Below are 100,790 nucleotides of genomic sequence, written 5' to 3' on the forward strand. Positions count from 1 at the left end.
CTGCTGCCGCTTCGCTTTCGCGCAAAAACCATCTGCTGCTGCCGCTTCGCTTTCGCGCAAAAACCAACTGCTGCTGCCGCTTCGCTTTCGCGCAAAAACCATCTGTTGGCACGACGCCTCCAGGAAAGTGCCCAGTCGGAACGGAAACCAACCCCTCGTTTTGCTGAAGAGTCGAACTTTTAGATCACAACTTTATTGACGCAATATTCTTTCAACGTCATAAAAGCACTTTCTCTAAAGCAAAGTGAGTTCTATGTTTCACTGTTTTTACAAAAGTTGGGCTTTTTTATAGGAATTTTAGGATATTTAAACTATAATAACAACATTAGAATAATAATATAGTTGGGGGAGTTTAGTATGAGTTTACGGAAAAGAAGTATAATTGGCTTTTCTACTTTAAGTGTTCTTATGGGTGTCATTTTAATTATTGACCTATCAAATGTAACTTCATTAGATTGGTTATCCACTTTATTAACGATAATTGGAATGACTATGACGATTTCGTATATTTTCTATGTGAAATATAAAATTATTAAGCCGATTAATCAATTAGCTGAATCTGCTCAAGCTATAGCTGATGGGAATTTTCATACTGCTCGTATTGAGATAAATTCCAATGATGAGATTTCGAAGTTAGCTCATGCGTTTATAGAGATGAAAGAACAATTACATACGATGACACAAGAAATTGCGAGTAGTTCTACAGATTTATCAGCGAGCATCGAGGAGCTATCAGCAAGTACAAATGAAATTACAAATGCGGTTAACGAAGTTGATTCACAAATGGAGAATACGTCTGAGGGACTTAAGAAAGCAGCTCAGTCTGCAAATGAGAGTGCTATTGCAATGCAGGAAACTGCTGATGGCATTGAACGTATTACTGTGGCAACGCAAGACGTATTTGATCATGCAAAAGAGGCAAATGACATTGCAGGCAAAGGTGCGGAAATTTTACACGTAGCTAAAAATCAAATGGAGTTTATTTCAACTTCCACTGAAAAAACAAGTGAATTAATGCAACAATTATCAAGTAAAATGACAGATATCAAGACTATGACAGACATGATTACGGCTATTACAGATCAAACGAATTTGCTTGCATTAAATGCAGCGATTGAAGCGGCGCGGGCTGGAGAACATGGTAAAGGTTTTGCAGTAGTAGCGGAGGAAGTTCGAAAATTGGCGGAGCAATCTAAGGATTCAGCTATTCAAATTGTCGAGCTAGTAGTAGGCATAGAAAGCGATACAAAACAAGTGGCTACCTCTGTCGAAGAGGACTTGAAAAACGTTCAACAGGGCGTCTATGTCATTGATGAGGCTACAAAGTCATTTGGTACAATCTCTCAGCATGTTAGCAAAATGACGAACCAGCTAGAGGATATTTCCGCAACAGCAGAAGAGCTTTCAAGTAGCTCGAATGAAGTGACAAAATTAGTATCGACAATCGCAAACGGAATGGATAAATTATCTAATTATACTGAGGTTATTCTGCAGTCAGTTGATGAGCAAAGTGTCTCTATGCAAGCGGTCAACATGGTAGTGTCGGAAGACTTATGTGTACAAGCTGAAAATTTACAAAAGCTTACACAAAGATTTAGTGGACAATAATTGAAAGAACTATATTACTTAATAAAAAAGGCTATTTTGCAGGTGTAAATTTTCTGCGAAATAGCCTTTTTTATATCAAGTGCATTGATTAGCCGGTATTATCGATCGCTTAATAGCTTCGGAATTAAACAGTAAATAAGCCGAAAAAATCAGTTGTTATCGTCAAAAATACTATGCTAATCATAAACATCATTTCGGCGATAGTAGCAAGAAAATCTCTTTTATTTTCCGCGTATTTCCATTCCATATATGCTCGTAGCATTTCAGATGTTATTAAAAAGACAATAAAGATAAACCATGTTTCAAAATACCAAGGAATTCCATATGTGTCGTTGTCAATCATAAAATACGAACTAATATAAAATAAACTAATAAAAATTATTCGTACAGACCAATCTAGTTTTTTATGTCTTTCGTTAATGTGATTATAAGAAAACCATTTCTTTCTTTCAACACCTAACAGCTTTCTAATGATAAATCCAAAAGTACTAATTACTAAAAAAAGCACCATTAGAAAAAGCATTAGTGTTCCAAATTGGATATTAATATTATTCAATTTCATTCACCTCTAAACCTGATCTTTTCTTGAAATAGTAGCTTTAGATTATTTATGTATTTTTATTGCTTGAACAATTAATGAAATTCCTATAATACATAGACTTCCTGATAAAACATGAAGGGTTATATTCCATCCTTCACTGACTTTTTGAAAATATTTGATATATATAGACACGCCATATATGCACATTGTGACACCCCAAATACCTCTAAGCTTCTTCATATGATCCCGTTCCCACCCATTTCTAAACTAACTGAAAAATTTTATCTATATAGAAAGTGTAGCACAGTAGATCATTATTTGGTAATTAATTGGAGAGTGTGAGACAAACAGAAGCACCGGTTATATGAATACACTTAAGCCACTAGATTGATATGTGAGGGGCAGTTTAACATTTATGTTTATACGTTAACTACTTGTCGAGCTTTGAGTTAGAATGCATACTTATCCGATTGCGAGTCCTGAGGAGACTTTGAAATTTAATTATGTTTTAGGTATAAATTTATTTTGTTGGTATAATCTTGAAGGAAGGGTGGGGAACATGAATGGAGAAATATTTTAATAGTTTTCTTAAAGAAGAATTGTCAGTAATCGATATTCAGAAAGCTATGGTACAAGGTGATATAACATCAAAAGAATTAACTATGTATTATTTACATAGAATTGCTAACTATGATCAAAGTGGACGAAAAATTAATTCTATGCTTGAAATTAATCCTGAGGCGATATTTATTGCTGAAGCTTTAGATGAGGAAAGAGTGACAAAAGGGGCTAGAGGGCCTCTACATGGAATTCCAGTTGTTTTAAAAGACAATATCGAAACGAAAGATTTTATGCATACTAGTGCAGGAACAATAGCATTAGAATACTATATAGCTAAGCAGGATGCATTTCTAGTAAAAAAGCTTCGTGAAGAGGGGGCAATTATTTTAGGGAAAGCAAATATGACTGAATTAGCAAACGGTATGTCAAGTACGATGTGGGCAGGCTATAGTTCTCGAGGTGGACAAACACTTAATCCTTATGGTGATCCAGAACTTTTTGTGGGAGGATCTAGCACAGGATCAGCAGTAGCAGTTGCATCGAACTTTTCGGTTTTATCAATAGGGACTGAAACAGACGCCTCGATTTTAAGTCCTGCAATTCAAAATTCAGTAGTAGGCATAAAACCGACTGTTGGGCTCATTAGTCGTCAAGGCATTATTCCGTTTACATACTCTCAAGACACAGCAGGGCCAATGGCTAGAACAGTAACAGATGCAGCTATTTTATTGGGAGTATTAACAGGAGTAGATCAAGACGACGTCGCTACATATAAAAGTGAAAAAAGGTTATATAAGGATTACACCCCTTTTTTAGATGCTGCAGGATTAAATGGAGCTAGAATTGGTGTTTATAATAATGCCTCAAAAGCTTATTATGACTCAGGGGAATATGATGAAACACTTTTTCATAATGCAATTCAGATTTTAAAAGGGCAAGGAGCCGTTATTATTGAAGACATCGAGATTCCTTCTTTCCATAGAGACTGGAAATGGGGAGTACCGCAATATGAATTAAAGCATAGTTTAAATAATTTCCTTGTCAATCTACCTTCTCACATGCCTGTGCATTCTATCTCTGAATTAATTCAATTTAATAAACGATCAAAAGGAAAGTCGTTGAAATATGGGCAGGATAAATTGGAATCGAGAGAGAATTTACCGAATACCTTAAGAGATCCTGAATATATAAATGCAAAATTAGAGGATTTGTATTTTTCTCAAGACCAAGGAATCGACTATACATTAAAAAAATATAAATTAGATGCGATTATCTTTCCATCCTATATAGGTTCGACAATTAGTGCAAAAGCTGGTTATCCGTCTATTGCCGTCCCAGCAGGGTATATGGAAAATGGGAGACCGTTTGGTATAACTTTCGCAGGAACTGCATTTAGTGAAGATGTACTTATAAAACTTGCATTTTCATTTGAACAAGCAACTAAACTCCGGAAAGCTCCGAAGTTGTATTAAGATCCTCTGGTAGACAAAGTAAACACCGTATTTCTCGGTCTCACGAATTTATAATGGGAGGTAATGGCCTTCCTAGTTTATCTGGATACGGTGTATGCTATAAATTGGTTAAATCCTATCTTGATTTGAACCCTAATGGGAGAATCAAATACCTGCGCGAAGCAAGAGCATACCCGCGCGAAGGCAGAATACCCGCGGAAGCAGAGCAAATACCCGCGGAAGGGAGTTAAATACCCGCGCGAGGGCAGAATACCCGCGAAAGGGAAGAGAATACCCGCGGAAGGGAGTTAAATACCCGCGCGAGGGCAGAATATCCGCGGAAGAAAAGCAAATACTCGCGGAAGGGAAGAGAATACCCGCGCGAAGCAAGAATACCCGCGGAAGCAAAACAAATCCCCACGAAACATAAAAAAACAGGACAATGATATATAACAAATCATGTCCTGTTTTTAAATTTACTTAATACAATGCATAGCTGCCTCTGCTTCATGCCATGGAACGGAGTAGCCTTTGCCTTTTGCACAAAAAATGCTAGAAGATGTATATTCGGGATCGGCGTTCTTATCGTAGCCAATTTGCGCAATAATGTCTTCTGTATTGTGACATATATCATAACCATCAAATTGTAGAGAAAGTACACCCTTACCATTGGTGTAGGCGGCAAAGGTTGTACTGTAGCTCATAAATGTTACGACAGGGGCTCGGCCAGTTAAAATCGCATCATTTTCTGTTAAGATTGGCGCGTCAAATGTACCAGCAGCTTGCTGAATGTCGGTCATCATGCGACCGATAAAATCACTAGGCGCTTTGAGCTTAAAGCGGTAATAGGGCTCTAGTAATACATTTTCTGCTTGCTCCAGCCCTTGTCGTAATGCACGGAATGTTGCCTCGCGGAAATCGCCACCGTCAGTATGTTTAATGTGTGCGCGCCCCGTTAAGAGAGTGAAGCGAATATCTGTCACAGGAAAACCGGTTAACAGCCCATGATGATCGCGCTCGAATAAATGTTTTTCAATGAGTCGTTGATGCCCAACCGATAAATCATCCGCGTGACATGCATTGACAAATGTATTACCAGTACCGCGTGTATTTGGCTCCATTAATAAATGTACTTCTGCATAATGCTTTAATGGCTCAAAATGACCATAGCCTGTCACGGTTGTTGCAATCGTTTCCATATATAAAATCTGTGGTTCGCTAAATGAGATATCTAGCGAGAAGCGTTTGTTAAGCACGTCGATAAGAACCTCGAGTTGGATGACACCCATAATATGAACATGAATTTCTTGGAATTTTTCATGCCATAGTACACGTAATGATGGTTCTTCTGCTTCGAGTGTGCGGAAAATCTTTAATATTTCCTTTATATGCTGATCACCTTCATATTGTACTTTCGCCTGTAATGTTGGTACTAATTCATAGGGCTGTGGGATACCGGAATTACCAATGATATCTCCGATGTTAGCTTTACTAATCCCTTTAACTGCGAAAATTTCCCCAGCTTCGACCTCTTGAGCGCTTTCATAACGACTACCATTATATTGCCGTATTTCAGTCACTTTTTCTGTTACATCTCCAAATGAAAATTCATCACGCACATGTAACGTTCCTTGCAAGGCCTTTAAAAAAGTTAAACGTTGATGTCCATCATGACGAATTTTAAACACTTCACCTTGGAACGGGGCATCGTTATGAAAATGTGTCTTTGTAAGTAGGGGAAGCTGTGCTAGGAATTCCTTTATCCCAATATCTTTTAAGGCTGAGCCAGTAAAACACAAAAAGGCCATTTCCTGTTTAATCATCGTTTGTAAATGAGAAAGGCAGCTTGCGCTATCCAATGTCTCATTAAGAAAAGCATCTAGAAGCTGCTCATCACGTTCGGCAAGCCATTCCATCATCGAATAAGGAACATAGTCTGAACGGAGCGGTTCATTTACGAGTAGTACATCCTCAGAGCAATCCTTATGAAGCTGTGCCATAACGGCTTTAACATCTGCCCCTTCACGGTCAATTTTGTTGATAAAGAAAAAGGTCGGGACGTGATATTGGCGTAACAGTTGCCACACTGTTTCTGTATGACCTTGTACTCCTTCAACCGCACTAACAATAATAATGGCATAATCCATAACTCGAATGGCGCGCTCCATCTCTGGGGAGAAATCGGCGTGTCCTGGTGTATCGATTAACGTATATGTATCGTTTCCAATCGTCATGCGACCTTGCTCCGCAAAAATTGTAATGCCCCGCTGACGCTCTAATTCATGATTATCTAGAAATGTGTCCTGGTGATCTACTCGCCCGCGGGCTTGAATACTGTTTGTATGAAATAGTAACTGCTCAGAAAATGTTGTTTTTCCTGCGTCAACGTGAGCGAGTACTCCAATTGTTACATGCATAAAAAAATCCTCGTTTCTATTATTTCATCTATCAACATTGTAACAGAATTGGATTGAAAAATATTTCGTATAAAAATAGTTAGTATTTATGTCTGAATAGTGTTAATATATTTATGATAATAATTTTTTGATATTTTTATGAGATTGTGAATCTATTAATCTTGCAATATCATTTACAACAAAATAAAAACGACCTATTGGTGCAAATGATCTTTGTCATTTGCTTAAAAGGGAAATCGGTGCAAATCCGATGCTGTCCCGCAACTGTAATGGAGAGTCTATACGAAATGCCACTGTAGCTATGCTATGTGAAGGTGTATAGATGATGAACCTAAGCCAGGATACCTGCCAATTAGTTTTCTTTTACTTAAACCACGAGGATGGGGATAGTGAACAGGTTGAAGAACCTTTCTTTCACTATGCTAACCTCTTGGAAACAAGGGGTTTTTTTATGCCCTTTTCTAGAAAACTAACTTGGTAGCACAGAAGTCTAATGATTTCTTTCTATATATTTAACAACAAAGGAGAAGAGGACATGAAGAAATGGAAACACTTATGGCTTGTCTTTGCAATAGCATTGATCGCTGTACTAGGCGCGTGTAACTCAAAGGACAAACCAGAATCTGCTGCAATAGGTGAGAAGGTAGAGCCTTCACAAGCTGAAACGACAGAAGTAACAATTGAAAATAATGGAACAACACAAGTATATAAGGAAGCACCTAAAAAAGCGATTAGCTTAAATCAACACGTAACAGAAATTATGCTGGCTTTAGGTTTAGAAGATTCAATGGTAGGGACGGCATACTTAGATGATAAAATTTATGAGCCCCTGCAAGCTGCCTACGATAAAGTGCCTGTAATAGCTGAAAAGTATCCTTCTAAGGAGCAAGTAATTGATGCAGGTGCAGACTTTTTATACGGTGGTTGGAAAAGCGCCTTTGGAGAGAAAGGTGTTGGTACACAGGAAGAGCTTGAGGCATTAGGTATTCACAGTTATTTACATACATCCTCAAATATGACGAAACCAACTTTAGAAGATATTTTCACAGATATTCGAAATATCGCAAAAATTTTCGGCGTTGAGGATCGTGGAGAAGCATTAATTAAACAAATGACAAAGGATGTAGATGCTGTCCGTGCGAAATTACCGCAAAATGAAAAAGAACTACGAGTTTTAGTGTTTGACAGTGGTGATAAAGATGTCTTTACTGCTGGACAAAACTTCATGAATGAGCTTGTAACTATTGCTGGCGGTAAAAATATTTTTGGTGATGTGGAATCAGGATGGACTACGGTGTCAAAAGAGGATGTAGTAGAACGAAATCCAGAAGTTGTTGTTGTCGTTGATTATGGAGAAACAACGGCGGAAGAAAAAATAAATTTCTTGAAAAATGATCCAGCCTTAAAAGAAACGGAAGCAGTAAAAAATGAACGCTTTGTGATTTTACCGCTTTCTGCCGCGTCAGAAGGAGTTCGTGTTGCAGAAGCTATTCAAATTTTGGCGAAAGGCTTCTATCCGGATAACTTTGAAAACTAGAAAAAATATGGGGCTAGCGTTTTGCTAGCCCTCTTTTCATAAGGAGAATTATTTATGAATGCATTTCGTAAAAATATACCCGACAAAACATTTGCAAAACTAAACAATAATGGAGATTTTACCCGTCTTGCCGTAAGCCCAGGTATTATTAATAAGCATTATTCTCCGGCACAATTTCAAACAATTGCAAAGGTTGTAGGAGAAACTGGTGCAATCAAATACTCCGCATCTTACAGTATAATATTATCAATTCCAACAGTAGATGTAACAGATGCAACTAAAGAGCTACAAGACGCTGGTCTGTATGTGGCAAAGCAAGGGCCAAGTGTGGCTATGAAGGCTTGTGATTTTTGTGATGGTGATAAGATGGAGGCAGCCCCAATTACTGAACAGCTATATCATTCTTTAGAAGGGATAACTGTCCCAACAAGATTACGTTTAAACGTAAATGGTTGTGCCTCTGCCTGTTATATTGCGGTTTATGATGATATTGGGCTTGTCTACCAAAAGGATAGCTTTGATGTCTATTTAGGGGCAGTGCCAATGGGTCCAAATGCACAAGCCGGGACTCTGTTTGCAAAAAGAGTAGAAGTGGAGCATATTGAAGGTTTTTTAAAGCAAATCATTGAGCTCTATAAGGAACGTGCACGTCCGAATGAACCTTTTTATAAATTTTATCGCAGAACAAATTCTGCGGATTATTGGGAAATGTTAAAAAATAAGACCATCATAACGGGAGTGTGATTTCCGTACTGACTGAGTGCTTACCAGGGTGTGTCCGAAGAGCCGCTTCATCAGCATCTCGTTCTACCCGATAAAATGCTTATGTCGTTACTCAAATGCGTACACAACCACTTATCCCAAAATCAATCTTTGAAATAAATGATGTCCGTAGCTCTTGGTAATTATTGCGAAGCAGCTACGGTTTTTTAATTGTACTACATGCTATTGTAAAATCCTCTCTGGGATAAAAAAACAATTTCTCCTTTGAAAGCAGGAATAATACTTAGGGCGTCGAAATATTCTACTAAGTAATGAAATTTCGGCGCAAAGGGGATATAAAATATGACATCGAAACAAGGGATAAAACCAGAAGATCTATACCAATTAAAATCCGTGGCAGATCCACAAGTATCACCTGACGGAACAGAAGTTGTGTATGTAGAGACTCGTATTGATGAGAAGAAAAAGGACTACATGTCTAATTTATTTTACATAAACTTAAATGAAAAAAATCCTCAACAATGGACATTTGGTGAAGATAAAACGAATTCACCTGTATGGTCTCCAGATGGCAGTAAAATCGCATTTGTATCAACGAGACATGGCAAGCCACAAATTTTTGTGCTTTCAAAAGCAGGTGGGGAAGCGAAACAACTTACTAATTGTAAAAACGGTGCGACATCACCTGTATGGTCTCCATGTGGTAAAAATATAGCTTTCTCAATAAAGTTAGGAAAAAATGACAGCATTTATGATAAAGCTGAAAATGATAAGAAAGATGACAAAGAACTAAAACCACTTGAAGTAGAAAAGATGAAATATAAATCAGATGCTGCTGGGTTTGTTGATATGGAGCAATTTTCTCAAATTGCCATCGTCAACCTGGAATCTGGAGAATTAGAGCTAGTTACGGAAGGGAAACATAATTTACAGCTTGGTACATGGTCTCCAAACGGTAAATATCTTTCATACATTGCGGACTTAACGGAGGATCAAGACTTTTCATTCATATGTGATATCTACTTATTAGATTTAGAAACGAAACATGGTCGCAAGCTAACAGAAGGAACAGGGGTGTTTTACCAAACATCATGGTCACAGAATAGCCGCTACGTATCTTATGTTGGAAATGAAAGAGAATTTGAAAATGCCACACAAGCAAAGCTCTGGATATATGATTTGGAAAATAACAATACGACATGTGTAACGAGTGAATTTGACGCTCCTGTTGGTGATTTTGTTGTCGGTGATTTCCTTCAAGGTGTTGCTGCTCCGCGTGTCCAATGGTTGGAGGATAATAAAAGTTTTTACTTCCAAGTGACAGATCACGGAAATACAACTATTTATTTTGGCAATTTATCTGGCGAATTATATCCAGCTATTAATGATGATCAGTATGTCTATGGTTTTTCACTTGATCATAAAAATGATAGAGCGGTAGTCGCCATCAGCACTACTACAAATCCTGGCGATCTATTTTACGTAAATTTAAATACTGGTGAAAAGGAACAGCTTACAAATGTAAATGAAGAATTTTTAAAGTCGAGAGTATTATCTGTTCCTGAAGCAATTGAATATGTAGGGGCAGACGGGTGGAAAGTAAGCGGCTGGATGATGAAGCCTATTGGCTATGAAGAAGGGGAGAAATATCCACTTATTCTTGAAGTTCATGGTGGACCGCACGCTATGTATGCCAACTCCTATTTTAACGAATTCCAAATCCTTGCTGCTCAAGGTTATGCGGTTCTCTATACGAATCCTCGAGGAAGCCATGGATACGGTCAAAAATTTGTTGATGCGGTTCGTGGTGATTATGGTGGTAATGATTATAATGATCTAATGGCCGCTGTTGATTATGCATTGGAGCATTATGATTTCATTGACAAAAACCGTCTCGGCGTTACAGGTGGGAGCTATGGGGGCTTCATGACTAACTGGATTGTTGGTCATACAAATCGCTTTAAAGCCGCTGTTACGCAACGTTGCATTTCTAACTGGATTAGTTTTTACGGTGTAAGTGATATCGGCTACTACTTCAATGTCTGGCAAATCCAAGCGGGACTAGACGATATAGAGAAGTTATGGAATCATTCGCCACTTAAATATGTAGACAATGTGGAGACGCCACTGTTAATTTTACACAGCGAAAAAGACTATCGCTGTCCGATTGAACAGGCAGAGCAATTATTTATCGCCTTAAAACATCGTAAAAAAGAAACAAAATTTGTTCGCTTCCCTGAATCTAATCATGAACTTTCTAGAAGCGGAAAACCAACGTTAAGAATCAATAGACTAGAATATATTAGGGATTGGTTTGTGGAATATCTATAAGAGCAATATTGGTGGCCAAAGAAGTGAAAATATTTCTTTGGCCATCTAGTATTTTTACATGCCTAGTTAACAAAGGCTGTTTTCGTAAAGATTGTTGCTCTTCAACTTACGGTGCAGTTTAGTTTAAGTAGAAAATAGTTATTGTTCGACTAAATTGCATTTGGTAAAAATTAAGGGGGATACCATATGATTAAATACCCGTTTTTAGAAAAAGATGCAACCATAGGAGTCACGGCACCTTCATTTGGGGTACAAGTTGAGTTACAGGATATGTTTAAACAATTATGTGAGCGTCTGCAATCGAAAGGATTTAAAATCATTTGTGGTGATACGGTTTGGTCTCAAGAAAAAGCCAAATCCGCACCTGCCGAAAAACGTGCAGATGAGTTTAATGAAATGATGCGTGATGATAATATAAATATCATTATTCCTCCATGGGGTGGAGAACTGTTAATTGAAATACTTGAAAAAATTGATTTTGAAAATATAAAAAATAAATGGGTATTAGGTTTTTCAGATATAAGTGCATTATTACTAGCAATCACATTAAAAACAGGTATAGCTACTGCTCATGGTACAAATCTTGTGAATTTAAGAGGGGAATTTTCAGATGACACCACTGCAATGTGGCAGTCTGTATTATCGACAAAAATTGGAGAATCAGTCCTTCAACATTCATCAGCTAAATATCAAAAAGAATGGCAACACAATTCTCCGTCTCCATGTGTTTTTAATTTAACAGAACAAACCTATTGGAAAACTGTGTCAAATCAAAAAGTTAAGATACAAGGTCGTTTACTTGGTGGATGCATAGACGTAATAAGACATTTGGTTGGTACAGCTTTTGGTGATGTACAAAACTTTAGAAAACAATATATCACTGGAGAGCCTGTATTATGGTATTTAGAAAATTGCGAGTTGAACACAACAGATCTAAGAAGGTCATTAGTACAAATGAAATTAGCTGGTTGGCTTGAACATTGTTCAGGTATTATGTTTGGTCGAAGTGAAGCAAATACGCCTGTAAATAACTACACGGTTGAAGATGTTTATAAAGAACTTTCTGATGAGCTTGGGATACCTATTATTTATGACGTGGATTGCGGTCATGTTCCACCACAAATCACTTTCATAAACGGGGCTTATGCTGAAGTAGAAGTAGAAGAAGGTAAAGGTATTATTTTGCAATACTTTAATCAATAGACAGATAAATTTTCCTTGTTGAACTAACGAGGAGCATTCCTGTAATAAAGAATTGGCTCATTCTCCTTTAGTTCGTGAAGAAATCCCCTTAAAGTAAGGGGGTGCTTTAGGTTTATAATTAATAATTTCTAAACAACCGGTGAAAGAGTTGCTGAACAAACATGATACGGCAGCTCTTTTTCTTATTGTAGTAAGTCTTATTGTCCGCGCGATTGTTGAATAAAACTTAGATTTTTTAAAGGATTTTATTGTTATATTTTTCAGTATAGTGAAGTATCTTACATCAAAAATTAAACAACTATATTTTTAACCCCGTCCTAAATTTAGAACGGGGTTATGCTTGTTTGAGCTGTTAAAATTTAATTACTATATTATCATTTTACAAAACAAACGAGGGCTTTAGTTACATATTTTATATACAAAACATCAAACAAAAAACAGAGTGGATTCTACACATTTTGTAGAGTAACTCTGTAACAGCAATAATCTTTTAGAAACAGCCTTAACAAAAGAAGAATTAAGGTAAAGGAACTAAATGGTCGGAAACATCTTTTTGAGAAACTTCGCTATTCATTAATTATTCCGTAATACACTAAATTCTCATATTTTCCGTCTTTGATGATATGATCCTTTAAAATTCCTTCTTGTTTCATGCCAATCTTCTCCATTACTTTTCCTGAAGCGGGGTTCGATGAAAAATATCGAGCAAACACTTTATGCATTTTCTTTTCTTCAAAAGCAAATTGTACAATCGACTGCCCAGCCTCCGTGGCATAGCCTTTTCCCCAATACTCCTCGCCAATCCAATAGGCTATTTCACCTTGATTAAAATCTTTATTATTCGATAATGCAATGGCTCCATATAATTCGCCAGTTTCCTTATCTGTAACTGCAAACTCATACGAAATATCCTCCATAAAATGATCGTAATGATGTTCCATCCACGATAATGCATCGTTTAAGCTATATGGAAAAGGGAGGTACATGGTACTTTTATAAATATTATAATTATTGCAAAGCTTTGTAACCGTTTCTGCATCAGATGTTTGAAATAATCTAAGAACGAGTCTTTCTGAAGTAATTATTAACTTTTCACGAACATATCCCATTCAACCATCTCCTTTTATCAATATACTGTTTAATGACACTAACCATAGCGTGTGGTTGATTTCCGTTCCTCTATTCACTAATCCCCAGGGAGTCTCCCAGTCTCCACTCCAATGAACTTGTACATTTGAGAATATCATCCCAAATTTTAGGAATGGGATATTTTGATTGTATAACAAATAGAAAATTCAAACAATTACACAGAAGGGATTATCAAAATATTTTCCCGAACAAAAAGACAGAACCGTTAGGGAACGATTCTGTCTAGGTTCATTTAGTTGAGTTTTTTAATAAATACAACCTTTAAGTAATTGAATTCTGGATATTCACGTGGGGCACGGAAATCCTTAGGTAAGCCATATTCTTCAACAATTTTATAGGCTGTTTTGGTTTCTTTAAATGCTTGATCAATAAAGCTTTTGAACTTTTTCATTCCAAAGCTTGCATTGTTCGTTGAAGCAACGATGACACCGTCTTTCTCCGTAATGGCGATTGTGTCTACGAGTAATTTAGGATAGTCTTTCGCAGTTGAGAATGTTCTTTCTTTCGTACGTGCAAAGCTAGGTGGATCTAAAACGACAAGGTCAAATTTTAAATTATGGCGCTGTGCATATTTAAAATAGTTAAAGACATCCATGACTTTAATATCCTGTGATTCGTAGTCGATGCTATTGACGCTAAATTGCTCAATTGTTTTCGCTAAACTACGCTTTGCAACATCTACACTTGTTGTTTTTATTGCTCCTCCAAGTGCCGCTGCAACAGAAAATGCTCCCGTATAGGAGAACGTATTTAGCATATTTTTACCGTCTGCATAACGTTCACGAATGGCAAGCCTCACTTCTCTTTGATCAAGGAAAATACCTGTCATGGCTCCATCGTTTAAATTAACAGCGTATTTCATACTATTTTCCGTTACAATAATCGGAAATTCGCCAGGTGTTCCCATGACGAAATCGTCCTGTTCAATATACTGTCCCTTAGTATCGAAACGTTTTTTCTCATAAATGGCTTTGTAATCAACTGTCTCTGCAAGTGCTTCATATACCATTTCTTTAAATGAATAAATGCCTGCGCTATACCAGCTCACCATATAATAAGAATCGAAAAAGTCGACTGTTAAACCGCCAATGCCATCACCTTCACCATTAAATGTTCGAAAGGCTGTTGTGTGTGGATCGTTGAAAAATGCTTCACGATTTTGTATGGCCTTTTTAAATTTTTTCATAAAAAAGGCTTTGTCTATTTTTTCGTTAGCATCGGTTGATAGCACCCAACCAATACCTTTGTTTTGTAAGCCATAGTATCCTGTGCCAATAAAACGGTTATGATTATCCGTAAGTCTTAGAAGTGCACCTTCTTCTTTAGGAAGATGGCGTGCATCAACTGCATCTTTTGAAATGAGCGGATATCCTTTTTTTAATTGATCAGAAAATGGATTGTTAATTTGTAAAGCAATAGTTTGTGTCATGTTGTCATCCTTTAAAAAAACATTTTGCTCTATTATCGCACTATTTTATGCTGATAGACAAACTTATTTCACGAAATTAGCAATTTTTTCAGCTGTTTCAATAGTCGCTTCTTCGAAAAAATTCATTTTACTAAAGTAACTATGGATTAAACCAGTCATGTTTACGTGTTCAACAGTGACTCCGACATCCGAAAGTTTTTGTGCGTATGCAAGACCTTCATCGTAAAGGACATCTGCCTCTGCAGCAATAATTATTGTTTTTGGTAACACACTTAAGTCCTCAATCTGAAGAGGGGAAACAAGTGGATCCATAAAGTTATCTTTTTCAGTGTAGTGACCTGCAAACCACTGCATTCCTTGTTTGTCTAAGCCGTAATGTTTGCCGTAAGAATTGTAAGAAGCTGTTGTAAAATCAACATTGACTACAGGATAAATAAGTGCCTGTGCTTTAATTGCTGGTCCATTTAATGTTGCAGCTAAGTAGGCAACAACCGTTGCTAAATTTCCGCCTGCGCTATCACCAGCGACTGTAAGGTTTGCTGCATCTCCTCCAAAAATTTCGATATTTTCGTAAACCCACTCCAAACTGTCATAGGCATCGTAGAGTGGTGTAGGGAATGGGTATTCTGGTGCTAAGCGATAATCAACCGATACAACGATTGCTTGCGCTTTTTCTGCTAATAGCTGACAGCCTGCATCCGTTGAATCTAAATTTCCAAAAACCCAACCTCCACCATGGTAATAAACAATAACAGGAAGTTTTTCGTCTAAAACAGGTCTATAAATGCGCACATTAATTTGTGCTCCATCTCGAACTGTTATTTTTCTATTCTCAATTGCCGCAAGCTGTGGGCTATGAGGTGACGTCCACTTTGGCACTATACGTATTGCTCTCGCTTCTTGTGGTGTTAAATTATAATATTGTTTAGAAGATTCACTTGCTTTTATATAACGGATCGCTTCATCTTTTAATTTTGTCATCATCATCAATCCTTTAAATTTCTTTTGTTAATCCTATTATAAACTATTCAGATAAAATTACTAGGATTTAATATCGAATAAGAAAATAAATTAATTTCTAAGCAGAAATAATCTGATTGTAAAGTAAAATTATGTTTATAATATAATGAACGATAGTATTTGGAGGGACAATATGATTTCTTTAATTGTGGCACATGATAATAATTATGTGATTGGCTATGAAAATGGCATGCCGTGGCATTTGCCTGGCGATTTAAAATATTTTAAGGAGAAAACGATGGGGAAGCCAATGATTATGGGGCGTAAAACATTCGAATCCATCGGTAGACCGCTTCCAGGTCGACGCAATATTGTCATTACGCGTGATGAAAATTATCATGCGGATGGGATTGAAGTGGTGACAAGCTTAGAGGGTGCCCTCGCCCTTGCTGGAGATGTTCCAGAAATAATGATTATTGGTGGCGAGCAAATTTTCCGTTTATCCATGAATATCGCAGATCGCTTGTACATTACAAAAATCAATCATTCGTTTAATGGGGATACATACTTCCCGAAATATGAGGAGGATTATGTACAAGTATCCTCAGATGAGCAAGAAACAGCACCAGAGGGTTACACATTCCAATATCAGATTTTTGAACGGAAATAATCAGGTCTATGCGGTGTGCGGATGCACATCAATTCTCAAAACGTTAATCAATATCTTATTGTATCAACGTTTACAAAGGTTTTTTGGTTCAAGTTGGTTCAAATCGGCTTGAACCTCATAAAGAACTTAACAGAAAAAAAGCATCGGCATCTTGCTGGTGCTTTTTTTCTGGCATTAATTCCAGATAATATTTCTGTGTGGTTTGAATATTAATGTGACCTAATCGTTTTGAGACATATGCAATATCTATATCTTGAGCAAATAAAAACGATGCATGGGTATCTCTTAGACTGTGAAAAGTCGTTTTTTTAATGTTTAATTCTGTTAATAAATCAGCCAATTGTTCGGATTGTTTAAAGCCACCAAAGCCGAAAATATAACCATTCTCTTTACAGGAATTTTACGAATGAGTTCATATACTTCTTTGTTGATAGAAACATCACGTTTCGCATTTTGCGTCTTTAGTGAAGTGTCATCAGAAGTGGGACTGATAGAATGTCTAACTTCTATTCCGTATTCATAAGCTCTCAGGTCTTATTGCTAGTAGCTCTCCACGTACCATACCAGTTTCTAATGCGAGTAGTACAAGTAGGTTGAATTCATCTTCTGGACGCTGCAAAACGTAATTAAGAAGCTTTTTAAGAGATTAGACGAAGCTGGAAAGTTACTAGGCATCGAAGTGCTTGATCACTTAGTAGTAAATAGTGATACCAGTTTTACTAGCCTAAAAGAGAGAGGCTATATTTAAAAGGGAGAAGCAGCTCCCTTTTTTTCTTCAAGGTATATTTAAATATTCGCATTATTAAATGTAGGTTTTGGTAGTATGATTATTAGAATAAATGTATCATATAGAATATGGAATCATTACATATTAAAGTGTTTTATTCAATGAAATTTTCGAAGCTTGTTCAACTGACGGGGCAGGATAGTGGAAAAAGGAATTAACTTATTATCTATATCAAATAAGTATGATATAGCGAAATAGTTATTGATTAAAAAATGTAGATATTTTCTTAAAATGGTAAAAAATACATTGATATTATCTCAGTGTAACTTCTAGCGGGAAAGGAGTTTATAGGTGAAAAAAGAGAGTGATCGTTTATATTTCATCGATAATTTAAAAATAGCTTTAATTATGCTTGTAGTAGCTCACCATGCTGGACAAGCTTATGGACCAGGTGGTTGGTGGTTTTTTTTGGATGATGAATCTATCAATTGGTTGGGCAAATTTTTCTCTGTAAACGCAGCATTCTTTATGAGTTTGTTTTTCTTTTTATCAGCCTATTTTCTCCCCCAATCAATCTCAAGAAAAGGGCCGAAACGGTTTTTAAAAGAACGGCTTATTAGAATTGGTATTCCATTACTACTGGGATTTCTCGTGATGATTCCTATTCTGATGTATTTATATTACATTAATTTCAGAGATTATGAACCCATCCCATTTTTTTCTTACTATGTTAATATATTTTTTGGACTTGGTAATGAACCCGCGAATTGGACTGGGCCTTCATGGCCTGATATGCAATTTGGCCATTTATGGTTTTTAGAGCATTTACTTGTGTATGCGATTGTGTTTTCGGTCTGGACCTTCTTTACATCGAAGGAATTCACACAAAAGTCTGATAGAAACATTAAGGTTTATCAGATTCTCTCCCTGTGGTTGGTCGTTAGTTTAGTGACTTTTATTACAAGGATATGGTTTCCTATTGATCATTGGACAGCTTTTTTAGGATTTATTCAAACTGAATTTGCACATGTACCACAGTATGTGAGTTTCTTTTGTTTAGGCATTATGGCTTATCATCGCAAATGGTTTTTAACTATGAGTGCGAGAGCAGGATACATCTGGCTTGTAATTGGAATATTAATAGTGACCGTTTTGTATTTTGGAGGAAATACGATAGATCCTTTTCTTTTAAAGGGTGGACAAAACTTCGGTTCGTTGGCTCGGTCATTAATTGAGACGTTACTGTGTATTTCACTTGTAATCGGTCTTCTAATTTTATTTAGAGAGAAAGTTAACGGCGCTAATCGTTGGTCAAAGATGTTAGCAAACAATGTATTTGTTGTTTATTTCATCCATGTCCCAGTAGTTGTCTTCCTTCAATATACATTGAATGACCTACCAATATCAGTCTGGACTAAATTTCTTATAACGGTATTTTTAGGAATCATTCTAAGCTTTTTGCTAAGTCATTTTGTATGGCGAAAGATTCCATACCTCAAAAAAATGATGTAAAAGGAAATATTTTTTAGATAAGTGAAAAAGCCAGCATTAATGCTGGCTTTTGTCTTAATAGGATAATGATGTGTCATAAAAATAATGGCTCTTGTTCATTAAAAGACTTTAAATGTACACATAGCAGTGGAATATAGGCAAAATGTATTCAACTAACATCTATCTTGTTGGTTCAAGTAATGTCAATTTCAATCCTTTTCCATACATTTTTATCCATATAACAATTCCCAAAACGTTGATATAAATGGATTATGATGTATTCATTACACTTAGAATATATCTGTATTTTTCTCAAAACGTTAAAGGCTTGTTGATACACAAACGTTTTGGTTTACAAATTATTTAACAGATTTAAAGCATCGGCATCTTGCTGGTGCTTTTTTTCTGACTTTAAATCCAGATAATAATATTGTGTCTTTTGAATATTAATGTGACCTAATCGTTTTGAGCCATATGCAATATCTATATCTTGAGCAAACAAAAATGATGCGTGAATATCTCATTCTTCTTGAATTGCTTAGGTGCTTTAACTTCTAAAGTCGGTTTTTTACTTGGTTATCTGTTTAATCATTTTCCTCCCTCCTTAAACTAGATTATATATAAAATGACGTAAGGTGAGTTTCAAATTTTATGCAGTGGGATGCTTAAATTAGTTGAAAGTGACCTTACGTCATCTTTTATACTGTTATTAGAGCTTTAACTTTAAAACTTAAAGGAGAATCCTATATATGAAGAAAGACGATTTCATTATTTATGCTTGCGTTATTATTGGAGCAGGAGTGGGTTTAATTTTTGATAATGCTTTTCCAGGGGTGCTAATTGGCTTAGGAATTGGGTACGGATTAAAAACAATGTTTATTAAAAATACAAATGAATAAGAAAGTAGGGTATTAGCTTGTTTCATATTAACGAATTTAAAAAACTGAGCGGTGTATCAGTTAGAACTTTGAGATATTATGACAAAATAGGACTTCTAAAACCTGTATCAAAAACTGAAGGAGGTCATCGATTATACTCAAACAATGAATTGAAGAAACTTCAGCAAATACAATTCTTAAAAACTATAGGATTTCAATTAAGTGAGATCAAAATGATGTTAGAGTCCGAAGAATGGGATTGGTCCAATAGTCTAATGAAACAAATATCTTATGTTATAAGTGAGAAGGACCGTCTTTCAAAGATAGAAATTAGTTTAAGGGAACTAATCAACGGTATAGCAATTGATGGAGAAGAATTTAGGATTAAAAAAATTATGGACTTATATAATAATAAGGATTCTAAAGAAGTATTAAAATATAATCGAAATGAATTAAATTTTAAAAACACGGAAGTACTAGAAAAACTTCCGAAAATGGCTAGTAGCGATCCAGACTCTTTAGAGTGGATTGCTTTAGTAGGACAATTAAAAAAATATATGCACCTTAGTTATAGTAATACACGAATACAAAATATCATTAAGAGAATGGATGTAAAAAAAAGTGAAGATTTTAATGAAGAAGATGCATTTTTAGATAAACTTTGGGAAATTAGAATGTCACCCGAGAAATCAAAAAAATATAACCTTTATCCAATTGATCAAGAAGTCCTTAGCTTTATGGAAAAAGCATATTTACATTATCTCGGTAATAATTCATAGTTATTTAAACACAATTGTTCACGTGGAGGGAAAGATGGGAACAGATATATTAATTTATTTGGGTGGCTTAGCTCTTGTAGATACATTAAGCCCTACGATTATTGGTGTTACTTTATTTCTGGTATTAACAGACAATAAAAATTTAACATCAAGATTATTGGCATATCTATTTACAGTTGTCCTTTTATATTTTTCATTAGGTATCATCATGATGCTAGGCCTAAATTTTATAATAGAATCATTCTCAAATACTTTTCAAAATAAAATATTTAGCTGGGGAATCTTCGTAATAGGGGTGATATTATTTACTACTAGCTTTTTTATCCCCGCAAATAAAAAAAGTAATATTCCAATGCCTAAAACTCAAAGTATTTTCTCAATTATTATCATTGGTATTACGACTTTTATCATAGAGGCAGGCACAGCTTTACCTTATTTTACAGCTATTGGATTATTAACTACAATAGATATACCTTTTTATCAGTGGCTTCCAATTATAGCAGTATACAATATTATAATGGTTCTACCAGCTCTGCTGATATTTTTAGGATATAAAATGTTTGGAAAGTTGATAAAACCTACCTTAGTTAATCTTCGGAATAAAATATCAAACAGTTCAAGTTCTGCCTTATCCTGGATTATGTGTATAGTTGGAGTGATACTAATATTTTACACTATAGATTATCTATAGTAGTAAAGGATACAAAAGGTAATAATAAACATGTTTAATCATTATGTTGTTAGGGTTTTGTTAAATAAAATACAATTTTAAATTTTAATTAAGGGATTGGATTACGTAGAATGGAAGTACGATTTTGAAAGGATCTTAAAGAAGGAATTAAAAGGAAATACCTTACAATAAAAAAAATCGCTCCTTTTATTAAAAGAGCGATTTTTTTATATTTTATAAGTAAAAATAAACACAAACATACATCGCGCCACATCCAGCTAACACAAATAGATGCCAAATTGTATGATTGTAGGGAAGTGAACGCCATGCGTAAAAGATAGCGCCAATCGTATAGAAAAGCCCACCTGCTAATAGTAAAGCAAAACCATGAAAGCCTAAGAAAAGATAGACAGGCTTAATGGCAAAAATAATTAACCAGCCCATACCGATGTAAAAAATTAAAGAAAGCTTCTCAAATCGATTAATAAAAAAACATTTAAAAATAACACCTAGTATGGCAAGTGACCAAATAATACATAATAAAGTAATGCCTAGCGTACCACCAATTGCAATTAAAAGGAAAGGTGTATACGTTCCGGCAATTAAAATATAAATAGAAGAGTGATCAAGAATGGCGAAAAAGTGCTTGTATTTTTCCGGCATACTATGTAACAGCGTCGACATTAAAAATAAAATGATCACAGAGGCACCAAAAATAGTAAACGTTGTAATTTGGAGCGCACTTCCGGTTTGTACAGCTGCTAAAATTAGAACAACTAGCGCTGGAATACTTGCGATAAATCCAATGCCATGTGTAATGGCATTCCACAATTCTTCCTTCCATGTTTTGTAGTCAAAAGAATCTAACATATCGAACACTCCTTTCGTGCTTGCATTTACTATACCCCAATAATTTTCATCCTGGAATTTACATTTGTCATGTTTTCAACATCAAAAGTGTCATATAAATGCTTAAATACTTGGAGGACTTTGTTAGACAAGGATTCGACAAAGCGCTATAGTATCCAAGGTAACGGTTATTAAATGGACTGAAACGAGCGGAACCTAATGACAAATGTCATGTTTACATAATGATTCGTTAGTCTATATAATAAAATTTAATGAAGTAAAAGGATGTGTCGAAGTGGGACGAATTCATATAGTGACGGACTCAACTTGTGATTTAACAAAAGAAGAAATAGCGCAGCACGGTATACATATTGTGCCTTTAACGATTCAAATTGATGGAAAAACATATACAGATGGTGTTGATATAGAGCCACAATCTTTTTTAGAGAATATGAAAAATGCCGAAAATTTACCAAAAAGCTCACAGCCTGCACCGGGGAAATTTAAAGAATTATACGATGAGTTAGGTAAAGACGGAGATCAAATTATTTCAATTCATATGACTGGTGGTATGAGTGGAACAGTTGAATCAGCTCGTCAAGCAGCGCAACTGACGGATGCAGATGTAACTGTTATTGATTCACGTTTTATCGCCTTTGCTCTAGCTTTTCAATTACGAGAGGCAATTAAAATGCGTGATGCTGGTGCTACTGTCGAGGAAATTATTGCACGTCTTGAAAAGGTTCGCGAAAATACGTATTTGTATGTTGTTGTCGACACACTTGAGAATTTAATTAAAGGCGGACGTATTGGGAAAGGTAAAGGCTTCATCGGTTCTTTGCTGAACATTAAAGTAATTGCAAACTTAGAAGGTGGCGCATATAATCCCGTAACCAAAGTACGTAGCCATAAACAAGTTGTGAACTACTTATTTAAACAATTCCAAGCAGATACTGCTGGAAAAACAGTAAAGTCAGTTGGGATTTCTCACGCCGATGGAATGGTAACGATGGGGGGCCCATTAAAAGAATTGATTGAAGGAACAGGTTTTAATGAAGTAGGAGTTGCCTTTACTTCACCAATCATCTCAACACATACTGGCCCAGGTGCAATTGGTTTTATTTATTTTGCAGAATAATATATATGAGCTACTACATAAATAATTGTAGTGGCTTTTTATTGTTTATAAAGTGTCATGCCTATTTATACGAAAAAACATAATAAACACACATTTTTACTCAATACCTAGGTATAGTCACTTTTCATTGCAGCATGAACTATTCTATAATAGAATAAACAGCAAATGATGGAAGGTGGTCAAATGAACATTTGGCGAATGATAGTTTTGTCATGTTTGACCGTCTTTGTACTAAGTGGTTGTGTAATATCAATAGATGAACCGAATCCGCAAGCAGAACCAGAAGGGGAGCACGCAGGGACGGAGCAAGATATGAAACAGGATGAGCAACAAACAGAAAATGAGGAAAAAACCTCAAGGAATGTATTGACGCAAATTTTTGAACATTTTTTTGAGCCATCACCAGAGGATTTACGGAAAATTGATAATGAAAGCGCAAAGCAACTACAGTACCTAGCACTCGGTGATTCTTTGACAGCCGGTGTCGGTGATGAGTATAGTAAAGACGGTTTTGTAGGTAGATTAGCAGATTCATTGGTAGCTCGGTCCTCGATTTCTGACGTTGAAGTTGATAATCGAGGAAAAAGAGGAAGACGAAGTGATCAGCTATTAAAATTAGTGAAAAAAGGGCATTATGATGAAGAGTTGCAAAAAGCACAGCTCATTTCAATTACAATGGGTGGAAATGATGTCATGAAGATTGTCAAACAAGATCTGTTTAATTTGAAACGAGATGCTTTTGATAAGGAATTGAAGGCCTATAAGAAACGTTATAGTAAAATTGTTGATGGCATACGAGAAAAAAATCCAACTGTGCCTTTAATACTTATCGGTTTTTATAATCCATTCTCTATTGTGACAAATGAAGCGAATGAATTTGATACGATTATTACGGAGTGGAATAAAGTCATTGAAGACATAGCGAAGAAAGATGCTAATGCGTGCTATGTATCAGTGGAGGACTTGTTTGATTCCAATAAAGAGCTCGTTTATCATTCGGATTTCTTCCATCCAAATGCAAAAGGCTATGAAAAAATGACAGATCGAATATTGAAAGCAATGGAGAAATGTAACATGGAACAAAAGATTAACAAGGAAATAGGCTTCGAGGAGTGACAAAATGAATAAATGGAAATTTGCATTTTTTGCCTTTGCGGGCACAGTGCTTTTTGCGATCCTCCTCGTCGTTTATTTAGCAACTAGACCAGTAGATGGAGTAAATTTAGCGGAGAGTTCAAAAGGTGAAAGTGAAGTAAAAGGTAACGTACTAGTTGTCCAAACAACAAAGAAGGAATTGGAATCTATATCGAAGAAGTATTTAAAGGATGCGGGAACACCATTACCGTTGGACTTTACGATTGGTGATGATATTCAATTAAGAAGTACGTTAAAGGTGTTCTATACAGAAATCCAAATTTCTATGAACTTCGATCCCATAGTTGATGAGAAAGGGAATATAATTTTAAAACAGACGGGAATGAATGTTGGGCTGTTAAATATTCCACCGGAAACGACTATGAAAATTATGCGAGACACGGTGAATTTCCCTTCGTGGATTACAGTCAATCCGAATAAGGCAGAAATCTATATTGACTTATCGCGCATTAACATTGCTTCAGGATCTCATATTAAAGCAAAAGAATTAGACTTACCAAATGATAAGATTCTACTCGAAATTATTGTTCCTGGTGCATAAGGAGTGAGGTAAATGGCAAAGCAATATGCAACATTTGCAGGTGGGTGTTTTTGGTGTATGGTCAAGCCTTTTGACGAAACGCCTGGCATTGAATCAGTGATTTCCGGCTATACGGGTGGACATATTGTCAATCCAACATATGAACAAGTATGCTCTGAAACGACGGGGCATGTTGAAGCGGTTCAAATTACGTTTAATGATGAGCTATATTCTTACGAGCAATTACTCGCGACATTTTGGACATTAATTGATCCGACAGATGCTGGAGGACAATTTTATGATCGTGGAGAGTCCTACACAACCGCGATTTTTTATCACAATGATGAGCAACGTGATTTGGCTGAACGATCTAAGGCAGATTTACAGGCATCTGGTAAATTCGATAAGCCTATCGCAGTGAATATTTTACCAGCAAGTCCGTTTTACCCAGCTGAAGACTATCATCAATATTATTACAAGAAAAATCCAATGCACTACGAGCGCTATTCTACCGGATCTGGTCGCAAAGCGTTTCAGGAGAAACACTGGGGGCTGAAAAATGACTAAAGAACAACGTTTAAAAGAGTTAACAGAGATGCAATATTATGTGACACAGGAAAATGGAACAGAGCCACCGTTCCGTAATGAATATGATAAGCACTTTGAAGAGGGTATTTATGTAGATATCGTGTCAGCGAAGCCATTATTTAGCTCGCTAGATAAGTTCGATTCAGGTTGTGGCTGGCCAGCATTTGCAAAGCCGATTAAAAAGGAAGAAGTTACAGAGCATTTTGATGCTTCTCATGGGATGCGTCGCGTAGAAGTTCGAAGCTCAGACGCTGATTCTCATTTAGGACATGTCTTTCCTGATGGACCAAGTGAGCTTGGAGGCTTACGCTATTGTATTAACTCCGCAGCCCTCCGCTTTGTACCAAAAGAAGATTTAGAAAAAGAAGGCTATGCAGAATACCTTTCATTATTTAAATAACAAAAACTCCTAGCAGTGAATTAATCGTGCTAGGAGTTTTTTTATCAAAAGCGACGGATAGAATTATCGAAGCGACGGAAAGAGCCATCGAAACGACGGATAGAATCGACAAAGCGACGGAAAGAGTCCACAAAGCGACGGATGAACAGTCGAGCGACGGAAAGAAACGTCGAGGCGACAGAAAGAGCCATCGAAACGACGGATAGAATCGACAAAGCGGCGGAAAGACCAGCCGAAGCGACGGAAAGAACCATCGAAATGACGAATCGCCCCATAGAATCACTGGATAGAACGTCATAATTGTTTAGAAATATTAAATGATTGATCTTGCAATTCTAAATCCGATATCATCAATAAAGAAATCAGGCATACTCTTACGGCGACAAGTAGCTCCACATCCGCGTTCTTCTTCAGCCCAACTTCCTCCTCGAATTATGCGGTAATTTCCAAACAACTCTTCATCGTATAAGTCCCAGCACCACTCCCAAACATTACCTATCATGTCGTACAAGTCCCAATTATTAGGCATTTTTTCTCCAACATTGTGTACATGTTCGTTAGAATTATCTTTATACCAAGCAATTTCATCAATTTCACCATACCGATATCCTTTTGATTTTGCTTTACATGCATATTGCCATTCAGCATCTGTCGGTAATCGAAAACCATTTGAACTAGGATTGCATACAACTGATTTACTTTTCTTATCACAATCATAAAACTTGTCATATCCCAGAGCGTCAGACAAAGAATTACAAAAGTTTACTGCATCTATCCATGAAACATTAACAATTGGTTTTTGATTCGTTATTGTTGTTAAAAAATTCTTCCCCATAATCATCGCATAAAGTTTTTCTGTCACAGTATATTTGGCAAGATAAAATGGCTTTATCTCAACATTCCAAGTAACTTCCATTAAATTTTTTCTTATCCCCGGCATTCCAAATTTATAGTTTGAACTAATCCACTTTTGCTCATTACGAAAATCTCGTAGGCGAATTTCTCCTTCAGGAATATACACCATTAATTTTTTAAAATAATGATTTAAATTCGTTAACATTGTCCTCCCCAAATCTGAATCTTTTGTTTTTAGACACTATGATTTCTATTAATGAATTATTTTAAATGCTCATATTAAAAAACTTTGGGGCTAGATCATGTATCTGCTTCATTATTTATGAACATCTTTTAAACGATTTTATTATTTCTGAGACACTTTAAACTTTAAATTCACTGACAAGATTACGCAGACTATCAGCTTGTTGAGCAAGCTCTGTGGCAGAGGCATTAATTTCCTGCATGGATGCAGATCCTTGTGTCGCTGCAGCAGCGGAAGTGACTGTGTTGGCAGCTGATTGTTCAGCATAGGCATTCACATGTACAAAATCATTGGCTACAGCGTTGCTATAATCAAGTGTTAATGCAATTTTCTCAACCATAGTCACGATAATTGTTGTCGTTTCTTTAGTGTGCATTAAAATATTGTCTAAAGATTGGTTTGTTTCATTCGTTACTTCAACGCCACGAATAACTGACGATACACCCTCGTGGTTTTGAGAGATAATGGATGCTACTTCGTCTTGAATGGACGTTACAATGGATGTTACTTCTTTTGCGGCATTTTGAGATTGAACTGCTAGCTTTCGAACTTCATCAGCGACAACAGCAAAGCCTCGTCCGTGCTCACCCGCGCGTGCTGCCTCAATCGCAGCATTTAAGGCAAGTAAATTAGTTTGCTCTGAAATAGCAGTAATCGTGCCGATAATAGATGTTATGTCGGCAGATTTTCGCCCGAGTGCTTCAACTGTGGTAGTTGTGGAGGCCATCGTTTCTTCAATAGATTGCATCACTAAAGAAGATTGTTGAACGGAGCGACTGCCTACATCAGCTGCTTGCTGCATAGCCAATGATGCACGCTGAACTGCATTTGCTTGCTCATTTAACTGGTGCACAGAATGTTCAAGATCACTCATTTTTTGTTGGGCGCTTGTCATACTAGAAATCGTATTCTCGCTATCACTCGCGATATCAGCTGTAGCGTCTGCAATATTCTGTATTGTACGAGCATTTTCATCGGCTAATGACATTAGTTCTTGGCTACTACTAGAAACGTGGTCTGCCAGCCCACTGACACGTTTAATCAAATTAGATATAGATTCAATAAGTGTATTGGTTGAAGCGGCAATAGTAGAGAATTCATCATGATTACGAACTTTAACACGTCGTGTCAAGTCTCCACCAGCCTGTGCAATATCGAGAATGGAACGGTTAATAGACTGTGTATTGTTTTTTAATGATTTAAATAACATATAACCAAAAATAATAATGGCAATAAAACCGAATAGTGAAATGAAGAAGAAAGTAGTAATAGATAATGTAACTTGCTTGTTAAGCTTATCTAATTTTGCTTTATTAGCATCATCCATAACCGAATTAATGGACTCGATATTTTTATCAATATATAGCTTCATTGTTTCTCCAGTACCGCCCATCACGAGTTTGCGAGCTTGTTCAAGACCAAGTTCGTCACGCATTGTCATGACCTTTTTAGAATATTCAAGGTAATTTTTATAATATTGGTCGATCGCCTGTATATGACTTAACTCTAGTTCTCTTTCTGAAAATTGCTTTACTAATGTTTTTATTTTTTTATCGATGGAATCGATTTTCATATTATAGGAAGTAGAAAAGTTCCCATTCCCAGTAATTAAATATGCTTGTTCTAAATTGGTGAGCCTCGCAATTTCATATGCAAGTTGGTTGACAGTTAATTGTTCCAGGACGTTTTTTTCAGTAAAATCCTTCATTTGCCTTTGCAGATTCTGAATATTGATATACGATAATATCCCCATTGTGCCATTTATAACAATAATGAGAGAAAATATAATAAGTACTTTGCCTCGAATTAAATGGTAAAAACGTTGTCGTTTATCTTTAGTAGGAGGGAGATTGTGCCTAATGTCCTCTAAATCATTTGCTTTCTTTTTTGAAAAGTTATTTTTAAAGAGAGACGGGCGTTTTTGTACGGAGTTCCTGGATTTATGAGAGTTTTTCATCGCCATCACCTTCCTATTTTTGAATGCTGTTTAAAATTTTACCTTATTTTCCTAGGCATTTCTATCGTTTTTTCAAAAAATTTTCATTTTTCAGATTAATAATGCATATTATTTTTCTGTGACGAAAGTCCAAAGTTCTCAAGAAAAAAGTTCGAGTTGTGTTAGTAGGATAAAATACTTAATCGATATTTTTGTGACTAAGACGGCATTTTTTGATAAACTAGCGGAAAGCAGATGAGTAAAGAGAGGATTTCTAGAATGAAAAAGAGCTTTTATTTGTATGTACTGACATTCAGAGGTGGGGATTGGTCAGATCCAAAGGTGCGATTTGCGGAAGAAATGTTTCATGAGCATAATTTTCCGAAACAGAGCACAGAATTTGAAGAGCTTTCTTCATATATTGAATCATTCGCCACTGACAACTTAACAACAGGGGTATTTGATGAGTTGTGGGCATTATACGTAGATCAGGCATGATATAAGTTAAAATAATATAATTTATTTCAAGTTGCTAGACGTCTAGCATTGCGTAAATAGCAGAAACACAGTATTATTTATAGTGATAACTGACAGAAAAGAGGGATTGCAGTATGAGTATTCATATTAATGCAAAAAAAGGCGAAATCGCTGATACAATTTTACTTCCAGGAGATCCATTACGTGCAAAGTACATTGCTGAAACATTTTTAGAAGATGTTACTTGCTATAATGAAGTACGTAATATGTTTGGTTATACAGGTACGTATAAAGGTAAACGTATTTCTGTACAAGGTACTGGTATGGGCGTACCTTCAATTTCGATTTACGCTACAGAATTAATGCAAGAATATGATGTTCAAAAATTAATCCGCGTAGGTACTTGTGGTGCAATTCAAAAAGATGTAAAAGTTCGTGACGTTATTTTAGCGCAAGGAGCAACTTCTGATACACGTATGAACCAAATCATTTGGGGCGGCAATATCGATTTCGCACCGATCTCTGACTTTGATTTACTATTAAAAGCATACAATGCAGGTAAAGATGCAGGTTTAAACCTACAAGTAGGTAATATCTTCACAGCAGATATGTTCTATTCTGATGAGCATCAAAACGAAAAATTAGCTCAATACGGCGTACTTGCTGTAGAAATGGAATCTGCAGCACTTTACACATTAGCAGCAAAACATGGCCGTAAAGCACTTTCTATCTTAACAGTAAGTGACCACATTCTAACTGGTGAAGTAACAACTGCAGAAGAACGCCAAACTACATTTAACGATATGATCGTTGTTGCATTAGAAGCGGCAATTCAAGAATAGTTGATTTATCAACGTTTTATAGGTAATTAAATAATAAAGAATCTAGGCAACCGACCAAAAATCGACCATTTTTAAAAAATGGAGTTGAAGTAGTCGGTTGCTTTTTTATTGTTAAGTGACTATAGGTTTTATCTAAGAAATTGATCCTCGTCATATAAGATAGTACTATCAAAAAGCGAACTGAAATGCGCGAGAAATTAATTGCCCTTACATACACAAAGCACGTTGATTTGTTGTTGACAAGTTTTATTGACTGCCTGTTCGGTAGTCTTTTTTTGTTTTAGTCTTCTGATAATTTCATATAATACCATTGTGGATGGAGGTGAGGTAGATAGAAACAAAAGCACATATTAATTTTATTGATTTAGTAAAAAACACAATCAGTAATAACGGACAATCACTCGCAATACGTCTTGAAGAAAAGCACAAAGGATTTGAATACGGTTGGAAGATGGATGGAAACGAAGTTGTGTTTTGGGTTAGTCCAACTTTGAGACTTAGTGATTACACAGGAAACATATTGAATGAATTTAGTTTCATTATAGGTTTTGATGAAGAAAAGAATAAGTTTATTGTATCGGGTAAAAGTGTTAAGTCTAAAAATTTAATATAAATAATTGAGTCACATCTAACTAGGTGTGACTTTTCACTATGCTTCTTATTTTCGATAATAACATATGATTCCAAAAGCGTTATGGAGCAAATTGTGGCGATTGCTCGTAAATGAAAGACTGATAAAAAAATTGGCGTAAGATTTATTGGACCTTCATTCATATCATTCCAAAAGTTATTCGCTGAAAATGGTCGTTCCCATGGCTGTGTGTAATCTAAAAAAGTAGGTGCGGGTTAGGGAAAAACATTTTTACAAACTTTGTATGCGATGATAATATATATTAGGCGATGATTTCTAGAGTAGAGAATTCCTTCCTGGAATTGCTAATTATTCTCTTTAGAAATTTCGTTAATTAAAGAACGATAGAAGGTATATTGAATATAGTGACTAATCTAATGTATTTATTTTGTTTAATAGTATGGGGGCTTAATTTTATTGCGGTGAAAATTCAAGGAACGCCTGTAAGCTTAGAATTATCCTTGACTTATCGACTAGTTATTACAGCATTTTTATTTATTGTCCTAGTATTGTTTCTAAAGCCAAAAGGGAAACCTACAAGGAAAGATATACCCTTTATCATTGTGTTTGGTGTATGTAACTTTGCATTAAGCTATTTATGCCTATATTACGCAACAATATTAAGCTCGGCAGCAATCGTAACATTAATCTTTTCATTAAAAGTGATATTGACGCCGCTAGCTCTTCGTATTTTCTTAAAAGAGCAACTACATCCTCGTGTTTTATTTGGAGGACTCCTAGGAGTTTTTGGCGTTTGTGTTCTTATTTATCCTTCTTTAAGTAGTTTTTCTAGCTTATCTGTTATAAAAGGCATTATGATTGCTCTTTTAGGTACAGTACTAACAGCAATTGGTGATGTAAGTTCTGCAAGGAACGCCAGAGTAAAAATTGACCCAATCTATGCAAATGCTATTGGCTTTACTGTAGGAAGTATTTTAATGTCAATAATTGTATTGTTACAGGGACAAAAGATCATTATTCCTACATCAATAACATACATAGCTGCTTTATTGTACTTAACATTGATAGCATCTTTCCTAGCATGGCTATTTTATCTAAAGCTTGTTGAAAGAATAGGTGCTGCAAAAAGTGGGTACATGGTAGCTTTATTTCCGGTAATTGGAGGTATTGCCTCTGTTCTAATTGGTGAATCATCTCTTTCAATATATTTGATAATAGGATGTCTATCAAGCTGTATCGGTGCAGCTATAGCTTTAGGATTTAAAATTCCCATTAGAATCAAACAAACATGAATATAATGAAATATGATTACAGTTGGCCACTCACTTCAAAATGGGTGGTTTTTTGTATTTGTTATTTCGTTATCTGTGAGGACAAAGCTCGGTATGTCATGCAGTAGCGAGAGCCGAAAATAAACAATACACAGACTTTTTCTAGGGAAATATGGAGTTTGAAAAGTAAATGGAAATACTTACCTAAATGAAGTATTATTAATCTAAAGACATTTGTAAGATTTAGGGAGATAATATTTTGAAAAAGGTATTTAGTTTGCTATTTATAGTTCTTATATGCTTTTGTTTATTGCATACGTGTAAAAGTGAAGTTAAAGCAACTTTTGTAGGGGTAATTGAAGAGATGATAAATGATCGGGCAGCTTATGTTTATGTAACTAAAGCTGAAAATGATGCGGTTTACGGAATTATTTATGTAAATTTAGCAAAGAATCCCAATGAGAAATTTAAGGTTGGTGATAAAGTAAAAGTCGGTTATGATGGAACGGTAGAACCTACAGCACCTTTGTGGGTTACTACACTTACTGTTGAATTAGTAGAGTAATGTAATAGTACAAGGTACAAGGTGCGTTACTGCTTTGCTGATATCTAAAGTTTTGATGTTTGTAGAATTAATTGACCTATTAGGAGACTGAACAAATCAGAGCCTAATAGGTTTTTTATTTACATCAATATCGAATAAGGAAATGTACATCGGTTCATGAGTATTTCATTTTTCATCTTTTAATAAAGTGTTGAACCAGAGATGTAGATATCTCAAATATCTCAATTGCTTCTTCTGGACAAATTTCATTTTTAAAAAATAACCTCTTACGCACGTCTTTTCACCACTTGTTGGGTAAAAAAGGGATGCAATGAAATTTAATGTTACAGTATGAACAGGAAATAAGTGGTTTATGAAATAAGAAATAATAAAACCAAAATAAGAACAAATCAAACTGCATATATGTGTAGAGGTAGTGAGGGGATTCATCTAATAAATAAATTAAGAAATAAAAATTTTAGGAGGTTAGAATGATGCATAAAAAAACTTGGCTTATATTTAGTTGTTTAGCTATTTTAATATCTGGTTATTCCATTATTCAATATTTTTTTATGGATGCACATCAAGCGGGGTTTGTTAAATTAAAGCTTATGTTAAACTCAACTTTGAGTTCGTTTTGGTACATAATGCTTTATTTGCATATCATATTTGGAATAGTAGCTTTAGTAATCGGTCCCTTTACATTATTTTCTAAGTTTAGAGAAAAAAATATAAATCGTCATCGAATTATGGGGAAAATTTATATGATAGGTATTTTATTGGGAAGTGTTTCAGGTCTTTATTTAGCATTTTACGCTACTGGAGGATTGGTGTCTCAGTTGGGGTTTGGTTTCTTATCTTTATTTTGGCTGATAACAGCAAGCCAAGCTCTCGCTAAAATTAAACATAAGAATATTCAGGCTCATCAAAAGTGGATGATAAGAAATTATTCTTTAACCTTCGCAGCTGTAACATTAAGAATTTGGCTAGTGTTGTTTACTGTCCTATTTGGATTTGAACATTTTAATCTTAGTTACACTATAATTGCTTGGTTATGTTGGGTACCCAATTTAATCGTTGTAGAATGGTTTATACAGCGAAAACTTAATAGAGTGAAGCACCAGGACAATGCGGATTTACAATTTTAAATAACAAACAAACAAAAATGACTACTCTGTGATAAGTAGTCATTTTTGTTTGTTATTTGCTCTCACATCCAAAACTGAATTCAGACAGTCATTTTAATATTAAATAGGTATTTACAATTTTTGTATAATAGAACATTACCTTATCTTTTTTGTATAATCAATTAATATAAGCTTTTCGTTTATTTGATGTTGACCGATTTTCTTATAGCCGATTTTTTCGTAAAAGTGATGATTTCTAATGTTTAAATGTGGTGTATCTAAAACCCATTCAACTGCTGAAGGAAATTCTTCTTCTACCAATTTCATGATCTCGCTACCAAATCCTTTGTTTTGGTATTTTTTTGATAGGAATATCCTGTTTAATCGATATTTGTTATCTTTTAAATTACGCACATCTATACCCCCAATAATCTCATTATTGTGCCATATGGTATAGTGTATAAAGAGTTCAATTTTTCGAAGTAATCGTTCAATCGGTTCATTTACTGGACTTGTATTGTGGTCTTCATACATTCTTAAATCATCTTCAAATGCTTCTTTCTGAATTTCTAAAAGAATAGGAGCTTCAATTTCATTGGTTCTTTTGATCACTATATTCATAAAAATCCCCCCTTTACGAAATCAAATACATAATTACAGAGCCTATTTTTTAAAAATTGTTGTATTTTCTATACGAATTGAGTCAACTTCACCACAGTCTAAGCAAAATGTATAGATCTTGTTTGCTCCTTTAAATGAACCTTTACTTGGTTTAATGGGTATATAGTCTGTAGCTTCCGTAAATTGGGTACTTCCACATCTTGTACATTTTTTATTAATCATTTATTTCGCTCCTAATAATATTGCTTTATAGTAATTACTTCTATCTAAAGTGGAATTATAGCACAAATAAGGTGCTATTTGGGAATTTTTAAGAGGAACTCTGTAAATGGGATTGCTTGTTACTCAAAACGGCAAGAGAGGTAATACTTATACGAGAGTATTCACTGTGAAATTTTGTATGAATGGAGCGTTATTGGATAGTCATTTAAACAACTTATTTTGACTCTAAAATTTAAGGGATTCGTATGTCGTCTAAAGCAAGCTGTAACTTTTTTCTATTAATCCTACAAATCCATTACAATATGCTTTAACTTTTATTGCAGTAAGGGAAATTTTTTCTCCTTTATAGTCAATGAAATTTGTCTGATGCTCCAATTTCAATCCTTTGTGTTTTATAACAAACTTAAAAAATGAAATAAACCTGCTCAATTTATACGTGTTAGATTGAACATAGAAAAAATAGTTGGTAAGGTGATTGTTCTTTTGTTTGTAGGGGTGAAGAGGAGGCGATTTGGCTAGTAGATAGGCATTTGCGTAGACTGTTAATCCTTTAATAGCATAATCTATATCGAAATCGAAAGGAGGAAAAAATATGCAATACGATTACGGGCATGGTTATGGAGGACAACAAGGGGGAAGACATCCATATTACCCAGTTTCTCCAACGCATTATAATCCGACACAGCATTATCCAACCCATCATTACTACCCAATGCATTACTATCCAACACATACATCATATCCAACACATCCATCACATCATCACCACCCGCACCACCATCACCACCACCATCAACAACACTATCCGAATCCACGCTATTACTAAGATAAAAAATGCACGTACTATGAAAAAAGAAACGACAAAATCTTTTTAAGAGTCTGTCGTTCGCTTTCATTTAAATAACCATTTTATACTAGGTACAAATGGAGTGCTTTAGTGGCACTAACCTTATAAAAGTGTAAAAGGTGATTAATAAATTTTCAATATCCATATATGACTTTGTTCATAAAGTTTTAAATAGAGAAAGAGTTATTGGAGGAAAGTTGTCCTGAACTAATAAAATAGAGGTGTAAGGATAACTTATTATTACCATATACTAAAAGAAAGCTAGTGCCGACAATAATGATGGATAAAAACTATCAAATGCAAAGAGAGAACAACTGTTGATACTAGTTAATTGTATTTGATTTTCAGTTGGGAAATTAAGGGAGGACCGGATCACTGAGTAAAGTCATATTCTAAAGAGCAGGGCAATATCTCTTTCCTTGACTCAAATAGATTCAGGAAATTAGAAAAGGTCACTCTGTGAAAGTGACCTTGAATGATGTTGTGTAAGGTTAAAAAACTTTAACTATTTCTTATTTTCTAATAGCTCAAAAGAATTTTTCTTTTAAAGATTAATACATGAAAGTAGCGCCGACAATAATTAAAAGAATGAACAGAACAACAATTAAAACAAATGCTGAACCGTTATTGCCACCTCCATAGCTATAACCTCCGTAGCAACAGCTGTTGTTGAAATTGCCGACATTTCCGAACCATCCCATGTTGTATTCCTCCTTTCTACAACTATAATATGTATTGTTAGAGAAAGCGGAGAGGTATTTATCCAACAAAAAGTCCTAAGAAATAGAAATTTGAAAAATAATTATGACTTAATGTACTTTGAGAAATAAAAAAGGGCCACCGTATGGAAGTGACCCATCAGTAACAATTCAAGGCGGTGTAAGCTAAAAATTAGCTTAATATATTATTATGACGAGATAGCTACTTTTGTTTAGTGGAATGCCTTAGTAAAGATTTAAAAATATAAAGGTAAAAAAATCCAACATGCAAATAATGACTTCAACATTAAGGACCAAGATAGCTTTAGCGTTAGAATGTGCTCCAAAGGGTATTCGTGTCAATAACATCGGACCTGGAGCGATCAATACACCCCTAAATGCAGAAAAATTTGCAAATCCAGCAAAACGTGCAGATGTGGAAAGCATGGTTCCGATGGGGTATATCGGAAAATCAGAGGAAATTGCCGCAGTCGCAGTATGGCTTGCTTCATCGCAGGCTAGTTAAGTAACCGGGATTACTCTATTTGCCTATGGTGGAATGACTTTATATCCTGAATTCCAAGCTGATCGTGGGTAAGTAAAGGTGTGTTAAAAAGGTATCAAGAGATTCTTGATGCCTTTTGTATGTCAAAGGAAATTTATATTTTGTTGAAACTGAGTATTCGATTTTTTGAACTTAAAATTAACTATTTATCATCGTAATGTAAAAGGTTTACTAAAGAAGATAGAGTGTAAGGGGTCTTCGTAACGTTAATGACAAGGACCAATATATTGGTTGATCTAGCTATACAAGAGCTGAATTTGCTTTTCATTAACGATTCCATCAAATACTAGACCCAATTGATAATATATGGTATCATCTAAATTTACCACGAACTTACAATTTTGATATTTACTCTCGGTTTCCATAGTCATTTAAAGATTATATAAAAGAAAAACAGGCAAGTAATTATTTAATCAAGCTTTTCCAGTTTGTATTTTTTTCGATTAAAATCTAATCTTGTGGTAGTATATGTGTATAGTTCCAAAACGCCTTACTTATTTGATTGGTTATGATATAAATTGTAGTCGTTTTAGTAATTTATTTTTGTCTTCCATTCTGATTATAAGATTATTTGCACTATGTAATAAATTTTTAGGTTATTTTTAGTAATCGTGAAAAATCATTCACTATTAATATTTATATAAAATTGTAATAAAGGTACAGGTACATAGATTGTAGTACAAAATTCATGATATTTTTATTGACTATTTTGTTTGCTAAATGAAAGTTGGTTGTTAATATGTCGAATGAAAATAAAGAAAAACATGTTCCAAAAGGTCAAACAGAAACAACAGTACAGCGTCTACTTTCCGTTGCAGAGGAATTGTTTTCAAAAAAAGGATTTGCAGATACATCAATTAGGGAAATTGGAGAAGGCGTGGGTGTAGCAAACTCTACGATTCTATATTATTTTTCTACAAAAGAAAAAATATATATTGAAGTATTGAAACGAATAGAAAGTAGCTTGAAATCAATTATTATTGATTTAAGTGATCCAAAAGAAAGCGAACTGAATCAAATAATGGGAATGCTGGAACGTTTTATTGACTGGTCATGGGAATTTCCCCAATATAACCGAATTATGGTTCGTGAAATAATGGAGAATAGTGATCGCCTCAAAAACAGCAAAGACATGTATTTAATCGAATTTATTAATGAAGCGAAAAGACCTTTAGAAATATTGAAGGAAAAGGGAAAAATAGACTCAATCGACCCAATGTTGTTTTTAATTCAAACTATTGGTGCAATATCTTACATGTCGATTGCTTTGCCAACAGTCGGAATAATTACTGGTAACTTAGATAATAATTTACTTATGGAAAAAAATAAACAAACCATACTAAGTACAGTTTACGAAACTTTGAAATAGAGCTAGTCTATTTAGTACGCTGTGTTTTTCATGAGAGCAGTTGAATTTGGCAAATATCCAGATTCAACTGCTCTTTTTACTGTGAAGAAATAGCTACACTTTTATATGTGAATTATTTTTTGTCTATGTTAACCTGCTGTCATACCCCCATCAATTGTATAGGCACTTCCTGTGATATAGGATGCATTGTCAGAAGCTAAAAATACAACTAATTGTGCAATTTCATCTGGACTTGAGTATCGTTTTAGTGGTACAGATCTAGCGAAAATGTTTTTTTGCTCTTCTCTTGTTTTGCCCGGTGCTATCCATTCTTCAAGTTCGCGCACCATTTCAGTATCAACAGGTGCAGGACAAACTGCATTTACCCTTACGCCATTCCTAGCGTTTTCCAAAGCTGCTGTTTTAGTTAAACCAATAACAGCATGTTTGGAAGCAGTATAAACTGATAAGCCTGGAGTGCCTACTAATCCAGCAACTGAGGCTGTATTAATAATTGAACCTGATTTTTGCCCAATCATCACCTTTAGAATATGTTTCATTCCGTAAAAGATACCTTTTACGTTAACATTTAAAACATGATCTAAGTCATGTGCGTCTTGTTCTGTTAACAAACCTGTTTTTCCACCTATTCCAGCATTATTAAAGAATACATCGATTTTCCCAAACTTCTTCATTCCTTTTTCTACATAATTTTGTACCTGCTCTTCCTTAGAAACATCAGTAGGAAGAATTAAATAATCCTCTTCAGCAATATCCAAACTTGATACCACGTCTTCCAGTCCTTGACTATTTAGATCGACAAGAACTAATTTAGCACCTTTTTCAGCAAAAAGCCTTGTGGTCGCCTTACCTATCCCTCCTGCAGCACCAGTAATTACAACAACCTTTTCCTTAAAATCCATGACTATCCCTCCCTAAAAAAATGAATTGTTTGAATATTTCTCATATTGTATCGAACATAAATTCAAAATTATTATTTGTCAAGATAAATTTTACTGATACAGGAGATGCCTCTCATTTCTTAAATGGCAGGTTGAAAGCGAAATGACATCTGAATCTAGGAGAATCTGGAATGCTTTAGGATTCCGTTAAGACCTAGGAGCCAAATATCCAAGGTATAAGTTATGGATAATTATTCTATTTAGTTATTTGACAATTCTGAAAACCAGTGTTATCTTTTATCTACCGAACGTTCAGTATAGAGAGTGGGGGACAAAAGAACATAAATGATTATGGAATAAAAAAGGGGTAATCAATAAATTTCGAAATTGACCGACAAATTGAAGAAAAAAAGTTTGACTAAATTGTAGTGGCGGAGGTGGTAGCTAGAATGTGTAGTAATGTTTTATATAAAGAGCATGGAAAGATAGCAATTATTACGCTGAATCGACCTGAAAAAATGAACTCGATAAGCGAGGATGTTATAAGGGAATTAAATCAGATTATTGAAAAGATTAATGACGAGGCGAAAATAATTGCTGTGATTATTACGGGAAATGGAAAAGCATTTATGGCAGGAGCGGATTTAGCTCAAGTAGTTAAAAGTTCCCCAGAACAAAATAGAAAATATAATCGTGTGCTTATCGAAACATTCAACAAGATAGAAAACTCACCAATCCCATTTATTGCTGCGATAAATGGTTTCGCTCTAGGTGGTGGGTTAGAGTTAGCACTAGCGTGTACTATTCGGATTGCATCGGAAAATGCAGTAATAGGTTTACCTGAGGTGAAGCTTGGAATCATGCCCGGGGCGGGTGGTGTTCAGCGATTAGTAAGAACCACATCTAGAGGACAAGCAATGAAATTACTTTTAACGGGCCAGAGTATTAATGCGAGTGAAGCATATAAACTACTGATTATTGATGAAGTAGTGCCACTAGAAAAATTGATGGAACATTCGATTAATCTTGCGGAAAAAATTTCTGAAAATGCCCCACTTGCAGTGAAGGCTATTAAAGAGGCAGTGACAATAGGAGCAGATCTACCTTTAAATCATGCCATTCATTATACAGAAGAAAGTCTTGAAAAATTAACTCGTTCTAGTGATTGTAAAGAGGGCATTACAGCGTTTTTAGAGCAAAGAAAGCCTGATTTTGTAGGTAAATAATAAAACTCTGTTACTACTAATATATGAGGAGGATTTATTATGGATTTTGAATTTACGGAAGAACAATTAATGCTGCAAAAAATGGTTAGAAATTTTGCGGAAAATGAAGTCTCTAAGTATGCGTACAAGATTGATAGAGAAGAGAGTTTTCCTTATGAGTCTTGGAAAATAGCTGGGGAACTTGGTCTACTAGGAATTACCGCTCCAGAAGAGTATGGTGGTTCTGGTTTAGGAATCATTGAAACTTGCATTGTTGCGGAAGAATTGGCTGCTGTTTGCACTTCTACTTGTGCAACGATTATCCATCAATCAGGTTTAGTGATAGATAATTTTATGCGAAATGCTACTAAAGATCAAATGGAAAAATATTTACCGCGATTATGTTCTGGAGAATTAATCGGTTGCCTTGCCATGACAGAACCTAATGCGGGATCAGATGTATTAAATATGCAAATGAAGGCGGAAAAAACCAAAGATGGATATATATTAAATGGCACAAAAACCTTTATAACAAATGGACCTGTAGCGGATTTCGCTTTGGTTTATGCAAAGACATCCCCGGATAAGGGGGCAAAAGGGATAAGTGTATTCTTTATTGAGGATGGTACACCAGGATTTAAAAAAGGGAAAAAGTTCGAAAAAATGGGCTGGAGAGGCTCACCAACAGGAGAACTTATCTTTGAAAATTGTTTTATACCAAAGGAAAACCTGGTTGGCGAGGAGGATAAGGGTATAAATATTTTAATGGCAGGGCTAAATAGTGAACGCGTTGTGATGGGGGTACAAGGGGTAGGCATTGCTGCGGGAGCATTGAAGGCGTCATTAAAATATGCTCAAGAGAGAGAACAATTCGGAAAATCAATTTCTGGATTTCAGATGATTCAAGATAAACTTGCGACAATGTATACAAAAATAGAAGCTGGTCGGGCATTAGCCTATAAAGGTGCATCATTAATAGAAAATGGAAAGTCTGATGAAATTGGTAAGCTCGCAGCTGCTGCAAAACTGTTTGGTTCAGACGTAGCGATGGAAGTAACAACTGAAGCAGTGCAAATATTCGGAGGATACGGTTACATGAAGGAATTCCCGGTCGAACGATATATGCGAGATGCAAAGCTAATGCAAATTGGGGGCGGGACATCAGAAATTCAAAAGCATATAATTTCGAAGGCATTACTTTCGGATTAATTAGAAGGAAGGGATTACATGTCATTAAATAATGAAGGGAAAATAGAATTATATCGAAGAATGTATTTGGCAAGAAAGTTTGAAGAATCACTTGATAAATTATTTGCTGAAAATAAATTAGCAGGATGGATTCATTCTTGTAAAGGACATGAGTCTACAGGAGCCGCTATATCTCTTATTTTAAAGAAAAGTGATTACTTAGTTCCTTATCACCGTTCACGCTCATCAATTTTAGGAAGAGGATTAGCTGCGAAGCATTTGTTAGCAGAAATTATGGGTAAGAAAACGGGCTGCTGCAATGGAGTTGGTGGAGAAGCCCATATTATGGATCCGGTAACGAATATTTATGGAACCGGAGGAATTATTGGAAGTAATATTCCAATTGGTGTAGGGCTTGCCTATAGTAGCAAGCTATCAAAAAACAATAATGTTGTGATCTGTGGTTTTGGTGAAGGGGGTAGTAATCGGGGTGCTTTCCATGAAGCTCTCAATATGGCAGCCATTTGGGATCTTCCTATTGTATTTGTTTGTGAAAACAATTACTATGCGGAATTTTCCCCGCAACATGAACAGATGAAAATTGAAAACGTAGCTGATCGTGCAGCTTCCTACGGGATGGAAGGAATCATTATAGATGGCTATGATCCACTAGAGTGCCATCATGTCATCGAAAAAGCAGTGAGTCATGCTAGGAATGGAAAAGGGCCAACTCTCATTGAAGCAAAAACTTATAGATTAAAAGGTCATTATGAAGGGGATCCGATGAATTATAGATCTAAGGAAGAAATGGAAAAGTGGGCAAAACGTGATCCAGTACTAATCTTCAAAAAGCAATTGTTGGATACTTCACTAACTGATCTTCAAACGCTTGAACGTCTAGAAGCAATTGTTAATGATGAAATCGATGAAGCGGTTGAATTTGCCTTGAATTCAGAATATCCGTCTCAAAGTGAGGTATTAGCAAACGTCTATGCTTAAGGGGGTTACTACTATGTCTAATATTAGTTTTCGTTGGGCAATCAATCATGCTTTGGATGAAGAAATGTCAAGAGATGAAAAAGTATTTTTGATTGGTGAAGATATTGGAAAGCCTGGTGGGGTTTTTGGATTAACTAGAAACTTACATGCAAAGCATGGAGATTTAAGAGTCAAGGATACTCCTATCAGTGAAGAGGCAATTATGGGTCTTGCAGTCGGTGCGGCAATCGCTGGTTATCGCCCAGTGGTTGATTTAATGTTTATGGATTTTATAACTATTGCAATGGAGCAACTGACTAATCAGGCGGCAAAGACCTTTTATTTATCAGGGGGAAAAATTAAGGTTCCCCTAGTAGTTCGCGTTTTAGCAGGTGGTGGTTTTCGTGCAGGTGCGCATCATTCCCAAACCTTAGAAAGTTGGTTAACACATGTTCCAGGACTGAAGGTGGTATATCCAGCAACTCCCTATGATGTGAAAGGGTTGCTAATATCTTCTATTCGAGATAATAACCCCGTAGTTTTTCTTGAACATAAATCATTACTAAGCGTAAAGGGGGAAGTTCCTAATGAGGAATACACAATCCCATTAGGTAAAGCTGATATAAAACGTAAAGGAAAAGATGTATCTATTATCACTTTTGGTCGAATGGTGCATTTATCTTTGGAAGCAGCAGAGAAGCTATCAGAGATTGGAATAGATGTTGAGGTGGTTGATCTTCGAACGCTACTCCCTTTAGATAAAGAAACCATATTGAAATCAGTAAAAAAAACGAATCGTGTAGCGATTGTACATGAAGCAGTAAAAGAAAGTGGTTTTGGTGCTGAGATTTCCAGTGTTATCTCAGAAGAAGCTATTTATGATTTGGATGCGCCGATAATAAGAATAGCAAGTGCTTTTTCTCCTATCCCTGTTGGTGAACTGGAGGATTATCTTTATCCTTCAGTAGAAAAAATAGTATCGGAAATAAAAAGTTTATGTGAACAGGGGGGTGAAATATGATTACGGATGTTATTATTCCAAAGCTAGGTGCTGAAATGCAAAGAGCAAATATAGATGAATGGAAAAAAGATGAAGGTAGTTGGGTTGATGTAGATGATGCCATACTCGTAATTCAGACAGAAAAGATCACCAATGAAATAGAAGCACCAGCTTCCGGATATTTGCATATTATCGGACATGAGGGAACGGAATATGAAATTGGAAAAGTCGTAGCCCAAATAGCTAAAAGTAAGGAAGTATATCAAGAGTTGCAAAGTAGGCAATTGGATCACACACAGGGAAAGCCGAATGGTGATCTTTTGAATAAATACGAGTTAAGGCAGAAGGCATCGCCACTTGCTAGAAAAATGGCTAAGGATAATTCTATTAACTTAGCAGTTGTGAGTGGAAGTGGGAGTTCAGGTGCTATTGTAAAACGTGATATTTTGGAGTTTTTGAAGCAACAAAAAGGAAGTGAAAATAAGAAGCCATTCACAGAACAATCGGCTAATCTATTTGCACAGTCTAGTAAAAAAATCAAAGAAACCTATCCGTTAAAAGGAATGAGAAAAGCAATTGCAGAGACAATGATGAAAAGCTTACATTCGACAGCACAAATGACGGATATTAATGAAATTGATGTTCATAGGCTAGTAGAATTTAGAAATAAGATAAATGAAGAATTGCAAGAAGAGTTAGGATTTAAAATCTCTTATAATGATTTGTTTGTAAAAATTGCTGCTACTATTTTGAAAAAAATTCCTGTTCTAAATTCTAGCATTCAGCATGAGGGAATCATTATCTGGGAAAATATAAACATCGGTATAGCGGTTGCGGTAGAAAATGGTTTAATCGTCCCAGTAATAAAAAATGCAGACAAGCTATCTATAGGAGAAATTCACAACCAAAGCAACATATTAATAGAAAAGGCGAGAAAGGGTACCCTTTCTTCAGACGAAGTAGCTGATGGTACTTTTACAATTACTAATTATGGTAGCTATGGTGGATACTTCGGAACACCTATTTTAAACCTCCCTGAAGTAGGTATTTTAGGGATTGGTGCAATTAGTCAAAAGCCAGTTGTACGCGATGGTGAAATAGTTATCAGTGAAGTTTTAGGCTATAGTTTTACGGTGGATCATCGTTTAATAGACGGGAAGATTGCTGGAGATTTTCAAAATGAATTTAAACGGATTATTAATAATCCGAAGATATTATTTATCTAGGAAGCTTTATATTTGGTAATAGTGGAGGCTATGTTATGGAGGAGAAGTGGGATGTAATTGTAATAGGAGGAGGTCCGGGTGGGTATTCTGCGGCAATAAGAGCTAGTCAGCTTGGAATGAAAACGCTTTTAATTGAAAAAGGTGACTTAGGAGGTACTTGTTTAAATGTTGGATGTATCCCTACAAAGTACTTCGTTGAATTTACTAATACGCTAAAAAACATTATGGAATCTAAAAAATTTGGTATTGAATTAAGTATGGGGAGCGTTGATTATCAAGTATTTCAAAATCAAAAACAGAAAATTATTGACCAATTGTCCATGGGCGTAAAAAATCTTTTGAAAAAAAACAAAGTGGAAATTGTTCAAGGGGAAGCTACTTTTGTTTCAGATAAAATAGTACAAATTCAACAGGAAAATGGAGAACTTATAATAGAAGGGAATCATGTCATTGTCGCCGCTGGAACTAGACCGGCTCAATTTAAGATTCCTTTTGATGGAGATAAAATCGTTAGCAGTACAGATATCCTATCCTGGGTTTATATGCCGAAGAGTATAGTCATTGTAGGTGCAGGAGTCATCGGAATGGAATTCGCCAGTATTTTGTCTCAATTAGGTGTGCATGTTTCTGTAATTGAACTTAATTCAATGGTTTTAGCTAATGAGGATCAGGAAATCGTAGGATATTTAAAAAAATCCCTTGAGACAAAGGGGGTTGAGTTTTATCTATCAACCAAGGTTGTCGATGTAGTAGTAAATGAAAATGATGTTGTTCTTACACTGGAAAATGATAGTGGTACAAGTAATTTAGTAGTAGAAAAAGTACTAGTTGCCACTGGAAGAGTCAGCAATGCTGAACTCTTACGAATTGAAAATACAGATGTCGAAACGATAAATGGGTATATAAAGGTGAACGGTAGGATGCAAACAAACATTGAAAATTTGTATGCGGTGGGAGATATAACACCGGGACCGCAACTCGCCCATGTTGCCTATGATGAAGGGATTATAGCTGCAGAAAATATTGCCGGTAATGTGAAAGAGATGAATTACAGTGCTGTTCCACGAACAGTTTTTACATCCCCTGAAATATGTGCAGTGGGCTTAACCGAGGATAGAGCAAAAGAACTGTTTGATAATGTTGAAGCATTTAAATACCCTTTGCAGGCTAATGGAAAAGCGTTAATTAATGGAAATGGACAAACAGAAGGGATAGTTAAAATTATTATTGAAAAAAAATATGGAGAGATTTTAGGTATAGCTATGGTAGGTCCTAAAATAAACGAGATGATATCCACTGGTACCTTAGCTATGACTTTGGAAGCTACAGTTGATGAAATTGCAAACACCATTCATCCGCACCCATCTTTGTCAGAAATGATGAAAGAGGTTTCACTCCTAGCTTTAGGTAAACCGCTTCATTTTGGATAGTGTATTGTAGTTATGTCGAAAATTGTTGCTAAAAAATAAAGTGGAACTTCAATCATAGGGGGTTTTCCTTTTCCCCTACATAGATAGAGGAACACTAGCTAAAACCTTTACATTTTGTAAAATACTTGTGTAACCAACAGTCAGTTACGGGATAAGAAATACTCAATTTGATTATTTTTTTAAAAAGAAAGGAGTGAAATGTGGATGACTAATTTGTTTGATTTGTCTGGCAAGACGATTATTGTTACTGGTGGTAGTAGTGGCATAGGTATTTCAATGGTTCATGCTCTAGCTGATTATGGTGCAAATGTAATTATTGCTAGTCGTAATGTAGAGAGGTGTAATAATGTTTTGAAAGAAATTGAATCTAAAGGAGGGAAGGGGGCAGTAGTTCAACTAGATATATCAGATGAAAAAAGTGTCGAGAATCTAGTAAAAGAAGTTTTGGATCGATTTGGGACAATCGATGTACTCATTAATAATGCGGGTATTAGCCCGTTCATGGCTCCAATTGAAAAGGTTAAGATAGCAGGATTTAAAAAAATACTGGATGTTAATTTAATAGGGGCGCTCCAATGTGTGCAAGCAGTAAGTGAATATATGATCGAAAGAAAGAAAGGAAAGATTATAAATATATCCTCATCTGCTTCAAAGGTATCTGTAGAGGGATTGGGTGCGTATTCGATTACGAAAGCAGCTCTGAATAGCCTCACAAAAACACTTGCCTTTGAATGGGGCAAATACAATATTAATGTAAATGCAATAGCTCCGGGTTTTATGGATACAGGAGTTGCTAATTTAATTACAGATTCAGAAAATATACTTAAACCAGTCCTTGATAGAACACCGATGGGCCGTACAGGAAAAGCTGAAGAATTAAAGGGATCAGTTGTGTTCCTTGCATCAGATGCTTCAAATTACCTTACAGGTCAAACATTATATATAGATGGCGGTGCTGGAAATTGCTGAAACTGTATAGTGAAATAACATGTATTTGGCAATCTAATATGAAAGGAGATACTTAGAATGGAGGGGAAAATGAAAGCTGCCGTGCTTTATGGTAGTGGTGATATCCGCCTAAAGGAAATTGATATTCCTGAAATTGGTAGTAAAGATATTTTATTAAAGATACGAACAGTCGGTATTTGTGGTTCTGATTTACACTCTTATAAAACCGGGCTTTATTCTTTCCCTGAACAAATAATGGGGCACGAATTCTGTGGTGAAGTAGTAAAGATTGGTGTAGATGTAACGGATATTAAGTTGGGAGATAGAGTCACTGGGTTCACGGTTTCTTATTGTGGAAAATGTTACTGGTGTACCCGAAAGTCTTATCGTTTATGCCCAGATCTTTTTAAATCCTATTCCGGTTACGGTGAGCCAGGCGCTATGGCGGAATATATGAAAATTCAAAATGCCGTGTTGAATGAGAATGTATTCTTGATTCCAGACCATGTGACTGATGAAGCAGGAGCTTTAGCAGAACCTATTGGAACTGCGGCTTATTCATTACTACGAACAAAACCAACTGAGCAAGATACAGTTGTCATCATTGGTGCTGGCTTTATTGGGAATATTGTTACTCAATTAATGAAAAATAATCCAGTGGCAAAAGTGATTGTTAGTGAAATTATGGATGAAAGATTAAAACTAGCCAAAAATGTAGGAGCAGACGTTGTAATAAATGCAAACAAAACAGATGATATCCTTTCTAAAATTCAGCAACATACCGGCATAGGAAGACATCATTTTGGGGAGGGTGGAATGGCAGATATCGTAATTGATGCTGCTGGAGGTACAAATACATTAAATCAAGCCTTAACTTTTGCTAGAAGCAAAGGAGTTGTTGGTCTAGTAGCTCTTCCTGAAAAAGATGTAGTAATTGATTCTAGTAAAATAATTTATAAAGATTTGCGAATCATAGGTATATTGGGATCAATGATTCCCAGTGGAATTGATTATTTGAATAAAGGTGCAATTAATGTTGGGTCTCTTATTACTCATACTTTTACTTTAGATCAGGTCGATGAAGCATTTAAAACACTAGTGAGGGATTCAACAGCGTTGAAAGTGATGCTAAAAATATAAAATTCCGAAAATTTTGTAAATAGTTTCTTAGAAAATATTCTAGATTAAATATAGATAGTAAAAAATTATTTTTAAGGAGAGATAACAATGAAATATAAGAAGATTAAATATGAAAAAGAAAATAATGTGGTAACTATTACAATTAATCGTCCAGAGGTGCTTAATTGTATAGACAATGAAACAAACTTGGAGCTTCATCATGCATTCAAAAGCTTCAGAGATGATGATGATGCATTTGTTGCAATTTATACAGGAGCAGGGGATAAGGCGTTTTCAGCTGGGTGGGATTTAAATGATGCTGCTGCAATGAGAGAGCGTCCTCAACTCGATCAATTCCGAAAAGATGTTAGGAATTCAGAAGGGTATTGTGGCTATACGAAGAAATTTGATATTTTCAAACCTATAATTGTCGCAATAAACGGATATGCTGTTGCAGCTGGATTAGAAAATATCATGCTAGGTGATATTCGTATTTCCTCGGAAGATGCTAAATTTGGAGCATTAGAAAGACGCTGGAATATTGTTGCAGGTGATGGTTTATGTGTGCGACTACCATTAATGGTGGGTTATGCAAAGGCGATGGAGTTAATTATTACAGGAAGAGAAATAGATGCTGAGGAAGCGTTAAGAATTGGGTTAGTGAATGAAGTAGTTCCTCAAAATGAAGTCATGTCAAGAGCAAGAGAACTTGCACAATCAATATGTAAGTTACCTCAAGGGGCGCTCCGTGTTGATAAAGAAACGATAGTGCGTGGAGTTGGACGAACTCTAGAAGAGCAGACATTTATTGAAAGTGAGGGCATTATGACAATGTTCCTACGCGAAGATAAGCACTATGAAGGAGCAGGTTCCTTTGTTGAAAAACGACAGCCGAATTTCAGCAACAATGGAATTTGAATTTTTGTCTAGATTAGAATAACGATTAAGATTTTACAAATAAAGTTTATCATTTGGCTATTCAACACTACAATTTTCAGCTCGGAAATGCCGAGAAATTCATCCTGCTAAGCTGTTTCTGATAATGCATTGTTGTTTAAATGCAAATAAATTGAACAATAACCACTTAGGGAAGGTTGATGAAAATGCATATAGCGAAAGACTTTTATAAAAGAATAGGCTATCCTGAGCAGTGGATAACTGATGCAGAGACGTATAGTGACAATGATTCTTATGTTATCTATGACCCTTTATGGGATGATCCTATTGCTGATTTTCCGAATATATCCATATATCACTTATTTAAAAAAAGTGTAGAAAAGTATGGAGACCAAGTAGCAATTATCTATTTGGACAATGAAATTACTTATAATGAATTTGATGTCTTGATTAATAAATTAGCCACACAATTAATTGATTTAGGCATTAAGAAGGGGGATACAATTTGTCCAATGCTTCCACCATCCCTTCAGCATTGGGTAAGTTTCTTTGCTATTGCTAAAATTGGTGCAATCTCAGCACCAATTAACGTAATGTTTAAAGAAAAAGAAATTTCGTATCAAATTAAAGATTGTGGTGCGACTACGGTTATTGTATTAGATAAGTTTTATCCTTATTTTAATAATTTAAGAGAAGAACTAGGGTTAAAAAATATTATTGTTACTAATATAAAAGATTATGCCTCACCGGATTTTAAAGTTTATGATTCATTGAGACCATATTGGGATTTTCCGAAAGCTAAAATGGATAATACATTGGATTTTCAACATTTGATAAATGGTGCAACAGTGACAGATAATGAGGTGCACTTTTATCCAAAAGAGGATGTTGCTAAAATTATTTATACTTCTGGCACTACTGGGAATCCAAAAGGATCTATGACAACCCATTTTAATTTAGTTCATAATACAATTACCCATGCTCACCTTATGAAAATTGATAAGCCAATAAATCTTACTTTTTTACCAATGAATCACACTGGTGGATATTTAGTATTTCAATTACCTACCTTTTATTTGGGTGGAACTGTTATTCTAAGGCCAATCATGAATATGGAGGACATACTTGAAGCAATCCAAACTTATAAAGTAAATGCGATATTCGGACCACCTACTTTTTACATTGGTGTACTACAATATTTAAAATCTAATAAATTTGACCTAAGTAGTTTAACTCTGGTGACTGCCGGCGCTGCTTCAGTCTCGAAGTCTTTAATGGAATCATGGAAAACTCTTATTGGTTCAGACTTAACTGTAGGATGGGGCGGGACCGAAACAAATACCATGGGGACTTGGAGCCAATTAAAAAATAAAAATAATAAATTTTCTGTTGGTGTTCCTTTTATCGGAGAAATAAAAATTATTGATGAAGATGGCCACACACTCCCTAGGGGAAAGGTTGGCGAGCTACTTTATAGAGGATTACAAGTTTCCAAAGGATATTTAAATAACTCTAAAGAGACAATGGCAACGTTTCAAGATGATGGATGGTTTCGAACTGGAGATGCGGGTTATATAGACAGTGAAGGTTTTCTGCATTATGTAGATCGATTAAAGGATCTTATTATTGTTTCAGGATATAATGTTGCACCGATTGAAATAGAGAATGCGATATTACAACATAACGGTGTTAGGGAAGTTGCAGTAGTAGGTGTGCCACATGAATACAGGGTTGAAACAGTTAAAGCCTTTGTTGTTTTATCGGAAGAATCTAAGGGTAAAGTTACTGAACAAGATATTATGGACTTTTGCCGAAAAGAAATCGCTTCCTACAAAGTACCAACAATCGTTGAGTTTTTATCTGAACTTCCAAAAAATACAATGGGTAAAACGTTAAGAAGGATTTTGAAGGATAGAATTAAAGTGAAAGAATGAAGGAAGATATAGAATAATGTTCATAAACAGCGGACCTTACCTAGGGATTAATGGGTATGGTCTTTTTTTGATGAATAACAGGTGGAGAAATCATTTGGATATTTGGAAAATACATAATTAACATCCATTTTTACTCCAAATGCTTGGTGTGTAGGGGGATTCCTCGTAAATTGCGAGATACATATGCAAATGCGGGTACTAAAAAATAGCTAACGACTAGGAATCATTTTAGAACGAGCACCTGGTCTTTTAGTGTTTATTAATTACCTTCCAAAACAGGTGGTATTTCTTCAAATGAATCGTTCGTATAGGAAGTAGGATTTACTCCATTTTGGAGTATTTCTACAATACTTATAACAGCAATTTAACATAGTGTATTGGCTGCTGCTTTTCGAGGTTCGCCGCTAAAGAATAGAGTTTCTTTTAAACCTTCAAACATAAAGCTGAAGGGTAACCATGGATAGATCCAATCAGATTAAAAGGGTAGGCAACCTTTCTGGTGTGATTTGTAAAAGTTGTAAGCCAAAGAACATTAACAGAACGAAAATGGATAAACCTGCAAATTGAATCCATGTAGTGACAGCCAATTTTAATAAAACAAATGTTGCATAAATTTTTTATTTTCTTTATAATTAGTACCAGTTACTAAAATGAGGTAATGATAATAAAGTTATTTGTGTATTGTTATCTTGTCTGATTGAGAAAATAATACATATAGAAGTGTGGAAATACAAAGTTTTACATATTTGAATAACAATAATTTTTTATGGTTAGGTAATAGTACTTGAACATGATAATAGGAGTGAAATGTGAATGATAAACATTCAATCAAAAGCAAGAATAACAGCGATAGGCACATACGTTCCTGAAAATAGACTAACGAATGAAGATTTAGAAAAGATAGTAGAGACGAGCGATGAATGGATTGTGCAAAGAACTGGTATGAGGGAACGAAGAATTACGAGTGACAATGAATTTGCATCCACATTGGCTTTTAAAGCTATAGAAAATTTAGTTGAACAATATCAAAAGGATATTACAGATATAGATTTAATTCTTGTTGCAACAACTACGCCTGATTATGCTTTTCCAAGTGTAGCTTGCCAAATCCAAGAACACTTTAATATTAAAGAAGTAGGTGCACTAGATCTTCACGCTGCTTGTGCTGGATTTACATACGGATTACATGTAGCGAACGGATTAATAACATCAGGTCTTCATCGTAAAATTTTATTTATAACGACAGAAGCTTTGTCTAAAGTTACGGATTATACAGATCGAACAACATGTATCTTATTTGGAGATGGCGCTGCAGCAGTTTTAGTAGAAAAAGATGAAGAAATGCCAAGCTTTATCGCCAGTCATATTGGTACAAACGGTGCTGGAGGTAAGCATTTATATTTAACAAATTTATCTACTACTATGAACGGTTCTTCTTTGAGTACATCTGGAAAGATAGTTCAGAATGGGAGAGAGGTATATAAATGGGCTTCACGTACACTTCCTACAGGTATAGTGGAATTACTACAGCAAGCAAAAATGGAACTAAATGAAATAGATTGGTTTGTTCCTCATAGTGCTAATTTAAGAATGATAGAATCCATCTGTGAAAAATCAGGTATAAGTTTAGAGAAAACATTAACTAGTGTCGAGTATATGGGAAATACATCAGCTGTTTCTATTCCATTAGCCTTACAATTAGGTATAAACGAAGGAAAATTAACTAATGGGGATACTTTATTAATCTATGGGTTTGGTGGTGGCCTAACACACGCTGGACTTATTATTAAGTGGTGTCCAGAAAAATTTTGATCCTTCTTAATTTAATGCTACAGTTTACAAATTTTTTGAGATAAACAAAAGACCGGTACTCAATTTGATAATGAGTAATCGGTTTTTTTTAACTCATCGTCAGAGGTTTATTAAATTGGTGATATTTCACAAAAGGAAAATGATTGGATGTATTATAGGATTAAGAGGGATAACTATTGAAGTAGGAGTGAAGACTGTTGAATAATTCTTGGAATAAATTTATATATAAGATTGGTTCTCCAATTTACGATAAGTTCTTTAATTCAGGGAAATTTTTAAATGCTCGAAAACAAATATTTCAATCCATACCATTCAATCATCAACAAAAGATCCTGTTTGTCGGTGTAGGAACAGGAGCTGATTTAGAGTTAATAAATCACGCTAACCTAAATATAACGGCTATTGATTATTCAACTGATATGCTCGGAAAAGCAAAAAAGAAGTTCGAAAATTCTACAATAACATTTTTAGAAATGGATGCTCAAAATATTGAATTTGAAAATGAATCGTTTGATTATGTCATAGCTAGTTTAATCCTTTCGGTAGTACCTGATGCAACTAAATGTTTTCAAGAGATGACAAGGGTTTTAAAGCAAGAAGGGAAAATAATAGTTTTCGATAAATTTGTTCCTAAAAACAAAAAACTGTCTATACCCAAAATGTTGCTAAGACCCATTATAAGCGTATTAGGAACTGATATTGGCCGAAGCTTTGAAGAAATATCACCTGAAAATATAGTAGTGAAAGAAGATACATCTATAATGCTAAATGGGATGTATAGGAAAATAATAATTGCAAAGATAAATTAAGTGTTTTAACATTTGCAAACCATTAAATGGTTCCCATCAGGGTCTTTGAAATTAAACCACTGGTTATGCACAATTTCTGTTGTTAATTCGACATTCTTACCCTTCATATACTCATATGCTTGTTCTATATTGGTAGTATTAAAATGAAAAGTAGGGGTCTTAAATATATTTTCCGCTGAAAAATTCTTACTATCTAACACAATTCCGGTTCCATTCATAGGTACTATATAAAATGACCAAATAATATCTCACCATCTGCTGGTAACTCTAATATATCACTATACCAATTACGTGATTTTTCAATATTACAAACAGGAATAAAAATTGTTCCGACTTGATTTAATATTGGGTTCATAAATTCTACCTCCTAAAAGTAATAATAAGATTAATTTACTGAAGAATTTCATATTGTTTAATACCACGATCTCTTATTAGTATATTAAAATCAGGGGGCTAAAATGATGACAATCAAGGTTTTTATTGCAACAGAAGAAGATTATTTTGCTGTGAATCAGATAGTAAAAGAAGGGCATGAAGAGCATGTGATGGAGGAACCAACGATTTTTAAAAGTGTGGAGTCAGTAATGCCTGAAACCTATTATAATGAACTAATTGTCAACGAAGAGAGTGATATTCTAATTGCGAAGAAAGATGAAATTGTAGTAGGTTTCGCAGTCATAAGTGTTGAAACTTCTCCTCCTTTCGAGTCGCTCGTTCCACGGAAATATGCTTACATACACGATTTTGGTGTAAAAGCTGATCAACAAAGAAAAGGAATTGGAAAAATATTATTTACTGCTTGTATAACTTGGGCTAAAGAAAGGGCAGTTAATTCAATTGAGTTAAATGTTTGGGAATTCAATACGAAAGCAATTGATTTTTATAAACATTTTGAAATGAGTAGCGTAAGTAGAAAAATGAAATTAAACATTTAACGGGGTATCTTGAATAAAAGAGGCAGAATTGTGAGACTATCTTTGTGATGAGACATTTCTGACGCTATTCTATATTATAACTATCCTTAATGTATGAGAAAACATGAAAAAAGGACTTCCGTTAATACACGCAAGCCCTAGAATGGAGGCAAACAATAGTTTCTATAGTTCGATAGCCCATTCTTTGATTTTATTTTAAGTCTTAAAAATCCAACATACATACTTAAGGTGCCCAGTTTGTTTTCCTATTAAAAAGGTATAAGTAGTATCCAACACATTTTATTTTAGTATTTGTGATAATAGGAAACACTACGCACTGGTCCATACTAAAGTTCTTAATAAATAAAACAAGCCAAGACCGGCAATAATCAATAGAACGAATAAAACAATAGCAAAGGCAAAATTTGTACCTGGTGTATTTACGCCATGAGATGGATAACTCAAAACAATCCCCTCCTTATAAAAATTTATAGCAGGATTATTTGAAGAAAGGAAAAGTAATATATATTATAAAAGACTGTAACAAAACCTAACAGCTTTTATAATATATTTACTTTTTTAATATACAGCTATGGGCACTGGGAAGAATTGATTAATGGCGGCTTTCTACTGTTATTTCAAAATGTGGTTCCCATATACCGGCGTCCATTTCTAAATAGTTTGTCTTTTAGATCATTTTGAAATTATTACTATACGCTTGAGTGGGATTACCCACTTCGTCTAGGTCCATATAAGCAAGCGCCACAAATAAGGGCTGATAAGCTACAGCGGGGCATTTGCATCGTTGGTGAAATATAGAATACGGTCCTATCAAATAGGGACAATGCTGTGCGATTAATATTACAGCCACAAACAAATGATACTTCTTTTTTTCTTTATACTATGTTGTACAGAGTAATGAACTCAGGGCCAATCACCTTATGTATGGTGGAATTAATCCTGAAGTAATGATAAATTAGTTCAGCGCTACAAGTTGAGGATAACATCTTAAGAAGTTGATTAGATCGAGAGACCATTTCATTATCAATCTATTAAGAGCTATTTTGTATTTTCATTTTCATTAGTGTAGGAATCGCCCACGGCCAAGTTAAAAACATAGTAATATAAAATATTAAAAAAATTAGTTATGCATCTCTCTTTTTATTAGATAGAATTAAATAATACCTTATTTGGAAGTGGAGTGATGAAGATGTTTCCTATTTTAGATACTGAACGATTAGTGTTAAGAGAACTTACTGAACATGACGCCCAAGATGTTTTAAATTGCTTTTCTAATGCGGATGTATTACGCCATTATGGGCAGAATCCATTAACAAGTTTAGAGCAGGTTAAACAAATCATTAACAATTTTTCAAAGAATTATGATGAAAAACGTGGTATAAAATGGGGAATTGCATTAAAAGGCCAAGAAGGAATTATCGGTACTATTGGTTTTCAAGAATGGTCTACTGAGCATAAAAGAGCTGATATCAGCTATGCACTTTTTCCTGAGAGCTGGGGAAGAGGTTATGCAAAGGAAGCTGTTAATAGAGTGCTATCATTCGGCTTTCAAGAAATGGATTTAATGCGTATTGGTGCTATTGTATTTACTGAAAATGAAGCTTCCAATAAATTATTAACCAAATTAGGCTTTGAAAAAGAAGGGATATTAAAAAATTATATGCACCAAAATGGTGTTCCGTATGACACTAATATCTTTTCTTTAATAAAGGTTAAAACATCATAAAATGGCCAGGACCAAGATAGATTAATTTCTGTCTTGGTTTTTATCATTTAAAACGATGAAATATAAGTGATCCCTCGCTGAAATAAATATTCGAACCCCCTTAATATTCTTAAAATTGATATAATAGGAATGTTTAATTATTTAAATAATGGAGGATTAGGAAATGAAGATTGCTATTGTTTGTTTCGATAATTTCACTGATATAGATGTTTTTTTACCTTGGGATTTATTAAATCGTGTACGTTTAGTTGGTGGAATTTCAGATTGGAATGTTCAGCTATTAGGAACAGAAAAAACTCAAATATCTATGTCAGGTTTACGGATACCGATGACAGGGAACATATCTGAGATTCCATTTGCTGATGCTGTAATATTTGCAAGTGGAAAGGGAGTGCAAGATTTATATCGAAATCAAGAATACCTTAACAAGATACATTTAGATCCTAAAAGACAACTAATAGGCTCTATGTGTTCAGGTGCGTTGCTACTAGGAGCGAAAAATTTATTAACTGGTAAAAGAGCTACAACATATCCAACTGTAGTAGAGCAGCTTAAAGCATTTGATGTAGAAGTAATTGAACAAAGTTTTGTCAACGAAGGAAATATTTCGACTGCTGCAGGTTGTTATGCGGCACAAGATTTAGTAGCTTGGATAATAAGGACCCTAGTTAATGAAGAAATGGTTGATACAGTACTTGAATCTGTTCAACCAGTAGGTAAGGGTTTATATTTCCAAACCCAGTGAGTTGTTTATGATAGTGAGAAAATAATCGAAATTATAAGTGAAATGCTCGTTTCCAAAACAAACACTTTTAGTACTAATAAAAAGGATGAATTCAAATTATTTCAAGACCGTGAATAAACATTTACTTATTACTAAATATTTGAAAAAAGGGGGAAGAGGAGAAAATGGATGGAAATATGAAGAGTATAAAAAAGTATGGATTTGGAATATTTACAATTGTCCTAATCGCAATTGGATTATTAATATTAATAAACGGTGTTGAATCAGCAGATGAGTACTTAAGTAATACAATGGGTGGAAGCATGGATACAGAAAGTTTCCTAATAATAAAATCCATTATTTCTTTAGATATACTAGCAATCTAAAAGATCTTTTTTAGTTGAATGTATTGAGTTGCTCTATTTTCGTCCATCAAACATGAGCAACTCGCTGCGAAAAAAAAGGGTCACCGGAGGAAAATGACCCTTAGTAATTCATTTAGAAGGTTAGGGATAAATTTGTAATGCTTTAGGTGAAATATGAGCACTTGTGATATTGGCGGTGTCGTTTTTTAGTATCTAATGAAAGTAGCGCCAACGATAATCAAAAGAATAAATAATACTACAATTAGGGCAAAAGCGGACCCTGTGCCGTAACCATTACCTGAACAGCTCATAACTACGTCCCTCCTTTCTACAATCTATAATATGTAGAGCAGTAAAAAGGAGAGAAGGTAATCAACTAACTTAAAGAAATAAATTATTACAATAAAGATAAAAAAACCTCTCTGATAAAGGTGACCCCGAAATTAGGAAGTAATAGTATAAAATAACTCTATGTTCACTATTACAACAAATATTAGAGTATTATAGTTATGATTCATCTAATCAATAACAAGGATAAAATATCCCTCAGTTATGTGTTTCAATTAATTTTACTATTGTTTTTAGATCAATAGCTTTTGATAAAGGGTAATCTTAATAGTGGAGGAAATATATATGGAAATAGAGAAACTACCAAAGGTTGGCGTGGGAGCAGTTATCCTAGATAACGCTAACAAAATTTTACTAGTTTTACGTAAAAAAGCACCTGAAGCAGGTTGTTGGAGCTTACCTGGTGGCAAGGTTGACTACATGGAAACAATAGAAAATGCGATCATACGTGAAATAAAGGAAGAGCTTGGAGTGGACATCGAAATTACACAGTTAGTATGTGTGACCAACCATATTATTCAATCAGAAGATGTACATTATGTCGCACCTACTTTCACTGCCCGTATTACGAATGGGGAAGTACAAAATAGAGAGCCACATGCTTTGGAGAAAGTGCAGTGGTTTTCAATAAATGATATCCCAGAAAACATTACAATGACAACAGAATATGCTCTGAAACAGTTAAAGCTTTTGTGATTTTTAGGAGGAATTATGGATACAATTTTATTTGATCTGGATGGTACACTGCATGACTCTGAAAGTTGTTACATTCAAGCTTGCTGTGCCAGCTTAGAAACATTTAAGAAGAATAAACTATCGGATAAAGAAAAAAATTATTTGATTGGGAAACCGATTACTAGAATTATCGATGAATGGTTTAGTGATCAAAAAAACGAGGTGTTAGAATCCTTTTTTGAACACTATGAAATGTTTAACAATCAAGTGCAAAAATATAACGGTGTTTACGAAGTATTAACTGAATTAAAGAATAGAAAGGTGACAATGGGCATTGTATCGTCCAAATATAAAAAATATATTGTCCAGGAATTGTTAAATACAGAACTCTATCCATTTTTCGATGTTATTGTAGGGCTCGATGATTGTGAAAAGCATAAGCCCAATCCTGATCCTTTATTAAAAGCCGTTAATGAATTACAAATTGAGCTAAAGAATTGTCTTTATATTGGGGATCAGCCCACAGATATTTTTGCTGCTAATGCGGCTGGTATAATGAGCTTTGGTGCATTATGGGGAGAAGGCAATAAAGATATATTAGTAGGTGCATTTCCTACAGGTATATTACATAAGCCGGAAGATATATTAGCCATTCATCGACATATAGTATTCGATAATCATTAAAATCACCAGGTACTCCAATTAGAGTACTGGTGATTTTTAACTTCTTCCAGCACGTGCTTTGGTAGCGTAAGCGAAATGACAGCTACATATGTCTTCTGTAACGTAAGTGAAACGGCAGTTACAAATGTTTTTACTGTACCTAAAGTGTAACGTGAACGGTTCTTTCTTCCAACATCTCATGAACACCTTCTTTTCGGTAATATGGAAGTAAGTGTGTAGCACAAATCTTTCATCATATATTGTACGATATTGACTACCTAAAATTTGATCGATAGGAAGACAATAGATCAATCCGGTTTCCGTCCACAAAAAGCATAAGTTACGCATATGATTGATCAAAGTCCACATGATAAAATTGATCGTTTTTGTTATGTTCTTAATCATCAGTAAGTCTCAATGACGTATCTTTAATAAACGAAGGGATTTCGGTGACAACGTAGACGATATCTAGAAATATATCCTTTGGAGCATTTAGATTTGTTCTTGAACCGTTCATAATGACCGCTCTAATTCGGTCATCTTTTCTAGCCCATTTTAAATTAAACATTTGATTATCTGTTCTCAATAAAAATCATGTTAAAATTATTGAGGTATATTTGGAAAGTACGTAATGAAGAAACAGATAACCTTAATTAGTTATCTGTCTTTATTAATCATTTTGCAAATGGATCTTCCGATTCATATAGAAAACTTTTCTCAAGATTTTCTTTTGTTTCGGCATTGACGGTTTTTTCTTTTGCTTCTGCTTGTTCACTAGCTGGAGCTTCGTCATGTGAAGAACAAGCAGTTAGTAGGAATGCTACCATTGCTCCTATATACAAGAATTTTTTCATTGCTATAACCTCCATTATTGTTTGGTTACGTTTTAGATTGCGCAATTACACTTAGAATATTACGGAAATGACAATGATAAATTTTGCTTTTGTAACAAAAAATGAAAAATGAACGTTGAACAATAAAAGGGGGAAAAGGCGTGAAAAGAATATTGGGTTTCATCACAATTTGTGTAATGATATTAGTAGGTTGCTCACAGAAGGAATCCAACGCATAATTCAACAGGATAAAAACTCGAATCTTGTTGGAGAAGTTCTAGCCAAGGAAAATGAGTGAAAAGAAAGCGAGTATTTTACATCTGGAAATTTAACCTTGATTGGTGAACCGCAATTATTAGGATTCACGCATAGTAAAGAGGAAAAAATATTTGCTAGCAAAACTGAAAATACGGCTGGCACTTTTGGGGAGAGGGCGACAAAATAGGAGACTTTCTTAATGTAAAGGGTACCTACCAATTAACGCATAAAGCAGTTAAGTTGGTTAAAGATGTTAAGTTACTTGGACCGAACAGCGGGGCAGATAACCATGCTTCTACAAATATGACTTTTCCAATAGGCGGTATGTGGATGCTGGATGCCTATATTGATGGGAAGTTATTTGGTAGTGTTTATGTAAAAGTGGAGAATTGAATAGCTTTATAGTTACGTTTAGCAATTGAAAAATACCAGGCAATCCAGAGAGATCCTGGTATCTCACTATTTTCTAAGGTCTATTGATAATTTATAGTTTGCATGCTTATTTAAATCGACTAGAATTCAATCTAATACACCGTTTCACGGGAATCTACATTCAAGAAGATAGCAATTATATGGAAGCGGTCAATCATTGGACATTATCAAGAGCGGTTTTAAGAAGCTTTATCAACGAAAGAAGAGTTGCTGCTCATGTATTTGTGCCGGAGAATGGTGAAAAATACATATTTTAAATAAAAAGCGATTTTAATTATAGCTAAATCTTGTAAAATTAGTGTAGGAGGGGTCTTATGAAGCATTCTATTTATAACAGTGAAAAAGGTAGATTGGCTATTTTAAAGCACTATGAACAGTATTTAAATTCATTTGATTTTGAAGTTGAAAGAGCTTTTGTGGATACATCCATTGGAAAAACACATGTGCTAATAGCGGGTCCAAAAGAAGGGAAGCCATTGTTTGTTTTTCAAGGTGGGAATTGCATTAATCCGATGACATTATCCTGGTTTAAGCCGCTAATACAAAAGTATAGAATTTATGCGCCGGATACGATTGGTCATCCAGGATATAGTGAGCAAAAGAGAATTTCAGCAAAAGATAATAGCTTTGCACAATGGATAGCTGAGTTGATGGATTATTTTAATATTAAGAAATGTGCTTTCTTAGGGCCATCGTACGGAGCGGGTATCATTTTAAGGTTAGCTACCTATATGCCAAATAGGATTGATTGTGCTGTGCTTGTTTCTCCTGCTGGATTAAAACTTGGCTCCAAAACGGAGATGATTCAACATATCTTATTCCCTTTGCTGTTGTTTAAAAATTCTTCGTCAGCCAAGTATCTTGAGAAAATTACCGATAGAATGTCTGCCAATTGCATGAAAGAGATGGATCGGCAGATTATTGGAGATATTTTTCGTTATGTCAAATTAGAGCAAGAGATGCCTAAATTAACAGTTAGAAAAGAATTAGAAAATTATGTTTCACCTACATTAATTATCGCTGGAGAACAGGATATTTTCTTTCCGGAAAAGAAAATAAAAAAAAGAGCTGAACAAGTCATACCAAATTTGACTATTTTTCAATCATTTAATATGGGACATTTCCCTTCAGAGGATTATTTAGAAAAAATAAATAACGTTATTATTGGTTTTTTTAATAAACATTATTGATTGTTTTTTAGAGAGAGTCCCATAGAGGATGCTCTTTTTATAGAAAAACAGACAACATTAGTTATCTGTTTTTCCAGTTTGTTCAGTTTTTAATATTCTAAGCGCATAGTATGGCACATTTCTTTAAATCCATGTTTGTTATACAAGTTAATAGCGCCAATATTTTCTGCTAATACATTTAACTCCAAGTAGTCTAGTTTACGATTTATTGCCCATTTTTTTGCCTCTAGTAACAATACTGACCCAATGCCTTTGCTTTGGTATTGACCTCCAACAATTACATCCATTATATATGCATAACTATGCTGAACGATACAAGAATAAGGAGGAGTTAAATTCTTGAATTAGCAAAAAGCCAACGATACTGTTATCTATTTCAGCAATAAAAATATTTTTCTTCCGAAATTGTGCTTTTAAGAAACTCCACATGTGATGCTTTTAGCCTTCGTTCCTCTATCGCTAATCCCCAAGGAGTCCCCCAGTCTCCACTCCAATCAACTATATGCATGACATAAGTTTTAACAAATGTCATCCACAACATTTGGTGATGATCCTAATATGTGTAAAAAGAGGGGCTTTTAAAAAAACTCATAAAGCTGACCCAGTATAAACCGCATAGGATATCCAATACTAATGCTGTTTTAAACTATTTAAAAGTGAAAGGAGGCAAATCATCAGTGAGATTTTTAACATGGGGAATTATTGGTGCCGCTACTATTTATGGTGTGGTGAGACACTTTGGGATGGCAAATGTCGACAACACACAACCAATGGTACAATCTAATCAGCAAGGCACGACACCAGTACAATTAGTAGCAAACAGCAATCCACTTACCGCAAATACACCAAAACAATAATGCAATAACTAGCTTATAGACTTGTATCTGTTATTGGTCTATAAGCTTTTACATAAAAATTGTAATAGTGAGCTAAAACCTTATATTATTATTTACAAAAGTATCCATAAAAATGTTGTGATAAATTAAACTGATATGATGTTTGTGGTGAGAAGTATTAAGTGCTTTTGAAATTCTATTGGTGAATATAGCTTATAAAGGCACTTTTTCAGTTTGTCCAATTGCCTGTCAGGTGGGAGAGATTTATTTTGAACTTAAATTTGACTAAGAGAAGGATTTCTTCTTGTAGTCTTTTTTGTATTTCAGAAGAAGAGATTTTACTTAAAATAAAGCAAATCCAGGAAAGGTGCGTATTAATGACAAATTATCAATTAGTATATGATTACAAGGACAATCAAAAATATAGAGAAAGTTTCAATGAATTAGCAAAGTTAGTTTTTGATTTAGATTTTAGGCAATGGTATGAAAAAGGATGCTGGAACGATCAATATATCTGTTATTCATATATGGATGGAGAAAAAATTATTGCCAATGCATCTATAAGTAAAATGACTGTCATTGTAAACGGTAAAGAATACAAAGCAATTCAAGTTGGAACAGTAATGACACATCCGGATCATCGAAATAAAGGCTTAGCAAGAAAATTAATGGATGCCATCATTGATAAATATGAGAAGCAATACAAATTCATCTATTTATTTGCGAATGAAACAGTCCTTGATTTTTATCCGAAATTTGGGTTTTCACGAGTACAAGAAAGTAGATATTTCTTAAATGCTGTTGGCTTAAAGAGAAAATCAAATGGGACGGCGGTCCGAAAATTAGATGTTGAAAATTTAAACGATTTTTCTTTATTGAAATTGTATGCGAAGGAGAGAATTCCAACATCGTCGATTTTAGGTGTGAAAGATAATGAAAGTTTACTTATGTTCTATTTTCTTATTGCATTTCCTCATTCAATTTATTTTATCGAAGAAGAAGACGTTATTGTTTTGTTCGAAAAAAAGGATAAGGAATTGCATATTTTTGATATTGTTAGTCGCTGTAAAATTGATATAGCAGATGTTTTAAGCTATATTACATCCCCGGATATAAAAAGGATTATTTTTCATTTTATTCCTGATTGTAAGTATGCGGAATCTGAAATTATAGAAGTTGAGGACGATGTTTTGTTTATTCGACCTATGATAAATTTCGGGACAAAGCAACCTTTATTTCCATTAACATCACATTCATAATTTCAGAATAAAGTTGAATTACTTCTCAGCTATTAGATGCACATATCGACTTTACAACATGAAATGTACCGGTCTTTTTACCACAGAAAAACATTAATAATATATGCGATTTATGCGATTATAAACAAATACAATCAATACTTTTAGAAAATCTAATATTTCTAATGAACATAAACTACTTAAGGAGGACAGTTACATACAATTAATAAAGGTTTATACATGAATTTCATTATAAATAAAAAGGTATTGATGTTATAATATGGAAATATAAAAACGGGTCATTTTATTGAAAACACTAAGTATTGCTTTTCGTATGCAGGGTAGGAAAGGAGGTCAAGATAAATGAAAATTACTATGCGATATGGGGTTGACGCTCCGTTTTGGGTTGCCTTTTTAATTATTATCGGGCTGGTATTTACGTCTTTGGGTGTGTTTGGTTCAGTCAATGGGTTTGTAATGGGCTATGGTTTGATTTGTCTTGTGACGGGCCTATGGATGTTTACATATTCAACAACAATTAAAATCGCACATAGAAAGGTGATTTTGAGCCTTGCACAAGCTAAATCAGGCGATGAACTTCTTGATGTGGGAACAGGTCGTGGACTTTTAGCTATTTCCGCATCTCAAAGGGGTTGTAAGGTGACAGCCACTGATGTTTGGTCAAAATGGGATTTAGGAGGGAATGGAAAAGCTAAACTCCAAGCTAATATAGTTGCTGAAAGTGTGGCAGAAATCGACATCGTGGATGCAGACGCTCGAGAACTTCCATTTTCGGACGGAAGTTTCGATGTTGTTGTCTCAAACTTCGTAGTCCATAACATTAAAAGTGTAGAAGGAAGAAGGAAGGCGATTTTAGAAATGTGGAGAGTTTTAAGCCCAAATGGTCGATTAGTCATTTCTGATTTCAGTAAAACAGCTGAATACATTCAAATATTGAATTCAGTTTCCAATCGCGTTGAAATAAAGCAATTTTTTTATACATTTCCGTTTTCAAAAGCTGTTGTTGTGCAAAAGAGTTAAGATATCAATAAACAAAAAAGATGTATTTACTAAAAGGTTCATATAACAGGGGCAGAAAATGGAAATGATGATTATGCTGGTTGGACATTAAGTTGGTTTAAGTTTGACGAGTTATTTATACAAGCACACAAGGAACTATTTAACAAAAAGGTGAATTGCAAGTTATTATTTTATATTTTTTGTATTGGGGCAATTAGAGACTTAATCTTATTTTTCAACGGAAATTATATAATCAATTTATTCAGCTAACGACCAGATTGCGGAATAAAGAAATACAGCTTATAACATTAAAAGCACAGAACTCTCTGTGCCTTTTTACCTTCTATCTCATAACCTCCAGCATTGGAGATAGAAAAAGGGAGAGCACGTTTTATCGTGTTCTCCCTAAGAAATTATAATACTATCTACTTTGAGTTTGAAGGGCTAATTTAACACCTAGCCCTATATAAACGAAACCGACAGCCTTTTCAAGCCAACGAGAACCATTGTTTGATGTTTTCGTAAAGATTTTTTCGCCAATAAAGCTTGTAATAATAGCTAACAAAATAGTATATAAAGCACTCATCACAACAAATGTAATTCCTAAAATCAACAATTGTACAGTGATGGATTGGCCATTAGGTTGAACAAACTGTGGTAAAAACGCTAAGAAAAATAATGCAGTTTTTGGATTTAATATTTCCGCTAAAAAACCTTGTCGGAACGAAGTACTTGCCGGACTTTGTTCAACAGTTGGTTTTTCTATTTTTTGTGGTTTTGTTAGTAGCATTTGAATACCTAAATAAACAAGATATGCAACACCAATATATTTCACTACTTCAAACGCAGTTGCAGACTTCATTAAAATTGCTGATAAACCTAATACAGCAGCTGACGTATGGACTAAGTCACCTAGTCCAATTCCTAGTGCCGTGAAAATACCGTTCTTTTTACCACCTTTCAACGTTTGCGTAATGGTAATGATAACAGCGGGACCAGGAATTAAAAATAAAAGAAGAACTATTGCAATAAAAGATAACATGTTTACCCATCCTATTCTAATAAACTAAACATTCAGTAAGAGAATAATAAAATTGACTTAATGAATGCAAGAAATATTATATTCTATCTTCTGTAGGACTGTCGATAATGAAATTCTAAAAAGTAACTATTTATAAAAATCAGAAAATTATTTGTTGATATTTGTATAATATTATATATTATTGGATTATAGTGAAAGGATTTAGGTGAGAAATTGAACACAAAGAGATGCGATTTATCTTTGGTCATACATATTATTTTAATAGTTTTCATTATGATCATTGGTATGTATTGCTTAAAAACTGAAGATTTTACTATGTTGCCTTTTTTACAGATTTTGTTAGTGCTTAACTTTATCATAATAGGCTTTCGAGAATGGAAAAGAGGGAAAAAAACGTATGTAAGCCTACTCTATTTCGGTGTTGCGATTTTTATATTACTTGTTTTTGTAATATCTTTTTTTGATTAGTAGGAAATAGTTCATAGGGAGGGGTTACAATGAAGAATATTATTGAAATCGTTAGAAACGTAGATCAACTAATGGTTCCGCAAAATTTTGTTGGGATAGGTTCTACTAGAAAGGTGTTTCGTTTTAAAAATTGGGTCATAAAAAAGCATCTACATGAAATTGGTTTTATACAAAGTCAAAATGAGCAAAAAATTCATCATGCATTAAAAGAGAAAGGATTAGCCAATTACGTAGCTCCTATTTTGTATTTGGATGAAAAAATCTCAATACAACCATATGTTCAAGCATTACCTTTAGTGAATGGTGAAAAATTTGACATAGATTTTAAAACTGATTTGCGTATATCCGCTAATTTAAAGGCAGCAATCGAAGAAATTGATCGAATTCATGATGGATTTGACTTTTTAGATAGCAGTAATTATGGCGAAGATGAGCATGGTCAATTGATGTTATTAGATTATGGCATGACGAAAAATTTATATGAAACAAAATGGGTCCCTCTCGCAGAAGCGGGCGTGTTACCACAAATTTATTTTGAGCCATGTACAAAATGTGGTGTAGAAAAAGAGCTTAGAATTTATGGTGAAAATGATATGGATAGAAGATGTTACGAATGTGGTAAAGAGTAGCAGTATTTCTAGTATGTTATTTTTTACAAGTCATATCTTAGGGATAAGGCTTTTTTAATAGTACCAACTACTAACATTTAGTGTTAGAATTAGGTGACAAATCCTTTGGAGGTTATTAAATGTTAGATATTCAACAAATACAAGAAGTATTAAGACATCGTTACCCATTTCTTTTAGTGGATAGAGTTTTGGAATTAGAGGAAGGCAAGAGCGCTGTAGCAATTAAAAATGTGACGATAAATGAAGAATTTTTTAATGGACATTTTCCTAATTATCCAGTAATGCCTGGCGTGTTAATTGTAGAGGCTTTAGCTCAAGTAAGCGCAATTATTATGCTTACTAAAGAAGGGAATCAAGGTAGACTTGGATTACTAGCAGGTATTGATAATTGTCGCTTTAAAAAACAAGTTAAACCTGGTGATCAACTGCGTCTTGAAGTGGAAATTACTCGCTTAAAGGGTGCCATTGGTAAAGGACGTGGAGTTGCAACGGTTGACGGAGAAATAGCTTGTGAGACAGAGCTTATTTTCGCATTTGGAAGCTAAGTCCATCTGATTTTAGAGAAGCTGAGACAAAAGTGTTTCAGCCAACAAAATACCGAACTATCCAATGAAACGCTCATAAAGTGTTTCGGAATAGTTCGGTTTTTCTATTTATCGTGTTTTGTTAATTTAGAGATTATTCGGCTTTATGAAGGAACCATTTAGTTATGTCCCAGCCTCTTTGTTCTTTGTTTAAAGGATTCTAAAATATTCGTTGAACAATTTAATAAACGGATGAATCTAAATGGAGGTGATTACATGAATCATCATATAGACCTTTATACAGCCCTTGTATCATGCAATTCCTCATCCTCACAAACATCAAATTTTTAAACGGACAATGCAAGGGGATTACAATGTGGCTACTGTACAGGTATATTTATTTTCTCAACTGTAGTTTTCATCTCGAGCAGATCAAATAAAAATAGTTCTAATGAAAATAATCCAAAAATAAAATAACACAAGAGTTGATAATTACAAAAATCAACTCTATTTTTTTGCCTAAATTGTGAATGTTGTTCCGAAATATCCATAAAAAACCAAAATAAAAAATTCAAATGGAATATATGAATGTATACTTTAATTAAAATAACAAGAGATAATTATTAAGGGGAGATTTTATATGTCGGAAAACACACCATTTGTAAAAAATGTTCCTGATGAAGATGTGAAATTTTCTGTTATCATACCTGCTCATAATGAAGAAAATTATTTAGGTGAGTGTTTAAAGTCAATTGCAAAGGCTGCACAACCTTATAAAGATCAAGTAGAAGTTATCGTTGTGCTAAATCGTTGTACCGATAAAACGAAAGAAATTGCACAGTCCTACAATTGCGTGACATTAGAAAATACCGATAAAAATTTATCCAAAATTAGAAATGCTGGAGCTGCGTTAGCGAAAGGTGATATTCTCATTACAATTGATGCTGATACTCGAATGACAGAACACATGCTATCTGAGGTTGAAAAGCACCTAGCTTCCAATCAATTTATTGGAGGCGGCGTGAACGGAAATTTTGAAAGAATGTCTTTAGGTATAGTAGTATCTTCCATGCTATTAATTGTTCCTTTATTGATTAAGTATGGTTTTATTTCTGTAGGGATCTTTTGGTGTTATAAAAAAGACTTTCAGGCAATAAAAGGTTTTAACGAAAATATGTTAATGGCAGAAGATGCTGATTTTGCTAAACGTTTAAAACAATGGGGCAAGAAGAACGGTAAAAAATACGGAACGATTAAAAATGGAATGATTACTTCGTGCAGACGATTTGATCATTATGGAGACTGGATGTTACTTAAACGTCCTGATATGCTTTTAGCTTATTTAAAAGGTAATAATGAAAAGGCTGCTAATGAAGCTTACTATGATGACCAAGCAAGATAATAAAAGCTCAAATGACTCATTTTCCAATTTGAAATTCATTTAGACCACTTCGTTGCACTAAAACGGGTGGTTTTTATGTGTAGTTTTTTGGAATTTCTAAAAAACGGAATGATATTACGAAAAGTTCTCCACAGATACTAAACAACAATAAAATTTTGTCGAAAATAACATACAACCTTTCCGTTCCTTCATATACTTGTATTGTCTGAAAGATTTAAAGGTGACTATGTTTTGACTATAAACAAGCTTTCTATTCATAATACGGTCATTAAATCAGGTAATCCACTATGAGAGGATGAGGGGTTTGAAGCATCCCGGCACAAATGTTTTTGAAAATAAAGAGGAACTATTCATACCTGAAAAAGCATTAGATAAAGATTTTTGTGATCGATTAGTGAAAAAAATCCATAAAAATATACTGAATGAAAATATAGCAAACGATGTTTATATGTCATATTTCGTGATTTTTGATCAACAATATAAATTGAAAGAAATTCGATATTTACTTGATCTTTTAAAATTGCAAGCAAATGAAATTATTAGATCTAAACCAGTTTATATTACATTATGTGGTGTTATCCTATCATTGATTACAATAATTGCTTCTGCCATCAATACTAAACTGATGATTGGGATCTCACTTGTCCAAATCGTTGCTTTAGCAGTTTTGAGTTTTAATGTAGCTGTATTGTTTATTTCCTATAAAATTGAAAAAGAATATAAAAAAATATACGAAGTCATTAAATTAATAGACTATTATTTAAGTTTTTATAAGTAGGACAAATCAGTCCTTATAAAACAATGGGAGTGGGAAATATGCAAAGTACTATTGATCAATTAGATTTATGGGTAAATACGGTCCCTGAAGAATTCCGTAAAATGTCTGAAACAGAGATTTCACAACGACCATCACCTCAAAAGTGGTCAAAAAAAGAGATATTAGGCCATCTTTGCGACTCTGCCATTAACAATTTGGGAAGGTTTGTTAAAATACAATACAATATGGAACCCTTAATACTAACGCCTTATGATCAAGTTCAGTGGGTAAAAATCCAAGGATATCAAGAATTACCGATTGATGAAGTATTGGAATTATGGGTGAGCTTAAATAAAAAAATTATAAATGTTCTTAAAAATATCCCTAAAGAAAATCTAACCCTTAAATGTGGTTTTGAGAGTAATGAACTCATGACTCTAAAATGGCTTATTCAAGATTATCTGGAACATTTGGAACATCATTTAAAAAAACAGATTTTAATAAAACTCTAGGACGTGCCTTCAAAGATAACATTTAGCTACAATCTGTAAATTTTCGGATGATTCGCTTCTTTTTAGCTTCAAAGAATACACAGTAACAAAAAATCAAAAAAGAGCATTTTTTTTATCATTCCTCAAATAATAAGGTACTAAATATTTTATTTGAGGAAGTGAAGATTTGAAAAAATGTCTGTTTTTGTTGTCTGTTTGCCTTTTAACTATTTCCTTTTATTATGTAAAAGCTGGCGCAGCAACATATGAAAATAAAGGAAGAAAGTATTATGAAGAAGCAGGACAAATTGTTTGGGAGATCAAAACGGATGAAAAAATTGTTGCTCTTACCTTTGATGATGGGCCACATCGAAAGTACACATCTCAGATTTTAGATGTATTAGACAAATACAATGCGAAAGCAACTTTTTTTATTGTTGGTCAAAATGCAGAAAAAAATCCTGAGGTAATAGCAAGAATGTATAACGAAGGACACGAACTAGCTAATCATACATTTTCGCATCCCCTAAGAACAAATGTCTCTAATTTACTTAAGGAGATAAACCAAACGAATGATACCATTCAGAACATCACAGGATTTAAACCTACTTTATTCCGACCTGTTGAAGGCCAGTATTCGGATGCAATGATTGAAGCGATTGCTAAAGAAGGATATAAAGTTGTTATGTGGTCATGGCATTTAGATACTCTAGATTGGAAAAGTCCAGGTACGAATAGAATTGTTGACACTGTCTTAAACGGTGTAAAAGAAGGAAATATAGTTCTTTTCCATGATGGAGGCGGAAATCGACATCAAACTGTGAAAGCAATGGAAAAAATAATACCTGAACTTGAAAGACAAGGATATCGATTTGTCACAGTTTCTGAATTACTCCAAGTGCAAAGTAATAAAGGCAATAGCAAAAATAAATAAGTATCAGTAGTGTTTAAACTACATCTATATGTGTCATTTACAAAATATTCTATTAGTTATTCCCATAAAGTAGGGTTGGCTGGGAGCTTTACTAGGGACGTCAGGGCAATAAATGTTTTCTGTGCGAAAGCGGAGTGCAACGCAGCGGCAGTAGCAGGATGTTAGGTAAGAAGGTGTTATTACAGGATGTAAGCGCCCAGCCTCCACTCCAATGAACTAATTCTAATACATGTATAACAAATAGCATCTTCTGTTTCTGATGATGAGAAAATATATACTTTTTCAATTTCAGTTTATACCAATTTAGTCTTGCTTAAAGTACACAAAATTCAATAAATTATTTTCCATTGAGAAAATCGGGCTAAAGTGTAATTAGCCTGATTTTTTTATTTCTATAAATGATTTTTCCATTTCACTTATTATAATAATTTTTCACATTCACTTTAGTACAGCCCTTTCTTCTTAAGTGACTTAAAACGCTTAAACAAAAAAAGGTATAATTACCTTAATAGGAGGGGATTGGCATTGTGTAAGATTGAATTAGTAGAAATTAATAATGAGCTTTTAGAAGGTATTGGGAGTTATTGTCTTAGAAGTAAGAAGAAATCATCTGGATATTTAAATAAGAATAAATGGCTGAACAATAGATTCGAAGAAGGCATGAAATATGTGCAAGTAATCGACAATAAAAAACAAGTAGGCTTTATTGAATATACAGAAGCTGAATATTCCTCAAGAGTGGTTCATGCCGATGGTTATTTAGTGATTCATTGTTTATGGGTAAGTGAAATCGGGAAAGGTTATGGTACTCGATTAATCAATAAATGTTTAGAAGATGCAAAAAAGCTCGCAAAAAAAGGTGTTGTTGTTATTTCGAATTCAAAAACATCTTGGGCGCCAAGTAAAGAGATTTTTATGAACAACGATTTTCAACTTATTGATACGGCGCTATATGATTTTGAATTACTTGTCTACCCATTGAGTAACGAATCCAAACAGCCATATTTTCCGAATGACTGGGAAGAAAGATTAAAAAAATTTAGCAACTTAACGATTTTACGTTCATTCCAATGTCCATATGTCGAAATTGCAACAGAAAATATTATAGCTGGTGCAAATAAATTGAATATACCGGTTGAACTTATTGATCTTAAAGATAGAGAAGAGATGATGCAACTTTCACCAACCCCGTATGGTATTTTTTCTGTCATTTATAAGGGGCAGCTTCTTACTTTTCATAGGCTAACAGTACATTCTGTTATAAAAAAATTAAGAGAACTTACATAAAAACAGCTCAGTTCAAACCAAACTAAACATTAGTAAATTTTAAGTGTGAATATGTGGTTATTAGGGTATTTAATATATAGTAAATTTAATATCTATCTTTAATCTGCGAATATGAAGATAGTTTGATTAAATTTCAATAATCCTGCTTTTTACATTAAAGAGAAGGGAGGGAAAACCTTTGGTAACAATTCGCCAAAAACTAGTTTCTGTTTCGCAAGCAATCAAAATAACAAATGGTAAAAATAATGCAAAAAAGTATATTGTCGTTCATGAAACCGATAATACGAACAATGGAGCTGATGCCGATGCCCATGCCCGTCTACAAATAGATGGCAACAGCAGGCAAGCTAGCTGGCATTGGCAAGTGGATGATAAGGAAGCAGTACAATCTTTTGAACATTTTTGGGAATGCTGGGGAGCAGGAACATATGTCGGTAATAGTCAAGGAATACAAGTAGAAATTTGCGTAAATAGTGATGGTGACTATATTAAAGCTGTAGAAAATGCTGCGAGTCTTATCGCAAAAATAATAAAAGATGAAAATATAGCAACTCAAAATATTGTTCAACACAATTATTTTAGTGGGAAAAATTGCCCTCGGAATATTCGAGCTGGAAAAGTACCTTGGTCATATTTTATTGAAATGGTAAAAAGCGCTGAAGATATTCAAAATCCTCCAGTAGAAACACAAAAATATCGTATTTTAACGGGAACGTATAGTACCCTTAAAGCAGCAAAAAGCGCAGCACATGTGATGAAAACAACATTCGGCTGGCTTGTTTACATTGAGCAAGACGGTGCAAACTATCGAATTAAAACAGGAACTTTTACAGGGATTAATACAGTGAAAAAGGCAGTAAATAAAATAAAAAATGATAAATTGGCGCAAGTTACTTATATTAAAGATGCAGAAGAGGATGTATAATTTCTAATATTCTATGAGGATTTTAGTTGACTGCTTCGAGGAAACGAGTAAAATAGAAAAGCAGTACCATTATATACCTACAACTTAGCAGATAACAGAGGTGCCTATAGAAAGTGCTACTTAGGCACCTTTAAATTAGAAAATCTAAAGCAATACACCTACATAGAATAAAGTGCTTAACAAAATAGCGATTCAAATGAAAAGTTGCTTTAAAATGATGGATTTTTTGAAGATTGTTGTAGGAAAAGATTTGTCATAATTTTTGACAGTCTTTTTCTTTTCGTCTTCTCTATAACCTGTTAAGATGGTAATAGTGTGACATCAAGTTAGTGTATATGAGAGTGGTGACAATCAAGATGGATGAACAGAAAAAAGATAGTATAGAACAGCAGCCGGAACAAACACCCCCTACTGAAGTAAAACCAGCAGGACAATTTATAAAAATGAAACCGTTTAAATTTATCATGCTGATGTTCTTTACGATCCTTATTACTGCAGGCTTAACGATATTTGCGTTAACATTCGGAGAAAAGAAAGTAGTTGAAGTGAAAGTACCTACTGGGCGTGCAGAATTTTCAAAATTATACGAAGCCTATGATTTACTGAAAAACAACTATTACAAAGATATCGACGATTCAAAAGTGGTCGATGGCGCTATCAATGGCATGTTTGACGCTTTAGGTGATCCGTATTCTGATTTTATGGTGAAGGAAGAAGCAGATCAATTTAAATCTGGATTGTCTTCTAGTTTCCAAGGAATTGGTGCGGAAATTCAAGAGCGTAACGGCTCAATTACAGTTGTGTCACCTATTAAAAATTCACCTGCTGAAAAGGCAGGGCTATTACCGAAAGATATTATCTTAACTGTTGATGGAAAAAGTATTCATGGGTTAAGTGCATCTGAAGCGGTAGCTCGTATTCGCGGTGAAAAAGGTACACCTGTAAAATTAACCGTGAAACGAGAAGGAAACGCTGAGCCACTTAATATGACAATTGTCCGTGATGAAATACCGGTTGAAACGGTTTACGGTGAAATGCTTGAAGGGGGTATTGCCCATATTCAAATAACGTCATTTAGTGAAAATACAGCAAAAGAATTTGAGAAGATTCTTGCGGATTACGAAGGTAAAGGCTTAAAAGGTATCGTAGTAGATGTGCGTCAAAATCCTGGTGGCTACCTAGATGCGGCAGTAGAAATTTCGAATTTATTTGTTCCAGAAGGTAAAACGATTGTACAAGTGCAACAAAAAGATGAAGAGCCGAAAATTACAAATGCTATTGCTGGTAAAAAATACAATGTTCCAGTGACAGTTCTTGTTGATAGCGGCAGTGCTTCTGCTTCTGAAATATTAGCTGGTGCATTAAAAGAATCAGCAGGTGCTAAAATAGTAGGAGAAACTTCGTTTGGTAAAGGTACAGTGCAAAATGTCACACCATTAAAAGATGGCTCTAACCTTAAATTAACAACAGGTAAATGGCTAACACCAAATGGAAACTGGATTCACGAAAAAGGTATTGTTCCAGATGTTAAAGTGTCATACCCAACTTATGCATCATTACCATTCTTAGATCCATCTATGGAAATGAAAAAGGGCATGCAGTCTAACTCTGTAAAAGCGGCACAAGAGATGTTAGAAGTTCTAGGATACGAGCCTGGTAAAGCAGATGGCATTTTTGAACAACGCACAGAACGTGCAGTGAAAAAACTGCAAGCTGCAAGTGGTCTTGAAGAGACTGGTGTTTTAACGGGCGATACAACGTATGCTTTAATGGATGCATTACGTGCTAAAATAAAAGCAGATGATCCTCAATTGTTAAAAGCAAAAGAACTGCTTACTGGTACACCAGCAAAAACTGAGTAAACTACAAACTAACAAAGTAGCTGTCGCAGCAGGCGTCTCAAATTGCCTTTGCGACAGCTTTTTTTATGGGAGGTAATAATTGTGAAGGACGTATATTTATTTAGTGGCTTTTTAGGTAGCGGAAAAACATCCATGCTAACGGATGTTATTCGTCAACTGAAGGAAAAAAAATTAAAGCCCGCTGTCATTATGAATGAACTTGGAAAGCTACCATTTGACTCACAGGCTGTGGAAAAGGATATTCCGCTAAAGGAGATGTTAGAGGGCTGTATTTGCTGCTCTGGCGCTGAAAAAACAGAAGCGCAAATTCAATCTCTTCTATTAGATAGTGACTTTGATGTTCTGATTATTGAAACAACAGGTGCTGCACATCCTGTTGAAGCATTAGACGCCGTCTATTCACCGTTATTCGCGGAACAGTTAAATATTAAAGGAATTGTCACGGTTGCTGACTCAAAGCTGTGGATGGATCGAGAGACATTAACCCCACAAGTGCGCTCCTTATTTATGGAACAAATCCGCCACGCACATTTATTACTAGCTAATAAAATGGATCTACTAACAGATGCAGAGCAAGCTCAGGTTGTTTACGAGCTACAAGGCTTTAATCCTCATGCTTTTATTTTACAAACTACAAATGGGCGAGTGCCGTTACGTTTGTTAGAAGATTTAAAGGCAACAGTTCGAGTGGATAAACAAGATATTGTGAAAGCTCCTATAGCATCGATGCATCTAGGCTCGAGATTAGTTGAATTTAAGGAAGTGGACTTTACGCAAGAACAATTTGAGGATTGGGTTCGTACATTACCTGAAACTGTGTATCGAATGAAAGGCTATGTGCCAATTGAAGGTGTGAAAAATCCTATGCTGTTTCAATATGCATATGGTATGGTCCAATGGCTTCCGGAGTATGTAAAAATGCCCGCAAAACTTGTTATCATTGGTGAAGATGTAAGTAGCTTAAATGTAATAGGTCTTGATTAAAGACTGAGGCTGGTTATAATAGATAATCTAAAACTGCTAAATTCTACTAGTAAGACGGAAATTTTGTTCTTGTCGTCTTGCTTTTAGTAGAAATTATGGCAGTTTTTTTATGTGTATTGGTTGAAAAAGGTAGCGTATTTCAATATTTTTAGCTTTCATTGCTGTAAGATTCTATTTGAATCTTGAAAATATTTGATAGTTTTTAAGATATGTCAACCCTATTTAAAACGTAAGTATTTCATAGGCTGGTGAAACTTGCTAAAAATTATTGCTAAAAACCCTCTATTTGATGCGAATCTATTTCACTCATGGTTTTGTTAACAGATGCTGGTAAGAATTTTATTAAAATCGTCCCTTACGATTGGTTGCAGAGAAGGAGGAATTGCAAAATGAAAAAAACACTAACTGCAATTTGTGCAACATTTCTAATAGCAGCTCCAATTCAAATGGCTTCCGCTGCTGCAAAAACTACAGAGGGGAACACAACTACAGACTGTAATCAAGTTTATTCACATAAATGGTCAAATCAATGGTCAAATCAATGGTCAAATCAATTGTCAGACCAATTGTTAAATCAAAAGTGGTTTGTAACTTTACCACAAACACAAGCACCATCAAAAGAAGTACAAGTACCAGAAAATAATCAAACACCAAATAATAATTCACAAGCAACAAATAATAATACACAAACAACAAATAACAATACACAAACATCTCAAAAAGATAATACAGCAACTGCACCATCTAAGACTCCACCATCAACAACTACTTCAGATGTGAATGCTTTTGAACAAGAGGTTGTAAAATTAACGAATGCTGAACGTACAAAAGCTGGTTTAGCACCATTAAAAACGGATGATCAACTGATGGCAGCTGCTCGTGAAAAATCACAAGATATGCAATCTAAAAACTATTTCTCACATACAAGTCCAACATTCGGTTCACCATTTGATCGTATGAAAGCTTTAGGTATTACGTATAAGAGTGCAGGTGAAAATATTGCACAAGGTCAACGTACACCTCAAGAAGTAGTACAAGCTTGGATGGATTCACCAGGTCACCGTGCGAATATTTTAAATGAGAAATTTACGCATATTGGTGTTGGTTATGTGAAGTCAGGTAACTACTGGACACAACAATTTATCCAAAAATAATAGTATAAATTGAATAACTTCATTGAATAAAAGGATGTCCACTAAGTCGTAAATGGCTTAGTGGACATCCTTTTTTTGTGAATAATTTTGACTGAAAACAAATGAGTACATTACAAGGGATAATTTGAATACATTAGAGGTGTAGAAAAATGGCTTCACTATGCCTTCTAGCAATTAGTCGAATGGGATTAGATAGTTTGTTGTAGCATTTAACAAAATTCATTTTTAAACGGCTATAGTGGAACATTAATTAACTCAAAAAGGAGAGTGATATATGATATTAATAATATGTGGAGAATGCGGAAAAATAATAATAGATAGAGCAAAAAGCATTTATAACACACAAGATGATAAATTTTATTGTAATGAAAGCTGCGCAAGAAAGGACTTAGAAGACATAAATAGTCGAGTTCCTACTATAAAAAATAATAATAAAGGGCAATTGTATTGGGATTTTAAATAGAGAATCAAAGATAATAGCATTTATCAATACATGCATTACTTACAAAGTCATTAGATGATGTTGTTGATAAAGTTAATCTATCTTCTAAGCTGATGGATTCATGGTGTTTTTTCCTTCTAAAATGAAAATAGCTAGCTAGAACAATGTCTAGTTAGCTATTTTTACTTTGGCCATGTTTGTATATCTTTTTTGAACAAGTATTAAACGTATTAATAAAGTAATCGCTCCAGTTGTCAGACCTGCAACTAGTCCGATCCAGTAGCCAAATGGTCCAAAGTCTGTATGAGTGGCAAGTACATAACCGACAGGCAAGCCGATAATCCAATACGAAATAATGGCCATAATAAAGGTCACTGTAACATCCTTGTAACCTCTTAAAGCACCTTGAACTGGCGCTTGGATAGCATCAGATAGCTGGAAAATGGCTGCATATATTAAAAAATGAACGGCATATTCTAGCACTTTTCCATCAGTCGTATACATATTTGCAACAGGTTCACGAAGGATAAAAAGGATACAAGCTGAAATAAAGCTAAATAAAATTGCTGTCCCAACACATAGATAGCTATACTGTCTAGCATCGTGCATACGGCCAGCACCTATTTCAAAACCTACTAAGATCGTAACGCCCATCGAAATGCTAAGAGGTACCATATAGAGCAGGGAGGTGAAATTTAAAGCTATTTGATGAGCTGCTATGATTTCTGTACTAAAGCTACTCATCATCATTGTGACAGCAGAAAAAATACTCGTCTCTGCAAATAAGGATATTCCAATTGGCACACCAATGATTAAAATTTCCTTCCAACGAAGCCATTCTAATTTTGGCCAGTCGTGGAATAGGCGGAAGCGCTCAAAGGGCACGCGTTTTGCAATAATCCAAACAGTAATCAAGAAAACTAGCCAGTATGTAATGGCAGTTGCAACGCCCGCACCGATTCCGCCAAGCTCGGGTGCTCCAAACTTGCCAAAAATAAAAATATAATTCAACACAATATTAATAGGCGTTGTAAGCAATGTAATAATCATTGTGACGCGTGTTTGTCCGAGTGCATCGATAAAACAGCGCATAACAAAAAATAAAAAGAGTGGTAAAAGACCAGCACACATCGCATAGATATAGGATTGGGCAATTGTATGTACAGAGGCTTCTAAATTCATATTACCAAGAATCCAGTCAATACTGACTAATAATACAATTAAAATAAGAACAACTAGTACGATAGCTACATAGATTCCTTGCTGAACAGCCTTCTTTGCTGACATCTCTTTTTTTGCTCCAACAAGCTGTGAGACAATAGGTGTGATCGCTAGGAGAATTCCAGATAAACCAGTATAAACAGGCATCCAAATAGAGGAGCCAATGGATACTCCGGCTAGGTCAGCGGTGCCGTAACGACTCGACATTAAAATATCGAAGAAAGAAATAAGATAAATCGCTATTTGCGTGACTAAAATTGGTACGATAATTTTTAATATTAAAGCATATTTTTCTTTTAATGTAGTTGTCTGATTCATAGTGTATATCTTCCTTCATTAACATAATTAATTAGTATAGCATACAAAATAGATGAAAGCTGAAAAATCAATTATCCACGGCATAATTGTGTCCCAGGCTTTAGATCAACTTTAGATCAACAGTGTTTTTGCTTTCGCTACATAAAACACTTGTAGCTGCCGATTCGCTTTCGCTACATAAAACATATGCAGCTGCCGCTTTGCTTTCGCTACATAAAACATATGCTGAAAGAAGTTAAAGCTTCATCTATATCTTTTCGTTCGCATATAGTAAAATAAAAGACTGTAAACAAAAAGTAGTATGGTTAATAGGAATAGGAGAATTAATGTGAAACAACAAACAATCATTTTAACCGGTGGAGGGACAGCTGGTCATGTATCGCTCAATCAAGCGATACTCCCGTCTTTACAAGAACTAGGTTATGATGTCCACTATATTGGCTCAGACAAGGGCATTGAAAAAGAATTAATAGGCGAGGCATTCCCTGATGTTCCGTTTTACGGTATTTCAAGTGGAAAATTGCGTCGTTATTTCTCGATGAAAAATTTTACAGATCCATTTAAAGTGCTTGCTGGAATTATGCAGGCTTTTCGTATTATCATAAAAGTAAAGCCCCAAGTAATTTTTTCAAAGGGAGGCTTTGTTTCTGTACCTGTTGTCATGGCTGCGAAACTTGCTGGTGTTCCCGTAGTCATTCATGAATCAGATGTTACACCTGGCTTGGCCAATAAAATTGCGCTACCATTTGCATCTCATATCTTTACGATTTTTGAGGAAACATTGCAGCACTTACCGAAAGAAAAGGCAACATGCACAGGCTCCATTATTCGCCAAGAGTTATTTATGGGAGATCGAGCAAATGGATTATCTTTATGTGGCTTTACAACATTAAAACCGGTTCTTCTTGTTATGGGAGGGAGTCTGGGTTCAGTTGTTTTGAACGATGCACTTCGTGAAAATTTACCAGAGCTAGTAAAACAGTTCCAGATCATTCATTTGTGTGGTAAAGGAAATTACGACAACTCATTCGAATCGATGAATGGTTACAAACAGTTTGAATATGTGACAACAGAATTACCGGATTTATTACATGCGGCAGACTTTATCGTCTCACGTGCAGGCTCCAACTCAATTTTTGAATTTTTAGCACTTCACAAGCCGATGTTATTAGTGCCGTTATCTGCACAAAAAAGTCGTGGTGACCAAATTTTAAATGCCAACTTATTTAAAAGACAAGGCTACGCGGAAGTATTACAAGAGGAAGAGTTAACAAAAGAATCCTTTAAAAAATCGGTTCATGTGTTAATAGAGCGCAAAGCAGAAATGGTTGCAACTATGGAGAAAACACAAAGACCAAAAACGCCAGATGAAATGGCGAAACTCATTTTACAATATAAAAAGTAGGCTTTTCACATGATATGCTTCAAGCTATAGTCAAAATATAGTAGTGAAGATTGTCACGTTGAAGGGTGCCGTAACATAGCTTGTTCTAATACACAGATATAATAAGTAGAAATGTCCGAAAATAAAAGCTATGTGTCTGTCATCGTGACAGAACACATAGCTTATTTTTATGAAAATTATTACATCGCTTGTTCTTCGCCATCCTCCATTTGATTGGCAGTTGTCAGGTAGAACAAATCTTTCGGAATTTTAAATAAATTAAATTGTGCCTCGCCGCTGTTAACCTGTGCTAATAATGTCGGATGACTTTCATTCGCACTCACAACATAAGGTAGCTTTAAGGCTGCACGCTGTGATTTTATATTTTCAACACGAATACGGAGAAATACCGTATGGAAGTTATAGTCAAAAAATAGTTCATTCAAAAAAAGCATTTTCGCTTTTTGGTTATAACCTTGACCTTGATATGGGAGTCCAATCCACGTTCCTAAAAAGCCTGCACCATCATTCACATCATGAATGCTAATGGTACCGATTGGCTGACCCCAATCATCAGTAATGGTCCTAGAAATAGCGAGTCCCCTCGCTTCTTCTTCAATCAGTTGTTTTGTCATAAACCAATATTCATCAGCTGATGTGGCTTTTTGACGGACAAATGGGAAAACAGAAGGGTGTGATAATAGCTCATAAAGCTCTGTACATTCATGTAGGTCTCGATGTTTAAGCATACGAAACGCCTCCTTTACTAGGGTAGTTAAAACAATTCCTTAAAAACATAAAGAAGAAAACTAAAATTCGCACTGGAATTAAAACCCAAAGAACTAGACGTTGTAACTATGATATCCATAATTCCCCGCTGTCTTACTGATTTTTCGACCATACCGAAAAAAGGCTAGTTTTTTTAATATAATATAACAATCATACTGCTTTATGCAATCATTTTCCTCGCTAAAACAAAAATTAAATTTATTAGTCAGTAAATTCTGAAAAACAAATAATTACGCAGATAGTTAAATATTGTTTATTTATAATTAGAAGTTTTAAGTCTAAAATATCAATTTTTCTAGTGAAAATATTTGTATGATGTTTCTTTAGGATTACGTTTTTTCTTTAAAAGAGGTAAATTATCAAAAAATGCCCTAAAAAGGATATAATTTTTCTAATTTAAGAAGGGTGATTCTTTTAAATTATGTTATAATAGTAGTATTGATTTTATTGTATAAACAAAAGATATATGAATATTCTATATTAATATTTACGACTTATGGGGGTGACAGCATGGATTATCTTTTAAGCGAAGAATTATTTAATGAATTGTTTATTGGCAAAGATTTTGTCTTTTTAATGAAAAAAGTGGGAGACGATTATCAATATATTCGCTTAAATCAAGCAGCTCGAGGTTTGTTATCACGTGAGGCCATTGGGGAAATGCTATCTACCCTTACCTCAAGTCGCAATTTTTCATTAATTCAAGAGAAATACAATCAAGCAATTACGAAGCACAGTCAAGTTGATTATGTGGATTATGCTTATGTCAAATCAGAAGTTCGCAAATATGAGACATCTGTTCGTCCGCTTAAAAATAATAATGAAGATTATATTTTAGCCATAACAAAAGAGATTCTTTATGATCGTAATATTGAAGATAAGTTTTTATTTTTGCGCTCAATGTTCGATCATGCCTTTTTTTCAACAGTCATCTTATCATCTGAAGGAACTATTTATGAAGTGAATTCCAGCTTCACCAAGGACTTTGAATTAGATACCGAAACGGTTAAACAGCAATTATTCATTGACCTACCAATTGTTCCTAAAGGTGAAGTAGGAAACATGCAAACCTATTTACAAAGAGCTTCTATGGGCGAAAATATTAGTGAAAAGCTCATCAAGTTTCATACACTGGATAAAAAAGAGCGTATCTATTTAGTTTCACTTTCTCCAGTTATGCAGGGGGATAACTCTTTTGTAATTTTTCTTCTCATGCAGGATTTCACGCAATTCATTGAACAAAAAGCGGAGTTACGCTCAAAATCTCATGGTTTAGAGGTTTTTAAGGCAGCTCTAAATTCTGCTGCGTACATCGCTGTTTTAGATAGTAATGGTCTAATTCTAGAAGTTAATGATTTGTTTTTAAATGAGATTGGCTACACCGCAGAAGAGCTAATAGGTCAATCATGTTATTTAATAGAGCCTCGTTATAATAATACAGAGGACATATTACAACTAATTAGTAAAACACTTAAAGCGGGGAATATTTGGCGAGGAGAGCTATGCTATCGTACAAAATTTCATACTGATTTTTGGGTAGAAGCAGCTATAGTTCCATTAAGAAATGAATTTGGCAAGACAGAACAATATATATCCATTAACTATGATATTACGGACAAGAAAAAAATGTTAACAGAATTAAAAAATATTGAACGAACATTCCGTCTCATTACAGAAAATACAAATGATTTAATTGTCATCACAAACGAAGATGGCATCATTATTTATGCCTCACCCTCCTACGAGATTTACTTAGGCTACGAAAATGTAGAATTACAAGGTCAGTTTTACAGTAATATTGTCGATGAACAAAGTAAGATGGCTTGGGAAACGTTTCTAAATAATTATTCTGGTCAAACAGAAACGCAGTTTGAACTACTGCTAAAGGCAAAGGATGGTACACCTGTTTGGACTGAAGGAAACGTAACGGTTGTTCATGACCCAGAGCGTGAGAAAGTATCGCAAATCATGATGCTATCTCGAGAAATAACTCATCGTAAGGAACGCGAAAATGATCTATTATATTTAGCTTATCACGATACGTTAACACAACTACCAAATCGTCGTTATTTACACAAGGAGTTCCCTAAATTATTGGCAGAAGCGCAAGAACGCAATGAGTGTTTAGGTTTGCTCTATATCGATGGGGATGACTTTAAGAATGTTAATGATCGGCACGGCCATGACACGGGGGATGATTTTATCCAGAAGTTTGGCCAAGTATTAATTACGGCTGTAAGGAGCCATGATTTAGTTATTCGTATGGGTGGCGATGAATTTATTGTCGTCTTAACGGGTTTAACAAGGGATGATGAGAAAAGACGAACACAAATGATGCACATTATTAATCGTATCCGTAATGAACTAAAAAAAGGTTGGACCATTGAAAGTCATTACTTTGCTCCAACTGCCTCTATTGGTATTGCTTATTATCCGGATCACGGTAATACATTAAATGAATTGCTGGAATTAGCAGATCAAGCTTTATATAAAGCGAAGGAAATCGGAAAAAATAATCTCTATATTGCTGATTCACATTAAAAAAAGTCTGTACAAACAAGTAGATACTTGTGGTACAGACTTTTTGTTTGATGTTATGCTATAACAGTGTTATGTAGGAAACCCCTCATAGTAATTTTGGAAAAGAAGGTGATGAAATGCCTAAGATACTTTTGGTGGAAGATGAGAAGCATATCGCTCGCTTTGTGGAGCTAGAATTAAAGCATGAAGGCTATGACGTATTTGTCGCTTTTGATGGTCGTGAAGGACTTGCACTAGCTTCATCTGAAAATTTTGATGTGCTGTTATTAGATGTTATGCTTCCAGGGATAAATGGAATTGAAATTTGTCGTCGGATACGTACGCAGTCAATGGTACCAATTATATTGTTAACGGCACGAGATGCTGTAATGGATCGTGTAGCTGGCTTAGATGCCGGTGCAGATGACTACATAGTAAAACCATTTGCAATTGAAGAACTGCTAGCTAGAATTCGTACTATTTTACGTCGAGTGACACCTGATGAGAAAAATAAGGGAGCATTAAATTTTCGAGATATCGAGATTGATGTATTGGCCTACGAAGTTTTTGCACAAGGAAAAAAGCTTGATTTAACGAAAACGGAATATGATTTACTTAAATTATTATTAGAGCATAAAAATAAAGTTTGTACACGAGAGCTAATTTTAACCTCAGTTTGGGGGTATGATACGGATATAGAGACAAATGTCGTAGATGTATATATCCGTCATTTGCGAACAAAACTACCGGGTGATATGAATGCCTATATCGAAACCGTTCGTGGGGTTGGATACGTGATGCGTGAATGAAAAAACTGAGAGATTATTTAGTCAATCTATCCTTACAAAGAAAATGGATGCTAACATCTAGTGCTGTAATATTTTTTAGCTATACAATTATTTGTATTGTCGTCTATATTTCGCTACATACATGGCTATTAAATGACGAGCAAAGCAAAATCAAACGGACAAGCGATGATTTGGTGTATTTTTTAGAGTCACAGGGACCCAACCTTACAATTCAGGAAATTCAGCAAAATAAAGGGCTTATAGATTCTATTGCGGATCGTGATCAAACGATTAGAATGTTTAATGCAGATGGCGTTCAGATTCTTCGTATTAATAATACTTCACAGGCTGCCCCTCTTACCTCGATAGGTGAAGTTATTGAAATGGAGAATGATAATAAGGACGTCTTTGTCATAAATCAACGGATTCAACTTGGTTTCTTTCAAGGGTATATTCAAGTGATACATCCATTATCAAAGTTCCAGTCTTTGATGCATTATTTATTGACTACAATGCTAATAGCTGGCTTAGGAGCATTATTGTTATCAGCTTCTATTGGATATTATCTCGCCAATTATTTTATGAAACCGTTGCATGCGTTACGTTCATCCATGAAAACTGTTATGGATAAAGGATTTAATGAACCAATTCAATTAACTTACACCTCTCATGATGAGGTTGGTGATTTATTGAAAATGTACAATGCGATGATGAATGAATTGCAAATTTCATTTGCACAGCAGCAACAATTTGTTGCCGATGCTTCTCACGAGTTACGAACGCCTATCCAGGCCATTGAAGGACATCTCTCCCTTTTGAAAAGATGGGGGAAGGATGACCCAGAAATTTTAGAGGAATCTATTAATACTTCACTAACAGAAATTGCACGGATGCGTAAAATGATCGAAGAATTATTAGAACTTGCGCGCCGTGAAGAAAAGGACAACAAAAGTGAGGCTGATGCAGTATCTGTTTTAGAAGCGGTTATAGAGGAGACAAGGCATCTTCATCCAGAAGCTCGAATTACGCTGTCGAAAAATGAAAAAATAGGACGTTTATTCATAACAGAAAATGCACTTAGGCAAATTGTTCGTAATATAATAGAAAATGCAATTCGTTATTGTGAAAAAATTCCTGAGATTCAAATTTCACTTTCTGTTACTGGAAAAGAAGTTCAATTAGAAATAAAGGATAATGGCATTGGTATAGAGGAAGAATATATTCCATATATATTTGATCGCTTTTATCGGGTTGATGAAGCTAGAAATCGTCAAATAGGTGGAACAGGCTTAGGGCTAAGTATTACAAAAATGTTACTTGAAAAATACAATGGCTCAGTGGAAGTCAAGAGTGATACAAATGTTGGAACCGTTTTCTTGATGAAATTCCCACTGAAATATTGAGAAAAATACACGCTTTATTTAATTATTCTATCCTTTGAGAAAAAAATTGCTTAATTTGCTAAAAAGAGTTGTATTTTTTGTGAAGAGTAGTAAGATTGAGATGGAAAAAACGTTCTTTAAATTATGGGTATGTTGTGTTAAACATCCTTTTAAAGAACGGAGAAATATTATATAATTAATTGTATTTTAATTAATGGAACTGCCGAAAGGCAAAATTTGGAGGTCATTTTTCATGTCGAACAACGTTACAACTGTAAGTTCTCCATGGTCAGCTTTCTCTGGTCCTAACCTAGGATATGTGATGGAGCAATACGACTTATTCTTACAGTCTCCTGAAGAAGTAGAACCGGAGTTAGTATTATTATTCCAACAATTTGGTGCACCAGTAGTAGTAGAAGGTGAAGTAGCTGTAGCTAGTAATGCAGCAGCTCCTGCTGGCGATTACAAGAAAGTGTTAGCAGCTGTGAAACTAGCAGATGCAATTCGTACACAAGGCCATTTAGCGGCAGATATTTATCCTTTGAAAAACCGTGAACTACAAACAGCTCAAATTGAAGAAAGCGCGTTCAACTTAAGCGCTGCAGATTTAGCTGAAATTCCTGCAGCAATCTTCTTCAAAGATGTGCCAGCAAACGTGAAAAATGGTAAAGATGCAATCGATTACTTAAAATCTGTTTATACAGATAAAGTGGCATTTGAATATAATCACGTAGGAGCAACAGAAGAACGTGATTGGATTCAAGCACAAATTGAAACAGGTACATTTAAACAAGCATTAGCTTCTAATGAGAAAAAAGCTTTATTAGATCGTTTAACTCGTGTTGAAAACTTCGAGAAGTTTATTCATAAAACATTTGTAGGTCAAAAGCGTTTCTCAGGTGAAGGTTTAGATACTCAAATCGTCCTATTCGATGAAATTTTGAAAACAGCTGAAACAAATAACGTAGAAAATGTACGTATTGGTATGGCCCATCGTGGTCGTTTGAATGTGTTAACTCACATTTTAAATAAACCATACGATATGATGTTCTCTGACTTTGCACACGTATCTAATGAGTTATTTATGCCTGAAAACGGTCGCCTTGAAATTACAAAAGGCTGGACTGGTGATGTAAAGTACCACATGGGTGCTTCATACAATCGTGAATCTGGTATGAATGTTAAACTTGCTTACAACCCATCTCACTTAGAAGTAGGAAATCCGGTTGTTTTAGGTACTGCACGTGCATCACAAGATGACACTTCTAAACCAGGGCAAGCTGTTCATAACCGCACAAAAGGATTAGGTATTCTTGTGCACGGTGACGCTGCGTTCCCAGGTCAAGGTATCGTAACAGAAGTATTAAACTTTGCAAAAACTGAAGGGTTCACTACTGGTGGTACAGTCCACATCATTGCTAACAACATGATTGGATTTACAACTGAACTACAAGACTCTCGTTCATCTGTTTACTCTTCTGACCCTGCAAAAGGTTACGAAGTACCAGTTGTACATGTAAATGCAGATAGCCCTGAATCAGTAGCATTAGTTGGTCGTTTTGCAGCTAGCTACCGTCAAAAATTCGGTAAAGATATCATCGTTGACCTTATTGGTTACCGCCGTCATGGTCACAATGAAACTGATGATCCAACTGTAACAAACCCTGAAACTTATAAATTAGTTTCTAAACATGAACCAGTCCGTGCTTTATACGGTGCTCAATTAGTAGCTGAGGGTGTAGTTTCTGCTGAGGAAGTAGCTGCACTAGATACAGCTATTTATGCAGAAATGCAAGTAGCTTATGATCATGTAAAAGAAATGGCAGATAAAGATGAGCATAAACATTTAGAAATGCCAGAAGAATTAAAAGTAGAATTCCCACAAATTGATACAGCAGTTGGTGCGGAACGTCTAGAAAAAATTAATGAAGAGCTTTTAGTATTTAAAGAAAACTTCGAGCCACAGAAAAAACTTGGCAAAATTTTAGAAAAACGCCGTGATGCATTTGCTTCTGCAAAAATCGACTGGGGTCATGCAGAGACTTTAGCGTATGCAACTATTATTCAAGATGGCACACCAGTACGTTTTACAGGTCAAGATGCACAACGTGGTACGTTCTCTCAACGCCACTTAGTGTTACATGATAAAAACAATGGCGATTTATTTACACCACTTCACCATATTTCTGGTGCAAATGCTTCATTTACAGTGCACAACTCTCCACTGACAGAAGCAGGGGTAGTAGGCTTTGAATATGGTTATAATTTAGAAAATGATCATGTATTATCTGTTTGGGAAGCTCAATTCGGTGACTTTGCAAACATGGCACAAGTGATGTTTGATAACTTTATTTCAGGTGCACGTGCTAAATGGGGTCAAAAATCTGGTTTAGTTATCCTTTTACCACATGGTTATGAAGGTCAAGGTCCAGAACACTCTTCTAGCCGTATGGAACGTTACTTACAAATGTCGGCTGAAAATAACTGGTTCGTAGCAAACTGCTCAAACGCAGGTAACTACTACCACCTATTACGTCGTCAAGCGGCATTATTAGGAACTGAAGGCGTTCGTCCACTTGTGGTTGTATCACCTAAGTACTTACTTCGTCACCCATTAGCTGCAGCGAATGCTGATCAATTAGCAAATGGTTCATTCCAAGAAGTAATTGAACAACCTGGCCTAGGATCAAAACCAGAAGCTGTAGAGCGCATTGTTTTAGGTTCAGGTAAAGTGATGATCGACATTGCAGACCGTATTAAAGACGGTGAAGGTTTCGATCACCTACACATTACTCGTGTAGAACAACTTTACCCATTCCCAAAAGAGCAAGTTGCTGGTATTATTGCTAAGTATCCTAATGCAAAAGAAATCGTTTGGGTACAAGAAGAACCTAAAAACCAAGGTTCTTGGAATTATGCATTAGAAACATTACACGACCTTTCAGAAGGTAAAAAGCTACGTTATGTAGGTCGACCTGCAATGAGTTCGACTTCTGAAGGTGATGCAGATTCTCATAAAGCAGCTCAAGCCGCACTTGTAGAGGAAGCAGTTGCTGAGCCTGTAAAGGTTAAATAATCACATATTAATTAATTGAGAGCCGGGCTACTTGCTTAGGCAGTAGCCCTTTTATGTGCACCAATGCACGTTAATTAAAGGAGGAAATGAAAGTGGCTGAAATTAAAGTCCCTGAATTAGCAGAATCGATTACAGAAGGTAGTATCGCACAGTGGGTAAAAAAAGTGGGCGATCGCGTTGAAAAAGGTGAATTCATCGTTGAACTTGAAACAGACAAAGTAAACGCTGAAATCATTTCTGAAGAAGCGGGAGTTTTAACGCAAATTTTAGCTGAAGAAGGCGATACAGTACTTGTAGGTCAAGTTATCGCAGTTGTAGAAGCTGGCGAAGGTGCAGCACCTGCTCCAGCAGCAGCAGCACCAGTTGAGGCAGCACCAGCACCACAAGCAGCACCTGCACCTGTTGCAGCAGCTCCAGTTGTAGAAGAAACTACTGGTGAGCGTGTAATCGCATCTCCAGCAGCTCGTAGACTTGCTCGTGAAAAAGGTATTGACCTTGCTGCTGTATCTCCAGTAGATCCACAAGGCCGTGTACGTGTACAAGACGTAGCAGCTCATGGTACAGCTCCAGTAGCAGCACCACAAGCAACTCCAGCAGCACCTAAAGCAGTTGCAGCTGTAGATGAATCACGTGTGACTGTTGAAAAAATGAGCCGTCGTCGCCAAACAATTGCCAAACGTTTACTTGAAGTAAAACAATCTACAGCAATGTTAACAACTTTCAACGAAGTAGATATGACAAACGTTATGGCTTTACGTTCTCGTAAAAAAGACCAATTCTTCGAGTCAACTGGCTCAAAACTTGGTTTCATGTCATTCTTCACAAAAGCTGTAGTTGCAGCACTTAAAAAATATCCATATGTTAACGCTCAAATCGTTGGTGATGAAATTCACTTAAACAACTTCTTTGATATCGGTGTAGCTGTATCAACAGAAGAAGGTTTAGTAGTACCAGTTGTACGTGACGCTGACCGCAAAAACTTTGCTGAAATTGAAGATTCAATCGCAGACCTAGCGAAAAAAGCACGCGACAAAAAATTAGGTTTAGCAGATCTTCAAGGTGGCTCATTCACAATTACAAATGGTGGGGTATTCGGTTCATTAATGTCTACACCTATCATGAATGGTACACAAGCTGGTATCCTTGGAATGCATACTATCAAAAAACGTCCAGTTGAAGTGAATGGTGAAGTAGAAATTCGCCCAATGATGTACTTAGCACTTTCTTATGACCACCGTATTATCGATGGTAAAGATTCTGTAGGCTTCCTTAAAACTGTTAAAGAACTACTTGAAAACCCAGAAGATTTATTATTAAATTCTTAATTCCTGAGTTTGTTAAACCCTGCGAACATTGTTTCGCGGGGTTTTTTCTTTTTATGGAGCATTTCATTAAATGCGACGGATAAGGCAATCGAAACGACGGAAAGAAAAGCCAAAGCGACGGATAAAGCAATCGAAGCGACGGATGAAGCATTCAAACCGACTGATAGGTAGTCCCAATGTATGCGAGAGCTTCACAGAAAGAAACGTATAGTGCAAAGGGTATTATCTTTACTGATCGACAATTTCTTTTGGATTACTATTAAGTAAGTTAAATATTAATTATTTGCGTAATTTCTAGAAAATTAACTCTTCACCCCATTTGTTATAAGGGTATCCACGTATATGAGTTGTTTGGAGTAAGTATAATGAAGTATGGGCAACTTTACGGACTCTATCGGCAAAGTGACAGTCAAATTTTTTTCACCTTTGCAAAAGTGTATATAAGGCTTTAAGAAGGAAAAAAACTCTAATATTGTAATTAGTCAGAAAAGTAATAAAATAATCTTGACTATAAAGTTAGTTTTATAGTAGTATCTATATATCAATTAAATAAACAAACCTCACATTTATCCTATTGTGAGGTAGAGGCGCGGTATTTATTAGTTCATTGTTGAGTACAAGCAAGCGAAGACGCAATGGAGAAGGAAATATCGCCGAAGTATAAAAGGAGCTCGTACTTTTATGCTGGGTCTGCAGTGAATAAGTGCAGGACTGTCCTAGTAAATTATTTTCCAGGTTTACTAGGTTGTGCTATCTCGGAATGATGGAATTATAGTGAGGATTTGGGCAACTGTTAAAAAAAGTAAGACCTAAGTTCAGTACTTAGGTCTTTTTTGGTACAGTTGTCTTATTTTTTTACAGAAAAGGGGAATGTTACATGAAAAGAAAATTGTTGGTATTTATGTTGACCGTAATGACAGTAATTATGTTAGCAGCTTGTGGTGCAGGAGACAAAAAAGATACGACATCGTCTAATGGAGGTGCAAGTTCTGATACGAAAGAAAAAGGTGTGTTCCGTATCGGCATGGAGGCAGGTTATGCTCCGTTTAACTGGACGCAGCAAGATGATGCAAATGGCGCAGTAAAAATTGCAGATAATGCAGAATATGCTGGTGGCTATGATGTGCAAATGGCGAAAAAAATCGCTGAAGGCTTAGGAAAAGAATTAGTTATCGTAAAATTGGAATGGGATGGTTTAGTACCTGCACTACAATCCAATAAAATTGATGCAATCATTGCAGGTATGTCACCTACTGCAGAGCGTAAAAAAACAATTGATTTCACTGAAAACTACTATACGTCTGATTTTGTGATGGTCATTAAAAAAGGCAGTAAATATGAAAAAGCAAAATCTATCCAAGATTTCTCTGGTGCTAAAATCACATCACAATTAAATACATCTAACTATGAAGTTATCGATCAAATTAAAGATGTAAAAAAACAAACTGCAATGGATAACTTCCCAGCAATGCGTGTAGCGTTAGAAGCTGGAAAAATTGACGGCTATGTTGCAGAACGTCCAGAAGGTATTTCCGCTGCTGCAGCAAACGATAAGTTTACTTATGTAAAGTTTGAACAAGGCTTTGATACTGATATTTCAAATACATCGATTGCAGTTGGTTTACGTAAAGGTGATGCAGAGCTTGAAAAAATTAATGAAATTTTAAAAGGTATTTCTGAAGATGATCGCCAAAAAGTTATGGAAGAAGCAATTCATCAACAACCAGCAGCACAATAACTTGAATGCACGGGCTAACAGCTAGCCCGTGCAATAAATAACAATCTCTCTAAATATTAATAATGTCTTAGCTAAAAGTTTCATAAGATAAAAGAAACAGAAAACGGTAGAGGGCTAAGACGACTGTAGCAAACAAGCAACACGACGTTGTTAGGAGGAACATCATGAGTCTGGATTGGATTATTTCTATTGTTGAGAACAACTGGCAAATGTTTTTACGAGGTGCGTATTTTACATTACTTATTTCAATTAGTAGTACAATTATTGGTGCACTTATCGGATTTTTTATTGGAATTATGCATACCATCAAGGTTCGTAAAAAGGGTGTAAAATTCTATAGCTTAAAGCTCATTAATTTTTTACTAACATGCTACGTTGAATTCTTCCGTGGTACACCAATGATTGTACAAGCGATGGTTGTATTTTACGGATTAGATATGGCATTTGGCATTGATATGCACTTTATTACGGCTGGTATTTTAGTTGTTTCACTAAACACAGGTGCTTATATGGCTGAAATCGTGCGTGGTGGTATTGTTTCCATTGATAATGGGCAGTATGAGGCTGCATCGGCAATTGGTATGAATCATTTTCAAATTATGCTTAACATTGTATTACCGCAAGTTGCACGAAATATATTGCCTGCAACAGGTAACCAATTAATTATGAATATTAAAGATACAGCAGTATTAAACGTTATCGGGGTTACGGAATTATACTTCCAAACAAAGTCAATTGCAGGTAATAACTTCCGCTATTTCGAATCCTTCTTTATAGCTTGTGTCCTTTATTTCATCATGACTTTCACAGCATCGAGAATTTTACTGTATATAGAGAAACGACTAGATGGACCAGATGCATATCAAAAAGAACAGAAAGAAGCAGTATAGGGGGGCGAACAAATGACAGTTATTAAAATAGAGCATTTAAGTAAATCATTTGGGCGTAACCAAGTGTTAAAGGATGTAAATTTCCAAGTAGAAAAGGGCGAGGTTGTCTGCTTAATCGGTTCTTCCGGATCTGGTAAATCAACACTACTACGCTGCATTAATTTACTTGAAACACCAAGTGGCGGTCAAATTATTTACAAAGGCGAAAACATTTTAGACGAAAAGCATAATATCCAAGAATATCGTACACATTTAGGCATGGTATTCCAGCAATTTAACTTATTCAACAATCATAATGTACTTAAAAATTGTACAGTTGGTCAAATGAAAGTACTAAAACGTTCGAAGGCAGAAGCAGACGAAGTTGCTTTAAAATATTTGCAAATTGTAGGCATGGATCAATACGTCAATGCGAAACCACGGCAGCTGTCTGGCGGTCAAAAACAGCGTGTAGCGATTGCGCGAGCATTGTCAATGAGCCCAGATGTAATGCTATTTGATGAACCGACGTCAGCACTTGACCCAGAAATGGTTGGTGAAGTGTTGAAGGTAATGCGTCAGCTAGCGGATGCTGGGAATACGATGTTAATTGTTACTCATGAAATGGAATTTGCTAAAGAAGTAGCAGATCGCGTCGTCTTTATGGACAAAGGTGTTATTGTAGAGGAAGGGCCACCATCACAGGTTTTAGTAAATCCTCAGCATGAACGGACAAAAGAGTTTTTAAAACGTACATTAAAATAAATAACTTTACGAGTTTGGTTATAATACCTAAAAAAGTGAGTCCAAATTAATGGGCTCACTTATTTTCTAGAATTCCATTCTGCGTATAAAACAAAGCAAATTGCAAATGCCACGGCAAGGATAAAAAACCATTGCGGTACACCACCAAAGCTCATATTAACACCTCGAGTAAAAATTTTTATTATAGATATGGTAAAAAAACGATATTTACGGAAAAAATATGGTCTACTATGGTTTTTTTCTCCACAAAAGTACAAAAATATTATAAAATAAGCAGTAGACATTAGCTTCATGCTAGTAAAGAGAGGTAGAGAGATTATGTTACATTTAAAATGGAAAGATGCTCCAACTGTACGTACAGTAACTTGTAAGCATACAAATGCATCAAAATATTTAGTTTCAAACGTATTAACAGTAGGGAAACAATATGATGTGAAAAATGAAACAGAAGAATTCATTTTTATTATCGATAACACTGGTAATATTGGTGGTTACTATAAAGAATATTTCGAATAAGCATAAAATCAATTTCGTCTTGGCGTAATTGAGTCCGGAGACTATTTTCATTCAGTAAGTTTGAATGACAATCAAAGGGTGGTTCAGATGATTTCTGAGCCACCCTTTTTTTGTTGGAAAAACGATATTACCCATTCTTAAAAGTCTTTAATTCAGCTACGTCCTGAAGCTGCTGTTTTTCATGCTCTGTAGCTGTATGAAGGGCAAAGACGTCTTTGATAGCTGTCTTAAGCTCTTGTTGCGTATCTTTGAATTTTGATACTTGCTGTTCAAAGGAGGGGCTAGTAAAACGATCATTTGTACGAGATAATCTTTCCTCTAGCTGCGCATAGTGATGATCCATTTGCATGGATAACATCATGGCCAACTGATTTTTCCAAAGTGGAATAAGGGTAACGATTGAAAATTCGATTTTTTCTGCAAGCGTTTGATTGGACTGCTGAATCATACGTATTTGTGGCGCAGTTTGTAAGGCAACTTGCTGCGATACTTGTAAGTCATAAATACGTTGATCTAGACGTTCAATCTGGGCGGCAAAATCATTAAGCTGTTGAATAGCTAGTGGCTGTTTAGATACCTGTACACTAGTCACCTTTTCAGGAAGTTCAACTTCAATGGCTTGCTGCTTCTTCATTTGTCCTGCTGCAATAGCAGTCGCTAACTCCTCAAAGAAACCTCTATTATGTGCATAAAGTCCTTCTAGCATTTCTACATCTTTTATCATTTGAAGCTGTGCCCGTTCGAGCTGAACACCAATTCGTTCTACGTGGATACTAATACGTTCAAACTCCGTTAAGGTTTGCTTAACAGTAGGCTCAATTTTCCCAAACATTTTTTTAAAAAAAGACTGTTTTTTTGGTTCTAATGCGTTAGGGTCCACTCGGTCTAACGTTTGCATTAATGAGTCTAACATTTGGCCAATTTTTGTGACGTCTTTCTGTTTTACTTGTGCAAGCATTCGATCCGCAAATTGAGATAGCTCACGCTGTGAATCTTGCCCTAAAGACAGGACGGACTCAAAGTTTGTCAGGTCAAGTTGACTAGCATAAAGAAGTGCACGACTTTGTGCAAGAGGCGACAGCGTTTCATACGTCGCCATCGCCTCATTATTTGTAGTTTCTAAATAAGATTGCACAAGAGGGGAAATACCTTGTAATGTATTTAGTTGAAATGCGTGATCATTTGCTGTCACTTATCATCGCCTCGCCATTCCAATTGTTCTTTTCGTCTTATATTGGAACGATTCGCAAATTCGATTTCCATTTGAAGATGGTCGATATCGTTGGAAAGCGCATCCTTTAAATCAATTTGAATCGTATCATTTAAATCTGAAAGTGTTTCTCTTGTTTTTGACAATGTAATCTGGATTTCCTTGTCCTTCACAGGCTGCTTCGACAACATCGTATATTTATCCGTTAATTCCACAGCGGAAGGTAGATGAGCATAGAAAAACTCTTCAACATTATAAAATTTTCGTGGATCTGTTTTAACAATTTTCACGATATTTTTTGAAATACGTGTCATTTCGAGTAATTGCTTAAATGCAGAAACAGAGCGTACACGTAAGTAGTTTTGACTTAATGTTTGAATGTTTTTATTGGCTGCTGTAAGTTGTGTTTCAATATGTTTGTATTCTTCTTTTGTTATACCTGCTATTTGCATGAATTTCTTTTTCTGTCTATGTTTCAACAACACTGCACTCGACGTGTATGTCCCAGCAAATAATAAACCACCAAGGAAGAATCCTGGATTTGCCGCAATTGCTGTGATAGAAACAGTTGTTAGTGAAATTAAGAAGCTAGCGGTATGTCTAGAGAAAAACTGTCCGACACTGAGCATGTTTCTTCCTCCTAGCATTTAAATATGTCTATATTCTTATACGAAATAATCGACATAAAGTTTCAATGAAAAAATAAACCTTACATAAATTTTACTGCTATTTGTAAAGTTTCTCAATGATATTACATTAGAACAAGAAAAACCTTTGTTTTATTAGGAAGAAAATAGGATAGACGAAAAAGAAGTCCGACATTGCTGTTTCATCTATACTCGGGTGGGTGTTAAAATGCCTATCAAGGATTAATCAATTTCATTATATCGTATTCAAGATTAATGTAATTCGCGAGTTTTTTGTATTGCTTCTCACGTTGTTAGTCAATTTTTTTGTTTTTTTCTTTAAACATTAGTATTGTTTTTTCATCAGTTGTTAATTCCTCGCCATCAGCGTTATATTTTCTTTTATAAAAAAAGCGTATTCGAGATTTTTATCTCAAAACGCTTAAATTTCGAGGAGCAAATCACACCCGTTTTAGGTTTAATCGTACGACTTAAAATGCTTTAATTGTTCTGGTGAAAGGGTCTTCCCATCAATTGTATGATGCTCAAATTGCCCTAAATGGTCTTTATCATGTGCAAAATAAACGTAGACGACATTTGGTTCATCTGAAAAAATAACATTTACCCAATAACTTGGAAGACCTGCAAAATGCCATTTGCATTCAATAGATTGTATAGTTTTCTTCGGATAAGACATATCTTCGATCAAATAGTTTTCTATTCTTTTTTCATATAATTGTTTTTTAATTTGTACTGTACAAAATGGTGCAAGCAACAAGATGACTAACGCAACTATTAAATACTTTTTCATTCGACATCTCCTTAAACAAGTTCTACCCAAATTTCATGTAAGAATGTCATTTCTGTCAACTCATTAAAGATACTATTTCGACAATGATTCATCGAAAGCCTTGTTATGATTATATTTTTTTCTAAATGAAATATTGAGTTCATATCATAGGGATAAGTGCTAAGTGACGCGCTTTTCTTAAATGAATTTTTGTCATTGTCTTCTGCATTAATTGTGGAAGACTTTTATTATTTAAAGGAGGAAGTAATGTAATGATTTGGATGGTTTGGACATGGTCGAAACTGAAAGAGTCTAACTTCAACAAAATAATTTTCAGCCGAAAGTTTGATGTAAATGGGTATTGTTTTTATTATAGTATTTCACAAATACATGTGAAATAGGAGAAAATTGTATATGGAAATTAAATCACTTACTTTACAAACGGATAATTTACAAACGATGAAAGAATTCTATATTAATAAATTTGGATTTTTCATGATTGATGAAACTAGAGATAGCTTTCAAATTCAAACAGGTACTAGTATTTTGGAGTTCACGAATAAAGATACAGTAAGCAAACCATATTATCATTTTGCCTTTAATATTCCAGAAAACCAATTTGAAGAAGCGAAATTTTGGTTAAAAAACAAAGTCCAACTTTTAACAGAGGATGGAGAAGATGAGGTAAACTTCTCTCATTTACCAGCACAAGCAATATATTTTGAAGACCCATCAGGTAATATTGTAGAATTTATAGCTCGTTATGGCATAAATGAAAAAAGTACAGAGCCGTTTACTATTAATAGTATTTTGCATATTAGTGAAATTGGTCTTATAGTTGATGATGTGTTTAAGGCAGGAAAAGAATTAAGTAAAGCTCATATATTTGAAAGGGATAACAAACCGTTAAATGAAAAATTTCTAAATTTTATGGGCGTTAGAGATAAAGGGATATTTATTATCCTTGCACACCCCGGAAGAAGATGGATTTTTTCAGATAAATATTCAAGCATTTTTCCTCTCCAAATTTCAGTTGATAAGGGAAAAATGATAATTGTTAATCATCAAGGTGAATGTATTATCAATGATTGATCTGAATGATAAATATAAGGATTATCTGTGGGTAATATTGAAAAAAAAGATTCATAAGCTGTTTGGCTTCCGGTGACTAAGTGATGAATAAGAAATTATATAAAGCTCTTTTAATCAATATTTGTGAATCACCCACTGCTACTCGAATATATATTGAAAAATATTACCATATATTCTATTATTTTTTATATACCCAAAAGGGAATTACCAGAATAATAGGGGGGATGAATTATGAGTCAAGTTTGTGTGATCAGCATATATGTACCTAACATTGAAAAAGCAATTGAGTTTTATACTACTGTTTTAGGTTTTGAAGTAAACAAACAATACGGACCTAAAATCGTAACACTTGTTCACGGAGATTTACCTCTAGTTTTAGAAGAAACAAAAAATTCTAAATCGATTCCTAAAGATACTTTAGGTGTGGTTTTAGCATTAAAAACAGATGACATACATCAAACAGTCAATAAGTTAAAAGAACATAAAGTTGAGTTCGTTGCAGATGAGCCGATGGATTGTCCTCCAGGGAAAGTTATTAGCTTCAGAGATCCATTCGGAAATGTCCTAGAGTATTTACAATTTATTTAGGTAGATATTTAGACCATAATGTTTCAAAAAGATACATCTAACAAGGTGTATCTTTTTTATTTCATTTGTATAAAAATAATATTGTTAAATAAGTTAAACAACATTATAATAGTGTTAATTTAATCCATTTTTTTGAGATACTTTCAAGTTCTAAAGTGTTTTTCAATATCTCATGTAACAAAGTTTGTGCTATAAAGGTGACTTTATAGATAGAAAGGGAGAGTCAGCATATGCAAAAAAACACTAATAATAAGATTGAGATATTGGATTCTAAAATTATTTTAGAGGAATACAAGGAAAATATCGAATTCATTCAAAAATCATTGAAACAACTTGAGTTGGAAATTAGTAATTTGCAAAGCGGAGGATTGGTTGAATTAGAAAAATTGGCTAATGAATTAAGTATGTTGCAGATGCTTTCAACGAGTATAAAATTTAAAGCAAATAGTCTTATTTGTAATAACAGTAAAACCATTGAGACATTAATGACTGAATAACATATTGAAATCAAATCACAGCCCAATTGGTGTGGCTTTTTCTTATATTTCAACTATTAAAAACGAAATGAGCAGCAAGATACTACTCTTTTTGTTAATAAGATCAAATTTACTACTACGTGCATTATAGATAATTTTTTACGCTACATAAATGGCAATCGTTGCAATGCTTGAGCAATAGAACCTTTTCAATTAGGAGATACAATCGAAACAAAACTCTTTTCCATAAAACCTGGCCCCATCGTTTTGCCCGTTTAAAAAAGTCCGCAATATGCAGCAGACAGTCACTTTGTTCTAGTTACTGTACCATTTCTTTAAAAATCAAGGACATAAGTAAATATTAGAAAAATTTGCATCAGAAAAGCGCGAGAAATCAACTTTTAAAATTGATTTTCTTGCGCTTTTGAGGTTTTGACCAGTATATGTCCAGACTCAGTTTACATTCAAATAAGTATTGTTGAGTTTTTTGTTTTTCTTATAGTTAGTATCTTATGATAAGTCTTTAATCTCGTTCCACATACTTTCCGTCATTTTGATGGTGATTTTCATTATATGATACATATGCTTGAATGACTTTACCATTTTCAACTTTATATACATAAAGTACTGTTGGTTCGTCAGCAAATTTAACTTTTATTTGGTATCCAAATGCAGTAGTTAATAATTCTTCTTTATCAAAACTAGTTTCCCAAGATGCATTAGGGTATTTCTTTTCTAAATGTTCTTCAACCATTTGAGTATATTTATCATATTTAGCGTCCTGTATATGTGGACGAACAGTTAGGAATACTGCATAGCATATAAGGATAATAACTATAAAGCTAAACAAAATTTTTTTACCTTTTTTTCTAAAAAAAAATGAAATCACAAAAAGAAAAAAAATAGATCCTATCACAAAAAATAACTCTATCGCTTTTAAAGCCATATAATCATCCTCCTAATTAAATCTATTTTAATAAGATTCTTCTATTTTTATTATAGCTTATGTATTAGACTATCACCCCAATAAGTTGAGGTTTAATGAGTTGTAGCTTTTTTAGTATGATGCTATGCCTTTCTACAATAATTCGATTAAAGGATATAATTTATCTAAGGTAGTTCGCTTTTTTAAGCGAACAAATTTTTGAAGGTTAGTGGAAATTTATGTTAAAATATTTTGTGGATTATTAACGTCAATTGGGGGAGTGAAGTCTTGAAGAAAAAAATTATAATCATTGTTTCTTTTTTAGCTGTAATTATATTGCTGCATTCAACACCAAGTATGGCATTAAGAACATATGTATTTTTCCTGGGTTATCCAAAAGCCGCAATTACTTCAGGAATTATTGAAGATAAAGAACATAATGAAGTAGATAAAGATAGATTTGCTGAATTAAATGCCAAAGCATACGCCCTAACAAATCCTCCAATAGAAAAAGCTACTCAGACTGAGTTAAGAAACTATCTTGTGAGGAAATTTGGATTTTTACATTTTGCAGAATACTTAGGTAACACGTAATAACCTTCGTCAGTTAAACAGGTGCCTAGTTCAATTAAGTTAATAAATTATTACACAAAAGAGGCTGGGACAAAACCCATCTCTAAACTAAAAAGCCGGTGAAATTTTACGATCAGTAAAATTTCACCGGCTTTAAATTTTTTTCGTAAAAAATAAGGACCACTTCTGATAAAATTAAGTCACCACAACAAAATTATACAGAAAGAAGGATCCTTATGTTTAAAGATTATAACATGAATCAA

The 100,790-nt window shown here is 34.8% G+C and carries 99 protein-coding genes, 2 pseudogenes and 2 riboswitches; of the genes and pseudogenes, 74 read left to right on the top strand and 27 right to left on the bottom strand.

Going from position 1 to position 100,790, the window contains the following annotated elements; translation table 11 throughout:
• Together ACQKNC_RS07560 and ACQKNC_RS07565 are read left to right on the top strand one after the other, a co-directional pair.
• Positions 1-183: hypothetical protein (locus tag ACQKNC_RS07560; protein ID WP_427424229.1), on the top strand; the 183-nt coding region annotated here is incomplete at its 5' end.
• Between the two features lie 174 nt (positions 184-357).
• Positions 358-1,608 (top strand): methyl-accepting chemotaxis protein, encoded by a 1,251-nt coding sequence (locus ACQKNC_RS07565; RefSeq protein WP_427424230.1) that lies wholly within the window; start codon positions 358-360, stop codon positions 1,606-1,608.
• A 124-nt stretch (positions 1,609-1,732) separates the two neighbouring features.
• On the opposite strand, the gene ACQKNC_RS07570 is transcribed toward ACQKNC_RS07565, so the two are convergent.
• Positions 1,733-2,164 (bottom strand): DUF4181 domain-containing protein, encoded by a 432-nt coding sequence (locus ACQKNC_RS07570; protein WP_427424231.1) that lies wholly within the window; start codon positions 2,162-2,164, stop codon positions 1,733-1,735.
• Positions 2,165-2,712: 548 nt separating this feature from the next.
• On the opposite strand from ACQKNC_RS07570, the gene ACQKNC_RS07575 reads away from it, so the two are divergent.
• On the top strand, positions 2,713-4,182 hold the full coding sequence (locus ACQKNC_RS07575) for an amidase family protein (RefSeq protein ID WP_427424232.1): 1,470 nt from the start codon (positions 2,713-2,715) through the stop codon (positions 4,180-4,182).
• A 455-nt stretch (positions 4,183-4,637) separates the two neighbouring features.
• Here ACQKNC_RS07575 and ACQKNC_RS07580 read toward each other — a convergent pair whose 3' ends face one another.
• Complete coding sequence (locus tag ACQKNC_RS07580) at positions 4,638-6,578, bottom strand: GTP-binding protein (RefSeq protein ID WP_427424233.1); 1,941 nt, start codon at positions 6,576-6,578, stop codon at positions 4,638-4,640.
• Between the two features lie 181 nt (positions 6,579-6,759).
• A riboswitch (cobalamin riboswitch) is annotated at positions 6,760-6,945 on the top strand.
• Between the two features lie 168 nt (positions 6,946-7,113).
• Between ACQKNC_RS07580 and ACQKNC_RS07585 the strand changes: the two genes are divergently transcribed.
• The 4 genes from ACQKNC_RS07585 (at position 7,114) to ACQKNC_RS07600 (ending at position 12,372) form a co-directional block, all read left to right on the top strand.
• Positions 7,114-8,115 (top strand): ABC transporter substrate-binding protein, encoded by a 1,002-nt coding sequence (locus tag ACQKNC_RS07585; protein ID WP_427424234.1) that lies wholly within the window; start codon positions 7,114-7,116, stop codon positions 8,113-8,115.
• 54 nt (positions 8,116-8,169) lie between these two features.
• Positions 8,170-8,859: a precorrin-3B methylase gene (locus tag ACQKNC_RS07590; protein WP_427424235.1), complete on the top strand. Its 690-nt coding sequence runs from the start codon at positions 8,170-8,172 to the stop codon at positions 8,857-8,859.
• Positions 8,860-9,180: 321 nt separating this feature from the next.
• Positions 9,181-11,169, top strand: a complete 1,989-nt coding sequence (locus tag ACQKNC_RS07595) for a S9 family peptidase (RefSeq protein WP_427424236.1) — start codon at positions 9,181-9,183, stop codon at positions 11,167-11,169.
• A 186-nt stretch (positions 11,170-11,355) separates the two neighbouring features.
• A complete protein-coding gene (locus ACQKNC_RS07600) occupies positions 11,356-12,372 on the top strand; it encodes a S66 family peptidase (protein WP_427424237.1) in 1,017 nt (338 codons plus the stop codon).
• Between the two features lie 566 nt (positions 12,373-12,938).
• Here the strand turns inward: ACQKNC_RS07600 and ACQKNC_RS07605 are convergent.
• From ACQKNC_RS07605 to ACQKNC_RS07615, 3 genes are all read right to left on the bottom strand, one after another.
• A complete protein-coding gene (locus ACQKNC_RS07605) occupies positions 12,939-13,481 on the bottom strand; it encodes a GNAT family N-acetyltransferase (RefSeq protein ID WP_427424238.1) in 543 nt (180 codons plus the stop codon).
• 272 nt (positions 13,482-13,753) lie between these two features.
• The gene (locus ACQKNC_RS07610) at positions 13,754-14,950 is read right to left on the bottom strand and encodes a class I SAM-dependent rRNA methyltransferase (protein ID WP_427424239.1); all 1,197 of its coding nucleotides are present in this window, start codon (positions 14,948-14,950) and stop codon (positions 13,754-13,756) included.
• A 63-nt stretch (positions 14,951-15,013) separates the two neighbouring features.
• Positions 15,014-15,931, bottom strand: coding sequence for an alpha/beta hydrolase (locus ACQKNC_RS07615; protein WP_427424240.1), 918 nt, complete (start codon positions 15,929-15,931; stop codon positions 15,014-15,016).
• A 172-nt stretch (positions 15,932-16,103) separates the two neighbouring features.
• On the opposite strand from ACQKNC_RS07615, the gene ACQKNC_RS07620 reads away from it, so the two are divergent.
• Entirely contained in the window at positions 16,104-16,580 is a 477-nt protein-coding gene (locus ACQKNC_RS07620; protein ID WP_427424241.1) for a dihydrofolate reductase, read from the top strand.
• A 115-nt stretch (positions 16,581-16,695) separates the two neighbouring features.
• Here ACQKNC_RS07620 and ACQKNC_RS07625 read toward each other — a convergent pair whose 3' ends face one another.
• Positions 16,696-16,920 carry a tyrosine-type recombinase/integrase gene (locus tag ACQKNC_RS07625; protein WP_427424242.1) on the bottom strand — a complete coding sequence of 75 codons (225 nt, stop codon included), beginning with the start codon at positions 16,918-16,920 and terminating at the stop codon, positions 16,696-16,698.
• A gap of 339 nt (positions 16,921-17,259) precedes the next feature.
• On the opposite strand from ACQKNC_RS07625, the gene ACQKNC_RS07630 reads away from it, so the two are divergent.
• The 5 genes from ACQKNC_RS07630 to ACQKNC_RS07650 all read left to right on the top strand — a co-directional run bounded on the left by ACQKNC_RS07630 (position 17,260) and on the right by ACQKNC_RS07650 (position 21,146).
• Positions 17,260-17,328 (top strand): hypothetical protein, encoded by a 69-nt coding sequence (locus tag ACQKNC_RS07630; protein WP_427424340.1) that lies wholly within the window; start codon positions 17,260-17,262, stop codon positions 17,326-17,328.
• A gap of 330 nt (positions 17,329-17,658) precedes the next feature.
• A complete protein-coding gene (locus tag ACQKNC_RS07635) occupies positions 17,659-18,819 on the top strand; it encodes an acyltransferase family protein (protein ID WP_427424243.1) in 1,161 nt (386 codons plus the stop codon).
• A gap of 728 nt (positions 18,820-19,547) precedes the next feature.
• Positions 19,548-19,697, top strand: coding sequence for a hypothetical protein (locus ACQKNC_RS07640; RefSeq protein ID WP_427424244.1), 150 nt, complete (start codon positions 19,548-19,550; stop codon positions 19,695-19,697).
• 17 nt (positions 19,698-19,714) lie between these two features.
• Entirely contained in the window at positions 19,715-20,455 is a 741-nt protein-coding gene (locus tag ACQKNC_RS07645; protein ID WP_427424245.1) for a MerR family transcriptional regulator, read from the top strand.
• A gap of 34 nt (positions 20,456-20,489) precedes the next feature.
• Positions 20,490-21,146, top strand: a complete 657-nt coding sequence (locus ACQKNC_RS07650; RefSeq protein ID WP_427424246.1) for a GAP family protein — start codon at positions 20,490-20,492, stop codon at positions 21,144-21,146.
• Between the two features lie 213 nt (positions 21,147-21,359).
• Here the strand turns inward: ACQKNC_RS07650 and trhA are convergent, their stop codons facing one another.
• Positions 21,360-21,995: a PAQR family membrane homeostasis protein TrhA gene (trhA, locus tag ACQKNC_RS07655; RefSeq protein WP_427424247.1), complete on the bottom strand. Its 636-nt coding sequence runs from the start codon at positions 21,993-21,995 to the stop codon at positions 21,360-21,362.
• A gap of 274 nt (positions 21,996-22,269) precedes the next feature.
• On the opposite strand from trhA, the gene ACQKNC_RS07660 reads away from it, so the two are divergent.
• From ACQKNC_RS07660 to msrB, 5 genes are all read left to right on the top strand, one after another.
• Complete coding sequence (locus ACQKNC_RS07660; RefSeq protein WP_427424248.1) at positions 22,270-23,112, top strand: DegV family protein; 843 nt, start codon at positions 22,270-22,272, stop codon at positions 23,110-23,112.
• Positions 23,113-23,295: 183 nt separating this feature from the next.
• Positions 23,296-24,228, top strand: a complete 933-nt coding sequence (locus ACQKNC_RS07665; protein WP_427424249.1) for a GDSL-type esterase/lipase family protein — start codon at positions 23,296-23,298, stop codon at positions 24,226-24,228.
• A gap of 4 nt (positions 24,229-24,232) precedes the next feature.
• On the top strand, positions 24,233-24,808 hold the full coding sequence (locus ACQKNC_RS07670; protein ID WP_427424250.1) for a YpmS family protein: 576 nt from the start codon (positions 24,233-24,235) through the stop codon (positions 24,806-24,808).
• 12 nt (positions 24,809-24,820) lie between these two features.
• Positions 24,821-25,354: a peptide-methionine (S)-S-oxide reductase MsrA gene (gene msrA / locus ACQKNC_RS07675; RefSeq protein ID WP_427424251.1), complete on the top strand. Its 534-nt coding sequence runs from the start codon at positions 24,821-24,823 to the stop codon at positions 25,352-25,354.
• Positions 25,347-25,775, top strand: a complete 429-nt coding sequence (gene msrB, locus ACQKNC_RS07680) for a peptide-methionine (R)-S-oxide reductase MsrB (RefSeq protein WP_427424252.1) — start codon at positions 25,347-25,349, stop codon at positions 25,773-25,775. The genes msrA and msrB overlap by 8 nt, the downstream gene beginning before the upstream one ends.
• A 44-nt stretch (positions 25,776-25,819) precedes the next feature.
• Here msrB and ACQKNC_RS07685 read toward each other — a convergent pair whose 3' ends face one another.
• The 3 genes from ACQKNC_RS07685 to ACQKNC_RS07695 all read right to left on the bottom strand — a co-directional run bounded on the left by ACQKNC_RS07685 (position 25,820) and on the right by ACQKNC_RS07695 (position 28,831).
• Positions 25,820-26,050: a hypothetical protein gene (locus ACQKNC_RS07685; protein ID WP_427424253.1), complete on the bottom strand. Its 231-nt coding sequence runs from the start codon at positions 26,048-26,050 to the stop codon at positions 25,820-25,822.
• A gap of 38 nt (positions 26,051-26,088) precedes the next feature.
• Positions 26,089-26,835, bottom strand: coding sequence for a formylglycine-generating enzyme family protein (locus tag ACQKNC_RS07690; RefSeq protein ID WP_427424254.1), 747 nt, complete (start codon positions 26,833-26,835; stop codon positions 26,089-26,091).
• A 157-nt stretch (positions 26,836-26,992) separates the two neighbouring features.
• Positions 26,993-28,831 (bottom strand): methyl-accepting chemotaxis protein, encoded by a 1,839-nt coding sequence (locus ACQKNC_RS07695; RefSeq protein ID WP_427424255.1) that lies wholly within the window; start codon positions 28,829-28,831, stop codon positions 26,993-26,995.
• A gap of 258 nt (positions 28,832-29,089) precedes the next feature.
• On the opposite strand from ACQKNC_RS07695, the gene ACQKNC_RS07700 reads away from it, so the two are divergent.
• The 5 genes from ACQKNC_RS07700 to ACQKNC_RS07720 all read left to right on the top strand — a co-directional run bounded on the left by ACQKNC_RS07700 (position 29,090) and on the right by ACQKNC_RS07720 (position 33,684).
• Positions 29,090-29,308 carry a YozE family protein gene (locus tag ACQKNC_RS07700; protein WP_427424256.1) on the top strand — a complete coding sequence of 73 codons (219 nt, stop codon included), beginning with the start codon at positions 29,090-29,092 and terminating at the stop codon, positions 29,306-29,308.
• Positions 29,309-29,421: 113 nt separating this feature from the next.
• Positions 29,422-30,129 (top strand): purine-nucleoside phosphorylase, encoded by a 708-nt coding sequence (deoD, locus tag ACQKNC_RS07705; protein ID WP_427424257.1) that lies wholly within the window; start codon positions 29,422-29,424, stop codon positions 30,127-30,129.
• A gap of 996 nt (positions 30,130-31,125) precedes the next feature.
• Positions 31,126-32,013, top strand: a complete 888-nt coding sequence (locus ACQKNC_RS07710) for a DMT family transporter (protein ID WP_427424258.1) — start codon at positions 31,126-31,128, stop codon at positions 32,011-32,013.
• Between the two features lie 238 nt (positions 32,014-32,251).
• Complete coding sequence (locus ACQKNC_RS07715; protein ID WP_427424259.1) at positions 32,252-32,557, top strand: hypothetical protein; 306 nt, start codon at positions 32,252-32,254, stop codon at positions 32,555-32,557.
• 473 nt (positions 32,558-33,030) lie between these two features.
• Entirely contained in the window at positions 33,031-33,684 is a 654-nt protein-coding gene (locus ACQKNC_RS07720; protein WP_427424260.1) for a DUF2306 domain-containing protein, read from the top strand.
• 135 nt (positions 33,685-33,819) lie between these two features.
• Here ACQKNC_RS07720 and ACQKNC_RS07725 read toward each other — a convergent pair whose 3' ends face one another.
• Together ACQKNC_RS07725 and ACQKNC_RS07730 are read right to left on the bottom strand one after the other, a co-directional pair.
• On the bottom strand, positions 33,820-34,284 hold the full coding sequence (locus ACQKNC_RS07725; protein WP_427424261.1) for a GNAT family N-acetyltransferase: 465 nt from the start codon (positions 34,282-34,284) through the stop codon (positions 33,820-33,822).
• A gap of 42 nt (positions 34,285-34,326) precedes the next feature.
• A complete protein-coding gene (locus ACQKNC_RS07730) occupies positions 34,327-34,506 on the bottom strand; it encodes a hypothetical protein (RefSeq protein ID WP_427424262.1) in 180 nt (59 codons plus the stop codon).
• Between the two features lie 592 nt (positions 34,507-35,098).
• On the opposite strand from ACQKNC_RS07730, the gene ACQKNC_RS07735 reads away from it, so the two are divergent.
• Positions 35,099-35,332 carry a hypothetical protein gene (locus ACQKNC_RS07735; protein ID WP_427424263.1) on the top strand — a complete coding sequence of 78 codons (234 nt, stop codon included), beginning with the start codon at positions 35,099-35,101 and terminating at the stop codon, positions 35,330-35,332.
• A 572-nt stretch (positions 35,333-35,904) separates the two neighbouring features.
• Here ACQKNC_RS07735 and ACQKNC_RS07740 read toward each other — a convergent pair.
• Positions 35,905-36,054 carry a YjcZ family sporulation protein gene (locus ACQKNC_RS07740; protein ID WP_427424264.1) on the bottom strand — a complete coding sequence of 50 codons (150 nt, stop codon included), beginning with the start codon at positions 36,052-36,054 and terminating at the stop codon, positions 35,905-35,907.
• Positions 36,055-36,376: 322 nt separating this feature from the next.
• On the opposite strand from ACQKNC_RS07740, the pseudogene ACQKNC_RS07745 reads away from it, so the two are divergent.
• Both ACQKNC_RS07745 and ACQKNC_RS07750 read left to right on the top strand, forming a co-directional pair.
• A pseudogene (locus ACQKNC_RS07745) lies at positions 36,377-36,649 on the top strand (SDR family oxidoreductase); the annotation flags it as partial.
• A 706-nt stretch (positions 36,650-37,355) separates the two neighbouring features.
• On the top strand, positions 37,356-37,985 hold the full coding sequence (locus ACQKNC_RS07750) for a TetR/AcrR family transcriptional regulator (RefSeq protein ID WP_427424265.1): 630 nt from the start codon (positions 37,356-37,358) through the stop codon (positions 37,983-37,985).
• A 128-nt stretch (positions 37,986-38,113) separates the two neighbouring features.
• On the opposite strand, the gene ACQKNC_RS07755 is transcribed toward ACQKNC_RS07750, so the two are convergent.
• A complete protein-coding gene (locus ACQKNC_RS07755; protein WP_427424266.1) occupies positions 38,114-38,887 on the bottom strand; it encodes an SDR family NAD(P)-dependent oxidoreductase in 774 nt (257 codons plus the stop codon).
• A gap of 428 nt (positions 38,888-39,315) precedes the next feature.
• Between ACQKNC_RS07755 and ACQKNC_RS07760 the strand changes: the two genes are divergently transcribed.
• From ACQKNC_RS07760 to ACQKNC_RS07815, 12 genes are all read left to right on the top strand, one after another.
• Complete coding sequence (locus ACQKNC_RS07760; protein WP_427424267.1) at positions 39,316-40,092, top strand: enoyl-CoA hydratase/isomerase family protein; 777 nt, start codon at positions 39,316-39,318, stop codon at positions 40,090-40,092.
• Positions 40,093-40,131: 39 nt separating this feature from the next.
• The gene (locus tag ACQKNC_RS07765) at positions 40,132-41,280 is read left to right on the top strand and encodes an acyl-CoA dehydrogenase family protein (protein WP_427424268.1); all 1,149 of its coding nucleotides are present in this window, start codon (positions 40,132-40,134) and stop codon (positions 41,278-41,280) included.
• Between the two features lie 18 nt (positions 41,281-41,298).
• Positions 41,299-42,258: a thiamine pyrophosphate-dependent dehydrogenase E1 component subunit alpha gene (locus tag ACQKNC_RS07770; protein ID WP_427424269.1), complete on the top strand. Its 960-nt coding sequence runs from the start codon at positions 41,299-41,301 to the stop codon at positions 42,256-42,258.
• A 13-nt stretch (positions 42,259-42,271) separates the two neighbouring features.
• Complete coding sequence (locus ACQKNC_RS07775) at positions 42,272-43,258, top strand: alpha-ketoacid dehydrogenase subunit beta (RefSeq protein ID WP_427424270.1); 987 nt, start codon at positions 42,272-42,274, stop codon at positions 43,256-43,258.
• Positions 43,255-44,463, top strand: a complete 1,209-nt coding sequence (locus tag ACQKNC_RS07780; protein WP_427424271.1) for a dihydrolipoamide acetyltransferase family protein — start codon at positions 43,255-43,257, stop codon at positions 44,461-44,463. Before ACQKNC_RS07775 ends, ACQKNC_RS07780 begins: the two co-directional genes overlap by 4 nt.
• Before the next feature lie 35 nt (positions 44,464-44,498).
• The gene (gene lpdA, locus ACQKNC_RS07785; RefSeq protein WP_427424272.1) at positions 44,499-45,893 is read left to right on the top strand and encodes a dihydrolipoyl dehydrogenase; all 1,395 of its coding nucleotides are present in this window, start codon (positions 44,499-44,501) and stop codon (positions 45,891-45,893) included.
• 204 nt (positions 45,894-46,097) lie between these two features.
• Positions 46,098-46,862, top strand: a complete 765-nt coding sequence (locus tag ACQKNC_RS07790) for an SDR family NAD(P)-dependent oxidoreductase (protein ID WP_427424273.1) — start codon at positions 46,098-46,100, stop codon at positions 46,860-46,862.
• 69 nt (positions 46,863-46,931) lie between these two features.
• A complete protein-coding gene (locus tag ACQKNC_RS07795) occupies positions 46,932-47,981 on the top strand; it encodes a zinc-dependent alcohol dehydrogenase (RefSeq protein ID WP_427424274.1) in 1,050 nt (349 codons plus the stop codon).
• Between the two features lie 87 nt (positions 47,982-48,068).
• Positions 48,069-48,878: an enoyl-CoA hydratase/isomerase family protein gene (locus tag ACQKNC_RS07800; RefSeq protein ID WP_427424275.1), complete on the top strand. Its 810-nt coding sequence runs from the start codon at positions 48,069-48,071 to the stop codon at positions 48,876-48,878.
• A gap of 185 nt (positions 48,879-49,063) precedes the next feature.
• Positions 49,064-50,791: a class I adenylate-forming enzyme family protein gene (locus ACQKNC_RS07805; protein WP_427424276.1), complete on the top strand. Its 1,728-nt coding sequence runs from the start codon at positions 49,064-49,066 to the stop codon at positions 50,789-50,791.
• 822 nt (positions 50,792-51,613) lie between these two features.
• Positions 51,614-52,603 (top strand): ketoacyl-ACP synthase III, encoded by a 990-nt coding sequence (locus ACQKNC_RS07810; RefSeq protein WP_427424341.1) that lies wholly within the window; start codon positions 51,614-51,616, stop codon positions 52,601-52,603.
• A gap of 197 nt (positions 52,604-52,800) precedes the next feature.
• Positions 52,801-53,412: a class I SAM-dependent methyltransferase gene (locus tag ACQKNC_RS07815; RefSeq protein ID WP_427424277.1), complete on the top strand. Its 612-nt coding sequence runs from the start codon at positions 52,801-52,803 to the stop codon at positions 53,410-53,412.
• A 5-nt stretch (positions 53,413-53,417) separates the two neighbouring features.
• On the opposite strand, the pseudogene ACQKNC_RS07820 reads toward ACQKNC_RS07815, so the two are convergent.
• A pseudogene (locus ACQKNC_RS07820) lies at positions 53,418-53,767 on the bottom strand (VOC family protein).
• A gap of 106 nt (positions 53,768-53,873) precedes the next feature.
• On the opposite strand from ACQKNC_RS07820, the gene ACQKNC_RS07825 reads away from it, so the two are divergent.
• On the top strand, positions 53,874-54,347 hold the full coding sequence (locus tag ACQKNC_RS07825) for an N-acetyltransferase family protein (RefSeq protein ID WP_427424278.1): 474 nt from the start codon (positions 53,874-53,876) through the stop codon (positions 54,345-54,347).
• 309 nt (positions 54,348-54,656) lie between these two features.
• Here the strand turns inward: ACQKNC_RS07825 and ACQKNC_RS07830 are convergent, their stop codons facing one another.
• Positions 54,657-54,791, bottom strand: coding sequence for a hypothetical protein (locus ACQKNC_RS07830; protein WP_427424279.1), 135 nt, complete (start codon positions 54,789-54,791; stop codon positions 54,657-54,659).
• Between the two features lie 745 nt (positions 54,792-55,536).
• On the opposite strand from ACQKNC_RS07830, the gene ACQKNC_RS07835 reads away from it, so the two are divergent.
• The 3 genes from ACQKNC_RS07835 (at position 55,537) to ACQKNC_RS07845 (ending at position 57,183) form a co-directional block, all read left to right on the top strand.
• Positions 55,537-56,073, top strand: a complete 537-nt coding sequence (locus ACQKNC_RS07835) for a GNAT family N-acetyltransferase (protein ID WP_427424280.1) — start codon at positions 55,537-55,539, stop codon at positions 56,071-56,073.
• A gap of 163 nt (positions 56,074-56,236) precedes the next feature.
• A complete protein-coding gene (locus ACQKNC_RS07840) occupies positions 56,237-56,818 on the top strand; it encodes a DJ-1/PfpI family protein (protein WP_427424281.1) in 582 nt (193 codons plus the stop codon).
• A gap of 164 nt (positions 56,819-56,982) precedes the next feature.
• Entirely contained in the window at positions 56,983-57,183 is a 201-nt protein-coding gene (locus ACQKNC_RS07845) for a hypothetical protein (protein WP_427424282.1), read from the top strand.
• A 185-nt stretch (positions 57,184-57,368) separates the two neighbouring features.
• Here ACQKNC_RS07845 and ACQKNC_RS07850 read toward each other — a convergent pair whose 3' ends face one another.
• Positions 57,369-57,473, bottom strand: coding sequence for a YjcZ family sporulation protein (locus tag ACQKNC_RS07850; protein WP_427424283.1), 105 nt, complete (start codon positions 57,471-57,473; stop codon positions 57,369-57,371).
• A 322-nt stretch (positions 57,474-57,795) separates the two neighbouring features.
• Here ACQKNC_RS07850 and ACQKNC_RS07855 point away from each other — a divergent pair, with 322 nt between their 5' ends.
• The gene (locus tag ACQKNC_RS07855) at positions 57,796-58,206 is read left to right on the top strand and encodes an NUDIX domain-containing protein (RefSeq protein WP_427424284.1); all 411 of its coding nucleotides are present in this window, start codon (positions 57,796-57,798) and stop codon (positions 58,204-58,206) included.
• A 15-nt stretch (positions 58,207-58,221) separates the two neighbouring features.
• Positions 58,222-58,869, top strand: coding sequence for an HAD family hydrolase (locus ACQKNC_RS07860; protein ID WP_427424285.1), 648 nt, complete (start codon positions 58,222-58,224; stop codon positions 58,867-58,869).
• A gap of 376 nt (positions 58,870-59,245) precedes the next feature.
• Here the strand turns inward: ACQKNC_RS07860 and ACQKNC_RS07865 are convergent, their stop codons facing one another.
• Together ACQKNC_RS07865 and ACQKNC_RS07870 are read right to left on the bottom strand one after the other, a co-directional pair.
• Positions 59,246-59,434, bottom strand: a complete 189-nt coding sequence (locus ACQKNC_RS07865; protein WP_427424286.1) for an aminoglycoside 6-adenylyltransferase — start codon at positions 59,432-59,434, stop codon at positions 59,246-59,248.
• 88 nt (positions 59,435-59,522) lie between these two features.
• On the bottom strand, positions 59,523-59,702 hold the full coding sequence (locus tag ACQKNC_RS07870; protein WP_427424287.1) for a hypothetical protein: 180 nt from the start codon (positions 59,700-59,702) through the stop codon (positions 59,523-59,525).
• Positions 59,703-60,685: 983 nt separating this feature from the next.
• Here ACQKNC_RS07870 and ACQKNC_RS07875 point away from each other — a divergent pair.
• The gene (locus ACQKNC_RS07875) at positions 60,686-61,561 is read left to right on the top strand and encodes an alpha/beta fold hydrolase (RefSeq protein ID WP_427424288.1); all 876 of its coding nucleotides are present in this window, start codon (positions 60,686-60,688) and stop codon (positions 61,559-61,561) included.
• 89 nt (positions 61,562-61,650) lie between these two features.
• Here the strand turns inward: ACQKNC_RS07875 and ACQKNC_RS07880 are convergent, their stop codons facing one another.
• Positions 61,651-61,848, bottom strand: coding sequence for an N-acetyltransferase family protein (locus ACQKNC_RS07880; protein ID WP_427424289.1), 198 nt, complete (start codon positions 61,846-61,848; stop codon positions 61,651-61,653).
• Between the two features lie 390 nt (positions 61,849-62,238).
• Here ACQKNC_RS07880 and ACQKNC_RS07885 point away from each other — a divergent pair, with 390 nt between their 5' ends.
• The 3 genes from ACQKNC_RS07885 to ACQKNC_RS07895 all read left to right on the top strand — a co-directional run bounded on the left by ACQKNC_RS07885 (position 62,239) and on the right by ACQKNC_RS07895 (position 64,676).
• Positions 62,239-62,418, top strand: a complete 180-nt coding sequence (locus tag ACQKNC_RS07885) for a hypothetical protein (RefSeq protein ID WP_427424290.1) — start codon at positions 62,239-62,241, stop codon at positions 62,416-62,418.
• Between the two features lie 356 nt (positions 62,419-62,774).
• Complete coding sequence (locus ACQKNC_RS07890) at positions 62,775-63,656, top strand: GNAT family N-acetyltransferase (RefSeq protein ID WP_427424291.1); 882 nt, start codon at positions 62,775-62,777, stop codon at positions 63,654-63,656.
• 342 nt (positions 63,657-63,998) lie between these two features.
• Positions 63,999-64,676: a class I SAM-dependent methyltransferase gene (locus ACQKNC_RS07895; RefSeq protein ID WP_427424292.1), complete on the top strand. Its 678-nt coding sequence runs from the start codon at positions 63,999-64,001 to the stop codon at positions 64,674-64,676.
• A gap of 400 nt (positions 64,677-65,076) precedes the next feature.
• On the opposite strand, the gene ACQKNC_RS07900 is transcribed toward ACQKNC_RS07895, so the two are convergent.
• Positions 65,077-65,697, bottom strand: coding sequence for a LysE family translocator (locus ACQKNC_RS07900; protein ID WP_427424293.1), 621 nt, complete (start codon positions 65,695-65,697; stop codon positions 65,077-65,079).
• A 497-nt stretch (positions 65,698-66,194) separates the two neighbouring features.
• On the opposite strand from ACQKNC_RS07900, the gene ACQKNC_RS07905 reads away from it, so the two are divergent.
• From ACQKNC_RS07905 to ACQKNC_RS07960, 12 genes are all read left to right on the top strand, one after another.
• On the top strand, positions 66,195-66,794 hold the full coding sequence (locus ACQKNC_RS07905) for a protein kinase (RefSeq protein ID WP_427424294.1): 600 nt from the start codon (positions 66,195-66,197) through the stop codon (positions 66,792-66,794).
• A gap of 119 nt (positions 66,795-66,913) precedes the next feature.
• Complete coding sequence (gene fabZ, locus ACQKNC_RS07910) at positions 66,914-67,339, top strand: 3-hydroxyacyl-ACP dehydratase FabZ (RefSeq protein ID WP_427424295.1); 426 nt, start codon at positions 66,914-66,916, stop codon at positions 67,337-67,339.
• A 619-nt stretch (positions 67,340-67,958) separates the two neighbouring features.
• Positions 67,959-68,720 carry a glycosyltransferase gene (locus tag ACQKNC_RS07915; protein ID WP_427424296.1) on the top strand — a complete coding sequence of 254 codons (762 nt, stop codon included), beginning with the start codon at positions 67,959-67,961 and terminating at the stop codon, positions 68,718-68,720.
• 304 nt (positions 68,721-69,024) lie between these two features.
• Positions 69,025-69,498, top strand: coding sequence for a hydroxymyristoyl-ACP dehydratase (locus ACQKNC_RS07920; RefSeq protein WP_427424297.1), 474 nt, complete (start codon positions 69,025-69,027; stop codon positions 69,496-69,498).
• Positions 69,499-69,536: 38 nt separating this feature from the next.
• A complete protein-coding gene (locus ACQKNC_RS07925; protein ID WP_427424298.1) occupies positions 69,537-69,989 on the top strand; it encodes a DinB family protein in 453 nt (150 codons plus the stop codon).
• A gap of 166 nt (positions 69,990-70,155) precedes the next feature.
• Positions 70,156-70,902 carry a polysaccharide deacetylase family protein gene (locus ACQKNC_RS07930; RefSeq protein WP_427424299.1) on the top strand — a complete coding sequence of 249 codons (747 nt, stop codon included), beginning with the start codon at positions 70,156-70,158 and terminating at the stop codon, positions 70,900-70,902.
• A 525-nt stretch (positions 70,903-71,427) separates the two neighbouring features.
• A complete protein-coding gene (locus ACQKNC_RS07935) occupies positions 71,428-72,189 on the top strand; it encodes a GNAT family N-acetyltransferase (protein WP_427424300.1) in 762 nt (253 codons plus the stop codon).
• Positions 72,190-72,367: 178 nt separating this feature from the next.
• Positions 72,368-73,114: a peptidoglycan recognition protein family protein gene (locus ACQKNC_RS07940; RefSeq protein WP_427424301.1), complete on the top strand. Its 747-nt coding sequence runs from the start codon at positions 72,368-72,370 to the stop codon at positions 73,112-73,114.
• Between the two features lie 356 nt (positions 73,115-73,470).
• Entirely contained in the window at positions 73,471-74,976 is a 1,506-nt protein-coding gene (locus tag ACQKNC_RS07945; protein WP_427424302.1) for a S41 family peptidase, read from the top strand.
• 81 nt (positions 74,977-75,057) lie between these two features.
• A complete protein-coding gene (locus tag ACQKNC_RS07950) occupies positions 75,058-75,960 on the top strand; it encodes a CobW family GTP-binding protein (protein ID WP_427424303.1) in 903 nt (300 codons plus the stop codon).
• 389 nt (positions 75,961-76,349) lie between these two features.
• Positions 76,350-77,114, top strand: coding sequence for a CAP domain-containing protein (locus ACQKNC_RS07955; protein ID WP_427424304.1), 765 nt, complete (start codon positions 76,350-76,352; stop codon positions 77,112-77,114).
• Between the two features lie 274 nt (positions 77,115-77,388).
• Positions 77,389-77,577: a hypothetical protein gene (locus tag ACQKNC_RS07960; protein WP_427424305.1), complete on the top strand. Its 189-nt coding sequence runs from the start codon at positions 77,389-77,391 to the stop codon at positions 77,575-77,577.
• Between the two features lie 147 nt (positions 77,578-77,724).
• Here the strand turns inward: ACQKNC_RS07960 and ACQKNC_RS07965 are convergent, their stop codons facing one another.
• The gene (locus ACQKNC_RS07965) at positions 77,725-79,095 is read right to left on the bottom strand and encodes an MATE family efflux transporter (protein ID WP_427424306.1); all 1,371 of its coding nucleotides are present in this window, start codon (positions 79,093-79,095) and stop codon (positions 77,725-77,727) included.
• 328 nt (positions 79,096-79,423) lie between these two features.
• Here ACQKNC_RS07965 and ACQKNC_RS07970 point away from each other — a divergent pair, with 328 nt between their 5' ends.
• Positions 79,424-80,500, top strand: a complete 1,077-nt coding sequence (locus tag ACQKNC_RS07970) for an undecaprenyldiphospho-muramoylpentapeptide beta-N-acetylglucosaminyltransferase (protein ID WP_427424307.1) — start codon at positions 79,424-79,426, stop codon at positions 80,498-80,500.
• A gap of 179 nt (positions 80,501-80,679) precedes the next feature.
• Here the strand turns inward: ACQKNC_RS07970 and ACQKNC_RS07975 are convergent, their stop codons facing one another.
• Positions 80,680-81,228, bottom strand: coding sequence for a GNAT family N-acetyltransferase (locus tag ACQKNC_RS07975; protein WP_427424308.1), 549 nt, complete (start codon positions 81,226-81,228; stop codon positions 80,680-80,682).
• A gap of 550 nt (positions 81,229-81,778) precedes the next feature.
• Between ACQKNC_RS07975 and ACQKNC_RS07980 the strand changes: the two genes are divergently transcribed.
• The 9 genes from ACQKNC_RS07980 (at position 81,779) to ACQKNC_RS08020 (ending at position 94,247) form a co-directional block, all read left to right on the top strand.
• Positions 81,779-83,809, top strand: a complete 2,031-nt coding sequence (locus tag ACQKNC_RS07980) for a diguanylate cyclase domain-containing protein (RefSeq protein ID WP_427424309.1) — start codon at positions 81,779-81,781, stop codon at positions 83,807-83,809.
• 116 nt (positions 83,810-83,925) lie between these two features.
• Positions 83,926-84,597, top strand: a complete 672-nt coding sequence (locus ACQKNC_RS07985) for a response regulator transcription factor (protein WP_427424310.1) — start codon at positions 83,926-83,928, stop codon at positions 84,595-84,597.
• Entirely contained in the window at positions 84,594-85,979 is a 1,386-nt protein-coding gene (locus ACQKNC_RS07990) for an ATP-binding protein (RefSeq protein WP_427424311.1), read from the top strand. The genes ACQKNC_RS07985 and ACQKNC_RS07990 overlap by 4 nt, the downstream gene beginning before the upstream one ends.
• 232 nt (positions 85,980-86,211) lie before the next feature.
• A complete protein-coding gene (locus tag ACQKNC_RS07995; RefSeq protein WP_427424312.1) occupies positions 86,212-89,034 on the top strand; it encodes a 2-oxoglutarate dehydrogenase E1 component in 2,823 nt (940 codons plus the stop codon).
• A 92-nt stretch (positions 89,035-89,126) separates the two neighbouring features.
• Positions 89,127-90,359, top strand: coding sequence for a 2-oxoglutarate dehydrogenase complex dihydrolipoyllysine-residue succinyltransferase (gene odhB / locus ACQKNC_RS08000; protein ID WP_427424313.1), 1,233 nt, complete (start codon positions 89,127-89,129; stop codon positions 90,357-90,359).
• 574 nt (positions 90,360-90,933) lie between these two features.
• Positions 90,934-91,120, top strand: a riboswitch (Lysine riboswitch).
• A 116-nt stretch (positions 91,121-91,236) separates the two neighbouring features.
• Entirely contained in the window at positions 91,237-92,097 is an 861-nt protein-coding gene (locus ACQKNC_RS08005; RefSeq protein ID WP_427424314.1) for a transporter substrate-binding domain-containing protein, read from the top strand.
• Positions 92,098-92,261: 164 nt separating this feature from the next.
• Positions 92,262-92,987, top strand: coding sequence for an amino acid ABC transporter permease (locus ACQKNC_RS08010; RefSeq protein WP_427424315.1), 726 nt, complete (start codon positions 92,262-92,264; stop codon positions 92,985-92,987).
• Between the two features lie 12 nt (positions 92,988-92,999).
• Positions 93,000-93,731 (top strand): amino acid ABC transporter ATP-binding protein, encoded by a 732-nt coding sequence (locus ACQKNC_RS08015; RefSeq protein ID WP_427424316.1) that lies wholly within the window; start codon positions 93,000-93,002, stop codon positions 93,729-93,731.
• A 318-nt stretch (positions 93,732-94,049) separates the two neighbouring features.
• A complete protein-coding gene (locus ACQKNC_RS08020) occupies positions 94,050-94,247 on the top strand; it encodes a DUF6501 family protein (protein ID WP_427424317.1) in 198 nt (65 codons plus the stop codon).
• 127 nt (positions 94,248-94,374) lie between these two features.
• Here the strand turns inward: ACQKNC_RS08020 and ACQKNC_RS08025 are convergent, their stop codons facing one another.
• The 3 genes from ACQKNC_RS08025 to ACQKNC_RS08035 all read right to left on the bottom strand — a co-directional run bounded on the left by ACQKNC_RS08025 (position 94,375) and on the right by ACQKNC_RS08035 (position 96,894).
• Complete coding sequence (locus ACQKNC_RS08025) at positions 94,375-95,439, bottom strand: toxic anion resistance protein (protein ID WP_427424319.1); 1,065 nt, start codon at positions 95,437-95,439, stop codon at positions 94,375-94,377.
• Positions 95,436-96,086, bottom strand: a complete 651-nt coding sequence (locus ACQKNC_RS08030) for a 5-bromo-4-chloroindolyl phosphate hydrolysis family protein (RefSeq protein ID WP_427424320.1) — start codon at positions 96,084-96,086, stop codon at positions 95,436-95,438. The genes ACQKNC_RS08025 and ACQKNC_RS08030 overlap by 4 nt, the downstream gene beginning before the upstream one ends.
• A gap of 475 nt (positions 96,087-96,561) precedes the next feature.
• On the bottom strand, positions 96,562-96,894 hold the full coding sequence (locus ACQKNC_RS08035) for a DUF3139 domain-containing protein (protein ID WP_427424321.1): 333 nt from the start codon (positions 96,892-96,894) through the stop codon (positions 96,562-96,564).
• Between the two features lie 393 nt (positions 96,895-97,287).
• Here ACQKNC_RS08035 and ACQKNC_RS08040 point away from each other — a divergent pair, with 393 nt between their 5' ends.
• The 3 genes from ACQKNC_RS08040 (at position 97,288) to ACQKNC_RS08050 (ending at position 99,050) form a co-directional block, all read left to right on the top strand.
• Entirely contained in the window at positions 97,288-97,965 is a 678-nt protein-coding gene (locus ACQKNC_RS08040; RefSeq protein ID WP_427424322.1) for a VOC family protein, read from the top strand.
• Between the two features lie 231 nt (positions 97,966-98,196).
• Complete coding sequence (locus tag ACQKNC_RS08045; protein WP_427424323.1) at positions 98,197-98,553, top strand: VOC family protein; 357 nt, start codon at positions 98,197-98,199, stop codon at positions 98,551-98,553.
• Between the two features lie 230 nt (positions 98,554-98,783).
• Positions 98,784-99,050, top strand: coding sequence for a hypothetical protein (locus ACQKNC_RS08050; protein WP_427424324.1), 267 nt, complete (start codon positions 98,784-98,786; stop codon positions 99,048-99,050).
• A 502-nt stretch (positions 99,051-99,552) separates the two neighbouring features.
• Here the strand turns inward: ACQKNC_RS08050 and ACQKNC_RS08055 are convergent.
• A complete protein-coding gene (locus tag ACQKNC_RS08055; protein ID WP_427424325.1) occupies positions 99,553-99,975 on the bottom strand; it encodes a hypothetical protein in 423 nt (140 codons plus the stop codon).
• Positions 99,976-100,242: 267 nt separating this feature from the next.
• Between ACQKNC_RS08055 and ACQKNC_RS08060 the strand changes: the two genes are divergently transcribed.
• The gene (locus ACQKNC_RS08060; RefSeq protein WP_427424326.1) at positions 100,243-100,548 is read left to right on the top strand and encodes a hypothetical protein; all 306 of its coding nucleotides are present in this window, start codon (positions 100,243-100,245) and stop codon (positions 100,546-100,548) included.
• The last annotated feature ends 242 nt before the right edge of the window (positions 100,549-100,790 follow it).

The sequence above is a fragment of the Lysinibacillus sp. NPDC094177 genome, from assembly GCF_050279145.1.
GTDB lineage: Bacteria > Bacillota > Bacilli > Bacillales_A > Planococcaceae > Lysinibacillus.

Bases quoted from the DNA above. Each gene is read 5' to 3' on its own strand.
- ACQKNC_RS08010 (WP_427424315.1), top strand. From the start codon at position 92,262: ATGAGTCTGGATTGGATTATTTCTATTGTTGAGAACAACTGGCAAATG.
- ACQKNC_RS07870 (WP_427424287.1), bottom strand. From the start codon at position 59,702: ATGAAAAAATTCTTGTATATAGGAGCAATGGTAGCATTCCTACTAACT.
- ACQKNC_RS07740 (WP_427424264.1), bottom strand. From the start codon at position 36,054: ATGGGATGGTTCGGAAATGTCGGCAATTTCAACAACAGCTGTTGCTAC.
- ACQKNC_RS07980 (WP_427424309.1), top strand. From the start codon at position 81,779: ATGGATTATCTTTTAAGCGAAGAATTATTTAATGAATTGTTTATTGGC.
- ACQKNC_RS07770 (WP_427424269.1), top strand. From the start codon at position 41,299: ATGTCATTAAATAATGAAGGGAAAATAGAATTATATCGAAGAATGTAT.
- ACQKNC_RS07900 (WP_427424293.1), bottom strand. From the start codon at position 65,697: ATGTTATCTTTTATTGCAATAGTTCTTCTTTTATTTTTAATTCCTGGT.
- ACQKNC_RS07685 (WP_427424253.1), bottom strand. From the start codon at position 26,050: ATGGGGCGATTCGTCATTTCGATGGTTCTTTCCGTCGCTTCGGCTGGT.
- ACQKNC_RS07960 (WP_427424305.1), top strand. From the start codon at position 77,389: ATGATATTAATAATATGTGGAGAATGCGGAAAAATAATAATAGATAGA.
- ACQKNC_RS07670 (WP_427424250.1), top strand. From the start codon at position 24,233: ATGAATAAATGGAAATTTGCATTTTTTGCCTTTGCGGGCACAGTGCTT.
- ACQKNC_RS08055 (WP_427424325.1), bottom strand. From the start codon at position 99,975: ATGGCTTTAAAAGCGATAGAGTTATTTTTTGTGATAGGATCTATTTTT.
- ACQKNC_RS07750 (WP_427424265.1), top strand. From the start codon at position 37,356: ATGTCGAATGAAAATAAAGAAAAACATGTTCCAAAAGGTCAAACAGAA.
- ACQKNC_RS07650 (WP_427424246.1), top strand. From the start codon at position 20,490: ATGGGAACAGATATATTAATTTATTTGGGTGGCTTAGCTCTTGTAGAT.
- ACQKNC_RS07845 (WP_427424282.1), top strand. From the start codon at position 56,983: ATGGATGGAAATATGAAGAGTATAAAAAAGTATGGATTTGGAATATTT.
- ACQKNC_RS07600 (WP_427424237.1), top strand. From the start codon at position 11,356: ATGATTAAATACCCGTTTTTAGAAAAAGATGCAACCATAGGAGTCACG.
- ACQKNC_RS07945 (WP_427424302.1), top strand. From the start codon at position 73,471: ATGGATGAACAGAAAAAAGATAGTATAGAACAGCAGCCGGAACAAACA.
- msrB (WP_427424252.1), top strand. From the start codon at position 25,347: ATGACTAAAGAACAACGTTTAAAAGAGTTAACAGAGATGCAATATTAT.
- ACQKNC_RS07620 (WP_427424241.1), top strand. From the start codon at position 16,104: ATGATTTCTTTAATTGTGGCACATGATAATAATTATGTGATTGGCTAT.
- ACQKNC_RS08020 (WP_427424317.1), top strand. From the start codon at position 94,050: ATGTTACATTTAAAATGGAAAGATGCTCCAACTGTACGTACAGTAACT.
- ACQKNC_RS07990 (WP_427424311.1), top strand. From the start codon at position 84,594: ATGAAAAAACTGAGAGATTATTTAGTCAATCTATCCTTACAAAGAAAA.
- ACQKNC_RS07755 (WP_427424266.1), bottom strand. From the start codon at position 38,887: ATGGATTTTAAGGAAAAGGTTGTTGTAATTACTGGTGCTGCAGGAGGG.
- ACQKNC_RS07995 (WP_427424312.1), top strand. From the start codon at position 86,212: ATGTCGAACAACGTTACAACTGTAAGTTCTCCATGGTCAGCTTTCTCT.
- ACQKNC_RS07665 (WP_427424249.1), top strand. From the start codon at position 23,296: ATGAACATTTGGCGAATGATAGTTTTGTCATGTTTGACCGTCTTTGTA.
- ACQKNC_RS07795 (WP_427424274.1), top strand. From the start codon at position 46,932: ATGAAAGCTGCCGTGCTTTATGGTAGTGGTGATATCCGCCTAAAGGAA.
- ACQKNC_RS07700 (WP_427424256.1), top strand. From the start codon at position 29,090: ATGAAAAAGAGCTTTTATTTGTATGTACTGACATTCAGAGGTGGGGAT.
- ACQKNC_RS07725 (WP_427424261.1), bottom strand. From the start codon at position 34,284: ATGAATATAGTGATCAAAAGAACCAATGAAATTGAAGCTCCTATTCTT.
- ACQKNC_RS07860 (WP_427424285.1), top strand. From the start codon at position 58,222: ATGGATACAATTTTATTTGATCTGGATGGTACACTGCATGACTCTGAA.
- ACQKNC_RS07690 (WP_427424254.1), bottom strand. From the start codon at position 26,835: ATGTTAACGAATTTAAATCATTATTTTAAAAAATTAATGGTGTATATT.
- ACQKNC_RS07595 (WP_427424236.1), top strand. From the start codon at position 9,181: ATGACATCGAAACAAGGGATAAAACCAGAAGATCTATACCAATTAAAA.
- ACQKNC_RS07575 (WP_427424232.1), top strand. From the start codon at position 2,713: ATGGAGAAATATTTTAATAGTTTTCTTAAAGAAGAATTGTCAGTAATC.
- ACQKNC_RS07905 (WP_427424294.1), top strand. From the start codon at position 66,195: ATGAAGAATATTATTGAAATCGTTAGAAACGTAGATCAACTAATGGTT.
- ACQKNC_RS07800 (WP_427424275.1), top strand. From the start codon at position 48,069: ATGAAATATAAGAAGATTAAATATGAAAAAGAAAATAATGTGGTAACT.
- ACQKNC_RS07985 (WP_427424310.1), top strand. From the start codon at position 83,926: ATGCCTAAGATACTTTTGGTGGAAGATGAGAAGCATATCGCTCGCTTT.
- ACQKNC_RS07955 (WP_427424304.1), top strand. From the start codon at position 76,350: ATGAAAAAAACACTAACTGCAATTTGTGCAACATTTCTAATAGCAGCT.
- ACQKNC_RS08005 (WP_427424314.1), top strand. From the start codon at position 91,237: ATGAAAAGAAAATTGTTGGTATTTATGTTGACCGTAATGACAGTAATT.
- ACQKNC_RS07735 (WP_427424263.1), top strand. From the start codon at position 35,099: ATGCAATACGATTACGGGCATGGTTATGGAGGACAACAAGGGGGAAGA.
- ACQKNC_RS07720 (WP_427424260.1), top strand. From the start codon at position 33,031: ATGCATAAAAAAACTTGGCTTATATTTAGTTGTTTAGCTATTTTAATA.
- ACQKNC_RS08045 (WP_427424323.1), top strand. From the start codon at position 98,197: ATGAGTCAAGTTTGTGTGATCAGCATATATGTACCTAACATTGAAAAA.
- ACQKNC_RS08030 (WP_427424320.1), bottom strand. From the start codon at position 96,086: ATGCTCAGTGTCGGACAGTTTTTCTCTAGACATACCGCTAGCTTCTTA.
- ACQKNC_RS07895 (WP_427424292.1), top strand. From the start codon at position 63,999: ATGAAAATTACTATGCGATATGGGGTTGACGCTCCGTTTTGGGTTGCC.
- ACQKNC_RS07615 (WP_427424240.1), bottom strand. From the start codon at position 15,931: ATGACAAAATTAAAAGATGAAGCGATCCGTTATATAAAAGCAAGTGAA.
- ACQKNC_RS07850 (WP_427424283.1), bottom strand. From the start codon at position 57,473: ATGAGCTGTTCAGGTAATGGTTACGGCACAGGGTCCGCTTTTGCCCTA.
- ACQKNC_RS07835 (WP_427424280.1), top strand. From the start codon at position 55,537: ATGTTTCCTATTTTAGATACTGAACGATTAGTGTTAAGAGAACTTACT.
- ACQKNC_RS07590 (WP_427424235.1), top strand. From the start codon at position 8,170: ATGAATGCATTTCGTAAAAATATACCCGACAAAACATTTGCAAAACTA.
- trhA (WP_427424247.1), bottom strand. From the start codon at position 21,995: ATGTTAGATTCTTTTGACTACAAAACATGGAAGGAAGAATTGTGGAAT.
- lpdA (WP_427424272.1), top strand. From the start codon at position 44,499: ATGGAGGAGAAGTGGGATGTAATTGTAATAGGAGGAGGTCCGGGTGGG.
- ACQKNC_RS07975 (WP_427424308.1), bottom strand. From the start codon at position 81,228: ATGCTTAAACATCGAGACCTACATGAATGTACAGAGCTTTATGAGCTA.
- ACQKNC_RS07875 (WP_427424288.1), top strand. From the start codon at position 60,686: ATGAAGCATTCTATTTATAACAGTGAAAAAGGTAGATTGGCTATTTTA.
- ACQKNC_RS08040 (WP_427424322.1), top strand. From the start codon at position 97,288: ATGGAAATTAAATCACTTACTTTACAAACGGATAATTTACAAACGATG.
- ACQKNC_RS07805 (WP_427424276.1), top strand. From the start codon at position 49,064: ATGCATATAGCGAAAGACTTTTATAAAAGAATAGGCTATCCTGAGCAG.
- ACQKNC_RS07825 (WP_427424278.1), top strand. From the start codon at position 53,874: ATGACAATCAAGGTTTTTATTGCAACAGAAGAAGATTATTTTGCTGTG.
- msrA (WP_427424251.1), top strand. From the start codon at position 24,821: ATGGCAAAGCAATATGCAACATTTGCAGGTGGGTGTTTTTGGTGTATG.
- ACQKNC_RS07605 (WP_427424238.1), bottom strand. From the start codon at position 13,481: ATGGGATATGTTCGTGAAAAGTTAATAATTACTTCAGAAAGACTCGTT.
- ACQKNC_RS07925 (WP_427424298.1), top strand. From the start codon at position 69,537: ATGCAAAGTACTATTGATCAATTAGATTTATGGGTAAATACGGTCCCT.
- fabZ (WP_427424295.1), top strand. From the start codon at position 66,914: ATGTTAGATATTCAACAAATACAAGAAGTATTAAGACATCGTTACCCA.
- ACQKNC_RS08050 (WP_427424324.1), top strand. From the start codon at position 98,784: ATGCAAAAAAACACTAATAATAAGATTGAGATATTGGATTCTAAAATT.
- ACQKNC_RS07790 (WP_427424273.1), top strand. From the start codon at position 46,098: ATGACTAATTTGTTTGATTTGTCTGGCAAGACGATTATTGTTACTGGT.
- ACQKNC_RS07780 (WP_427424271.1), top strand. From the start codon at position 43,255: ATGATTACGGATGTTATTATTCCAAAGCTAGGTGCTGAAATGCAAAGA.
- ACQKNC_RS07565 (WP_427424230.1), top strand. From the start codon at position 358: ATGAGTTTACGGAAAAGAAGTATAATTGGCTTTTCTACTTTAAGTGTT.
- ACQKNC_RS07855 (WP_427424284.1), top strand. From the start codon at position 57,796: ATGGAAATAGAGAAACTACCAAAGGTTGGCGTGGGAGCAGTTATCCTA.
- deoD (WP_427424257.1), top strand. From the start codon at position 29,422: ATGAGTATTCATATTAATGCAAAAAAAGGCGAAATCGCTGATACAATT.
- ACQKNC_RS07610 (WP_427424239.1), bottom strand. From the start codon at position 14,950: ATGACACAAACTATTGCTTTACAAATTAACAATCCATTTTCTGATCAA.
- ACQKNC_RS07765 (WP_427424268.1), top strand. From the start codon at position 40,132: ATGGATTTTGAATTTACGGAAGAACAATTAATGCTGCAAAAAATGGTT.
- ACQKNC_RS07585 (WP_427424234.1), top strand. From the start codon at position 7,114: ATGAAGAAATGGAAACACTTATGGCTTGTCTTTGCAATAGCATTGATC.
- ACQKNC_RS07890 (WP_427424291.1), top strand. From the start codon at position 62,775: ATGACAAATTATCAATTAGTATATGATTACAAGGACAATCAAAAATAT.
- ACQKNC_RS07695 (WP_427424255.1), bottom strand. From the start codon at position 28,831: ATGAAAAACTCTCATAAATCCAGGAACTCCGTACAAAAACGCCCGTCT.
- ACQKNC_RS07640 (WP_427424244.1), top strand. From the start codon at position 19,548: ATGAAGAAAGACGATTTCATTATTTATGCTTGCGTTATTATTGGAGCA.
- ACQKNC_RS07730 (WP_427424262.1), bottom strand. From the start codon at position 34,506: ATGATTAATAAAAAATGTACAAGATGTGGAAGTACCCAATTTACGGAA.
- ACQKNC_RS07965 (WP_427424306.1), bottom strand. From the start codon at position 79,095: ATGAATCAGACAACTACATTAAAAGAAAAATATGCTTTAATATTAAAA.
- ACQKNC_RS07775 (WP_427424270.1), top strand. From the start codon at position 42,272: ATGTCTAATATTAGTTTTCGTTGGGCAATCAATCATGCTTTGGATGAA.
- ACQKNC_RS07760 (WP_427424267.1), top strand. From the start codon at position 39,316: ATGTGTAGTAATGTTTTATATAAAGAGCATGGAAAGATAGCAATTATT.
- ACQKNC_RS07580 (WP_427424233.1), bottom strand. From the start codon at position 6,578: ATGCATGTAACAATTGGAGTACTCGCTCACGTTGACGCAGGAAAAACA.
- ACQKNC_RS08035 (WP_427424321.1), bottom strand. From the start codon at position 96,894: ATGAAAAAGTATTTAATAGTTGCGTTAGTCATCTTGTTGCTTGCACCA.
- ACQKNC_RS08015 (WP_427424316.1), top strand. From the start codon at position 93,000: ATGACAGTTATTAAAATAGAGCATTTAAGTAAATCATTTGGGCGTAAC.
- ACQKNC_RS07880 (WP_427424289.1), bottom strand. From the start codon at position 61,848: ATGGATGTAATTGTTGGAGGTCAATACCAAAGCAAAGGCATTGGGTCA.
- ACQKNC_RS07840 (WP_427424281.1), top strand. From the start codon at position 56,237: ATGAAGATTGCTATTGTTTGTTTCGATAATTTCACTGATATAGATGTT.
- ACQKNC_RS07915 (WP_427424296.1), top strand. From the start codon at position 67,959: ATGTCGGAAAACACACCATTTGTAAAAAATGTTCCTGATGAAGATGTG.